Here is a 112,191-nt window from a genome sequence, read left to right on the forward strand (position 1 = left end):
GCGTCGTCGCCAGTGACGGCGCCGATGGTCTGGGGACCGGTCGGAACGGAGCGAGTACCAAGGCCCCATTGGTCGTGGTGCAACGGCGCCCGCAGGACGACGCGGCCGTCTCCAGTGGGCTGCCAGCTCGCGGGCATCCGCTGTGATCGGACGTTCAGGACCGCCTCGTCGGCCTCCGCGCCGGCCGGCAGAAGGGCTCCACCGATCTCGATGGCGTCATCGACCAACTCGATGGAGTCGACGATGGCGGCGGCGCGATGCCGTACGAGCGTCGCATCGCCCGGCAGCACCGGCCGTTCGCCGTAGGCGCCGGCGGTGGCCAGCTGCAGCGAAGGCCAGTGCGGCCGCACCGACCAGCCGGAGGCGTGATCATAGTCCGCCGTCACCTGGCGCAACGGCAGCGTCCGCCACTCGCCGCGACCGGGGCGCGCCTGTAGGACGAAGGTCTGACGCAGTCCCTCCGGATCGCTCAAGGTGCGGGGCAGGGCCATACGTACCGACACCTGGCCGCGACCTTGAACGGGGGTGATGCCGCGCGGCAGGCTCAGTCGATCGTCGATGTCACGCCAGGAGAGCTCGGCGACTTGGCCGTCGTCGACCACGAGGTGCACGTCGACGGTGTTGTCAGCCACGCGCATGCTCGTGACCGCCAACTGGTCCAGCGCCGTCGACGCGAGGAACAGATGACCGTCCTCGTCGGCCAGTAGGGAGTAGCGGACGTCGCCGACGACCCAGCGAGGATCGACCATCGGCGAACGCGCGTCGAAGCCGAGCGGACGCTGCCGTTCGAGGCCCTCCACTCGCGCGGTGACGAGGATGTGCCAGTGGCGCCCGCTGAGCAGAGGTGCGATGTCGAAGCTCGCCCGCCACGACTGACGTCCGACATCGGCATAGGGGCGGGTGTGCCGGAGAGCATCCTCGGGATGGGGCTCGCGGGACATCGCCGCACGCACCTCGGCTCCCGAACGCTCGTCGACGAGCGTGACTTCGACGTCCTGGGGATACCGCTCGCAGTCGATGCCGTCGATGAACGCCAGGACGCGCAACGTGAAGCGTCCCTCCTCGACGTCGGAGTGCGCCTCGCGCAGGATCGCGACGAGCTTCGTCTCCTCGGGGCTGAGGTGGAAGGCGTCGGCGGGTAGCGAGGGATTCTGCCGGAGGGGGAGATTGCCGATGATCTGATCGCCCACGACGTTTCCGCTGAAGCGATGACGGTCCCAGCCGCTTTCCTGCAGGAAGCGCAGCGCTCCGGCTCGGTCATCCTGGCGCACGAGCGTCAGCATCACCTTGGCGCGCGCGTCCACGTCCTGCCAGGAGCCGGGCGGCAGCTGCGCGAGCAGCGAGGACACCGCCTGCCGGAACGCGTCCCACGACTCGTCGTCCATGGCGCGGATTTGGGGCAGGAATTCGCTCATGTTGAAGTTCAGGTACTGCAGGAGCCGCTCGCGGTAGGCCTCGGGAACCTGTCCATCGCGCAGCACGGCGAGGCTGTCCTCGGCCGCCTTCCAGTGGTCGACGATGTTGCGCAGCGACACGACCTGCTGGGTGATGGACGACCGGTCGTCACGGATCCGCCAGTTCAGCCCGATGCGGGGCATCACGTCGAAGCTGCTCGCCTCGGCGTAGGCGCGTGTCGAGACCTCCTGGTCCTCATAGAGCACGCCGGCCGGAAAGCTGAAGCCCTGCCGGTTCCAGAACTCGCGACGGTAGATCTTGGTCCAGGCGACGGCGTTGACCATGATCGCCGGGAAGTCGTCCAGGGTGCAGGCCGGGCGGTAGCGGGCGTGGGCCTCGTTGATCCACCAGGCGGCAGAGCGTAACTGCCCCTTGACGATGCGCCGGTAGGGGGTCACGGCGAAATCCGATCCGGTGGCGCGGAGCGAGTCGACGGCCTCGCGATAGACGAACCGGTCGACCGTGTCATCGCTGTCGAGGAAGGCCAGGAACTCGCCTCGTGCGTGCTCGATCCCGGTGTTGCGAGCCGCGCCGAGACCCTGGTTCTGCTTGCGCACCATCTTCACCCGCGGGTCGCGTCGCTGGTAGCGGCGGACGACGTCGCGCGTGCGATCCGGCGAGCCGTCGTCGACGACGATGATCTCGATCGAGCGGTAGTCCTGGCGGGAGAGTGAGTCGAGTGTCTCCTCGATATAGGCCTCGACGCCGTAGGCCGGTACGACCACGCTCAGCAGCCCGGGCACGATCGGCGCGTCGTCGACGTTGAGGGCGACGCGTTGCCGCAGACCCTCGCCGAGCCAGAGGGCGCGACGTGCGGCGTTGCGCGCTCCGAGCAGGTTCTCGTGGGCGAGGACGTCGAGGGCGCTGGTACGCCACTGGGCTGCGTTGCTCACAGCACACGAGCCTAGGGCACGTGGGAAGACGATCGTCGGTCCGGCGCGATGCAGTACGGTCGTGCGGGTGGAAGTCCGACCGAGCCTGGTGACCGTCGAGGGCATCGACGCCGATCGCCTCGGTGTGCTCGGCGTCCAGCTGGACGTGATGGTGGGTGGCCGGCGGGTCTGGTCCATCACGCCCCGAGAAGGCTTCGTGACCTGGCCCGTGGCGCTGACGACGGGGCTCAACGCTCCGGTCGTCGTGGAGTTGATTGACCGTCTCGGTCGCTCGCACTGGTCGGGCCGGCTGGAGTTCGGTGGTCAGGGACCGGCCGACTTGGTCGATCAGCGAGGGCGTATCGTCGCGCTCAACAAGTGGGGACGTCCTGCGCGGCCATGGGAGCTGATGGAGCCCAATGAGCGGCGGTGGTTCCTCGACGAGCTCGAGCACCTGTTGGGCGTCCTCCACTCGTTGGGCTATGAGGCTTTCGTCGTCGGTGGAACGCTCCTCGGCGCAGTGCGTGATCGGCGGATGCTCGGGCACGACGATGACGCCGACATCGCGTGGTTCTGCCGGGAGGAATCGCCGGCCGATGTCGCGGCGGCGAGCTTCGTGATGGAGCGCGACCTCGCTTCACGCGGTTATCGCGTGGTGCGGCACAGTGCCGCGCACGTGCAGGTCTGCTTCGGCGGCGAGCCGGGACTGCCGGACTTCTACATCGACATCTTTACGGCGTTCATCACCGACGGTGAGTTCTGTGAGCCCATCCACATGCGCACGGCGGAACTGTCGGCCCGTGACATCCTTCCGACCACGCGGGTGGTGTTGGAGAGCCGCGAGCTTGCCGCGCCGGCAAATCCCGAAGCGTGGCTCGCGGCCTGTTACGGACCGAACTGGCGTCGCCCGGACCCGTCCTTCCGCTTCGAGACCCCGATCGATACGGTGCGCCGTTTCCACGGTTGGTTCGGGTCGCAGAACACCCACCGCGAGTACTGGAATGCCCGCTACGCGACCGATCAGCTCGACGTTCCCGGTCGACTCGCGGAACTCGTGATGGAGCGGGCCCGGCCCGGTGACCTCATCGTCGACCTAGGTTGTGGACTCGGTGCCGCTGCAGTGGATCTGGCGGAGCACGGCCTAGACGTGTGGGCGGTCGACTATGCGGAGGCCGCCATCTCGCGACTGCGCCAGATGGCGGGCGAACGGGCACTGACCTTGCGTGCGGACACCGTGAACCTCTACGACCGGCGCCAGGTTATGTCCTACGCGATCGACGTGCGGCGTGAGAACAGGCGTGTGCTGGCCGTCGCCTCGCGGCTACTGGACGGCATGACGCACTCGGGCCGCCATCACGTGAGCCAGTGGTTGCGCTGGGTGCTCGGCAACGACGGAGAGGCCGTCGTCACGATGAACCACACCCTCGCCGACGACTATGACTACGACGACCCGACGACCTGGCATGTGGAGACGGAAGCGGTGGAGATGACAGCACGGCAATACGACCTCGCTGCGGTGCGGTTGGACCTCGAAGAGGGGATCGGTACCTGGGAGATCCGCTCGAGAGGGGGCCGTCGATGAGAAGCGAGATCACCCGTCTCGCGCGCGGCGCTCGCCGTCGGCTGTCAGGCTGGCGGCAGCTGAACCAGCGCGTCCGAGCGCTGGAGGACGAGGTGGCGACGTTGCGCAAGGAGAACAACCAACTGCGCCGAGACAGCCTGCGGGTCGCCGAGATCGCCGACCTCGTGGTAGAGCGTCTGTCACACGGCGACTGACGCGCCGTGTCGTGGACTTGATAGACTCGGCGGCGTTTGCCCGAGCCGTCGCGCGTTGCGTGACGCCGTCGAAGCGAGTGTATGGTCCGTTCTCCGGCGCAGCTGCATAGCCCTCGACAGCGACCGCTCTCGCCCTCCTCGGCTGCACATTTGTGCAGCCTGCTCTCCGGTGTATTTAGTGGGTGAGCTGTGATGGTTGCTCCTCCGACCGGCGCCCCGAGGCGACGTCGTATCCCCGAGATTGAGGGTGTCCGCGGGCTGGCGCTGACGCTGGTCGTGCTGTTCCACGTCGTCGGCAATGGTCGAGTCTCGGGAGGGGTCGATGTCTTCCTCTTCGTTTCGGGTTACCTGCTGACCGCATCGTTGATGCGGCGGGCATCTGAGCCCGAGGGCATCGTTCTGCGCGTCCAGTACCGCAATGTGTTTCTCAAGCTGGTCCCGCCGGCGCTGATCGTGTTGATAGCGACAGCGTTGCTCACGCTCATGATCACACCCCGTTCACTGTGGGATCAGAACCTGCGCGAGATCGTCGCCTCCGCCTTGTTCCTGGAGAACTGGGAACTGATCGGGTCACAACTCGTCTACGGTGCGGCGGGTCCCGAGACGAGTCCGCTTCAGCATTTCTGGTCCCTCTCGATCCAGGGACAGTTCTTCGTGGCGTGGCCGGTCGTCGTCGCGGCGGCGGTCGGGCTCGCTCGACGCGCCGGCCAGCCGGCCGGACGCGTCGTGCTGTTCGTCCTGCTGTCCACGACGGCCGCCTCCGCGATCTGGGCGACTATCCTCGTCGGCCTCGAGCAGCCCGTGGCGTACTTCTCCTCCTGGACGCGGTTCTGGCAGCTCGGTGTCGGCGGTATCCTCGCCTTGATCCAGCACCGATTGCTGCCGCCCGCCCGTCTGCGCGGCGCTCTCGGCTGGACCGGTCTGGCGCTCATCGTCTCCTGTGGATTCGTGCTCGACGGAGGTGCCCTCTTCCCAGGTCCGTGGGCGCTGTGGCCCGTTGTGGGGGCCGTCCTGGTCATCGTCAGCTCCGGAGCCCCCGACGGAACCGGGCCGTTGCGACTCTTGGAGCTCCGTCCACTGGTGTTCTTGGCCGCAGTGTCCTACCCCCTGTATCTCTGGCATTGGCCGGTGCTGATCTTCTACCTGGAATACAGGGCCCAGCCGGCTGTAGGAGTTCGCGGTGCGCTGGGTGTGCTCGTCCTGTCGGTGGCATTGGCGGGGCTGACAGACCGCTGGGTCTCCCGGCCACTGCACCGGCACCGGTCGCGGTTGTTCCCGGTGCGATCGTTGATGGTGCTTGCCGTCGCCACGACGGTCGTCGCCGGCAGCGCCGCAGTCTATGTCAACACGCTCCAGTGGGAGCGGCGGGCGGCGCTCGATCGACTGGAGGCGTCCCAAGCGGACTTCCCCGGTGCGCGGGCCCTCCGGGACGATGATGTGAACGTACCTCTTGAAGTAGGGTTCCAGCCCTCGCCCGCCGACGCTGGGGAGGATTTTGAGGTTGAACTCTACGAGCGCAACTGCATTCAGCCCTGGGAGGATCTGCCGGGAACCGATACGGTGCTCGAATGCCGTCTGGAGAATGCGCCGCGCAGCGGCAAGACCATCGTGATGGTGGGCGCCTCGCATGTGACTCACTGGTACTCGGCGGTGAAGCCGGTAGCGGAGGCGGAGGGCTGGCAGCTGATCACGATGTTTCGTAATGATTGCCGTTTCGCGCAGTGGGGTGACGGCCCCGTGTCGGAGCGGGCGATGTGCGTCAGCTGGAACGACAATGTCCTCGATCGCATCATGGATATCCAACCCGATGCCGTGATCACCGAGGGCACCCGCACTAACCCCGATCCCGAGGTCGACGAACATGTGTCTGAGGAGCAGGTGGCGGCCTGGGGTGCACTAGACGCAGTCGATGTGCCCGTCCTCCCTGTTCGGGGCACTCCGCGCTTCTTCGAACCCGTCCCGGCCTGTATTGAGCGACATGATGGAGCCACCGAGCCATGCGGTCAAGCTCGACTGGACGTCATGTCGCCCGTCAATCCCCTCGAGGAGGTCCGGAATCTCCCAGCCAATGTCCTCCCGATCGATCTCACCGATGCCTTCTGCGGGCTCGAGCGTTGCGAGGTCGTGGAGGGCAATGTGCTGATCTACCGCGACACCGATCATCTGTCATCGAGCTATGCCCGATCGCTGCAGTTGCACATCCGCGACGCTCTGCACGAAGCACTTCCTGGGCTGTTCAAGTAGCGGTGTCCGCCGGGGGACCGGGAGGTGTCGGACCGCTAGACTGCTCAGGTTGCCACCTAGCCAGGAGAGTGTATGAATCCCGACCTCGTGGTCGTCGGGTCCGGTTTCTTCGGACTCACCGTCGCTGAGCGCGCGGCGCGCGAACTGGACCTGAAGGTCTTGGTCGTGGAACGGCGCGATCACCTCGGTGGCAATGCCTACAGTGAGGACGACCCGGACACCGGGATCGAGATCCACCGATACGGTGCGCATCTCTTCCACACCTCCAATGAGCAGGTCTGGGAGTACGTCAACCGCTTCACGGCGTTCACCTCCTATCAGCATCGCGTCTACACCAACCACCGCGATGTCGTGTACCCGCTGCCGATCAACCTCGGCACGATCAATCAGTTCTTCGGCTCGGCCTACTCGCCCTCGGAGGCGCGTGCACTGATCGCCTCCCAGGCCGATGAGGTCGACACGGCCTCCGCCTCCAATCTGGAGGAGAAAGCGATCTCGCTGATCGGCCGTCCCCTCTACGAGGCCTTCATCCGCGACTACACGGCCAAGCAGTGGCAGACCGACCCGACCGAGCTGCCCGCCGAGATCATCACCCGTCTGCCGGTCCGCTACACCTACGACAACCGTTACTTCAACGACACCCACGAGGGTCTGCCGGTGGACGGCTACACGGCGTGGCTGGAGCGGATGGCCGATCACCCGAATATCGAGATCCAGCTCTCCACGGACTTCTTCGACGCCTCTCAGCCCGTCAACAAAGCGGCGACCGTGGGGCAGGTGCCGGTCATCTACACCGGCCCGGTGGACCGGTACTTCGACTACGCCGAGGGCTCGCTGTCCTGGCGCACCCTCGACTTCGAGCGCGAGGTCGTCGACGTCCCGGACTATCAGGGAACATCGGTCATGAACTACGCCGACCGTGAGGTGCCGTACACGCGCATCCACGAGTTCCGGCACTTCCACCCCGAGCGCGCCGATCGTTATCCGGACGACCGGAGCGTCATCATGCGCGAGTTCTCGCGGTTCGCCGAGAGCGGTGACGAGCCCTACTACCCGGTCAACACGCCCGCGGACCGCGACGGCCTGCTCAAGTACCGGGAGCTTCAGAAGGGCGAGGACCGGGTGGTCTTCGGCGGCCGGCTCGGCACCTACCAGTACCTCGACATGCATATGGCCATCGGCTCGGCACTCTCGACCTTCCGCAACACCGTCGCCCCGATGTTCGGACGGTAGATTGGCGTCATCGCCCCGCCGTCTCGCTGGAAGGGAATCTGGTCTGTGTCCGTTGACGATGAATCGATCTGTGCCGAGACCGAAGCGCTGACGACCGCGGCCCTCGTGGAGGAGCTCCGGGCCGCGTTGCCGGCGAGCACCAGGCCGCCGGTGGTCGCCGCCCTCGGCGACGACGTCGAGGGTCTGACCGAGGCGCTCGCCGAGACGATCCCGGACGCGGTGATCCACCACATTGACCTGAACGGGACGAACGATCAGATCCATACGCGGCTGGCTCGGTGGTCGCGGTACGACGCCATCGTCGACCTGAGTCGGGACGCGAAGGGCCGCCCGGTACGGTTCCGGAACACCTTCTCCCACCTGCGCGCGGGCGGGGTCTGGATGGTCGCCGATCTGCGCCCGGGGGACGCCGACGACGATGCCCGCGCGGCGGAGTCGTACTTCGGGCCCTATCTGGCGAAGCTGCTGGATTACCGCCATCGTGAGCGCCCCCGCGCCAGCTGGCAGGACCGGGACGTCGCCAACATGGCCGAGGTCGTGGGGAGGATCGTGTGGGGAGAGCGGCACGTCCTCGTCACCAACCGTTTCGAGGTACTCGCCAAGATGCGCGAGGAGCAGACCAACGACCTGCTTCGGGAGGGGGCCTCGTTCGGCCGGTTGCTCCACTCGGAGGAGCCTGAGACGCTGCACTCGCGGGCCCGGGTGTTCACCAATGATCCGGTCGCGCTGGCGGAGTACCGCGAGGTCAGCACCACTCCTGCGACGGCGATCCGCATGTACGAGGGCGTCCGCTGTGCCGCCGGTGGGGCCGTCATCGCAGAGGGTCGGTTGCTGCAGCCTGAGTCGTTCCGTCACAACCAGTACCCGCGGCTCACTCATCGGCTGGCCCCGAGTCGCACCCACTACTTCGCCGACAAGCCCCAGGCCGATCACCGGGGCCGGCTGGACGGCACGTACCTGTATCTGGACGGCGAGTACACGAGTCACTTCGGCCACTTCGTCTCCGAGCAGATGAGCCGCCTGTGGGCATTGCCGTGGATCCGTGACCACTATCGCGACGTCAAGGTCCTGTTGTCGCATCGTCCGGACCGAGGCCGGCCATCGGAGTGGGAGTACGCCCTCCTCGAGGCGGCCGGCGTCGACCGGGACGATGTCGTCAGCATGGCCAGAGGCACCTCCTACGATGTCGAACGGCTCATCGGAGTCACACCTCTGTATTCGATGCCCGACTACCTCCATCCACGCATTGTCGAGGTGTGGTCCACGATCGCCGAGGGACTGCAGTCGCGGGCCTCCGAGCGCGACTACCCCGATCGGGTGTTCCTCACCCGGGCGCCCGATGCGATCCGGCCATGCCACAACGCCGAGGTCGTGGAATCCCGGTTCGAGCGCGCCGGCTTCACGCTGCTGCGCCCGGAGGAGCTCCCATTGCCCGACCAGGCTGCGCTCTTTCGGCGCGCCTCGGTTATCGCCGGCTACGAAGGGAGCGCACTGCTGGGCCTGGCCTACTGCGAACGGCCGAAGATCGTCATCACCATCGGTCAGGACGCCTACGTCGCCAACAATGAGCAGATGGTCTCGTCCGTCCGCGGGCACACCCTCGTCCAGGTGGTCTCCGAGGCCGACGTCTCCCATCCCTCCGGCGGATGGTCGTGGGATGCCTTCTACAGCGGCTTCAGCTTCGACGAGGAGCGCGAGGGACTCTACCTCGATCACGTGCTGGCGCAGTTGGACTCATCCGACCCGGACTTCGAGGTCCCGGAGCCGTCGCCGCAGGGGACGGAGCGAGTCGTGAGGTGGGCCGTGCGTACTGTCAAGCCGCGGGTCTCGCCGCGGACCTGGCGACGGGTCAGGCGCCTGGCACGGCGCCGATAGCACTACCGGCCGTCCTGCATCGTGCCTGCGGTCGCTTGCGCCCCCCGGTCCGGTGCCTACGTGGCTAGTCGGCAGCCGTGGACCGGCGAGCGCGACGCCGCGCCCGTCGCGCCGCGTCGGCGACGGTGTCGACGGCGCGGAGCACGCGGCGACTCTCGACACTCCGCAAACGCCGGCGCAACTCATCGGCACGGGCTCGCTCGGCACGCAGATCGGTCGTCAGGTTCCGCAGGTGGGCACGTTCGACCGTCAGGTCCGCGGCGAGCTCGTCCACCCGCTTCGCCAGGAGACGGGCCTGGTTCTCCGCGTGGTCCCGATGCCAGTGCTGCCAGATGAGGTCATCGGCGGTGTCGTAGGACTCGGGGTTCCTCTCCTCGGCAGCGAAGGGCTGAGGGGCCACCAGGTTGCCGGGCGACTCCCATACGCCCGTGGTGATGGCACGGGCGATCGCATCCCACCAGCGGTGCTGGTAGTCGAGCGTCCGCTCGGCCTGCTCGGCCAGATGAGCGCGCGCCGGCTCGAGGAGTTCGGCGATGCGGTCGGGCGCGCCGCCGGCCTCCCAGATGGGCAGGGGCAGGAATGTCCGTTGCTGTCCCATATTCGCCAGCGCGCCTTTCATGCGCACGGCCGAGTACAGCGAGACGCCGATCGGGAAGGAGGGGGTCAGTGTCGAGGGGGCGAAGACTGCAGGGTGATACCGGGTGGAGACTGAGAAGATCGACCGGCGGGTCGCGTGCGCGAGTTGGCGGCCCGTGAGCTGCCGCTCCGCGCGGATCCGACCCGTGGTCGAGAGCTCGGCGATGGCCGCATGGAAGAGTTGATCGCCCAGGGAGCGATCGTCGTCGAGCGAGCCGACGTGTGGGAGCAGGACGAGGTCGCAGTCCAGCCTCTCCACTACGGCGTCGAGCCGTTCGGCGATCAGCTCGGCGTTCTCGCGGTGCACTCGGTGGAGATCGGGATTGGCGAAACTGCCGATCGCGTAGCGGTCACCGAAGTCGGGGGCGTCCGCCTCGCCGAGCAGCGCCGCGTCGTCGAGTGTGTGGTGCACAGAGCCGGCATCGGTCAGATCGCTCAACATGTCGAAGGTGAAGCTCTCTCGCGCGGCGAATGCCGTCGCATAGTCGATCATCTCTCGAATGAGCGACCGGTGATCCTCGCGCAGGTACGGTCCGACGGTCTGGCCGCTGACGAACAGCGGCTTGCCGTGAGCCCGTGCCACAGTCGCGAGTGCGACTCGCTCCATGAGCTGGCCCGCGTGACCGGAGTTCAGATTGCCCCCGCCTGCGATGAGAACGGCGTCGGCACCGCGCACGGCCGCGTCGAGGGTGCCGGCAACCGGGGTGGCGCTCATCGCTGCCTTGACGCCATCGAACTTCCGGGCGAGCGTCCTGTCGTCGTCGCTGTCCCAGAAGCCGAAGCGCTTCACCGCGGCGAGGCCGTAAAGGCGCTCGGCCACCGACGGCTCCGTCGCCACGAGGACAATGTCGTCGATTCCCCGCCGCAGGAGTGCCTCGGCGGCGGCATCGGTCATGGCCTCGTCGCCGAGGTGGTAGAACTCATCACGCCCGATGTCGCCGAGAACGACCACACGAGGTGAGGAAGGCGAGGCCATGCACGGTCCTTTCGCGCGGAGGCAGGTCCGCACCATCCTAGGTGACGCTCGGTGGGAGGCTTCGAGTGCTCCGGGGTTTCGGCTCGTGACGGCCACCGAGACGATGGCGCGAGGTCTGTTGTCATCGTCCCTCGCGCGGCGTCGGCACCGATCTGGCCGCCGGGCCGTCCGATCGGCGCTACAGTGACCGTGCTCCCGCCCCCTGCCGACGGAGGTGCCTCGATGTCATCGTCCACTCGATTGCTGGCTTTGGTCGCCGGCGCACCGCTCATCATCGGGTTGCTGGCGAGCCCTTCCGGTGCGGCCGAGGACCCGGCCCCGCCGCCGACCTTCACCGATGTTCCTGCCGACCACCAGTTCGCGACGGAGATCTCGTGGTTGGCCCAGACCGGTGTCGCCACCGGGTACGCCGACGGCACGTTCCGGCCCGACGGAGCCGTCGAACGTCAGGCGATGGCCGCCTTCCTGCACCGCTTCGACTCCGGAGTCGACCTCCCGGTCCCGGCGTATACGCCTTTCGGCGACGTCCCCACGAGCCACCAGTTCTATGAGGACATCGCGTGGCTCCGGGACAGCGCCGTCACGTCGGGGTATAGCGACGGCACGTTCAGACCCCGGGGGAGCGTGGAACGCCAGGCGATGGCGGCCTTCCTCTACCGCGCGGCCGGCAGCCCGCAGTTCGACGCGCCCGCCCGGCCCACGTTTCGTGACGTGTCACGTTCACATCAGTTCTATCGGGAGATCGAGTGGCTGAACTCGACGGGGATCACCACCGGTTTCCACGATGGGACCTTCCGTGCCAGGGCCTCGGTTGAACGGAAGGCTATGGCGGCGTTCCTGATGCGCTACGACCGGTCGTTCCACCGAGGAAGCGCTGTCGACTCTGCGGCTTCGACGACGAACCGGATCGAGATCTCGGCGCTGAGCACTGAGGGCTTCGATGTCGCGTGGGCCCCCTACGAGGGGGCCGCCGCCTACCGGTTCTCATGGGGACGGACGGCCGACGGAGGCGGCGCGGAGTCGGTGAGCCTGACGGCGTCGACGACAGCACGCCACCTCCGTCAGCTGCGACCCGGGACCACCTATTACGTCACCGTCGAGGCGCTCGATACGGATGGAGCGGTCCTCGCCACCATGCCTGCCAAGGTCGTCACGAGGCCGCTGCAACCGGTGAGCGTGGCGACCTACAACGTCGCTGCGGCCGACTACGCCGTTCGCGCGTGGGCCTCGCGGCGTTCCGCACTGTGGGCGGCGGTGAACTCCCGCCACCCCGACGTGATCGCTCTGCAGGAGGCGAGCCAGAACCCCTACGGGGCCAGTGAACCCCATCCCACCACGCCGGATCGTTACTACGACGATGTCGTGCGCGGCATGACCGACGGAGACCATCGTTATCGACTGGTGAACCGCGTACCATGGAACTGCCGCAATCCCGATACTCCCGGACACCAGGGATGGAACGGGGAGAGCTGGACACGATGCCACGGCGCTCAGATCGTCGACCAGGGCGCCTCGCGAGATCTGCGGATCGCTTACAACCCGGGAACGATGGAGGTCGTGCGCTCAGGCAGCCACCTGCTGACCGGTCCGGAGACGATCACGGGCCAGCGAAGCGACGATCGCTACATGGCGTGGGCCGAGTTCCGTCAGATCGCGACGGGCAAGCGCTTCCTGTTCGCGACGGCGCACCTGTCGCCAGCACAGCTGCCCAGGCGCGTGGAGCACGCCACGAAGACGCGAGACGAGATCGAGCGACTCAACGTCGAGCGACTGCCGGTCGTCATTGCAGGAGACATGAACACCGCGCGGTGGGACGCCGACGATGCCTACGCGAAGGTCATAGCTCCCTTCGGCGCGAAGGGCTACACCGAGTTACAGGGCAGCCGGCCGGCCTCCTGGGAGCGGCTCGACACCGGCTTGCGAACCCGCTACGTCGGGAGGGTCAACTGCAACAGCTTCAACGGATTCTCGAACTATGTGCTGTCCAGCGCCAGCGGAAGCTCGCCGAAATGCGCGCACAACGCGTTCACCGAGACGTATCGCAACGGCAACAACATCGACTACATCTTCACCAAGGGGATCGCCCACGCTCCGGTCTTCGAGAACGTGGCGGACATCGACAACACGGGACGGTGGCGAAGCACCATCCCGTCGGACCACAATATGATCCGCGCGGAGATCCTGCTGCCATGAGAGACCTCGCCGCGACGGCAGCCTGAGCGGGCTTCGCTGGTCTGTCATTTGAGGCCGGCGGGTGAGGCCTGGCCGGAGACCGGTGCCGTCACATCTTCTCGGGATCGTCACGACGCCGAAACGCGAGGAGGGGAGAGTGAACGGGTGCGCCGCGGCACGCCGCCGGCGCCTGTCCTGTTACCCCCCTCTTCAGGAGACACAACGTGAGAAGACGAATGCGTGCAAGCACCGGCGTCATCGCCGGTGCTTTGCTATGCGGGATGATCGCGATGCCATCGACCGCGTGAGCTGATGGTGTCGTGGCGTCCGGTGACAACTTCACGGTGACCCAAGTCGCCGGTGGCTACGAGGTGGCCGTCGAGCTCGACGAGCCGTTGCCCGTGCTCTCGGACGCACCGACCCTCGTGGTCGACGGGACCGAGGTCGGGATCGCCGTCGAGTCAGCCGATGGGATGACGCTGACGGTGACCACGTCCGATCCGGCAGTCGCCGACGCTGAGTCGGTGGAAAGCGGGTGGGCGAGCCAGTCCGGCAGCACCGACGACGGCGGGTCTGCCCGAGAGCTCCCTCAGGAGCTTCTGGACCGGCTCGATACGCCGTTGGCGACTCTCGACGTCGACCCCACCTCGCACGGAGACGTCGACTACACCGTCGCGGACTATCATTTCGGCGACCAGGCGATCGACCTGCTCAATATCGGCGGGGTGCGCGGTGACCTGCAGGGCCGCGTCTACCTGCCCGAAACCGATGGTCCTCACCCCACAGTGATCCTGCTGCACGGGCGCCACAGCGTCTGCTACAACGCGGAAAACAACAGGGCCGCCAACGTGTGGCCGTGCCCGGCGGCGACCCCGGAGACCATTCCGAATCACGCCGGCTACGACGGCACGGGCGAGGCGCTCGCCAGCCATGGCTACGCGGTCGTCTCGATTTCCGCCAACGCCGTCAACGCCAACGACAACCAGCTCGCGCCGGACCTGGGGGCGATGGCGCGCGGCCAGTTGATCCTGGACTCACTCGACTTCCTCGCGCAGGCGAACGCCGGAGAGGAGGTCAGCTTCCACGACGATGCGACCGATCGCGACGTGAACTTCGACGATGCGCTCGGCGAAGGGCTCACGGCAGCGGACTTCGTCGGCAAGTTCGACTTCGGAAACGTCGGCATCATGGGGCACTCGCGCGGTGGCGAGGGAGCGACCGCCGCGGTCGCGCTCAACGCGGCTCGCAACGATCCCTACGGACTGACGGCGGTGCTGCCGCTCGCGCCGGTCGACTTCGGGCGTATGACGGTGCCCGATGTCCCGATGCAGGTCATCTTGCCGTACTGCGACGGCGACGTGTCCAATCAGCAGGGGCAGCACATGCTCGATGACAGCCGCTACGGATTCGGCGACGATGTCCTGCGTACCGGCACCTGGGTCATGGGAGCCAATCACAACTTCTTCAACACTGTCTGGACCCCCGGTCTCTTCCGGCCGGTGTGTCGGACGATTGGAGTGGCACGAACATCAACTCCGCTCCTGCGACCGATCCCACGTGCGGCACGAATCCCGCGGTCGCCGAGTCGTCGATCCGGTTGAGCCCTGAGGTGCAGTACGACGTGGGTACCGCCTACATGGCCGGGTACTTCCGCATGGCGATGGGTGGCGAGGACGAGTTCCTGCCAATGTTCGACGGTACTGGAGCGGTGCCCGCGGTCGTCGGGGACGCCGACGTCCGCAGCGTCACGACGGCGCCGTCGAGCGCGCGCTCCACGATCACCAGTTTCGAGTCCGCCGAGCCGACGGTCCGGCAGTACGGTACGGGCACGGTGAGTGTCTGCGCCAGCCTCTCCGGTCGCACCGTCCCGGTGTCGGTGCCGGCGTGCGCCTCGACGCTGGCATCGGCCCAGGTCCCGCACTGGACCCCCGCCAGCCGCGGAGGCAACGTGCCGGCGACGCCGATGTCACGTTTCCTCTGGACGAGTCAGACCGGCGAGGTCAGGGTCAGTGTGCCGGGCGCCGCGCGTGATGCGAGCGGCCACGAGCGGCTGTCGGTCAAGATGGCCGCCGACGAGAGCGTGCCGACAGGTTCAGATCTGGCGATCGTCGTTCGCGACGGTGCCGGGAACAGCTACACCTCCCAGGTCTCGGAGTTGAACCCCTTCGCCACAAACCGGCTACCGGCCTCGCCGCCGGGCTCCGGCGGCGCGTCGACCCTCAACAAGGTGGTCCTGCAGCAGGTCAACGTTCCCGCCGATGCGATCGCGGAGGCAGGCGTCGACCTCAGTGATGTCCGGGAGGTGAGCTTCAAGGCCGCGGCTCTGGAGGGTCAGCCTGCCGAGGGCGGGGTCTACTTGTCGGATCTGGCGTTCGAGAGTTCTTCGGTCGGCACCGCCGACGCGAAGGGGACGAACACGGTCAACGTGGCGAGCACCGCCGTGAACGAGGGCAATGGTCCGGGTTCCGCCGACATCGCCGTGTATCTCGGCGCGCCTGCCGACCAGCCGATCACCGGTTGGGTCAGCGTCCTCGGGTCGACGAGCGGCCGCGGTGGCCTCTCGATGGAGCGGGTCGACTTCGCCCCCGGTGAGCAGTGCAAGACGATCGCTGCGCCCGTGCAAGGAGACAGGCAGGCGAGCACCACCGCCGCGACGACGGTGATGCTGTCGGTGATCAACACGAGCGGCGCGGTGATGGGCGCCGATGCGTTCGGCGAGCTGGAAGTGCGCGAGGACGACGGAACGGTCCCCGATCAGAGCGGCAACACGGCCACACCCCTTCCGAGCGCAGGCCAGCAGGGTGACGCGTGCGCCGAACTGGCGGCACTGGACCAGCCGGGGGAGTTGGACGTCTCCGTGAGCGCTGCGAAGGCTGACGGCGTGTTCACGGTCACCGGCTCCGGCTTCCGCGCCGGAGAGGGCGTCGCGGTCAGTTTCGCCGACGAAGTCGTCGCTGACGAGGTGGCCGACGCCGACGGAGCGGTCGAGGTCGAGATCACTGTGCCCAGCGACATCTCACTGGGCCGCAAGACGATCTCGACGATCGGCTCTGGCAGCGGCTTCAGCGCGACCGGCACGGTGTGGATCGTGGACACCGAGTTCACCGATGTCCCGATTGATCACCAGTTCTACGACGAGATCACCTGGCTCAGTGCGAGGGGCATCACGACCGGTTACCACGACGGCACGTTCCGCCCGCTCGCCCCCGTCGAGCGTCAGGCCACGGCGGCGTTCCTCTACCGCCTGGCCGGCTCACCGGAGGTGGAACTGCCGGCGTCGTCGCCGTTCACCGATGTCCCGATTGATCACCAGTTCTACAAGGAGATCGTCTGGCTCTCCGAGTCGGGCATCACGACCGGCTACCGTGACGGCACGTTCCGTCCGAGAGGAGCCGTCGAACGCAAGGCCATGGCAGCGTTCCTCTACCGCGCGGCGGGCGAACCGGCCGTCGATCCGCCGTCGGGTCCTGTGTTCACGGATGTCCCCGCCGATCACCAGTTCGCTGGAGAGATCGCGTGGCTCAGTGAGGCGGGGGTGACGGAGGGGCTCGCCGACGGTAGCTTCCGTCCGGACGGACAGGTCCAACGCCAAGCGATGGCTGCCTTCCTCTATCGATTCGACGCCCTGTGATGAAGTGAGGTGAGATGAACGGTGGGTCGCGGCCGGACGGACGCGACCCACCGCTCGACTCCGGGACTGGGCACCTTCCGGGCCGGGCGATCAGCCCTTGAAGGTGCGGTGCCAGCGTTCGCGGGAGGTCAGGTCCGGCAGCGCGCCACGGTACTCGGCCGCTAGCTCGTCCCAGCGGTCCGCCAGGTCCTTGTGCAGGGCGATGCTCTCGCGCAGCAGTCGGCGGTACTCTCCGCGATCGCGGCGGTAGACCGACTTGCCTCGCCCGTCCGCGGCACTGATGAGCGCGGAGTCGAAACCGGGAACTCGCCACCAGGCGGCGTCGTGCTTGGACAGCTCCACCTGCGGCTCGGCGGTGCCATCGGTCGGGCGGATCCAGTGACGCAGCGCCGCCTTGGCAGTGAAGACCACCCGTCCCAACCCGTGAGGAGCCTGTGGGGCCCTCTCGTACGGATAGTGCCTCTGTCCCTCGCGTGTGGTGGGCAGAGCGTCGACATCGGTGATCACCTGTGTCTCGCTGAATCCCTTGGCATAGGCGCGCAGCTCCGGCATCACCGACGGCCAGTCGCGGTCCAGGTGCGAGGGGCCGGCGAGCAGGTCGCGTAACGCCTTGTGCCGCAGCTCGATCGCGTAGTACTGCATCGAGATCAGATGCTTGAGGTCGATGCGCCGGCTCGCCTTGACCAGGCTCCCACCGCCGGGGAAGGGGGAGTGCAGCATCGCGGCCAGCAACCGGTTGCGCGCGTGGTAGTAGGCCTGCCAGTCCTGCGCATCGTCCTTATCGAGCCACGACACATGCCACAACGCCGCACCGGGCAGACTCACGGTCGGGTAGCCCGCCTCACGGGCGCGCAAGGCGTACTCGCTGTCGTCCCACTTGATGAAGACCGGCAGAGCGAGTCCCAGTCTCTCGATCACCTCGACCGGGATAGTGCACATCCACCAGCCGTTGTAGGTGGCGTCATGACGGGCGTGCATCCACGGCGTCTGTCGCAGGTTGGCGGCCCGGAAATCGTGGCGGTGCTGCTCGGGGAAGGTCGGGGCCCAGAGGAAGTGATGCATCTCGATGCCCTCGGCCCACGCATGGAGGACGGGCTTGTCCAGCAGATCGAACATGTGACCGCCCACGATGGTGGGGCGGCGAGAAGCGCGGGAGAACTGGATGGTGCGCCAGATACTCTCCGGCTCGATCTCGACATCGTCATCGAGCAGCATCACCCAGCTGCTCCGGCCCGCCTCGACGGTCTCGCTCATCGCCCGTGAGAAGCCGCCGGACCCGCCGAGATTCGGCTGCCGGACGATCTGCAATGTCGATCCCAGACGCGCGGCGACCTCGCTGTATCCGTCGGCCCGGGCCACCTCGTCCGTGCCCTGGTCGACGACGTAGACGCGATCCAGCAGCTCCACCACCTCGGGAGCGTCGGCGAGAGTCTCTAGGGTGCGGACGCAGTAGTCGGCCTTGTTGAACGTGGTGATGCCGATCGAGAGCGTCCCATCGCCGAGCTCGGCATCGGTCGACCACGCACCGTCGCTCACGACGACATCGGTCTCCGCGGCCGTCACCTCGAACCAGTACCAGCCGCCGTCGCTGAAATTGCGCACCGGAAGCTCGAAGCGCAGGTTGCGGTCGTCCTCCACGTGCTCGAAGGCGACACGCTGCTGGATGCCCTGGGGATTGGAACGATAGACGGTGACCGTCCCGGTTCCATCGGTGCGCAGAGTCAATGTCACCGACTCCACCCGCGTCCACCGCTGCCAGTACGCGGCCGGGAAGGCGTTGAAGTAGGAGGCGAAGGACACCCGCTCGCTACGCCGCACCCGGAGACTGTGACGCGACTCCACCCGCATCAGATGCGTGGCATTGCTGACTCGCACCGTCTCGCCGTCGATCGTGGTCCAGCTTTCCGGATCGGCGTACAGTGGCATCACATCCGGGTCGCCGTCGGCCGGAAAGACGACGTGGGCGAGAACATGGTTCATGGATGCAGTGTCTCCCAGAAAGATGAGAAGTCGTTGAACGGCGGGCGTCAGTCGAGGGGAGGCATGGGACGCCAGCTGCGGTCGCGCCAGATCGTGCGGCCGTCGCGCCAGCCCTTGATGAGCACGCCCACGCCCTTGAGCCCTCGCTCGACGGCGATCAGCCTGAAGACCTCCTTGGCGAAGGTCAGCGCCGTGCCCAACGCGAACCCGACCCGGTTCAACTGCCCATGGGCGTCGAAATAGCGTCCGACATAGGCCCGGTTGCGCATGACGTGGTACTTCGCCAGCGGGCTCGAATCGTTCAGGTGCCGTAGGCCCAGGTTGATCTGTTTCTGTTCACGCTTCTTCTGCAGCACATAGGCATCGACATAGGCCACCTGGGTGTAGCGCGATGCCAGCCAGGCGTAGACGGCATCGTCCCACGAGATGAAGAACCGGGGATCGGGGAGTCCGATGCGCCGCACGATGTCCGCATGGACGAGCATGCCCTCGAACGTGCCGGAGTTGGTGATCGCATAGCCCTTGGGATTGAACGCCTTGCGCGTGTACGGCAGCGGCACTCCGAGGAACTCGTTGAACTTCGCCTGCCAGAAGAAGGGCGACCCGTTCACGTCGTAACGCCGGCCGTGCAAGACCTGGAAGCGGCGCATCCACGGCTCGAACCGCTCCATCGCATCGGGCAGGATCTCGACATCGTCGTCCATCAGCCACACCCAGTCGGCACCCTCCTCGAGTGCCACCCGCGTGCCCTCGCTGAAACCGCCGGAACCACCCGTGTTCGTCGCCAGCCGGTGGTAGACGAGGACGCCGTCGGCGAACCGCTCACGGAAGGACTCCACGACCTCGGACGTGTCATCGGTGCTCGCATTGTCGACGACGACGACGCGATAGGGCGATCCGTGCATCGTCGCGGCACTCTCCAGCAGCTCGCCCAGTAGCGTCGAGCGGTTGAAGGTGACGATGGCGATGGCCAGGCGGTCGGTCGTCGAGGTCACCGCAACAGGGTAACGGTGCGTCCTGTGCGCTGTTGCGCTGCACGCCGCCGAGAGCGCGGTACCGTCATCGGGTGATGAGGCCCTCGCGTCGCTTGCACATCCCCGCCGCCATCGCACATCCCGTGCGATTGCTGCCGCTTGCCTTCCTCGGACTCATTCTGATCGGCACCCTGCTGCTGCTTCTCCCGATCGCACGATCGGGTCCGGGTTCTCCCACGTTCCTCGACGCGCTGTTCACCGCCACCTCGGCCGTCACCGTGACCGGCCTGACGACCGTCGACACCGGCACGTACTGGTCCCCGGTCGGACACGTCATCATCCTGCTGCTCGTCGAGATCGGCGGCATCGGCATTATCGCCCTTGCCACGATCCTCGGGTTGTTCATCGGCGGCCGGCTGGGACTGCGCACCCAGATGCTGGCTCAGGTGGACATGCACGTGGTGAGCTTCGGAGACGTCCGTCCGCTCTTCCGCCGCGTCACGGTCACCCTGTTGAGCTTCCAGGCGGTGATCGCCGTCGTCCTCACCTTGCGCTATCGCGCGGCCTATTTCGACTCCTGGCTCGAGTCGGTCTGGCACGGTGTATTCGACGCCGTCATGGCGTTCAACAATGCCGGCTTCTCCCTCAACACCGACAGCCTCGCGACCTATGCCGGTGACATCGGCGTCATCGTGCCGGTCTCCATCGCCGTGTTCATCGGCGCGTTCGGATTCCCGGTGCTGGCTGAGCTCTATCGGGGCTGGAGGCGACCGAGCCGATGGACGATCCACACGCGACTCACCGTCTGGGGTTCATTCCTGCTCCTGGCGGTCGGATCGCTGGCCTTCTTGGTGATCGAATGGAGCAATCCCTCCACGCTCGCCACGCAGCCCTTCGTGGATAAGATCGCCACCAGCGTTGAGGGCGGGATCATGACCCGCTCGGGCGGACTGCAGAGCTTCGACTGGGCTCTCGTGCGCCCCGAGACCCAGGGCATCGCGATCCTGATGATGTTCATCGGCGGCGGTAGCGCGAGTACGGCCGGCGGTATCAAGATCACCACCTTTCTGCTGCTCGCCTTCGTCATCCTCGCGGAGTTGCGTGGCGATCCGGAGGTACAGATCGGGAGACGTTCGATCAGCGGCCGGACCATTCGCACGGCACTCTCGATTGCCCTCATCGCCGTCATGCTTGTCGTCGGGAGCACCCTGCTGTTGATGACCTTGTCGGGAGCGTCCTATATCGAGGCGCTCTTCGAAGCGACCTCGGCCTTCGGGACTGTCGGACTGTCGACTGGACTCACACCTCACCTGACCGCACCGTCCCAACTCCTGCTCATCGGCTTGATGTTCGTCGGCCGAGTGGGCACGATTGCCGCAGCGTCCGCCTTCGTCCTACGTCGTCGTCAACCGCGGTATCACCTTCCCGAGGAGCAACCGATCATTGGGTAAGAAACATGACAACCCCCTCACCGCTCCCGTCCTCGTCGTCGGCATCGGGCGCTTTGGCGCGTCCGTCGCGCGGTCGCTGGAACGGCTGGGCCACGAGGTACTGGCCGTCGACGAGCGCGCCGACCTCGTGCAGAAGTTCGCGAGCGACTTCACGCATGTCGTCGCCGCTGATACCACCGACACCGAGGCACTCCGCCAGATCGGCGCCGAGCAGTTCTCTCGCGCCGTGGTCGGCATCGGCACCGACATCGAGGCGAGCGTGCTCACGGTGCTCAGCCTGGTCGAGCTCGGCGTCGAGGAGGTCTGGGCCAAGGCCATCAATGCCAAGCACGCGCGCATCCTCGAAAGGGTCGGCGCCACGCATGTGGTCCGTCCCGAGTCGGCGATGGGGGAGCGGGTTGCCCACATGGTCACCGGCGCGATGATCGACTACATCGAGTTCGATGACGGCTTCTCCATCGCCCGAACCCGGGCACCGCAGGTCGCGATCGACCAAACCCTGGAGCAGTCGGCCCTGCGCAGCAAGTATGCGATCACGGTCGTGGGGGTCAAACGTCGCGGTGAGGACTTCACCTATGCCCGCCCCGAGACCCTCATCTCGGCCTCCGATGAGCTGATCGTCTCCGGGCCTACCCGCAAGGTCGAGGTGTTCTGCGCCCTCCAGGGCTGAGCCGCGCTGCTCAGCTCCGTTGGAGCTCTTGGGCGAGCATCACGATGATGCCGCTGGGACCACGGACGTAGGTGAGCTTGTAGACGTCCTCGTAGGTCGCGACACCCCGTAACGGATGGCAGCCGTGCCGCGCGGCGACCTCGAGTGCCTCGTCGAGGTCGTCGACGGAGAAGGCGACCCGGTGCATGCCGATCTCGTTCGGACGTGTCGGCTCGGTCTCGATCGCCTCCGGATGGAGGTACTCGAACAACTCGAGCCGGCCATGCCCGTCAGGGGTCTGGAGCATCGCGATCCTGGCGTGATTGCCGTCGAGGCCGACCGCGGTGTCGGTCCACTCGCCGCTGACCGTGTCGCGGCCGAGGACGGTCAGGCCGAGATCAGTGAAGAACGCGATCGTCGCCTCCAGATCGCGGACGGCGATGGCGACATTCTCGAGCTTGATGGACATAGGTGAATCGTAAGGCGCCGAGCGCTCTCGGACCCGCCCTCGGGCCGCCCCGACTCGGCACCCGGCAAGCACCCGAGGATGGGAGTAACGTCACACGACGTGATAGCGACAGCAGACTCCACATTCCGTCTCGACGCGAATTTCGTGGACTACCTCATCGTCGCGGCCTACTTCGCCGTCGTGCTGGGCATCGGCCTGCTGGCCAGGCGCCAGGTGTCCAGCAGCATCGACTTCTTCCTGTCCGGGCGCTCGCTTCCCGCGTGGGTCACGGGCCTGGCCTTCATCGCCGCCAACCTCGGCGCGGTGGAGATCATGGGGATGTCGGCCAACGGTGCGCAGTACGGCATGGCGACGGCTCACTACTTCTGGATCGGCGCTGTTCCGGCGATGCTCTTCCTCGGCATCGTCATGATGCCGTTCTATTACGGCTCCGGCGTGCGCAGCGTGCCGGAGTTCATGCGCAAGCGCTTCGGCACCGGCGCGCATCTGGTCAACGCCCTCAGCTTCGCCGTGGCCCAGCTGCTCATCGCCGGCATCAACCTGTTCCTGCTCGCCACGATCGTCAACCGGCTCCTGGGCTGGCCGCTGTGGGTCTCGCTGGTCATCGCGGCGGTCATCGTGCTCTCGTACACGGCGCTCGGCGGGCTTTCCGCAGCCATCTACAACGAGGTGCTGCAGTTCTTCGTGATCGTCGCGGCTCTGCTGCCGCTCACGATCATCGCGGTGCACAAGGTCGGCGGGTGGCAGGGGCTCACCGAGAAGATCCAGCCGGGCCCCGAGCAGCTCGAGTCGTGGCCCGGCACTGATCTCACCGGGATCGACAACCCCGTCCTGTCTGTGATCGGCATCGTCTTCGGCCTGGGCTTCGTTCTGTCCTTCGGCTACTGGACCACCAACTTCGTCGAGGTCCAGCGCGCGATGGCGTCGAAGTCGATGTCCTCGGCGCGGCGCGCCCCGATCATCGGCGCCTTCCCGAAGATGTTCTTCCCCTTCATCGTCATCCTCCCGGGCATGATCGCCGCCATCGTGGTCCCCGAGCTGGCACAGCTCAAGGGAGGCGACAGCGTCGAGGGAGTCACCTACAACGACGCGATCCTGTTGCTGATGCGCGATCTGCTGCCGAATGGCATGCTCGGCATCGCCATCGCCGGACTGCTGGCCTCGTTCATGGCGGGCATGGCAGCCAATATCTCGGCCTTCAACACCGTCTTCAGCTACGACCTCTGGCAGCAGTACGTGGTCAAGGACCGCGAGGACAGCTACTACACGCTCGTCGGGCGCCTCGCGACGGTCGCCGCCACGGTGATCGCGATCGGCACCGCGCTCATCGCCTCGAACTACTCGAACCTGATGGACTATCTGCAGACGCTGTTCGGGTTCTTCAACGCTCCACTCTTCGCCACGTTCATCCTCGGTATGTTCTGGAAGCGCATGACCGCGACGGCCGGTTGGACCGGACTCGTCTCCGGCACCCTCGCGGCCGTCCTGGTGGCGATCCTCAGTGAGGACGCGCTCGGCGGCCTCAGCATCGGCGCGCTGCCGCTGAGCGGCCAGGGAGCGAGCTTCGTCGCTGCCGGTGCCGCCTTCGTGGTCGACATCGCCGTCAGCGTCGCCGTCACCTCGGTCACGGCGCCGAAGCCCGAGAAACAGCTGGTGGGTCTGGTCTACGGCCTGACCCCGAAGGAGTCGCTGGTCGACCCGCAGGAGAAGGAGCTGCCGTGGTACCAGTCGCCGGTCAAGCTCGCCGGCATCGCGCTCGTCATCATCATCGTCTTCAACGTGATCTTCTGAGGTGACCGACATGAACGATCAGCAACCCCGCGAGCATCCCGGCCAGAGCAAGACCGCCGGTGCCTTCGACATCCGCACGATCATCGGCGGCCTGCTGGGCTTCTACGGGGTCGTGCTCGTGATCGTCGGACTGTTCTTCACCTCCGACGAGCAGTTGGCGAAGGGTGACGGCTTCCACGTCAATCTCTGGACCGGTATCGGGCTCCTCGTCACCTCGGCGATCTTCATCGCGTGGGCACGATGGCGCCCCATCGTCGTCGAGGAGGAGTAGCCCGAGGCGACGCGGTGGGCGGTGACCTATCCCGCACCCCTGCCGTCGGTGATGAGCTATCCCGCACCGTCGGTCGCGAAGTGCGGGATAGCGCACCGCCCACGGATCGGGGGAGAGGTCGCTGGCTAGCATGGGCTGGTGACCACCGAGAACTCCACGCCCACCGACACCGGCCACCGCTACACCAGCGAGCTCGCCGGCCGACTCGAGTTGCGCTGGCAGGACCGGTGGGAGGACGAGGGCACCTTCGACGCCCCCAATCCGGTGGGCGACCTGGCTGCCGACGGCGAGCAGCGTGCCGAGGGATCCAAGTACTTCCTCATGGACATGTTCCCGTACCCCTCGGGTGCGGGGCTGCACGTCGGTCACCCCCTCGGCTATATCGCCACTGACGTCGTCGGCCGCTACCGGCGCATGCGCGGCGACAACGTCCTGCACGCCCTCGGCTACGACGCCTTCGGGCTCCCCGCCGAGCTCTACGCCGTCCAGACCGGTCGTCATCCGCGGGAGACGACGCTGGAGAACATCGCCAACATGCGGCGGCAACTGCGGCGCCTGGGCCTCGGCCACGATCCGCGTCGTTCGTTCGCCACGATCGATCCCGACTTCGTCAAGTGGACCCAGTGGATCTTCCTGCAGATCTTCAACTCCTGGTACGACGAGGACCTGAACCGGGCTCGCCCCATCGGGGAGTTGATCGCCGAGTTCGAGAACGGCGCCCGCGACGTGCCCGGGGGAGCCATCTGGGCCGACCTCTCGGCCGCCGACCGCGAGGAGATCATTGCCGAGTACCGGCTCGCCTACATCAGCGATGCCCCCGTCAACTGGGCTCCCGGCCTCGGCACCGTCCTCGCCAATGAGGAGGTCACCGCCGAGGGCCGCAGCGAGCGCGGCAACTTCCCGGTCTTCAAACGTCGCCTACGACAGTGGAATCTGCGCATCACCGCCTATGCCGACCGGCTCATCGACGATCTCGACCGCGTCGACTGGCCGGAGTCCGGCAAGCTCATGCAGCGCAACTGGATCGGCCGTTCCCACGGCGCCCAGGTGCAGTTCGCGGTGCCCGGCGTCGACGAGCCCGTCGAGGTCTTCACCACCCGCCCAGACACCCTCTTCGGCGCCAGCTACATGGTCCTGGCTCCCGAGCACCCGCTCGTCGACACGCTCACGGCCACCGCCTGGCCGTCGGACACCGACGCGCGCTGGACCGGCGGGGCCACCACCCCGGCCGAGGCCGTCGCCGCCTACCGGGCGAGCGCCGCGGCTAAGTCCGATGTCGAGCGCCAGGAGAACAAGGAGAAGACCGGAGTCTTCACCGGCGCGTTCGCGACCAACCCCGTCAACGGCGAGCAGATCCCCGTCTTCATCGCCGACTACGTCCTGATGGGCTACGGCACCGGCGCCATCATGGCGGTGCCCGGTCACGACGAGCGCGACTTCGAGTTCGCGCAGAGCTTCGGCCTGCCCACTCCTCGGGTCATCGATGGCGAAGGCGAGCTGCCGTTCACGGGCGACGGATGCGTCGTCAACTCGTCCAATGACGAGATCAGCCTGGACGGTCTCGCGGTGTCCGAGGCCAAGGAGCGCATCGTCGCCTGGCTCGAGCAGCAGGGGACCGGCGAGGGCACCACCACCTACCGGCTCCGCGACTGGCTGTTCAGCCGTCAGCGCTACTGGGGCGAGCCGTTCCCGATCGTCTACGACGAGGACGACACGCCCATCGCGCTGCCCGAGAGCATGCTGCCCGTCGAGTTGCCGGAGGTGCCGGACTACTCGCCGCGCACCTATGCCCCCGACGATGTCGAGAGCGAGCCCGAGCCCCCGCTCGCCCGCGCGACCGACTGGGTCAACGTCGAGCTCGACCTCGGCGACGGCCCCAAGACCTATCGCCGCGAGACCAATACCATGCCCAACTGGGCCGGCTCGAGCTGGTACGAGCTGCGCTACACCGACCCTCACAACACCGAGCGCATCGCCGATCCGGCCAATGAGCGCTACTGGATGGGTCCGCAGGAGCAGCGTCGTGCCCACGACCCAGGAGGCGTCGACTTCTACATCGGCGGCGTCGAGCACATGGTGCTGCACCTGCTGTACGTGCGGTTCTGGCACAAGGTGCTGTTCGATCTCGGCTATGTCTCCAGCGAGGAGCCGTTCTATCGTCTCTTCAACCAGGGCTACATCCAGGCCTTCGCCTATACCGACGAGCGCGGCGCCTATGTGCCGGCCGACGATGTCACCGAGGCCGAGGACGGCACCTTCTGGTACGAGGGCCGGCAGGTCCAGCGCGAGTACGGCAAGATGGGCAAGTCCCTGAAGAATGTCGTCACGCCCGACGAGATGTACGACCAGTTCGGTGCCGACACCTTCCGCGTCTACGAGATGAGCATGGGCCCGCTCGACGTCTCCCGTCCGTGGGAGACCCGCGCGGTGGTCGGCTCGCAGCGCTTCCTGCAGCGCGTGTGGCGTCTCGTCGTCGACGAGGAGACCGGCGCGACGCGAGCCACGGATGACGAGCTCGACCGCGAGACCCTCGGCGTCCTGCATCGCACGATCGACGGCGTGCGCGGCGACATGGAGGAGCTGCGGTTCAACACGGCGATCGCCAAGCTCATCGAGCTCACCAATCACCTCACCAAGCAGTCGGTGACCTCGCGGGCGGCACTCCAACCGCTCGCGCAGATGCTCGCACCGTTCGCGCCGCATCTGGCCGAGGAGCTGTGGGAGCGCCTCGGACACGACGCCACGATCACCTACGTCCCGTACCCGCAAGCCGATCCGCGGTACCTGGTGGCCGAGGAGGTCACCTGTGTCGTACAGGTGCAGGGTAAGGTCCGCGGCAAGCTGCAAGTCAGCCCGGACATCGCCGAGGACGCTCTCACCGAGCTGGCGCTCGCCGAGCCCAATGTCGTGCGCACGATCGACGGACGCGAGATCCGCAAGGTGATCGTCCGTGCCCCCAAGCTCGTCAACATCGTCGTCTGAGCCGCATCCACCCTCCCTGGAGCGGTGACCTACGCACGTCTCGTTCGGCGGGGCGGGGGGGGGGGGGGGCCCCCGCCCGCGGGGGGTGGTGGGGGTAGCCACCCCCCCCCCCCGGGGGGGGGGGGGTTCCCCCCCCCCCCGCTAGTTTTTTGTGGGGCTAAACCCCCCGCCCCGCAGGGCGAGGGGTGCGTAACCCACCGCCGATGGACGTGAGACGGATAAGGTGACGACATGATCGAGCGCGGGCGGGTGAACGCATGAGCGTCGCGATCGTCACCGACTCCACTGCCTCGCTCGACCCGGACGACGCGGCACGCGAGCGGATCGCCGTCGTCCCCACCACGGTCGTCATCGGATCGCGCGTGTATACCGAGGGTGTCGACATCGACGCCGAGGTGATCGCCGGTGCCCTGCGCGACAAGGCCACGGTCAGCACCTCGCGTCCGAGCCCGGAGGCCTTCGCGGCGGTGTACGCCGGTCTCGTCGCCGAGGGAGCGACCGAGATCGTGTCGGTGCATCTGAGCAAGCGAGTCTCCGGGACGATCGACTCGGCTCGACTAGCGGCCTCACGGTGCGAGGTGCCGGTGCATCTCGTCGATACCGGTCAGGTCGGCATCGCGACGGGCTTCGCCGCCGGCGCGGCGGCGCGCATGCGCGATGACGGCGGATCGAGCGCCGAGATCGTCGCCGCGGCGCGGCGCGCCGGACAGCAGTCCACCGTCCTGCTCTATGTCGACACCCTGGAATACCTCAGGCGCGGTGGTCGTATCGGCGCGGCGCAGGCGCTGATCGGCTCGGCCCTCGCCGTCAAGCCGATCCTCACGGTCGCCGACGGAGCGGTCGTGCCGCTGGAGAAGGTCCGGACGGCCTCCAAAGCCCTCGCGCGTGTGGTGGAGTTGGCGGTCGAGGCCTCGCAGCGGTTCCCCCGCGGCTTCGACACCGGGGTGCAGCATCTCGCGGCCCAGGAGCGTGCCGATGACGTCGCCGGGCGCCTCGCCGAGGCGTGGGGGCGAGGGTCCGTCCCCGTCGACGAAGTGGGCGCCGATATAGGTGCCCACGTCGGCCCCGGGATGATCGCCGTCACCGTGACCGGTCGCTGATCTCGGGAACGAGGAACCGCCGGACGAGATTCCGGTTTTCCCCAGGACTCGGACCTTCAGCGGCTGTCCACAGATGCCGTCTGAGGCGGTGACGAGTCGCTGATCGGCTCCGTACGGTGCTGACGTGGCCAGACGAATCGTTCCCGGAGTACCCGACGAGACGCGTGCCGAGATCGCGCGTCGACGACTCGCGGAACTCGCCACGGCCTTCGACGCCACCTGGCAGCCGGCACCGGACGACGAGCCGGCCGATCCCGAGGAGCCGCTCGACGATGACACCGAGCCACGACATGCGCGGACGATGCAGCGGCGCTGGGGTGACCGTCAGCTCGCCGTCGTCGCCGTCCTCGGTCTCGCGGCCGCGGTGCTCGTCGCGTGGTGGGTGATCGTCGGACGCCCCACGGAGTCCGACGACTCCGCGCCCCTCGCCTCCATCTCGGCCTCGACGCCGCCGTCAGCGCCGGCGGACGAGGCCGAGAGTCCAGAGGAACTGGTGATCCACGTGACCGGGGAGGTACAGACTCCGGGCATCGTCATCGTGGCACCGGGAAGTCGCGTGCACGAGGCGATCGAGGCTGCCGGCGGCGTGGCTGGGGCACCCGACCTGTCGACCCTCAACCTGGCCCGGGAGATCCAGGACGGAGAGCAGATCGTCGTGGGTGGCCCGCCCGCCGAGTCCGCGAACGGAGACGCGGGCGGAGGAACGGCCTCCGGCAGTCAGATCAACATCAACACGGCCGACTCTTCCATGCTGGAGGAGCTCCCAGGGGTCGGGCCCGTGACGGCCCAAGCGATCATCGACCGCCGCACCGACCACGGCCCCTTCCGTGCCGTGGAGGATCTGCTCGATGTCAAAGGCATCGGTGAAGCGACCCTCGCCGAGCTGCGCGACCGTGTCGTGGTGTGATGCTCGGCCACGACCTGCGCATGGTGCCGGGAGCCTGTGCCGTCTGGGCGGTGGCGGTCTGGGCCGTCACGAGTACCGGTCACGTCGTGGCGATCGTCGCAGCGGTGGCAGCGCTCGCTGCGGTGCTCCTTCTCGGGCGCCGACCGGGTCTCGCGGTCATCGCGATGGCGATCGGCCTCGTGGCGATGTCGGCGGGAGCGCGGATGATGGCGGTGGAACAGCATCCGCTGCATTCCTGGGCGGAGGACGGCCGCTGGGTGACGGTCGAGGCCACCGTGCGTCAGGACGTGCGCGCGTTCGGGCCTCAGCGAGAGCAGGGAGTCGTCGAGCTCACGGTGCAGCGTGCGCGCAGCAGCGGCGGATCGACCGAGGGCCGGGCTCGGCTGACGGCCTTCGTCCGCGGTGATCTCGACGGACTCACGGTCGGACGTCGGGTGGTGGTCGAGGGCGCCCTCGCCGCGACGGAGGACTCCGATGCGGTTGGCGTCCTGGCGGTCCAACGGTGGCAGCGAGTCGGTGATGCCGCCTGGTGGTGGGAGGCGAGCGAGCGGGTGCGTGAGGGCGTCCGGTCCGCGGTGGACCCCTATCCGGGGGCAGGAGCCGCGATCGTACCGGCCCTCGTCACCGGTGATGTCACGGCAGTCGACGACAATCTTCGGGAGGACTTCCAACGCTCCGGTTTGACACATCTGACGGCTGTATCGGGCAGCAATCTGACCATCGTCCTCGGCGCGGTGCTGCTGATCGTGCGAGGCATCGGCGCGAAGCGTCTGACGATCCCGGCGGCGCTCCTGGCCGTCATCGTGTTCGTGCTGGTCGCCCGCCCGGAGCCGAGTGTCCAGCGCGCGGCCGTCATGGGCACGGTGGCGGTGGTCGGACTGGGGTGGGGGACGAGGGACGGCCTGCGGGCAGTGGCATGGGCGGTCATCGCGCTGCTGGTGATCGACCCGTGGATGGGTCGCGCGGCGGGATTCGTCCTGTCGGTGTGCGCCACCACGGGGATCGTCACGCTGGGGCCGATGTTCACGCGGCGGTTGGAACAGTGGCTGCCGACGTGGATCGCGATGGCGCTCGCGGTCCCCCTGGCAGCACATCTGGCCTGTGTGCCGATGGTCGCGGCGATCTCCGAGGAGGTCTCCCTGGTCGCCGTGGTGTCGAATGTCGCGGCCGCACCGGCCGTCGCCCCGGCCACGATCCTGGGACTGACCGGCGGTCTCACCGACCTGCTGTGGGCTCCGGCCGCACGGTTGATCGGTGCTGGTGCCTTCGGCGCTGCCTGGTGGATCGCTGAGGTAGGCCAGCGATCGGCGTCGTGGGACGGTGCGGCGATCGCCTGGGAGCAGCCGTGGTGGTCGCTCGTGTTCGTCGTCCCGGTCGTTACGGCGATCGTGCTGGTGGTGCTCAGCCGTCCCGTGTTGGCGGCCGGGCTGTCACTGGGTCTGCTGGTGGCGATCGTCCGGCCTCCGCAGACCGGGTGGCCGCCCGACGAGGTGATCGTGGTGGCCTGCGACGTGGGGCAAGGCGATGCGAGTGTCGTGCCGTTGGGGGAGGGCGATGCGATCGTGGTGGACACCGGCATGGACCCGGGGCCGATCGATCGATGCCTGCGCCGGCTCGGTATCGAGCGAATTCGGCTGCTGGTGTTCAGCCATGCCGATGCCGATCACGTGGCGGGCTGGCGCGGGGCTGTCCGCGGGCGCGAGGTCGAGCACGTCATGGTCGGCCCCTCCGGCGGGCCGGAACTCCCCGATGTCCCGCGGTCCACACCCGGCCCCGGGGAGTCCGTCATGGTCGGCGAGGTCGAGATAGAGACGCTCTGGCCCGATACGGACCACCCGGCGACCGATCGCAATGACGCGAGCCTCGTGCAACGCTTCACGATCAACGGTGTGCGGGTGCTGTTCACCGGGGATCTCGGCGAGCAGACGCAGACGCGGGTCGCCGCACGCGAGGATGTCACCGCCGAGATCCTCAAGGTGCCGCATCATGGCAGCGCCGATCAGTCGGCGCGATTCCACCAGCAGACGGGTGCGGTGGCCGCGACCGTGAGTGTCGGGGAGAACGACTACGGGCATCCGACACGGCGTTCCTTGGACATCCTCCGAGACGCGGGGATCCGCACGTGGCGCACTGATGAGCTCGGCGACATCGCCATCGTCCAGCGCGACGGGGAGCTACGCGCGGTCTCACCCTGATCTCGCGAGCGGGGCGTCCCGACTGCGACGGGGATCGCCGACTGTCGGCTCGCGCAGATATCCTCGACACGTGGCCACGGCATTCGGCAAGATCCTGCTCATCACCGGCAATGCCGAGTTCCTCGCCGAGCGTACGCGCCGTCGCGCGCTCGACGCCGTGCGCGAGGAAGTGTCCGATGTGGAGGTCTCGGAGACCCTGGCCGGACAGCTCGCGGCGGGCGAGCTGGCGTCGCTCACCAGTCCGTCCCTCTTCTCGGCCGCGACCGCGGTCGTCGTGCTGGAGCTGGAGAACCTCGCGGAGACGCCTGCCGCCGAACTGGTCGCCTATGCCGGCTCTCCGCAGGACGATGTCGCCGTGATCGCGGTGCACGGCGGGGGCAACAAAGGCAAGGGAGTCCTCGATCGTCTGCGCAAGGCATCCGCGGTGCATGAGGTCAAGGTGCAGCCACCCAAGTACGAGCGGGATTTCGCCGGATGGGTGCGCTCGGAAGCACGCGATCTCGGACGCTCGATCGATGAGGCGGCCGCGGCCTTCCTGGTCACGGCCGTGGGCCAGAATCTGCGGGCGCTCGCGGGGGCGGTCGATCAGCTGGCCGTGACCTCCGCACCGGGGGAGGCCATCACCCTCGACATCGTCCGACGCTATTTCGGTGGGCGAGCTGAGGTTCGCGGCTACGAGATCGCCGATGCGGCGATCGAGGGCCGGCTCGCCGACGCTCTCGAGCGGGCCCGATGGGCCGAGGCGGCCCGCGTCGCTCCCGTGCTGGTCACCTCGGCCTTCGCCAGCGGGCTGCGACAGCTGGCGCAGTTGGCGAGCGCCCCCGGAGGGATGCGCGACAATGAGCTCGCGTCCCAGGTCGGAGCGCCGCCGTTCAAGATCCGCGCCCTACGTCAGCAACTGCGCTCCTGGGAGCCCACCGGCCTCCAGCGGGCGCTGCAGGCGGTCGCCGAGGCCGATATCGCGGTCAAGGGCGGAGGAGCCGAGCCCGGCTATGCCGTGGAGCGCATGATCCTGCGCGTCGCCGCCGCCCGCCAGCGCCACTGAGCCCGCCCCAGGGGCGATAGGCCGTCACCTCACCGCTCGAGTGGCGGTAGGCCATCAACCTCATCCGGCCGAGATAAGGTTGACCAGCTACCTCCGCTGCGCGGGAAGGGTTGATGGTCTACCGCCAACGGGTGAGGCCGCGACGAGATCCGCCCGGGAATGACGAAAGCCCCGTCCGCGGACGGGGCTTTCGAGGACGACCGGCTCAGAGAGCGGCGGCCTTCTTGTCGATGGCCGACTTGCGGTTGGCGGCCTGGTTCTTGTGGATGACGCCCTTCGAGGCGGCCTTGTCGAGCTTGCGCTTGGTCTCGCGCGCAATCTCCTGCGCCTTGTCCTGCTCACCGGCCTCGGCGGCCTCGTTGAAGCGACGGACGGAGGTCTTCAGAGCCGAACGCACGGCCTTGTTGCGCTCGCGCGCAGCCTCGTTCTGGCGGTTGCGCTTGATCTGCGACTTGATGTTCGCCACGGGGCAAAACCTGTTCTCTCGTGAAACTGCTGATGAAGATGGTGATGGCGCCGGACGTCGACAGACGTGATCGGGCACGCGATCCTCAACGATAGCAGCACACGCGCTGCCGACTCAAATCGCATCGACCTCTACGATGGAGGCCGTGGCTACCCTCTTCACCATCCTCGTCATCCTGCACGTCCTGTTCTGGGCCGTCGCCCTGTTGGCGATGAACTTCACTCCGCCGCAGATCACCCCCGGTACGGCTCACGCCACGGCCGCGGCGTTGGTGACCGGCCTGCTGCTGGTCGGGCTGTGGGAGATGACCGATGTGTACGACGAGGGGCCCAATCACGCCAAGATCGGCGTCAAGCTCGTCGTCGCGCTCGCTGCCGTCGTGGTCGCCTACACCCAGCAGCGCAAGCCCGCCCCCAACTCGATGGCCTACGTGCTGGCTGGACTCATCGGCTTGAACGTCGTCATCGCGATCGCCTGGTAGCCGCCTCGTGTCCACTCTCCACGGCCCGGCCCCGGGTTCGACCCCGGCCGAGGTTCTCCGCAATTTCTGCATCATCGCGCATATCGACCACGGCAAGTCCACCCTCGCCGACCGCATGCTCCAGATCACCGAGGTGGTCGACGAGCGTGCCGCGCGGGCCCAATATCTCGACCGCATGGACATCGAGCGCGAGCGTGGCATCACGATCAAGAGCCAGGCCGTGCGCATGCCGTTCACGCCTGCCCGAGGCGAGAGCGCCGGCACCGTTCATGTGCTCAACATGATCGACACGCCCGGTCACGTCGACTTCACCTACGAAGTGAGCCGCAGCCTCGAGGCCTGCGAGGGTGCGATCCTGCTCGTCGACGCCGCCCAAGGCATCGAGGCGCAGACCCTCGCCAATCTCTACCTCGCGCTCGAAGCCGACCTGCACATCATCCCGGTGCTCAACAAGATCGACCTGCCGGGAGCGCAGCCGGAGAAATACGCTGAGGAGCTCGCCGGCATCATCGGCGGAGACCCCGCCGATGTGCTGCGGGTGTCGGCCAAGACCGGCGAGGGAGTCGCGGACCTGCTGGAGGCGATCGTCGAGCAGGTGCCCGCCCCGGTGGGCGATGCCGACGGCCCGCCGAGGGCATTGATCTTCGACAGCGTCTACGACACCTACCGAGGGGTCGTCACCTACGTGCGCGTGGTCGACGGCCAGCTCAACCACCGTGACCGCATCAAGATGATGTCGACCGGCGCCGTGCACGAGATGCTCGAGGTCGGAGTGATCAGCCCCGAGCCGATCAAGGAGAGCAGCCTCGGCGTCGGCGAGGTCGGCTATCTGATCACGGGCGTCAAGGAGGTCCGTCAGTCGCGGGTCGGCGACACCGTCACCTCCAACAACCGCCCCGCTGATGAGGCGCTCGGCGGTTACCGGCATCCCAACCCGATGGTGTTCTCTGGGCTGTACCCGATCGACGGTGACGACTACCCGACGCTGCGCGACGCCCTCGACAAGCTGCAGCTGAACGACGCCGCGCTCCAGTTCGAGCCGGAGTCCTCCGGGGCCCTGGGCTTCGGCTTCCGTATCGGCTTCCTGGGGCTGCTGCACCTGGAGATCGTGCGCGAGCGGCTGGAGCGCGAGTTCAACCTCGACCTCATCTCCACCGCGCCGAATGTGATCTACCGGGTCGTCATGGAGGACGGCAGCGAGGTGGTCGTCACCAACCCGAGCGAGTACCCCACGAGCGGCAAGATCGCCGAGGTCTACGAACCGATCGTCAACGCCACGCTGCTCGCACCCGCGGACTACATCGGCGCGATCATGGATCTGTGTCAGTCGCGTCGCGGCAAGCTCGAGGGCATGGACTATCTGTCCGAGGACCGTGTGGAGATCCGCTACACGCTGCCCATGGGCGAGATCATGTTCGACTTCTTCGACCAGCTCAAGTCGCGCACCAAGGGATACGCCTCGTTGAACTACGAGCCCTCGGGCGAGCAGGCCGCCGACCTGGTCAAGGTCGACATCCTGTTGCAGGGCGAGATCGTCGACGCCTTCAGCGCGATCGTGCACCGCGACTCGGCCTATGCCTACGGTGTCGCGCTGGCCGGGAAGCTCAAGGAGCTCATCCCTCGACAGCAGTTCGAAGTGCCGATCCAGGCCGCAATCGGAGCGCGCATCATCGCCCGCGAGACGATCCGCGCGATGCGAAAGGACGTCCTCGCGAAGTGCTACGGCGGCGATATCAGCCGTAAGCGCAAGCTGCTGGAGAAGCAGAAGGAAGGCAAGAAGCGCATGAAGATGGTCGGTCGTGTCGAGGTCCCCCAGGAGGCCTTCATCGCCGCCCTCTCCACCAGCGAGCCCAAGCCGTCCTGACCTCCGTTCCATCGAGCGCGGGTCCTCGTTGAGTGTGGGTCCTCGTTGAGTGTGGGGGTATCTCCCTGGACGGCGCGCAGCGGAGTCTTTGGGGAACGTTTGGACGGTGAAACCCGGCGTTGAGCCGTCCCAACATCACACTCAACGGGAACCCCACCCTCTATGCTCGAGCGATGGCGCGGGTCGAGTCGGTCAATGTAGGACGGGTCCGACCGACCGCACACGGGAAGCTGAAGCGGACCGGGATCGACAAGCGGTCCGTCGCAGGCGCCGTATGGATCGGCGAACTCGGCCTCGACGGCGATGAGATCGCCGACCTGGCCCATCACGGTGGCCCTGACAAGGCCGTCTACATGTTCGCGCGGGAGGACTACGCGCACTGGGAGACCGAACTAGACAGGCCGCTGGCCAGCGGCGTCTTCGGGGAGAACCTGACGACCATCGGCCTCGACATCCAGAACGCGCGGATGGGGGAGCGGTGGCGCGTCGGTGACGCCCTGCTCGAGGTCACCTCGGTGCGCATCCCCTGCTCGGTGTTCGCGGGATTCCTGGACGAGCCCCGGTGGGTCAAGCGGTTTACCGCCCATGGAGTCCCCGGCGCGTATCTGCGCGTGCTCGAGTCCGGACACGTGGCAGCCGGCGCCCCGATCGTCGTCGATGAACGCCCCGACCACGACCTCACGGTGGGGCTGGTGTTCCGGGCTTGCACCACGGAGCGCGAACTGTTGTCGCGGGTGGCCGAGGAACCACGGATCAGCGCCGCGCTCCGTCAGAAGGCAACAACTCGGTGAAGTCGGTGTGAGACAAGCTACTCATCAGTTAAGGTGATCTCCACCACAAGTCCCCCGCGAAGGAGCACGATGCCTGCCCCGACCCCCACGCCCGAGCAGCTGGAGATCATCAACAACCGTGCCCGCAGCGTCGGAGAGATGTTCTTCGACCGTGTCGCCAAGTCCGGCGGTGGTGAGGCATTCCGGTACCCGGACGACCAGGAGAACTGGCAGTCGATCACCTGGTCAGAGGCCGGCGAGCACGTGAGCAAGCTGGCCGCCGGGCTCATCGCCCTCGGCATCGAACGCGAGCAGCGCGTCGCGATCGCCGCCGGTACTCGCTACGAATGGATCCTGGCCGATCTCGCGGTCAACTCCGCCGGTGCGGCCACCACCACGGTCTATCCCACATCCGTCGCCGATGATGTCGCGTACATCCTCGCCGACTCCGACAGCCGTGTGGTCTTCGCCGAGGACGACGAGCAGCTCGCCAAGCTGCGCGAGAAGCGTTCGGAGCTGCCGAGCGTCGAGAAGGTCGTCCTCTTCGACGGCGAGGGTGACGACGACTGGGTCATCACCTTCGCGGAGCTGGAGACGATGGGTCAGTCCTATCTGGAGGAGAACCCCGAGGCGGTGCGAGAGCGCGTGGCGGCCACCGAGCCCGACGACCTCGCCACCTTGATCTACACCTCCGGCACCACCGGCCGGCCGAAGGGCGTCCGGCTCAGCCACGACGGCTGGACCTACGAGGGCGCAGCGGTCGCGGCCGGTGGATTCCTCACCGTCGACGACCTGGAATTCCGCTGGCTGCCGATGGCGCACTCCTTCGGCAAAGTCCTGCTGACCACGCAGCTGCAGGTCGGGTTCCCGGCGGCGATCGACGGTCGCGTGCCGAAGATCGTGGACAACCTCGCGGTCGTCCAGCCGACCTTCATGGGTGCTGCGCCGCGCATCTTCGAGAAGGCCTACGGCCGCATCGTCGGGATGATGGAGGAAGAGGGAGGCGCCAAGCTCAAGATCTTCCGCTGGGCCGAGAAGGTCGGCCTCGAGCACTCGCGGCTGGAACGCGCAGGCAAGTCGATCCCCGCCGGCTTGAAGATCAAGTACGGCATCGCCGACAAGCTCGTCTTCACCAAGATCCGCGCCCGCTTCGGCGGCAGGGTGCGCTTCTTCATCTCGGGCGCCGCAGCGCTGTCCTCCGATATCGCCGAGTGGTTCCACGCGGCCGGTGTCCTCATCCTGGAGGGCTACGGCCTCACCGAGACCTCGGCGGGATCCTTCGTCAATCACCCCGATGACTTCAAGATCGGCTCCGTGGGCCTGCCGATGCCGGGTACCGAGGTCAAGATCGCCGAGGACGGCGAGGTCCTCATCAAGGGCCCGGGCGTCATGCACGGGTACCACAATCTCGAGGCGGAGTCGGCCTCCTCACTCACGGGCGACGGTTGGCTCGCCACGGGCGATATCGGCGAGCTCGATGCCGATGGCTTCCTGCGGATCACCGACCGCAAGAAGGACCTGTTCAAGACCTCCGGAGGCAAGTACGTCGCCCCATCGCATATCGAGGGCGCGTTCAAGGCGGTCTGCCCGCTCGCGAGCCAGATGGTCGTCCACGGCAACGAGCGCAACTTCTGCTCCGCGCTCATCACCCTCGACCCCGACGCGGTGGAAGCGTGGGCGCAGCAGCACGGCATGGCCGGAGCGTCGTACAGCGAGGTCGTCTCTTCCGACGCGATGCAGAGCGAGATGGAGGGCTACGTCAAGGAGCTGAATTCCAAGCTCAACCAGTGGGAGACGATCAAGAAGTGGGCCATCCTCGATCACGATCTGTCGATCGAGTCCGGGGAGATCACGCCGAGCCTCAAGGTCAAGCGTCGCGTCGTGGAGGACAACTACAAGGACATCCTCGACGGCTTCTACGCCTGACGCCTGAGATCAGCGTCGCCCCCAGCCAGTAGGCTGGTTCCGTGACCGCCGAAGGAGCGACCGCCAGGGAGTGGGGTCGCTCCTTCGGCTTGTATCTGCACGTGCCGTTCTGTGATGTGCGCTGCGGTTACTGCGATTTCAACACCTACACGTCCGATGAGCTGGGGGAGGGCGCTACCCGCGCGCAGTACGCCGACTCGGCGCTCCGGGAGATCGACCTGGCCGCCCGGACGACCGGCCCGCGCGAGGTGGACACGGTCTTCGTCGGCGGTGGCACGCCGACCCAGCTCGCCTCGGCCGAGCTCGTGCGGATGCTGCGCGGTATCGACCGGGCCTGGGGCCTGGCCCCGGATGCGGAGGTCACCACCGAGGCCAATCCCGACAGCGTCACGCCCGCATCCCTGGCGGAGCTGCGTGAGGGCGGTTTCACCCGGATCTCCTTCGGCATGCAGTCCGCTGCCCCGCATGTCCTCGCGATGCTCGACCGCACGCACGACCCGGCCAATGTGCCGCGTGCGGTGCGATGGGCGCGCGAGGCCGGCTTCGAGCAGGTGAGCCTCGATCTCATCTACGGCACGCCCACCGAGTCGATCCAGGACTGGCGGCGCAGCGTGGAGGAAGCGCTGTCGATGGAGCCCGACCATGTCAGCGCCTATGCGCTCATCGTCGAGGACGGCACGGCCTTCGCCCGCAAGGTGCGCCGTGGTGAGGTGACGATGCCCGATGATGACGAGACCGCCGACAAGTATCTGCTCGCCGACGACCTCTTCGAGCAGGCGGGACTCGGCTGGTACGAGTTGTCGAACTGGGCACGCGACGACGACGCCCGGTGCCGCCACAACCTCGGCTACTGGTATTCCGGCGACTGGTGGGGCATCGGCCCCGGCGCGCATTCGCATCTCGACGGCGAGCGGTGGTGGAATATCAAGCATCCGGCGGCCTACGCGCAGCGGCTCGCGTCCGGCGGATCGCCGCGGGCCGACGGCGAGACCCTCGACGAGGACATCCGCGCACTCGAGGACGTCATGCTGCGCATCCGGTTGCGTGAGGGCATCGAAACGAGGGCGTTGGCGGGAGACCCCGCTCCGATGATCGCCGAGGGTCTGCTGACGGCGCAGGACGATCGCGTCGTGCTCACCCGCGAGGGTCGCCTCCTGGCCGACCACGTCGTCCGCCGACTCACCTGAGGTCAGCATGGCCAGATCACCCCGGAAGGATGGTTCATCGGGGGCGCCCCCGGGTACGACGTAGCTGACGACGCGACAGGTCGCCGTCCTCCACGTCGATCGAAAGGTGCGTCGCATGCGTGTGGCCCATCGGCCTTCCCCCACCCCGGACCGGGCGGCGGATGGCACCATCCGTGTGGCCTCAGTGCCCGCCGGGCATGTCTACATCCGTCACCTCGCCCCGGTGGGAAGGGCACTGCGCGACGTCGTTCGTCTGAAGGATCCCGTGCCGTCGGGCGCCTCCCCGGCCGAGCAGAGCCGCTGGTGGCCGCCGGTCATGCTCGACCCGGCCTGGATCGAGCGCGCCCACGACAGCTTCGACGTGTTCCATGTGCAGTTCGGCTTCGATGCCTTCGCTCCGGCCGACCTGCGACGCGCGGTCGAAACGCTCCGTGAGCACGGCAAGCCCCTGGTCCACACGGCGCACGACCTGCGCAACCCGCACCACCGCACGCGGGACCTCCACGATGCTCAGCTCGACGTCCTGATCCCGGCTGCCGATGCCGTGATCACCCTGACGCCCGGCGCGGCCGCGGAGATCGAGCGCCGCTGGTCGCGTGAGGCCATCGTCCTGCCGCACCCGCATGTCGTGGACTTCGAGACGATGGGATCGCTGCCCGTGACGCGTAGGGCACCCGCCGAACGCGGGGGTGAGTTCCGTGTGGGGTTGCACGTCAAGAGCCTGCGCTCGTGCATGGACCCCTTGGCGATGCTCCCCGCGCTCGTGCGGGCGGTCAGCTCGATCCCCGGCGGTGTGCTCCAGATCGACGGTCACACCGATGTCCTTGACCCTGGCGGGGCGAGGTACGACGTCGAGCTGGCCTCGGCCCTGCGCGCCGCACCGTCCTGTGTCGACGTGCGGATCCACGACTTCTTCTCCGATGCCGAGCTGGTCGACTACCTGGCCTCGCTGGACCTGTCGGTGCTGCCGTACCGGTTCGGCACGCACTCGGGGTGGCTGGAAGCCTGCCGCGACGTGGGCACGCCGGTCGCGGCACCCACGTGCGGCTACTACGCCGACCAGGGGCCCGTCCACTCGTTCACGATGGACGAGGACCGTCTCGACGAGGATGAGCTGGTCGACGCGGTTCTGGCCGCTTACCGGCAGACCCCGCCGCCGGCGGAGATCGTGGCCCGGAGGCGGGCCCAGCGCGACCAGATCGCCGCCGCGCATGCCGAGCTCTATGCCGATCTCGTGGAGGCCCGATGCGCGTCTGCCTGATCGCCTCCAGCAGATTCCCGATCGCCGAGCCCTTCCAAGGCGGTCTCGAGGCGCATACGGCGGCACTCGGGTCAGCACTGATCGAGCGAGGACATGAGGTCACGATCTTCGCCGCCCCGGGTTCCGATCCGGCCCTCGGTGCCGTCGAGCTGCCCGTCCGGCGGTTCGAGCCGAGTCCGGCCGCTCGGGCGGATGTCGGCGCACACCCCGAGACGTGGCTGCGCGAGCACCACGCCTATCTCGCCCTGATGCTCGATCTCATCGAACACGGGCGCGACCGATTCGATGTGGTCCACAACAACAGCCTGCATCACCTCCCGATCGCGATGGCCGCCGCGACGGGGTTGCGCTTCCTGACGACCCTGCACACGCCACCGGTCGGCTGGCTGGAGTCGGCGATCGCGCTGGCGCCCTCGCCGTCGACCTATGTCGCCGTCAGCCGGCACACCGCGGATGCCTGGGTGCACGCGGTGCGTCCGGTGGTGATCCCCAATGGCGTCGACACGCAGCGGTGGGTGCCGGGCCCTGGGGGCGAGCGTGCGATCTGGACCGGTCGGCTGGTTCCCGAGAAAGCCCCGCACCTGGCGATCGAAGCCGCCCGGCGTGCCGGCCTCCCGCTCGATCTAGCGGGGCCGGTGCACGACCGGGCGTATTTCGACGAGGCCATCGCTCCGCGGCTGGGCGACGGCATCCGCTACCTCGGTCACCTCGGGAGCACCGATCTCGTGGCAGCCGTCGGTACGTCGCGCGTCGCGCTGGTGTCCCCGCGCTGGGACGAGCCCTATGGCCTGGTCGCGGCAGAGGCCATGGCATGTGGCACGCCGGTCGCGGCCTTCGCGCGCGGGGCGCTGCCCGAGCTGATCGGCCCGAGGGGCGGACGGCTCGCGGAGCCCGATGACGTGGACGCGCTCGCTCGCGCGGCCGTCGACGCGCAGATGCTGGACCGCGGGGCTGTGCGAGCCCATGCGGTCGAGCACTGCGACCTTCGCCGGATGGTCGACGACTACGAAAGGCTTTACAACGGCTCTCCCGTCGGGGCGATGGCGTGATCGGCTACTACGCACACCATCACGGCGCCGGTCACCTCAACCGGGCCATGACATTGGCGCCCTGGCTCCCGGAGTTCACGCTGCTCTCGTCGGCGGCGCCCCCGGACTCGTGGGACGGCGACTGGGTCGAGCTCGCCCGCGACGACACAGGGGTGGCCGAGGATCCGACCGCGCACGGGCTGCTCCACTGGGTGCCCCGGCACGACCGGGGTCTCAGCGCCCGGATGGCGACCATCTCGGCATGGATCGAGAGAGCGCGACCTGAGCTGATGATCGTCGACGTGTCGGTGGAGGTCTGTCTGCTGGCGCGGCTGCACGGCATCCCGGTGATCACGGTCGCGCAGCCGGGGATCCGCGACGATGTGCCCCACTCGATGGCCTATCGGATCGCCGATCGAGTCGTGGCTCCCTGGCCCGCGTCCGCGGGCGATCTGCTGCGGGGCATCGCTCACCCTGATCGCCTCGTCCATGTCGGGGCCTTCTCGCGCTTCGACGACCGCGTCCCGCCACCGGGACCAGAGACGCGCACGGTCGCCCTGCTGCTCGGGCGCGGCGGACACGATGTGCCCGAGGAGGCCGTCGACCGCGCGCGGGCGTCGACCCCCGACTGGGAATGGAGCATCGCCGGTTCTTCGGCGGCGTCCTGGGTGGAGGATCCCTGGAGGCGGCTCGTCGATGCCGATGTGATCGTGACCCACGCCGGGCAGAACGCCCTCGCCGAGGTCGCCGCGGCGCGTCGCCCGGTGATCGTGGTGCCGCAGGACCGGCCCCACGAGGAGCAGCGCACGATGGCGGCGACCCTGCGCGAAGGCGGGCGGTGGCCGGTCGTCTCCCTCGACGGGTTCCCGACCCACGGCTGGCCGGCCCTGCTCGATCTGGCGTCGGGGCTCGACGGCGAGCGATGGAAGGATTGGAACGACGGGGAAGGAGCGAGACGTTTCGCTCACGTCGTGTACGAGGTGTTGCGGCGATGACACGCACAGCGCTGATCACCCTGGCCCACGGCCGACACGATCACCTGCGCCGCCAGCAGGAGGCCCTCGGCGCCGGGACGATGCCGGTGGACTCCTACCGCGTGGTGGCGATGGACGATCCCTCGCTGACCCGGTGGCGCCCCGGCACCGCACCGGTCCCGCTGGTGGAGACGGTGGAGGCCGACGCCGCTGCGCTGCCGCTGGCGACGGCTCGCAACCGCGGTGCCGCGTCGGCTCTCCGCGACGGTGCGGAGTTGTTGATCTTCCTCGATGTCGACTGTCTGCCGGAGGACCGACTCGTCGAGGACTACGTCCGTGCGGCGCGCGCGCCGCACGGACGCGATGCGGTGCTCAGCGGCCCGGTCGCCTACCTTCCGCCGCCTCCGGCCGGAGGTTACGACCCCGGCCGGCTCGCCGCGATGGCCGATCCTCATCCGGCCCGACCCGCACCGCCGCGCGGTGCCGTGGTGCGCGATGACGACGGGCACACCCTGTTCTGGTCGCTGTCCTTCGCCGTGACGGCCGAGACCTGGCAGCGGATCGGCGGCTTCGACGAGCGCTATCGGGGGTATGGGGCCGAGGACACCGATTTCGGACAGCGGGCCCGGGCAGCAAGTGTGCCGATGGCATGGGTCGGCGGGGCGCGGGCCTATCACCAATATCATCCGACGAGCGATCCGCCGGTGCAGCATCTCCAGGACATCCTCCGCAACGCGCGCCAGTTCCATCGCACCTGGGGATGGTGGCCGATGCGCGGGTGGCTCGATGCCTTCGTCGAACGTGGCCTCCTGGAACGCACCGAGGACGGCGCCTATCGCCGAACCGTCGATCAGTCGGCGGGCAGCGTGGCGAAGTCGATGAGTTCCTCGACCCGGCCGAGGAAGGCCGGCTCGAGGTCGGTGTAACTGTCGACCCGGCTCAGGATGTGCTTCCACGCCCGCGCGATGTCGGCCTGATCCCGATGGGGCCAGCCGAAGGATGCGCAGATCCCCTTCTTCCACTCCACTGACCGTGGGATGGTCGGCCAGGACGCGATCCCGAGGCGTTCGGGTTTGACGGCCTGCCAGACATCCACATAGGGGTGCCCGACGACGAGGACGTGCGGCTGTCCCGAGAGCTGCTCGGCGATGCGCGACTCCTTGGAACCCGGGACGAGGTGGTCGACCAGCACGCCCAGACGGCGCCGGCTCGTGGGCGCGAAGTCGCGCACGATCGCCGGCAGGTCGTCGATGCCGCCCAGGAACTCCACGGCGACGCCCTCGGCCCGTAGGTCATCGCCCCAGACCTTCTCGACGAGCTCGGCATCGTGACGTCCCTCGACGTAGATGCGACTCGGCAGCGCGACCTTGGCACGGGTGTCGACCGCGATCCGCGAGCCGGAGGCGGTGCGGGTCGCCTTCTGCGGCGCGGCGCGGACCGGGGCCACGAGCACGACGGGCTTGCCCTCGAGGAGGAAACCCGGGCCGAGCGGGAAGGTGCGGCGCTTGAGGCGGCGGTTCTCGAGCTCGACCGTGCCGAGATCGCGTTCGACCTTCATGATCTCGCCGACGAAGCCGCTGGTGGCCTCTTCGACCACGAGTCCCAGGTCGGCGGACTGCTCGGTGGAGCGCCCACGCGGGGGCTTGCGCCAGTCCCCGCCGAGCACATCGGAGCCGTAACGGTCAAAGGTCATGGACGACCTCCAGCAGTCGTTGGTGGAAGGACTCGATCTCGTCCTTGGAGCCGCTGTCGAGGGTGGAGTCGGCGATGAGGCCCAGGGCGAGGTCGACCGCGGCCGGCCAGCTGTCGGGGACATCGGCAGAGGGAGCCTCGGGCGCTATGAGGGCGCCGAGCGCGACCCGCGGTGGTTCGCCGGGGAGCGTCACGACCATGACGAGCTCGCCGCCAGCAGGGCCGTCGCCCAGGTAGGAGACCTCCACGAAAGCGTCGCCGACCTGCGCGGACCACACCCCGACCAGCGAGCCGCCGCGAGACTCGTGTGCGATCCGCTGCCCGTCCGGTGTCGTCACGGCATAGGGGGTGTAGGTCAGCACGTCGTCGCCGGAGGTGACCGTGATCGCCCCGTCGGGCCGTACGTTGAGCTCGGTCATCTGGCTAGTGTCCCGTGTTGGGAGTTCGTTGCCGAGAGGCGTCGTCTGGGTGGATGCTCCGCCAGGCGGCGGAGCGCGGCTCCCCCAAGCACTCCGCTGCGCTCCGTGCCAGGGAGGTACCCCCAGGCTGGGCGCCTTTCGAGCGACGCCAACGCAGCGGAGCGCCGCCCAGGCGGCGAAAGGCGGTGATGAACTCTCGACACGGGACACTAGACTGGCACTTGACCATCGAGAGTGCCAGCGCGACACGGGGAGGTGACCGCGATCATGTCGGAGGAACGCCGCCTGGACGTGCTCCGCGCCATCGTGGAGGACTACGTCGCGACCCAGGAACCGGTGGGGTCGCGCGCGCTGGTCGACCGGCACCATCTCGGCGTATCGCCGGCCACCATCCGCAACGACATGGCCGCCTTGGAGGACGAGGGGTATATCACCCAGCCGCACACCAGCGCGGGTCGCATCCCCACCGACAAGGGCTACCGAATGTTCGTGGACCGGCTGGCGACGGTCAAGGCGATGTCGCCGGCCGAGCGCCGTGCCATCGAGACCTTCCTGGCCGAGGCCCTGGACGTCGACGATGTGGTGCGTCGCAGCGTCAAGGTGCTCGCCCAGCTCACCAATCAGGTGGCGATCGTCCAGTACCCGTCGCTGACGCGCTCGACCGTCCGTCACGTCGAGGTCGTGGCGCTGGACGGCGCTCGGGTGCTGCTGGTGGTCATCACCAGCAGCGGACGCGTCGAGCAGCGCATCGTCGAGCTGGTCGAGACGCCGAGCGAGGAGCTGCTCTCGGATCTGCGCGGCCGGCTGGTCCGCGCCACGGTCGGCCAGCGCCTGCCCGAGGCGGCGCTGCGGCTGGCCGAGCTGATCGACGGGGTCGAGCCCGGGGACCGTCCGATCGTCACGAGCATCGTCACGACGCTGAGCCACACGCTGTCGGGGGAGCGCTCCGAGGAGCGCATCGCCGTCGGCGGCACGGCGAATCTGGCGCGTTTCGGTGCCGACTTCGACACTGCGATCCGCCCGGTGCTCGAGGCGTTGGAGGAGCAGGTCGTCCTGTTGAAGCTGCTCGGCGAGGCGACCCGCGGCCCGGGTGACGCGGCACAGGTGCGCATCGGGATGGAGACCGGGCACGACGGCCTCTCCGGTACGGCGGTGGTCTCGTCGGGTTATGGGTCCGATGCGGAGATCCTGGCGCGGCTCGGTACCGTCGGACCTACGCGCATGGACTATCCGGGCACGATGGCCGCCGTGTCGGCCGTGGCCCGTTACGTCGGACGAATCCTCGCGGACGGTTGATCCCGCGATCGGGTGAGAGAAGGACATGGCACAGGACTATTACGCACTGCTGGGTGTCTCGCGTGATGCGAGCGCCGAGGAGCTGAAGAAGGCTTATCGCAAGGCCGCGCGGCGGCTGCATCCGGACGTCAACGACGCTCCGGATGCCGCCGAGCAGTTCAAAGAGGTCTCGCTGGCCTATGAGGTCCTCGCGGATCCGGACAAGCGAGCCGTCTACGACCGTGGCGGCGATCCGCTCTCCAGCGGCGGCATGGGCGGCGGCTTCGGCCAGGGTGGCTTCAACTTCGACGACATCATGGACGCCTTCTTCGGCCAGGGCGGCGCGAGCCGCGGGCCCAAGTCGCGGGTCCAGCGCGGATCCGACGCGTTGCTGCGCGTGGTGGTCACGCTTCCCGAGGCCGCCTTCGGCGTGACCCGCGAGCTCAAGGTCGACACCGCGATCGTCTGTCTGCTGTGCAACGGCTCCGGGGCGAGTGAGGGATCGGAGCCCGTGACCTGCGGCACCTGCCACGGACACGGCGAGGTGCAGTCGGTGCAGCGGTCGCTGCTCGGCGATATCCGCACCTCGCGGCCGTGCCCCACCTGCCGCGGCTTCGGCACGATCATCCCCGACCCGTGCGCGGAGTGCGGCGGCGACGGGCGCGTCCGGGCGCGTCGCACCATCTCGGTCAACATCCCCGGGGGCGTCGACGACGGCAACCGCATCCAGCTCGCGGGGGAGGGCGAGGTCGGCACCGGCGGTGGCCCGGCGGGCGATCTCTATGTCGAGGTCCGGGTGCAACGCCACGAGGTGTTCACGCGTCAGGGTGATCAGCTCGCCTGCCAGATCGCCGTGCCGATGACGGCCGCCGCGCTGGGGACCCGTATCGAGATCCCCACCCTGGAGTCCGAGCGGCCCGATCTCGGCGATGCGCCGGCCACGGTGCCGATCGACATCCCTTCTGGCACGCAGTCGGGCGAGACGGTCACCGTCCGCGGTCAGGGTGTCCAGCGGCTGCGTGGCAGCGGCCGCGGCGATCTGACGGTGCAGGTGATCGTCGAGACTCCGAGCGATCTCGACGACCGTCAGCGCGAGCTGCTGGCCGAGCTCGCATCGCTGCGCGGCGAGGAACGACCCGAGCCGGTGGTCGCCCACTCGCACCGCCACGGTGTCTTCGGTCGCATCCGCGACGCCTTCCGCTGATCTCGATTTCGTCGAGGGGTCAAAAAATCGACTGCTGAGTTGATTTTTGGTATATTCGGTGAGTGTCACGCGACCAGCTGTTCTCACCCATGCCTGCGCAACTGATCGACCACGCCCGCACCTTCGACGGGAACGCGGTTGCACCGCGTGACGCCGCCACGGTCGCCTTGGTCAGGTTCGATGACCGGCAGATCTTCACGTACCTGCTCCAGCGGGTGTCGACGATGACGTTCGCTTCGGGGTTCAGCGTTTTCCCTGGCGGAGGCGTCGGTGACCAGGATTGGGATCCGGATCTACCGTTCGCTGCGGGCATCGACCAGATCGCACGAGCATTCGGCTGTGATCCTCACGAGGCGCGCGCCGTGGTGGCCGCGGCCGTGCGCGAGACCTTCGAGGAGACCGGCGTTCTGCTCGCAGATCCTGTCGATGCGTCCAGCGCGATGGACGAGACCGCCCTGGAACTCGACCGGATCCGATTGATCGACGGAACCTCAGGTCTCACGGACATCCTGGAGCGGCACGGCTACGCGATCCAGCCCGGACTTCTCCGGCCGTGGGGGCGATGGATCACGCCGGACTTCGAACCACGCAGGTATGATGCCAGGTTCTTCGTGGCGCGGGTTCCCCACGGTCAACGGGTGCGGCACGTCTCCACGGAGGCCGAGACGAGCGCGTGGGTCGAGCTCGAGGACGCCGTGATGGCGGCTGAACGAGGCGACATCCGGTTGCTTCCGCCGACGTTGACGACGTGTCGAGAACTCGTCGAACGTTTCCGTGACGGGACCTTGATGGCACAGGTTGACCGGCGTGTTCCCGTCAGGACGGGACGGGCAGTCGAGATCGAGGGTGAATTGTTCATCGAGCACCTCGTGCGATCATGAATACCGAGTCGATCGTGAACACCGAGTGTGAGGTAGTGACAGTGCCATGAGCGCGACCAACGACATGACCGTGGGTTCCCCAGACCTGCAACGCGATCAGCCGAAGAGCCGTGTCGAGCGGAAGCGTGAGGAGCGGATCGAACGGATCCTGCGCGTCGCGTCCATCGTGCTGGCCGAACACGGGTACCATAACACGTCGCTCGAGATGATTGCGGACCGCCTGGACCTGACGAAGGCATCGCTCTACCACTACTACGACAGCAAGGACTCGCTCTTCGAGGCGTGCTTGGAGCGAGTCGCCCTGAAATCGATCCAGACGCTGAACGAGATCTCGCGTTCTGAAGGCTCTGCCACCGAGCGTCTGCGCGCGCTGATCGTCGGGCACCTCGACATCCTGATCAGCAGTGACCGTGAGTTGGCGAGGCTCTACGTCCAGCAGCTCGACTGGCCCGAGTCGATGCTTGATTCCATCCGTCGCTGGCGCTCCGAGCACCGAGCGCCCTTCGATCGGGTGATCGAGGAGGGCATCTCGACCGGAGAGTTCAGTCCTCGCGACGACCTGGTCGCCCGACACTGCATGTTCGGCGCAATGAACTATCTGCCGGTATGGTTCCGTAGCCGCGGCAAGGACGAGGACCGCCGCGTCATCGACAGCGTCGCGGAAGAACTCGTCGCCATGTTCGCGGGGTGACCGGCCGGGCCGTCGTCACGCCCCCAGGATTCGACGCGCCTCGGCGGCCATCTCCTCGATGAAGGTGCCGATCGACACGATGCTGTGGATCCCGCTGGCCACCTGTCCCATGGGCATGATGCCCCGCACGGTGTCACCGGTTTCCTGAGCCGAGATGATGCGCGCGTCCTTCCAGCGGGACAGTTCGTCCCCGGTCATGCGGTCCTCGGCGACGATCTCGAGGAGCTCGCGCACGCCTTCGTTCGCCAGACCTCGTGCGGGTCCGTAGATCGCGGGGAAGGTGGTGTCGCCGCCTTCGGTCATCGCAAGCACTTCACGGGCGTAGGCAGGATGCCAATCGACGTTCTCCTCGGTGGCGATGAATCGCGTTCCCATGGCCACGCCGCTCGCACCCAGTGCCAGTGCCGCTGCCATGGTGCGCCCGTCACGGACGCCGCCCGAGACGATGACCGGGATCGAGACCGCTTCGGTCACGTTGGGTGCCAGGACGAAGGTGTGGACCGGATGAGCGTGGGTGTGACCTCCCATTTCGTACCCTGAGGCGATCACGGCGTCGACCCCGGCTTGTTCAGCCTTGATCGCATGCCGCGTGGAGCCGACCTTGTGGATGTGGGTCACTCCTGAGGCCTTGATCGCCTCGCGGAATTCGCCGGGGAAGCCGGCGCTGGTGATGATCGTGGTCACGGCCGTGCGCACGGCGTCGCTTTCTTCGCGTGACTCGATCAACGCCGAGATGTAGGCCTCGGTCGATGACAGGACGCGACCTTCGGCGTCACGCCCCACGGGCACGTTGACCGCGAACGGGCCGGTGTGTTCGGTCGCGACTTCGAGCAGAAAGTCCTTCATCGTCGCTTTGCCCTCGACGGGAGGTTTGGTCATGCCGGGGATGCTCACGGTGCCCAGCCCGCCAGCCTTGGAGACGGCGATCGCGATCGCGTTCGTCCGAAACGGTCCCATGCCGTCCTGGATGATCGGGTGGCGTGTGCCCAGGAGGGCAGTGAGACGCTCGGTGGAGGCGTAGGTCATGGCGAGTTCCCTTCGTCGTGGGTGGTCATCGGTCTTGAGTGAGGATGAGGGCCGAGCCGTCGACGAGAGCCCCGGACGTCACGACCGCGACCTCGTGCGCCGCGGACTGTCGGACCCCGGCGCGTCCCTGGATCTGTTGGACGGCTTCGGCCACGGTGTTCATGCCGTGGACGTATCCCTCGGCGAGGAGCCCGCCGTGGGTGTTGACGGGTAGGCGGCCGTCCACGCCTGTCGCGCCGGACTTGAACATTGGTCCGGAACCGCCCCGTTCCGCGAGTCCGAGGCCTTCGAGCGTCATGAGGACGGTGCTGGTGAAGCAATCATAGATCTCGGCCACATCGACGTCACCAGGACCGAGGCCAGCGCGGCCGAAGAGTTCATCGCGCAGGAGCGTCGCATAGTTGGTGGTGTAGTCCTGATAGAGAACGTGGTCGCCGATGTCGAGACCGGGATGGCGGCCCGCACGATAGGCGGTCGACGCCAGGACCGCCGGCGGGTGGCGCAGGTCCCGAGCGCGCTCCAGGGACGTAACGAGCACGGCACAGGCGCCGTCGATCTCGCTGGTGCAGTCGGCCACGCGGAACGGCGACGCCACCCAGGGGGAAGCCAGGTAGCCTTCGTAGTCGAGCGGCCGGTCCTTCAGGACAGCGCGATCGTTGAGGCTGGCCCAGTGACGTTGAGCGACGGCCACGGCACCGAGATCACTCTCGTCCTGTCCCGTCTCGTGCAGAAACCGACGCGCCCACATGCCGATGTACATCAGGTAGGCGTTATATCCGATGGGGTAGCGGTACTGGCCAGCGCCGCCGGCCATCACCGCGGTCCCCACTTTGGCGCCCGATCGGCCGTTCATCGCCCGGAAGACGATGACGTTCTTGGCCATGCCGGACCGGATCGCCGCTGCGGCGGCACCGATGAGGAAGCTGGGCGACTGGCCGCCCATGTTGAGGTCGAGGATGTACCGACTCTCGGGCACACCGAGGATCGTCGCCACCGCCTCGCAACTGACTGAGTCACTCCCGATCATGAAGCTGGAGATCCCATCGACCTCGTCGATCGGAAGACCTGCGTCGTCACAGGCCGCTTGGGCAGCTTCGGCCGCAAGGTCCAAGATGCTGCGGCCGGAGTTTCTGGAAAAACTCGTGTACCCGACGCCCGCGAGCGCAATGTCATTCATGAAGCCACCTTCGGTTCGACAGGACTCAATCATTGACTATTAAGTCAAAGTCTGGCTATATAGTCAATAGTTGACTCAAGTGTCATAAAGAAGGGGAGAGAAGATCGTGACTTCGACACCGACGGTTCTCGTCGATCGCATGTCCATCGACGGGACCGACCAGCAGATGGCGCTCGTCACGCTGAATCGTCCCGACGAGATGAACCCGTTGGATTGGGACACCGTCAAGGACCTGGGTGAGACCTTCGCCGAGCTCGAGCAGGACAGAGATGTTCGCGTCGTCGCCATCACGGGAGCAGGCCGCGCCTTCTCCGCGGGAGGTGACATGAAGAAATATGCGACGCTGCAGCGCGACTCGGTCGACTTTCCTCAGTTCCTCGAGGACATCCATCGCATCTTCTCGGGCATCTCGCAGTCGGCCAAGCCTTACGTTGCCCTGGTCAACGGCGTCGCGGTCGCGGGCGGGATCGAACTCGTGCTCTCGTGCGATGTCGTGGTCGCGAGCACGAAGGCGCGCATCGGGGACGCCCATCTCGTCTTCGGCCAGATGGGCGGCGGCGGAGCACTGACGTTGTTGCCGCGAGCGATCGGCCCCGTGCGCGCGCGTGAGTTGGTGCTGTCGGGCCGGATGATGGACGCGCGCGAAGCGATGGACGTCGGACTGGTCTCGCGGATCGCCGAACCCGATGAGCTCGTGGCCGCGGGACTCTCGTTCGCCGCCGAAGTCGCCGCCAAGTCCCCGCTCGCAGTGGCCAACGCCAAACGGACGATGAACGCCGCATGGAGCGAGGGCACCGGCATCACCGAGGGGCTGCGGCTCGAACGTACGGCCACGTCGTTGTACTGCCTCACGAGCGACGATGCGCCCGAAGGACTGGAAGCCTTCGCGCAGAAGCGCCCGGCCCACTACACGGGACGGTGAGTCCGATGAACGCCGATGCCACCTCGAGCCCGATGGCACCCCCGGCCCCGGTGACGGATCTGGACAGTCACTTCTTCTGGGACGGGTTGCGGGACGGAAAGATCGTGCTCCAGCGATGCACGTCATGCTCGAGGTTCCGCTTTCCCCCAATGCCGAGGTGCCCGTTCTGCCGGAACCCCGAGGCCAGCATCGAAGAGATCTCGGGTCGAGGCGAGGTGTACTCGTGGATCGTCGCCCAGCGTGCCTTCGCGCCGGAGTTCGCTGCCGATGTTCCCTATGTCCTGGCCACGGTCGATTTCGACGCAGGCTGCCGAGCGGTCGTCCGGGTCGAGGACGGTGAGGAGATTGATTTCGGAGACCGGGTCGAACCCGTCATCGTCGATCATCCGGACTGGAGTGAACTGCGGGTTCGGTTGAGCACGTCTTGAGGGCGACGAGGGCCTCGGGCGACGCTCGCCTCAGACGACCGAGATCCCCCCGTTGATGCTGACCGTCTGACCGGTGATCCGGCGGGCGCGGGGGCTGGCGAGGAAGTCGATGAGTTCGGCCACCTCGGCCGCGGACGGCACGCCGAGGTCGGCACGTTCGGCGGCCTTGGCGAACAGCCGCGCGCTGAAACCACCCTCGAGCATGCGGGCTCCGGTCGGGGTGTCGCCGATGAGCGACGGCGTGACAGTGTTGATGCGGATGCCGTGGCGCTTGTTCTCCCAGGCGGCCGTCCGCGCGAACATGACGATCGACGCCATCGCTGCTCCGATGACGCTTTCCCCCGGAGTCGCCGATTTGGCGGCGTCCGAGGCGACGAGAACGATGGAACCGCCGCCCGAGCGCAGCATGAGCGGAATCGCTGCACGGGTCGCGTGCAGCGGGGGGAGGGCTATCGATGTGAGGATGTCCTCGACGCGACCGGGGTCGGTCGACTCCAAGGGCTGAGGACTCACGCCGCTCGGCACCGTGGAACACACCACGGCGTCGATGCCCCCGGACGATGCGTCGAAATCGGTGAGCGCTTCGGTCAGGACCGCATGATCCATGGCGTCGAGCACGTACGGCACGACGGTGGCGCCGGACACTGACGCCTGGGTCGCGGCGTCGCGCAACGCGTCGTGCCCGCGACCGGCGATGGCGATTCGTTCCACGCCTGAGCGGATCATGGCCGTGACCACCGCCTGCCCCACGCCCGAGGAACCCCCGATGACGAATGCCGTGCGATAGCGGTTCATCGCCCAAGGTCCCGAGAGAGGATCTCGAGCTGGATCTCGTCGGTTCCGCCGCCGATGCGTAGGACTCGGGCATCGCGGTAGTGGCGTGCTGCGTCGCCGGCGAGGAAACCGTCACCACCGAAGATCTGGACGGCTTCGTCCGCGATGTGTTGGGCGACCCCGGCGGTGAAGTACTTGGCCACGGATGCCGCGCGATGTGCTTCACGGTGGTTGGCCTGGATGCGAGCCGCGGCTTGGTACGTCGCTGCACGAGCCACCTGGATCCCGGCTCTCATGTGAGCGACTCGGTGGCGAATGGTCTGACGTTCCACGAGGGAAACGCCGAACGTCGAGCGGGACCGAATGCGCTCCTCGATGAGAGTGAGACATTCGGATGCCACGCCGAGGGACATGCCGGCGAGGACGATGCGTTCGAGTGTGAATCGCGCCATGATCTGGTGGAAGCCGCGGTTTTCGGTGCCCAGGACCGCGTCGTGGGGTACGAACACGTCGTCGAAGTGCACCTCGCGCGTGTCGGAGGCATGCCAACCCAGTTTCTCCAGCGGCGGGCCGACCGTGATCCCCGGCGTCGAGGCGTCGATGATGAACGTGCTCAGCCCACGATGTCCGGATTCTCCCGTTCGAGCGGCGGTCACGAAGACCGAGGCGAATCCGGCATTGGTGATGAACATCTTGGAGCCGTTGATCACCCATCCGTCTGCGGAGCGCACCGCCGTCGTGCTGACGGCAGCCACGTCAGAGCCCGTTTCGGGTTCACTGACGACGATGGACGCCCAGGCTTCACCGGCACACAGTCGCGGCAACCACGTCTGCTGTTGCTCCCGCGTCCCGTAGGCCCACACATGGGGCATGGCCATGTAGGAACTCGCCAACGGCGTGATCGCCAGTCCGCACGACGCGCGAGCCAGCTCTTCAGCGACGATGGTCACCGCGAGCACGTCCCCGCCGCTCCCGCCGGCCTCGGGCGGAACCAAGAGACCGAGAAGGCCGAGATCTCCGGCCTCACGCCAGATAGACAGGTCCACGGTGCCGCTGTCTGCGGCCGTCGCAATCGGCCGCAGGCGCGAGTCGACGAACTTTCGACACGTGTCTCGCAGGCTTTCGTGGACATCGTCGAGTTCCCAGGTCATGGGTGCACCATTCCTCGTCGCGGGTGGAGGTATGCGCTGACCCTACGGATCGCTCGCTCGCCACGTCAACCAGTGGGCCGGATTTCAACCGTAGTTCAAGAAGACTGCGCCGGTGGACGAAAATTCTTGGCGTGAGACTTGCGTCACAGGCCGAAAGCCTGCATACTGGCCGGGATTTTACTTCTTGGTCAAAAAACATCTTTGGAGTTGGAATGCAGCCATCGGGTACACCTGCACTGGAAGCGAACGGCATCAGCCTGCGCTTCGGCGGTCTGACGGTGCTCAACGATGTGTCTCTCGAGGTCGGGCAACGGCAGATCGTCTCACTCATCGGTCCCAATGGCGCCGGGAAGAGTTCGCTCGTCAACTGCATCACCGGCTTCTACCGTCCGCAGCGCGGCACGGTGACGGTGTTCGGCGAGGACGTCTCGGGCCTTCCTCCCCAGAAGATCGCCAAGCATCGCGTGGCACGCACCTACCAGAACATCGAGCTCTTCGACGGCATGTCGGTCCTGGAGAACCTGTTGCTAGGTCGTCACATGCACATGTCCAGTGGCCCGATCTCCGGCGGGTTGTGGTGGGGCAAGGCCCGCAACGAGGAATTGCGCGAGCGCGAGGTGGTCGAAGACCTGGTCGACTTCCTCGAACTCGAGAGCATTCGGAATGCTCCCGTGAGCCTGCTGTCCTACGGGCAACGCAAGCGCGTCGATCTGGGTCGGGCGTTGGCTCAGGATCCGCACATCCTCATCCTCGACGAGCCCATGGCCGGGATGAACGTCGAGGAGAAGGAGGACATGGTGCGCTTCATCCTCGAACTGCAGGAAACGCGCGCGATCTCGATCGTGCTGATCGAGCACGACATGGGAGTCGTCATGGACATCTCCGATCGTGTCGCCGTCCTCGACTTCGGCCAGTTCATCGCGATGGGGTCTCCTGACGAGGTCAAGAACGATCCGGCCGTGATCCGTGCGTACGTGGGTGGAGCAAAGGAGATCGCTTCATGATGATCGAGGCCGGACCGGGAAACTATCCGGACCGCACCCTGCCGCAGTTGCTCGAGGATCGTGCGGGCATGACCGCCGACGCCGTGGCCTATCGCATCAAGGACCGCGGACTCTGGAAGCCCACCACGTGGAGCGAGTATCGCGATCAGGTCGAGCACTTCGCGCTGGGATTGGTCGACCGGGGCATGGAGCCGGGATCCACCGTCGCGATCCTCGGCGACAACTGGCCTCACCACTTGGTCGCTGACCTCGCCGCGCAAGCACTGGGCGGGTCCGGGGTGGTCCTGTTCCCCGAGTCGACCTCAGACGAGGTGGCGTACGTCCTGGCCCACGCTGAATGCCGCGTGGTCGTGGTTCGTGACCAGGAGCAGGCCGACAAGGTGCTCGACGTGATCGACGAACTGCCCGATGTCGGGTTCATCGTGTACTGCGACGGACGGGGCATGCAGCGGTACCGATCGCAGCGGGTCCTGTCCTTCGACAAGATGATCGATGCCGGACGAGCCCGCGCTGCGGCGAACCCGGGGGAATACCAAAATTTCGTCGACGAGGGTCGAAGCCACGACCCCGCGATGATCATGTACACCTCGGGCACGACGGGTCGGCCCAAGGGCGCGATGATGTCGCACCACAACGTCGTGGCAGCGATCGTCAACTTCTTCGCGGTCGAACCCCTCCAGTTCGGTGACGAGAGGTTGGTCTTCCTGCCATTGGCGTGGGCGGGCGAACGCTACTTCTCCACCGCGGGCCACCTCTTGGTGGGCTACCGGCTCAACTTCGCGGAGAGCCCGGAAACTCTCCGCGCCGACATTCGGGAGATCGGTCCGCAGCAGCTCGTCGGCGCTCCGCGCATGTGGGAGGACTTCCTCTCGAGCTTCGAGCTGCGAATGGGCGAAGCCACGCGTCTCAAGCGCGCGATCTACCGCTGGGGGATGGATGTCGGTCAGTCGTTGGTCGACTTCGATCTGGCTGGCGAGGCATTGCCGCTGCGCCTGCGCCTCAAGCGGAAGGTCGCTGAATTTCTCGTGTACCGGCCCGTGCGAGACCAGCTGGGACTGCTGCGAGCCACCCGGGTCTATTCCGGTGGTGGCGCCCTGGGTCAGGAGGTCGCGAAGTACTTCCTCTCGCTCGGCGTACCGATCAAGCAGATGTACGGCCAGACCGAAGCCGGAATCACGACGACCCACTGGGACAAGATCAAGCCTGAGACCATGGGCCAGCCGATCCCCGGCGTCGAGGTGGTCATCAACGAGAACAACGAGATCGCCCACCGCGGCCCGAGCGTCTTCCTCGGATATCTCAAGAATCCGGACGCCACCGAGGAGGTGCTGCGTGACGGGCTGCTGCTGTCCGGCGACGAGGGATTCCTCGACGATGACGGTCACCTCGTGGTGGTGGACCGGTCCAAGAACGTCGCGACCCTGATGTCGGGCGACCGTTTCAGTCCCACGTTCGTCGAGAACAAGGCCAAGTTCTCGCGCTTCATCCGCGAAGCGGTGTGTTTCGGGCACGAGCGCCCGTTCCCGGTGCTGCTGGTGAACATCGACGGCGACGTGGTCGGACGATGGGCCGAGAAGAACAGAGTGGGCTACACGACCTACACCGACTTGTCACAGAAGCCGCAGATCATCGACCTCATTCGCGAGGAGATCGTCCGGATCAACGATTCCCTGCCAGAACGCCTGCGGGTGGGACGGTTCGTCATCCTGCACAAGGAATTCGACGCCGATGACGAGGAGATCACCCGCACCAAGAAGATTCGGAGAAACCTCGTGGAGCAGCGGTACTCCTTCATCCTCGACGCGCTGTACGCGGGGGAGGACTCGATCGAGGTCGAGGCCAAGGTGACCTATCGGGACGGGCGGAGCTCGGTCATCACGACGCGCCTGAACCTCATGGATGCGTCGAAGGAAGCGGTGGTCAGTCATGGGTGAGTTCGTGCAACTGACGGCCAATGGCGCCCTCTTGGGCTTCATGTACGCGATCTTGGCGATGGGCTTCGTCCTCGTCTTCAAGGGCAGCGGCGTGATCAACTTCTCCCAGGGAGAACTCGTGCTTCTGGGCGCCTACGTGGTCTCGTGGGTGCTCGCGACCCTCGGCGTGCCGTTCTGGCTGGGCATCCCGTTGGCGGCCCTCGTGTGTGCCGTCGCCGGAGTCCTCATCGAGCGTTTCGCTCTTCGCCGGTTGCTCAACGAATCGATGTTGGCGCTGATCATGGCCACCATCGCGCTGGGGTCGATCATTCGCGGGCTGATGTCGCTGATCTTCGGTGACCGAACGCGCTCCATGCCCGAGATCCTTCCCACGGGGACATACGAGGTGCTCGGCCTGCGCTTCTCGGCACTCATGGTGTGGGCCGCCGTCATCGGGTTGCTCCTGCTCGGCGCCCTTGCATGGTTCTTCAGCAAGACGAAACTGGGGCTCGCCATGCAGGCGGTCGCTGATGATCGGGTGGCGGCTCAGTCGCTCGGGATGAGTCTGGGCGTGGTCAACGCGACCGCGTGGGCCATCGCCGGTGCGGTGGCCGCCCTGGCCGGATTCGTGTGGGGATCGTTCCTCGGCGTCGACGGCCGACTCATCGCGTTGGGTGCGTTGATTTTCCCGGTGGTGATCCTCGGCGGGCTCGAGTCGATTCCCGGCGCGGTCATCGGTGGCATCGTCGTCGGGATCGTCGAAAGTCTGAGTGCCGGCTACCTCGACGACGTCGTCGGTGGCGGGTTCAGCACTGTCGCCCCACTCCTGCTGCTGCTGGTCGTCCTCCTGGTCCGTCCGTACGGGCTCTTCGGGCGACCAGAGATCGAAAGGGTGTGAACCATGCCTCTCATTGCCATGGAAACCGGTAGGTTCGACGAGAACCACCGTCAACAGGTCCGGGTGTACGACACACCCCACCGCCGATTCTGGATCCTGACCCTCCTGGTCGTCGGCTTCGTGATCGTGCCGTTCGCGGCCAACCAGTACTGGCTGACCGTCCTCGGCCTCATCGGGGTCGCCGCGGTGGGCGGCCTCGGGCTCAACGTCCTCGTCGGCTACACCGGCCAGATCTCACTGGGCCACGCCGCTTTCGCCGCCGTCGGCGCGTACAGCTGCGGCATCATGACGACACGCCTGGGACTGCCGGTCTGGCTCGCGATTCCAGCCGCCCTGTTGTGCGCGGGGCTCTTCTCGCTGATCTTCGGCGTGGTCTCGCTTCGGGTCAAGGGCATGTATCTGGCCATCGCCACGCTTGCCGCCCAGTACCTCGTGGAATGGGCGCTGCACGCCTGGAACCTCGCCGGCAACGACTACGGGCTCATCACGTTCGAGCCGATCGAGATCGGCGCCTTCAACACGGCGACACCTGTCGGCAGGTATCTCCTCATCATGGCGTGTCTCGCGCTTGTCGTGCTCTACGTCGAAAACCTCACTAGAACGCGTACCGGACGAGCCATGATCGCGGTCCGCGATCAGGACATGGCGGCCGCGGGCATCGGCGTCTCGCCGTTCAAGTACAAGCTCATCGCGTTCTTCATCTCCTCCTCCATCGCCGGTCTGTCCGGTGTTCTCTACGGGTTCAGCGCCGGGATCGTCTCTGCAGAGGCGTTCACGCTCACGTTGTCGATCCAGTACCTGGCGATCATCCTCGTCGGCGGTCTGGGCACGGTGCCCGGAGCCGTGCTGGGCGCGGCATTCATCACGATGCTCCCGATCGTGTTGCGCGACGGGCTCCCGATCATCGGCATCGAACTCGCCGCGAACATGCAGGTGCACCTGCTCAGCGTGCTGTTCGGGATCGCGATCCTCGCGTTCCTGTTCCTGGAGTCCAAAGGACTGTATGGACTCTTCCGCAACATCAAGGACTATTTCCGCCAGTGGCCCTTCAGCTACTAGCCCCATTCGGGTTTCGGCACGTCGCGCCGGACTGACAAAAGGAGACAAGATGACCAGAAGACTCACGGCAGGAGCGTTGACTCTCCTGGCTGGCTCGCTGATTCTCAGCGCGTGCGGATCCGATGGTGATCCCGGTGCTGACGGAGACAAGGAACCCATCGTCGTCGGCATCGCCGGTGCGCGGGTGGGAGCGATCGCCAACATCGGTGAAGGCATCAGCGAAGGCATCATTGACTGGTTCGAGATGGTCAACGCGGAGGGCGGCGTGAATGGGCGCGAGGTCGAGATCGTCGAGGTCGAGACCGAGTACGAGGCTCCACCCGCCGTCGAGGCGTTCTCGCGATTCCAACAGGACGACGCCGCAGTGGTCGTCACCCAAGGGACGGCCATCACCGACGCCTTGACGCCGGTGGCGACCCAGAACAAGATTCCGCTGTTCTTCCCGGGTCAGGGAAACCTGGAGACCGTCGACGGGGAAGCCGCTCCGTACGTGTTCCCGGCGAGTCCGCTGTACGCGCACCAAGCGTCGGCCCTCGTCGACTACCTCATCCAGGAGAACGGACCCGACACCACCTTCGCCTGTCTTGCGTGGGAGGCTCCGGCAGGACGCGAGTTCTGCAACGGTGCGGCCGACGCTGCCGAGAAGAACTTCGTCGGCGAGGTGGTCTTCCCCGCGCGAGCCGCCGACCTGGCTCCCCAGGTGAATCGGCTCGTCGATCTGGGAGCCGACGTCAACCTCCACAGCGCAGTGTTCGGACAGGCCACGGCTGCCTTCAAGGGCCTCTGCGAGGCTGCTCCGGATAGCATCATGGGAACGTGGCACTGGAGCGTGACCAAGGACGCCGTCGAGGGAGCGGGCAAGGACTGCATGGAGGGGATGTACGCCACCTCCATGTCGACCTTGACCACCGATGAGCCCGAGGCATTCACGATGCTGCAGGACTTCTGGTCCGAGTCTGGTGAGGAGCCCAATCCCGTCGCGCTGAACAACACGGTCTACTCCAACGGTCTGTACTTCGCCACGGTCCTCGAAGAGGCTATTCGTCTCGCCGACGACAAGGTCGGGGATGGACCGATCACCGGCGAGGATATGAAGGCCGCGCTCGAGTCGATCACCGACTTCGAGGGATACGGGGCGGCGTGTCCGATCACGCTGACCCCGAAGGACCATTCTGGCAACCGGGCCTTGAACATCTACCGGGTGGAGAGCGGCGAATTCGCCCGGGTCGAGACCTGCGTCGTCGGTCCGCCGGTGGCGGGAGAGCCGGATGTCGGTCAGAACTGACGTGGACTCCGTGCTCGCGATAGACGGGCTCGAGGTCGTCTATAACCGGGTGGCCCTCGTTCTCAAGGGCGTCTCGTTGTCGGTCGCCCGAGGATCGGTCGTCGCGCTCCTCGGCGGGAACGGGGCTGGGAAGACCACCACGCTTCGCGCCGTCTCGGGCCTCCTGGCCCATGAGCGCGGCGAGGTCGTGTCGGGATCGGTGTCGTGGATGGGGGAGAGCCTGGTCCGGCTCTCCCCCGACCGCACCGTCAAGGCGGGCGTGGTGCAGGTGCTCGAAGGCCGCCGGGTGTTCGAGCACCTCACGGTCGACGAGAACCTGCTCAGCGGAGCCTTCACCACGAAGTCCCTGCGGCAGGCCCGACAGGCGACCTCCGTGGTGTATGACTACTTCCCGCGGTTGGCTGACCGCCGCCGACAGCACGGTGGACTCCTGTCCGGCGGCGAGCAGCAGATGCTCGCGATCGGTCGTGCTCTCATGTCCGAACCGAGCTTGTTGCTGCTCGACGAACCGAGCCTGGGACTCTCACCCATCATGGTGAGCGAGATCTTCGAGATCATCACCCGACTCAACGTCGATACCGGGTTGACGGTCCTCATGGTCGAACAGAACGCTGAAGCGGCGCTCTCGATCGCTCATCACGGCTATGTCCTGGAGAACGGCCGCGTCGTGCTCGACGGCACGAGTGACGAACTGCGGAACAACCAGGATGTCTCGGAGTTCTATCTCGGGCTCTCCGGAGTGGGCGAGCGCAAGAGTTATCGCGACGTTAAGACCTATCGGCGCAGGAAGAGGTGGCTCGGATGAGCGCGGACGTGGAGCGCTTGGCGGCACTGCAACGACGTTCTCACGAGGAGCGCGTGGATGACCATGCGCAGCGCCTCCGTGAGGTGATCACGATCGCCTCCGAAGCGAGCGAGGGCTGGCGCACTCGCCTCGTCGCGGCAGGCGTGAAGGTCGACGAGCCCGGACCGATCGACGTCTCGAAACTGCCGGTCCTGCGCAAGGCGGACCTCCTCGAACGGCAGGCGGCACGCCCGCCGCTGGGCGGTTTCACCACCAAGCCGCTGCACGAGTTCGCGCGCGTCTTCATGTCCCCAGGACCGATCTTCGACCCGCTCGATTTCGCCGACGAATGGGGTTTTGGCGAGGGTCTCCACGTGGCCGGGTTCGCAGGCGGCGACGTGGTGCTCAACGCGTTCTCCTACCACCTGACGCCTGCCGGACATGCGTTCGAGCAAGGAGCCTCACGCCTCGGCGCCACCGTGATTCCCGCAGGCACGGCATCGACGGAACAGATCGCGACGGTCATCCGTGCTCTCCGGCCCACGGCTTTCATCGGCACCCCGTCCCATCTTCGGATCCTGACGGATCGGACCGGTTGGCGGTTCAGTCGTGCTGCGGTGTCGGGCGAGAAGATGAGTGAGACAGACCGGGCCGTGCTCGAACACAGCGGTGGATCCATCCGGCAGATCTACGGCACCGCCGACGTGGGATACGTCGCCGCCGAATGTGAGTTCGCCGACGGACTCCACGTGAGTGAGTTCCTCGACGTCGAGATCGTCGACCCCGAAGGTGATGTCGAGGTTCCCGACGGTGAGATTGGCGAACTCGTCGTGACCAACTTTGCGACCGGGTACCCGATGCTGCGTTTCGGCACGGGCGATCTCAGCCGCGTGGCCAGCCGTGACACGTGTCGTTGCGGCCGTACCGGCCCGCGGCTCGAGGGCATCCTGGGCCGTAGCGGTCCGGGGACCAAGGTGCGCGGGATGTTCGTCTACCCGCACTTGGTGACCGACGCCTTGAACCGCTCGAACCTGTCGGCCGGTCAACTTGTGATCACCCGAGAGAACGGCGAAGACGTTCTCGTCCTGCGTGCCGATGTCCCTGCCGATGACGAGAAGCGAATCGAGACCATCAGACGAGTCTTTCGCGACGTCATCAAGCTGTCGATGACGGTGGAGTCCGTGGCAACCGTGTCGCCCACCGACCCGGTGCTTCTCGACGAGCGTGTCTTCTGACCGTGGAACGAGTGGAGAGCGTCACCGGGTTCGGTGGACTCCGACTGGCGGTGTCGGATGTGGGACCACTCGACGGTCCGGCAGTACTCCTCCTGCACGGCGGTGCGCAGACGAAGGCGTCGTGGGACGAAGTCGCCCAGCGACTCGCGCGACGCGGGTGGCGCGCGGTGGCCCCCGATCTTCGGGGTCACGGCGAGAGTGACTGGGCTCCGGACGGTGACTATTCGCTGCACGCGCTCCGCCACGACCTGATGAGCGTGGTCCGGAGGGTCGGGGCCCCGGTCCATGTCGTCGGAGCCTCTCTCGGAGGACTGCTCGGCCTCTCCCTCGCGGCGAAGCGGGGCGATGCGGTCGCCTCGTTGACTCTCATCGACGTGGTTCCGCGCAACAACAGGTCGGGTCAGCGCCGCATCATCGATTTCCTGCGCTCAGGGCTGGCCGGCTTCGACTCCTTGGAGGCGGCAGCCGACTCGGTGGCGGCCTACCATGGCGGCCGGCGGCCTCCCGACACGAGCGGACTGGTCAAGAACCTTCGGACGGACGAGGACGGACGACTCCGCTGGCACTGGGACCCCGACTTTCTCCTCGAGGTCCGCCACGGATGGGTCCATCGACGAGCCCATCACTTCAGCAACGCGGCGAGGTCCGTGACCGCGCCGACCCAGTTGCTGATCGCGGAGCGAAGCGATGTCGTCGACGACGCGGGCGCGGAGTCCTTTCGCGAGCTGATCCCGCACGCCACCATCAGCCTCGTGCCCGAGGCCGAACACATGATCTCGGGAGACGAACAGTCCCGGTTCACCCGGGCGATCCATGAGTTCCTGACCGCGCTGACAACGAAGCAAGGAGCGATCGCGGACTCATGACCCGCGGATCCGTCGGGCGCACAGCCGCACCCCCGATACGCTGGGGCCATGAGCGGGTGCATCTTCTGTTCCATCGTCGCCGGCGACATTCCGGCCGACGTGGTTTCCTCGACCGAACACACGGTGTCCTTCCGGGACATCGCGCCAGCCGCTCAGGTCCACGTCCTGGTGGTGCCCCGGGATCACCACCGCGACATTGCCTCGCTCGCGGTCGCTGACCCGGCCGCTGCGGCCGATCTGCTCGCTCAGGCGCGGCAGGTGGCCGGGCAAGAAGGCTTCGACGACTTCCGGCTCGTATTCAACACCGGGGAGTCCGCGGGCCAGACCGTGTTCCATGCACACGGACACGTCCTGGCCGGACCCGAATTGCCCGCCGGCGCCGAACGGCACATCGATGCTGCATCGGCCCAGAACGGAACCACATGACTGATACGTCCCACATCTTCTCCGTCCCGCCGAGCATCCCCGCGGTCGCCGTCTACGGCCCCGCCGACGAGTTCCTGCGCCTCATCGAGGACTCCTTCGAGGCGCGCATCCACGCGCGCGGCAATGAGATCTCCGTGGAAGGCGAGCCGTCCGAGGCGGCGCTCGTCGAGCGCCTGCTCGATGAGCTCGTCACGATCCTGCGCACCGGGCAGGCGCTCAGCCGCGAGACGGTCGAGCGCAGTATCTCGATGCTGCGCACCGAGACACAGGAGCGGCCGGCCGAGGTGCTGAGCCTCAACATCCTCTCCAGTCGCGGCCGCACCATCCGCCCGAAGACCCTCAATCAGAAGCGCTATGTCGATGCGATCGACAAGCACACCATCGTCTTCGGGATCGGCCCCGCCGGGACCGGCAAGACCTATCTCGCGATGGCCAAGGCCGTGCAGGCGCTGCAGGCCAAGGAGGTCACGCGGATCATCCTCACGCGCCCGGCCGTCGAGGCAGGGGAGCGGCTCGGGTACCTCCCCGGCACGCTGAGCGAGAAGATCGACCCGTACCTGCGCCCGCTGTACGACGCCCTGCACGACATGCTCGACCCCGAGTCGATCCCCAAGCTGCTGACCAGCGGCGTCATCGAGGTGGCCCCGCTCGCGTACATGCGCGGCCGGAGCCTCAATGACGCCTTCATCATCCTCGACGAGGCGCAGAACACCACCGCCGAGCAGATGAAGATGTTCCTGACCCGGCTCGGGTTCGGGTCCAAGATGGTCGTCACCGGGGATGTCACCCAGGTGGACCTCCCCGGTGGTGCCACGAGCGGTCTGCGGGTCGTCGAGAACATCCTCGGCGATGTCCACGACATCCACTTCTCCCGGCTGACCAGCAATGACGTCGTCCGGCACAAGCTCGTCGGACGCATCGTCGCCGCCTACGACCAGTACGACGCCGGGCGGCGCGACGATGCCGGCCGCGAGCGTGCCTGAGCGGGTGGATCACGGTGAGCGTTGACGTTCTCGACGAGTCCGGCGAGGACGTGGACGTCCTCGACCTCACTCGGCTCTGCCGTTTCGTGCTGCGGAGGATGCGGCTGCACCCGCAGACCGAGATGACCATGCGACTGGTGGACGTCGACACCATCGCCACGCTCAACGAGCAGTGGATGGGCAAGAAGGGCCCCACGGACGTGCTCTCGTTCCCGATGGACGAGCTGACTCCGGGGCGCGAGGAGCCCGATGAGGGTGACGACCCCGGTTACCTGGGCGATATCGCCCTCTGCCCGCAGATCGCCGCCCAGCAGGCGCCGGCGGCCGGACACGACCGAGACGACGAGATCGCCCTGCTCACCGTGCACGGCATGCTGCACCTCATGGGCTACGACCATGCGACCCCTGAGGAGCACGCCGAGATGTTCGGTATCCAGGGACGCCTCCTGGTGGAATGGCATGAGGCGGCCGCCGGACAGGACCCGGACGCATCGTGACCGAATCGCGTGATCTCGCTCCAGCGGTGACGACATGGGCGTGACCACGCCGCTGGTGCTGGCGGTCGTGCTCGCGGTGCTGGCCGGAATCCTCGTGAGCATCGACGCCGCCATCTCCTCCTTCTCACGGGCCCGCGCCGAGGAGTTGGCCGGGTCCGGCAGCGCCGGCGCCAAGCGGCTCGGCACGATCCTGGAGGATCCGGCTCCCTATCTGAACACCGTCCTTCTTCTGCGCATCCTGGCGGAGACCGCGAGCATCGTGCTCGTCGCGGCAGTGGTCGCGGATCATGTCGAGGGCCTGTGGAGCAATGTGCTCATCGCCATCTCGATCATGACGGTGGTGAGCTTCGTCGTCATCGGCGTCGGTCCCCGAACGATCGGCAAGCAGCATGCCGAGCGCATCGCGGTCGCCTCCGCCTTCGTCGTCATCGTGTTGACCGCACTGCTGGGGCCGATCCCCAAGCTGCTGATCCTCATCGGCAATGCCCTGACGCCGGGCAAGGGGTTCAGCGAGGGTCCTTTCGCGTCCGAGGTGGAGGTGCGCGAGCTGGTCGATCTCGCCGCGCGCAGCTCCGTCATCGAGACCGATGAGTCGAGGATGATCCAGTCGGTCTTCGAGCTCGGCGACACGATCGTGCGGGAGGTCATGGTGCCCCGGCCCGATCTGGTGTTCATCGAGCAGCACAAGACCCTGCGACAGGCGATGAGCCTCGCGCTCCGCAGCGGATACTCGCGCATCCCCGTGGTGGGGGAGAACCTCGACGATGTCGTGGGCATGGCCTATCTCAAGGACCTCACCAAACGCGTCTTCGACAATCACGCGGCCGAGACCGCCGAGAAGGTCGACTCGATCTGCCGCCCGTGCCTCTTCGTCCCTGACACCAAGAAGGCCGACGACCTGCTGCGTGAGATGCAGGCCGACCGCACCCATGTGGCGGTCGTCGTCGACGAGTACGGCGGCACCGCCGGGATGGTCACGATCGAGGACATCCTCGAGGAGATCGTCGGTGAGATCACCGATGAGTACGATTCCGAGCCCGACGAACGCGAGCAGCTCGCCGACGGGTCCTGGCGGGTCAGCGCTCGGTTCGATGTCGACGACCTCGAGGAGCTGTTCGGCGTGCCGATCGAGGACGACGATGTCGACTCGGTCGGCGGCCTGATGGCCAAACATCTGGGCAAGGTGCCGATCCCCGGCAGCGTCGTCGAAGTCGACGGGCTGAGGCTGGAGGCCCAGACGCCCGCCGGCCGCCGCAACCGGATCGGCCGAGTGCTCGTCTCCCGTCTCGGTGACTGAGGCGACGGGGACGTGCCGATACGCTGAGGGCATGGATCTGTCGGCTGAGGATGCCAAGCTCGTCACGCTCGCACGCGCCACCCGTGCCCGGCTCGGAGTCGCCCAAGGCGCGGCGGTCCGCGATCTCGACGGACGCACCTACGCCGCCGCGACGATCGCGCTGGAATCGCTGACACTCTCGGCGCTGGACCTCGCTGTCGCAATGGCCGTCTCCTCGGGGGCCAAGGGGCTGGAGGCCGCGGCCGTCGTGACCGAGGGAGACGTGCCGATCCGCACCGAGACGGTGCGCGAGTTTGCGGGCTCCGGGACCTCGGTCGTGGTCGCTGGGCCGGATGGCACCGTCGACACCGTGCTGGAGGCCTGAGATGAGCGAGTTCCATTCCGGCTTCGTGAGCTTCGTCGGCAGGCCCAATGCCGGCAAGTCGACCCTCACCAATGCGTTGGTGGGCGAGAAGGTCGCGATCACCTCGTCGCGTCCTCAGACCACCCGGCACGCCGTGCGCGGTCTCGTCCACCGACCCGACGGCCAGCTGATCCTCGTCGACACACCCGGCCTGCACCGGCCCCGCACACTCCTGGGTGAACGTCTCAACGACCTCGTCCGCTCCACCTGGTCCGAGGTCGACATCGTCGGCATGTGCTTCCCCTCGGACCAGCGGATCGGGCCGGGCGACCGGTACCTCATCGGAGAACTGGCGGCGCTGCGGTCCAAGCCGATGTTCGCGATCGCCACCAAGACCGACCTCGTCTCACCCGAGCGGCTGGCCCAGCATCTCCAGTCGATCGCCACCGCCGGTCAGGAGGCCGGTGTCGAGTGGACCGAGATCGTGCCGGTCTCGGCGGTCAAGGGCGAACAGGTCGAGCTGCTCGCCGAGCTGCTGGTACGGGCGCTGCCCGAGGGGCCCGCGTTCTACCCCGAGGGCCAGCTCACCGATGAGCCGGAGGAGACGCTGGTCGCCGAGATCATCCGCGAAGCGGCCCTCGAAGGCGTCCATGACGAGCTCCCGCATTCGCTCGCGGTCGTGGTCGAGGAGATGGTCCCGCGCGAGGGTCGTTCGGAGAACAAGCCGCTGCTCGATGTCCGCGTCAACGTCTATGTCGAGCGCGACAGCCAGAAGGGCATCATCATCGGCAAGAAAGGCGCCCGGTTGCACGAGATCGGCGTGACCTCCCGTGGCCAGATCGAGCGACTGCTCGGTACCCCGGTCTACCTCGACCTGCACGTCAAGGTGGCCAAGGACTGGCAGCGTGACCCCAAGCAGCTGCGCAAGCTGGGCTTCTGACGCGGCTGCGACCCAGGCCTCCCAGCGTGAAGCCGACGAAGGACGTGTCTTCCCGGTCGCGATAGCAACCACCGAAGCACATCTCGCGTGAACCCACCTGCCCGCTTCTGGCTCACTCCCTGCGCATCCAGGCGAGGAGGTCGTCCAGGGGCCAGGTGGTGACGATGCGCTCGGCCGGGACTTCGCAGGCCACCGCTCGCGCCGCGCCGTAGTCGAGGAAGTCCAGCTGACCCGGGGCATGGGCGTCGGAGTCGATCGAGAAGAGGCAGCCCGTATCGAGGGCGATCGCGATGAGCTCATCGGGAGGGTCCTGGCGCTCCGGTCGCGCGTTGATCTCCACGGCGACATCGTGCTCAGCACAGGCCTCGAAGACCGCCCGCGCGTCGAACTCCGAGGGCGGCCGGGTGCCGCGCCCGCCGGTGACGAGTCTTCCCGTGCAGTGGCCCAGGATCCGTGTCCGCGGATTCGACACGACATTCAGCAGTCGTCGGGTCATGGCGGGTGCGCGCATCCGCAGCTGGGAATGCGCCGAAGCCACCACGACATCGAGGCGTTCGAGAAGGTCGTCCTCCTGGTCGAGGCCGCCGTCGTCGAGGATGTCGACCTCGATCCCGCTCAGCAGGGCCGTTCCCTCCGACCGTTCGCCGAGGTCCGCGACGATGCCGAGCTGATCGCGCAGACGCTCGGGGGAGAGCCCACGGGCGACCGTGAGCCGCGGCGAATGGTCGGTCAGTGCGATGTACTCCCGGCCGAGCCGGTTCGCGACGCGCAGCATCTCCTCGATGGGCGAGCCGCCGTCGGACCAGTCCGAATGCAGGTGCAGGTCACCGCGCAGCATGGATCGGAGCGGCTCACCGCCGTCGGCGAGCGGTGCCGCGCCCCGGTCTCGTAACTCCGTCAGATAGTCCGGGACCTCGCCCGCGATGACATCCTCCACGACACCGACGGTGCGAGGACCGAGACCTTTGAGGCGTTTGAGACTGCCGTCGCGCGTCCGGCGCTCGACATCGGCGGGCGAGAGCGAGGACAGCACGTCGGCGGCCGTACGGAAGGCCTCCACGCGATAGGTGGACGCACGCTCTCGCTCGAGCCAGAAGGCGATCTCGCGGAGTGTGTCAGCGGCGTCCATAGGCCGATGCTCCCACCTTGCGAGCGCTTCCGCCGCATGCCTTCATGGAGACATGCCCTCTCTGATCAGCCGTCATCTTGTCGTCCACGGTCGCGTCCAAGGGGTCTATTTCCGTGCCTCGTGCGAAGACGTGGCCCGCCGGCTCGGCCTCGACGGATGGGTGCGCAATCGCGACGACGGCGCCGTCGAGCTCGTGGCCCAGGGGGAGGCAGATGCCGTCGAGGAACTCGTGCGCTGGTGTCACCAGGGGCCGCAGCAGGCGTCGGTCACGTCGGTCGAGGTCAGCGAGGCCGAGGTCGACGACGGTCTCGGCGAGTTCAGCACCCGCTACTGAAGGTCACTCTTCCGCCGGCTCCGGAGTCGCGCCGAGTGGTGCAGTCGTGACCGCGAGTGGTGCAGATTCGCCCCTTGAGCGGCGATTCCAGGGCGAATGTGCACCACTCGCGGATCCGCGAGGAGGTGCTCGGTCGCGCCGCTCACCCCATGAGCAGGGCGGCGAGGGTGCCGCCCAGTTCGGTCGCCTCGTCGAGACGAGGCTCGATATCGCCGGTGAAGACGAGCGGCTGCGCTGCCAGCGACCACTGCAGTCCCGTCGTGATGGACTCCATCGCCCGCTCCGCTCCCGTCGTGTCGTAGCCGCCGCGGATCCAGAACGAGAACGGTCGCTTGGCTGTCGGCTCCCGGACGTCGTTGTAGACGGAATCGAAGAAGTGCTTCAGTGCCCCGGAGATATAGCCGAGATTGGCGCTCGTGCCGAGAAGATAGCCGTCCGCGTCGAGCACGTCCTCGACCGTGGCATCCAGCGCCTGGCGCTCGATGACCTCGACTCCCTCGATGGCCGGATCGCGGGCACCGCCGAGGACGGCATCGGTGAGCCGGAGCAGCGTGTCGGTGGGGGAGTGGTGGACCACAAGCAGACGGGACATGATCCGACGCTAACGCGGTGCCGACGGACGTGCGCGCATCGGCGGCGGTTCCCGCCACCGCTTAGGATCGGAGCATGGACCTCGCTGCCGCCGCGATGTCGATCCACGCGAATGTCGAACGCGTCATCGATGGCAAGTCCGAAGCGATCGACACGGCCATCACGGTGCTGCTCGCCGAAGGTCACCTGCTGATCGAGGACGTTCCCGGCGTGGGGAAGACCGCCCTGGCACGCGCCCTCGCCCGCTCGATCGACGGCACGGTCCACCGGGTGCAGTTCACCCCGGATCTCCTTCCTTCCGATATCACCGGCGTCTCGGTGTTCGACCAGGCCAGGGCAGCGTTCGAGTTCCGTCCTGGAGCCGTATTCGCCAATATCGTGATCGGCGACGAGATCAACCGGGCGTCCCCCAAGACGCAGTCGGCCCTGCTCGAAGCGATGAGCGAGCGTCAGGTCTCCGTCGACGGCACGACGTACCCGCTGGCGCCCCCGTTCATGGTGGTGGCGACCCAGAACCCGGTGGAGATGGAGGGCACCTATGCGCTGCCGGAGGCGCAAAGGGACCGTTTCATGGCGCGGATCTCGATGGGATATCCCGACGCGACCGCCGAGCTGGCGATGATCCACGGCCACGATCGGGTGGAGCCGGTCGAGGAGCTGGAATCGGTGGTCCCGCTCGCGGACTTCACGGCGATGATCGGCGAGGCTCGTGCGGTGCACGTCTCGGACGCGGTGGGGCGCTATGTGGTCGCGATCAGCACCGCGACACGTGAGCACCCCCGGATCTATCTCGGGGCGAGTCCCCGCGCCACCTTGCAGCTCGTCAGGGCCGCGAAGGCACGGGCGGCGATGGCCGGGCGGGAGTTCGTGCTACCCGATGACATCGACGTCCTCGCGGAGGCCGTGCTCGCGCACCGGCTCATCGTCGACCGCGGCGCACCCCCTGCGGCGACCCTGGTGCGGGATATCGTCGCGACGACCGCCGTCCCTCAAGGAAGCTGACCCGGTGGCCTGGTCGCGATGGCCGACTCCGACGGCCCGGGGCGCGGTCTCACTCGCCGCGGCGGTCGGCTGCGCGGTGAGTGCCTTCTGGTGGGGCGTCCCGGTGCTGTTGAGCGTCACCGGCCTCCTGGTGACCGTGGTGGTCCTGGCGCATGTCGCGGTCGCCGTCAGCCATCCTCGATGGGAGGTGCGCCGCAGCGTCGTGCCTCACGTCGCGGAGCCGGGTGAGCCGGTGGACATCCGGTTCAGCCTGATGAGCACCCGGCGCAGCGCGCTCGATGTCGCGGAATGGTGGGAAGACGCGAGCGGCGGTGGACACAGCGGCTCCTTCGTCGCTCGCGGGGCCGGCACCAGCGCGCCCCACGGACACTATGAGGTGCGGCTCTCGCAGCGCGGTCCCCATCTCCTCGGACCCACGAGCGTGCGCGTGACCGATCCGTTCGCCCTCGCCACCCGGTGGACGCAGCTCGAGGGTGAGAACACCGTCATCGTGCTCCCGCACCGCTACCCGCTCGACGGGCGGGTCGAAGCGCTGACGGGAGCACAGGATCGCGAGGACTCCGCCCTGCGGCTGCGACCCTCGGGCACCGGGGACGCGGATGTGCTCGCGCGACCGTACCGGACCGGCGACGCCGTGAAGCGCCTGCACTGGAAGGCCACGGCCCACCGGGGCACGCTGATGGTGCGTCACGATCAACAGCAGTCGCAACGCCAGGTGCACGTGGTGGTGGACCTACGCGGCGATTCCGCTCGCGACCTCGACTGGCGCGTGTCGGCGGCAGCCTCGGTCCTCCAGCATCTGCATCACGATGACATCGACCTGCACCTGTCGGCGGGCTGGTACGAACAGCCGGTGGGGCGCGACGACGCGCTGCGCCCCGCGCTGGTCGACCTGGCTCTCGCGGAACCGCAACCGCACGGTCCATCCCTCGATCCTCATGCGCCGATGATCGTGGTCGCGGGACGGATCGATGCATCGGTCGCGGGCGAGTGGCTGACCACCCGCCGCCGCCCGGCCTACGCGATGCTGCACGATGCCAGCGATGCGGAGGCGCTGACGCTGCTGCGAGAGGATGCCTGGCGGGTCGTGACCTATCGCGATCGCGACGATGTCGGACGCGCGTGGAACCGGCTCGGCGAAGGTCCCGGTCGATGAGGGCTGAGCGTTCTTCCTTCTTCGGTGTCCTCGGTCTCGTCGGCGTCCTGCTCGGGCTGCGCGTCGTGCTCCTGGGCGCCTGGTGGTGGCGAGTCGTGCTGGTGGTGGCGGTCGTCTACGTCGTCGCGGCGGCGGTGCGACGCGTGCGTCCCCTGGCGGCTCCGTTCGCGGCGGTGGCAGCCCTCGCTCTCATGGTGGTCTGGGTCTTCCTGCCCACCACGACCGTCGTGGGCGTGCCGACAGGTGCCACCTGGAGCGCAGTCGGCGATCAGCTGAGTCTTGCGATAGCAGTGGTCGCGGAGGAGCAGGCTCCTCTCGCGCCACCGGAGGCGCTGGTGATGTTCATCGCCCTCGGCTTCGGCCTGGTGGCTCTGGTGGTCGACGACCTCCTCTCGCGACCCGTCCCCGGGGCGGCGGTCGGGTGCGGGATCCTGTACGCCGGGGGCCTGGCGGCGGCATCCCTGATCGTCGGGGTCACACCCGATCCGCTCGCGGTCGCGGTCACCGCGGCCGGTTGGCTCGGCGTGATCGTGAGCCGGGGCGGTGTGCCGACACCGGCTCGTGGGGTGCTCGCCGCCGGCATCGGAGCGGTGGCGGTCGTCGCGGCCCTGCTGACGCCGTCCCTCGCCGCTCCCGGCCTCGAACCCACGGTCACCTCCTGGGGACGGCCCCCCGCGGACGTGTTCGGTCGCGGCATCAACCCGATGCTGCGGCTGGGGGAGAACCTGCGCCGCGGCGAGTCGGTGGAGGTGGCCCGGTCGATCACCACCGCCGACGATCCGCCGTATCTCAAGGTCGCGACCCTCATCGACGTCGACGGCGAGACCTGGCGACAGGTCGGGGACGGCGCCGGCCTGCCCACGGAGGAACCGCTCGGCGATATCGGTCCCGACATTCCCACGAGCACCGAGGAGATCCGAGTCGAGATCGGCGACCTGGACACCACGATGCTGCCGGTTCCGTACCGTTTCGACGAGCTGCGAGGGCTGGCCGGAGCCTGGGCGCGGCACCCGGTCGGCGGAACCGTGCGGTCGCGCGGCGACACCACACGCGATCTGACCTATGCCGCGTCCTATGTGGAGATCGAGCCCGATGCCGAGCAGATGCGCGGACGTTCCACCTCGATGACCCCGGGGGTATTCCGGCGATACACGGAGTTACCGGCCGGCACCCCGGCGGAGATCGGCGGCGTCGCGCGCGAGCAGACCGCCGGTCTCACCAACTCCTATGACCGCATCGTCGCTCTCCAGGACTGGCTGCGCGGTAGCTTCTCGTACTCCGAATCCGCTCCGGTGGCCGAGGGGTACGACGGCAATGGGCTGGATGTCGTCGCCCGTTTCCTCACCGAGGAGCAGTCGGGCTACTGCGTGCACTTCGCCTCGGCCCTCGCCGCGATGGCAAGGTCGCTGAACATCCCGGCGCGCATCGCGGTCGGTTACGCGCCGGGCCGGCCCGCGGGGCGCACCGCGGACGGGGACCAGGTCTACTCGACGCGCTCGGACATGCTGCATGCCTGGACCGAGGTGTGGTTCGACGGTGTCGGCTGGGTGACCTTCGATGCGACGCCGGGAGTGGGATCGCCGACGGAGTTCGACGAGCCCCGGATCGAACCGGGCACGACCGCACCCGATGTCAACGTGCCGGACGGGCCGACGGCGGCTCCCACCGCGGGTCCTGACTCCGCACGCCCCGATGCGGATCAGACGACGGAACAGGGGACTGGCCGGCAGTCTGTAGGGGGGCTCGGCGTCGCGCTCGCCGTGCTTCTGGGCGCGCTCGGTCTGGCTCCCGCGCTGGTGAGGCAGGTGCGCCGCTTGATGCGTTGGAGGAGGACGCGGGTCGAGCCCTGGTGGCGTGAGCTCACCGACACCGCCACCGATCTGGGGATCTCGGTCCCGCCCAATGCCACGGCTCGGGGACAGGCCGAAGCGCTCGCTCCTGCCGCCGGGCCCGAGGTGCGCGAGGTCGTCGCGCTACTGGAGCGTGAACTTTACGCCGCCTCGGCTCCCGGCGTCGACGAGCAGAGCCGCCGGACGGCTCGCAGCGCTGAGCGCCGGCTCAGGGCGTCGTGCACGCGCCGGCACCGGCTGGCCGCCCGTGTGTTCCCCCGCTCGCTCTGGCGGTGATCCCCGTGGGCGTCAGCCGCGGCCGTGCGGCTCCAGCCAGACGGCCGGGTCCGGGCCGAGCGGCACGATCTGCGTCGGGTTGATGTCCGTGTGCACGACGTAGTAGTGCTTCTTGATCTGCTCGAAGTCGATCGAGTCGCCGAAGGCGGGGATCGAGTAGAGATCGCGGGCGTAGCCCCAGAGATTCGGCATCTCGGTGAGCTTCTGCCGATTGCACTTGAAGTGCCCGTGGTAGACCGCATCGAGGCGGGCGAGGGTCGTGAACAGCCGGACGTCGGCCTCGGTGATCGCGTCGCCCATCAGGTAGCGGCGGGTGGACAGCCGATCCTCGAGCCAGTCCAGCGCAGTCCATAGCCGGTCATAGGCGTCGTCGTACGCCTCCTGGGATCCGGCGAAACCGCAGCGGTACACGCCGTTGTTGACCTCGGTGAACACCCGCTTCATGACGTCTTCCATCTCGTCACGGACCTCGGCCGGCCAGAGGTCGGGAGCGTCCGGACGATGGTGTTCGCGCCACTCGAAGAAGAAGTCGTGGGTGATCCATGGGAAGTCGTTGGTCACGACGCCGCCGGAGGCGATCTCGACGATCGCGGGGACGGTGATGCCGCGCGGGTAGTCGGGGTACCGCGCGAAATAGGCCTGCTGGAGCCGCTCGATGCCCAGCACAGGGTCGACTCCTCCCGGATCCAGGTCGAAGGTCCAGCTGCGCTTGTCGTGTGTCGGGCCGGCCAGGCCGAGGCTGATGACGTCCTCCAGCCCGAGCAGTGAGCGCACGATGATGGCGCGATTGGCCCACGGACACGCCTTCGCGGCGATCAGCCGGTACCGTCCCGGCTCGACGGGCCACCGCGGCGCATCGGAGGGGCTGGCCTTCCCCGTGCCCGCGCGGTCGTCGACCGGCTCACCGCCGTGGGCGGTGATGCGATCGGGGATGTAGTCCATGTCGCGGTCGAACGCCTCGCCGGCGGTGACGTAGGAGCCGGCGGTCGACTGTTCGGGGTCTGAAGAGCTCACCTCTTCAGTCTGCCGCACGCGGTCGAGCTGCGTCCGATGACGACGGATGCGAGGCTGGCCGGTATGAGGAAGCGGATGCTGGTGGCCGGAGCGGCGGCGGTGGTGTTCGCCGCTGCCGGCGCGGGATGCAGCGACGACGACGAGACGAGTGCCGGTTCGGCCGCGGACACCACCGATCTGGCGACCGCCGATCTCGCACTCTCGTGGCAGGACGCGGTGACGCTGGCCCAGGACTCCTTCGACGGCGAGCTGGCGTCCATCGAGCTCGACGAAGGTCACGAGGGTCTGGTCTACACGATCGAGCTGGTCTCCGCGGACGAAGAGTACGAGACGGTCATCGGGGCGGACGACGATGAGCGGGTGATCGCCGAGGAGACCGAGCGGATCGACGACGATGACCGCGCCGAGAAGGCGGCCGAGACGGTGGCCGTGGACGACGTGGCGGAGCTTGACGAGGCGATGCGGACGGCGCTCGCCGAGTACGACGGCCAGGTCGTGGAGTGGAAGCTCGAGGGCACCTCGCGAGGTCCGCAGTACCAGTTCGACATCCGCGCCGATGGCGACACGGAGGATGTGGAAGTGAGCGTCGACGCGATCAGCGGCGACCTGATCGGCCGCCACGACTGAGGTTCGGCGAGCGTTGACCCTATGGTCGGCGCCGCATAACGTGAACGAGTGTCCTTCATTGCCCGGAGTCGTGCGATCGGGCTCGTCGCCCTGGTGGCTGTGTTGTCGGTGGTCGGCGTGAGCGCCTGCGGCCCGTCGTCACCGGAGCCTTCTCGGAGTGAACAGCGCGGCGATGTCGGCTATCGGCCGGTCTCCCTGTCGCAGGCAGCGGCGACGCAGGAGGTGGTGGAGGCCACGACGGCCCTCGGCAACGATCTTCTCGCGGGTGCCGGTGGCGACAACCGGGTGGTGTCCTCGGCGTCGGTCGCCCTCGTGTTCGCCATCGTCGCGGAGGGAGCGCGGGGGCCTGCCGCCGACGCGCTCGACGAGTTCCTCGGGGCGGGCGGCACGGACCGCCGCGACGCCTTCAGTGCCTTGCAGGCCGCGATCGCCGAGTACGACGGCGACCCGTCCGTGGTCCAGGACGACGAGCTGCCGGAGCGTCCACTGCTGCATCTGGCCACCGGCATCGTCGAGGCGGAGGGCCACGAGGTCGAGTCGGACTTCCTGGATGTCATCACTGAGTACTTCGATGCGGGTGTGGCCACCGCCGACTTCGCCGATGCGAACGCGAAGGCCGTGCTGGACGCCTGGGTCCAGGAGCACACCGGCGGGCTGATCGAGGAGTCGGCCATCGAGCCGGACGCCGACACGGTCTTCGTGCTGCAGAACGCGGTCCTGCTGGCGGCGCGCTGGCAGAGCCCCTTCGCGAAGTCCGCGACGACGGACGAGCCTTTCACCGACTCCTCGGGCGATCAGCATCGGGTCGAGACGATGCATCAGAGCCTGCGGGCCGCGTACACCGATGAGCCGGGCGGTCAGGCCGTCCGGCTGCCCTACACCGAGGGCTTCGCGATGGACGTGCTCCTTCCCGAGGAGGGCACGGCCCCTGAGGACCTGACGACGCAGGACTGGGCCGCCTACGACGGGGCGCTGCGCGCGGAGCCGGAGACGATGGTGGACCTGGCGCTGCCCAAGGTCGACATCGACTCGTCGGCTTTCCCTGGTGGAGCCGCTGCGGCGACTCGGCCTGGCGCCTGTGCTCGCCGGCGACGACCTCGGCGGTATCGCCGGGGGCGTGTCCATCGGCGAGGTCGCGCAGCAGGCGCTGCTGCGCATCGATGAGGAGGGGACGGTGGCCGCGGCCGTCACCGAGATCGCCGGGCTGACATCGGCGCCCGCCGTCACCGATGAGGTGACCATGATCGTCGATCGGCCCTTCGCGCTGAGGATCGTCCACGTCGACACCGGCTGGCCGCTCTTCCAAGCCGTCGTCAACGACCCGCGGGGTTAAGGGACCGGATGATGCCGTGAGCGGTGACTTACGCACCCCTCCCAAGGGTGGGTGGTGAGATAGGCACCTTTCGCGGCAGTCGAGACGTGCGTAACCCACCGCCCCACGGAGCGAGAGGTGCGTAAGTCACCGCCCCTGGCGTCATCATCAGGTTCCTGACCGGCGAATGCCATCGCGACGGAAAGCCGTCCGTGCAGGCCTGTTATGCTGACCACGTTATGCGCTATGCGAACCTGCTCCTTCGCTGCCGCGTCGAGGTCCACTAGGTCGGACACCTCGCCGCGGAGTTCGTCGTGACCGGCCGCCTGACGAACCCACCCGAGGAGCCCCCAGTGAAGAACAACCCCGTCTCTCCCCAGCAGACGTCGCCGATGCCGTTCGACCGGTACCGAGCCTTCCCCCCGATCGACATCCCCGATCGCACCTGGCCGAGCAAGACCATCACCTCCGCCCCGCGCTGGCTGTCGACCGATCTGCGCGACGGCAACCAGGCACTCATCGATCCGATGACCCCCGCCCGCAAGCGACGCATGTTCGACCTGCTGCTGCGCATGGGGTACAAGGAGATCGAGGTCGGCTTCCCCGCCGCGAGCGACACCGACTTCCAGTTCGTGCGCGACCTGATCGAGCAGGACCTGATTCCCGATGACGTCACGATCTCGGTTCTGACCCAAGCGCGCGAGGACCTCATCGAGCGCACCACGCAGTCGCTGACCGGCGCCAAGCGCGCCAATATCCACCTCTACAACGCGGTGGCGCCGCTGTTCCGCAAGGTGGTCTTCAACGCCTCGCGCGACGAGATCCGCGCGATCGCCACCCGCGGCACCGAGATGGTCATGAAGTACGCCGAGCAGAATATGAACGACACCGCCTTCGGCTACCAGTACAGCCCGGAGATCTTCACCAGCACCGAGCTCGACTTCTCCGTCGAGGTCTGCGATGCCGTCATGGACGTCTGGCAGCCCGAAGCTGGGCGCGAGATCATCCTCAACCTGCCCGCGACGGTCGAGATGGCCACCCCCAATACCTATGCCGATCAGATCGAGTGGTTCGGCCGGCACGTCAAGAACCGCGAGCACGTCGCCATCAGCCTGCACCCGCACAACGATCGCGGCACGGCGGTGGCGGCGACGGAGCTGGCGATGATGGCCGGGGCCGACCGCGTCGAGGGCTGCCTGTTCGGGCACGGCGAACGCACCGGCAATGTCGATCTGGTGACGCTGGGCATGAACTTGTTCAGCCAGGGGATCGACCCGCAGATCGACTTCAGCGATATCGACGAGATCCGCCGCACGGTCGAGTACTGCACGAATCTGCCGGTGCACCCGCGTCATCCGTACGCCGGAGACCTGGTCTACACCGCCTTCAGCGGATCGCACCAGGACGCCATCAAGAAGGGCTTGGAGCACCTGGACCGGGTTGCCGCCGAGCAAGGCGTCGATGTGCGCGAGGTGGACTGGGAGGCGCCGTATCTGCCGATCGATCCGCACGATGTCGGCCGCACCTACGAGGCGGTCATCCGGGTCAACAGCCAGTCCGGCAAGGGTGGCGTTGCCTACATCCTGCGGGCCGAGCATCAGCTCGAGCTGCCCCGTCGCCTGCAGATCGAGTTCAGCCGCGTCATCCAGGGCATGAGCGAGGGGGAGGCCGGTGAGATCGATGCCGACCAGATCTGGCAGGCCTTCCAGCGCGAGTACCTCGAGGTCGAGGAGCCCTACTCCTTGGCGGGGCTGTCGTCGACGACGAGCGCCGACGGGCGCGACGAGCAGATCGTGGACCTGATCGTGCGGGGCGAGCATCGTTCCTTCAAGGGCGAGGGCAACGGTCCGGTCGACGCCTTCGTCGACGGGATGCGTCAGGCCGGGGCGGAGATCCGTGTGCTCGACTACAGCGAGCACGCGCTGTCCTCGGGCGGCGACGCGTTGGCCGCCGCCTATGTCGAGTGCGAGATCGCCGGCGAGGTGGTGTGGGGCGTGGGCATCCATCCGAGCATCGTCACGGCCTCATTGCGCGCCGTGGTCTGTGCCGCCAATCGCGCTGCCGGGGTCACCATCCCGCGCGACTGACGCTCCCGCCGGGGCGGTGCGTTAGCGTCCATTCGCACCCGGTGAGCGGTGGGTGAGCGTCCATTCGGCACGTCCGGATGGACGCCTACCCACCGCTCACGTGCACCACGCCCACTGACCGGGGACTGGACCGTCTGGACGGTTTAGTGAATGCTGTGGCCATGGTCACACGATCGATCGAGACGGTAGCGGTGATTGGGCTGGGCAAAGTCGGCGAGCTCGTCGCGTCGCTGTTGGCGCGGGCCGGCTTCGAGGTCATCGGCTTCGACGCGGTCGAACGTCCGTGCGCCGATTTCGAGACGCGGCTTTTGGATGTCGTCGACGGACAGGCGATCCGTTCTGGACTCAGCGATGCCGACGCCGTCGTCGCCTGTCTGCCGTACCACCTGAACATCGCCGTGGCGGAGGCCGCCTACGATGCCGGCGTCCACTACTTCGATCTCACCGAGGACGTCCCCACCACGGAACGCGTGGTCGAGCTGTCGGCCGTCAGGCCGGAGTCGGTCTTCGTGCCTCAGTGCGGGCTGGCGCCCGGATTCATCGGCATCGTCGGTGCATCCGTCGCCGCGACCTTCACCACGACCCGCAGCATCGAGCTGAAAGTCGGCGCGCTGCCTCAGAACCCCACCGGACTACTCGGCTACGCCTTCAACTGGTCCGCGGAGGGAGTCGTCAACGAGTACCTGAACGACTGTGAGGTGTTGCGTGGTGGCCGTCGGCAGATGGTCCCGGCGCTGGCTGAGAAGGAGCGCGTCGTCATCGGCGGGATCGAGCTGGAGGCGGCGCTCACCTCCGGGGGACTCGGGACGATGTGCCGAACCTACGAAGGACACGTGCAGCGGCTCGACTACAAGACGCTGCGCTACCCGGGGCACTTCCGGCAGATGCACTTCCTCTTCGATGAGCTGAACCTGCGTGACGACCGCGCCCTCATCGGCCGGATCCTTCTCGATGCCAAACCACCGGTCAACGACGACATCGTCTACCTGCACGTGGCCGTCGAGGGCGTGAAAGACGGTCAGCCGTTCCGCGAGAACTTCGTCCGGGGTTATCTGCCGATGGACATCGACGGACGCCGGTGGCGCGCCATCAGCTGGACGACGGCAGCATCGGCCGTCGGAGTCGTGGAGCTGGTGGCCGAGGGCGTCCTGCCGCACACGGGATGCGTCCATCAAGAGGACATCCGGTTCTCCGATCTGCTGGCGACGCGCTCAGGAGCGTTGTTCGCGGCGGCATCCTGACCGGATCAGATCGTGAGCATGACCTTGCCGGTGGTGCGGCGAGCCTCCAGATCCTCGTGCGCTCGCGCGGCGTCGCGCATCGGGTAGGCGGCACCGACGCGCACGTCGATCTCGCCGGCGGCGACCGCCGCGAAGAGGTCGGCGGCGCGCCAGTCGAGCTCGGCGCGATCGGCGATGAAATCGTTGAGGGAGGGCCGGGTCAGCACCAGCGAGCCCTTGGCATTGAGCGTCTGTGGGTCGACGGGAGGCACCGGACCGCTCGCGGCACCGAACAGCACCACCGTCCCGCGGGTGCGCACGGCGTCGAGGGAGCGGTCGAAGGTGTCTCGGCCGACGCCGTCGTAGACGACACGGGCGCCGAGGCCGTCGGTTAGCTCGCGGACCCGCTCGTCGAATCGGTCGTAAGCGACGATCACCTCCTGGGCCCCGGCCTCGCGTGAGAGACGGGCCTTCTGCGATGTCGAGACCGTGGTGAGCACCCGGACGCCCCGGTGGCTCAGCATCTGGGTCAGCAGCAGCCCGACACCACCGGCACCGGCGTGGAGGAGCGCGGTGTCGCCCGCATCGAGCTGGACGATGGAATGCGTCAGGAAGTGCGCGGTCATGCCCTGGAGCAGCATGGCCGCCGCCTGCTGGTCGTCGACATCGTCCGGGACACGGACGGCCAGGCTGGCGGGGACGACGACATGCTCGGCGTAGCCGCCATCGCCCATCGCCCAGGCGACACGATCGCCGGGAGCGAATCCGGTGACTCCGTCGCCGACGGCGGCGACCCGTCCCGCCCCCTCCTTGCCCGGAGTGAAGGGAAGCGGCGCGCGATAGGTTCCCGTCCGCAGATAGGTGTCGATGAAGTTGACACCTGCGGCGCCCACCTCGACGAGGAGCTCACCCGGCCCCGGCTCGGGCCGCGGGACCTCGCGCCATTGCATGACCTCGGGGCCGCCGGTCTTCTCGATGACGATCGCGTGGCTCATGCCGCCAGACTAGCGACGAACCATCCACCTCACCCACCCTCGAGGCGCCGCCCGGCGGGGGCGGTAGCTGGTCAACCCTACGTCCGTCCTCGAGGTAGGGCATCAACCTCATGGCACTCCGATTCGGTTGCTCCTCTACCGCCACACGGGGCTCACTTGGGGATCGCGGCGTCGGCGATACCGAACATCGCCGTGGTCTTCACGATCTGCTGCGGCAACTCGATCGCACGCAGCGTGGTCAGGGCGATCCAATCGTCCTTGGCCAGCTCCATCCCGCGTCTCTTGGCCCGCTCCTTGAGCTCGCGTCTCGCCGGGCCGCCCTCGGGAGCGGCCGCGGGGGAGTCAAGCACGATGTCGAGCAGAGGCCCGGTATCGCCGTCCCCGACGGCCAGCAGCGCGGCGAGGCGCCGGATCGTCTCATCGGGCTCCCCACCATCGACCAGCGTCGCGCGGAGACGTCCGAGAAGATCGTCGCGATGGCGCGGGTCGAGCACCGGGTAGCGCTTGCCGAACATCCCGGATCTCTGGAGCGGTCCGAGCACTCCCTCGGTCACCAGACCGCCGTAGATCCCGTCGCGCAGCTTGGTACCGCCACCGAGCCTGAGCACCGCGTTGCGGGGCCACTGCTCGGGATGGTTCCGCACCCGCGCGAGGCCGTACTCCAGCGACGGTTCAGCGACCGGGGACGGATCCAGCACCACGACTCGCGACTTTCGTCCCTCGCCGGTCCGCCCGAGCCGTCCTCGATCGACGAGGTCGTGCAGGGCCGCACCGCCGAGGACCTTGTAGCCGTGATCCCTGACCCGAACGATCGACTCTCCGGTGTCGGGTCGCGTCATGATCGAGACGATGTCGGCGAGAACGGTCATATCGGCAGGCTATCGGGACGCCGCTACTCCTCCCGCGGATCCCGAGCGGCCTCGACACCGAGGGCGACGAGCAGCCGGGGGAGCGCGATGGCGGCGGTCGAGGAGACGATCCACACGACGAGAGCGCCCCACGCCCAGGCGGACAGTCCCGAGATCCACAGTGCACGACCGAACCAGGAGGCGATGACCAGTGCGATGACCGTGGCGGCGAGGCCGGTGAGTCCGACCAGGTAGCGTGCACGCTCCGCCGCGACTCGGCTCAGCCACGGTGTGACGAGTCCTTGGACGATGGCGTAGATGACGACGGTGGTCACGAATCCGAAGACACGTACCCGGAACCCGTCGACAGCGACGGCGGCCGCGAGCAGTCCGAGGGCCGCCGAACCGAGGTAGACGACGATCATCACCGCGAGTCTGGCCATGGCGACATCGTAGAACCTCCATCCACGACGGTGCGCGCGCCGAGCGGGGACTGTCGGGAGGACGCGGCACAATGGGGAAGTGAGCCTCTACCGTGACGCGGGCATCGTGCTGCGCACCCACAAGCTGGGTGAAGCCGACCGCATCATCACGCTGCTCACGCGCGAACGAGGCGTCGTGCGCGCGGCGGCTCGCGGTATCCGCAAGACCACCAGTCGATTCGGCGCACGGCTCGAGCCCTTCATGCACGTCGATCTGCAGATGGGCGAGGGCAAGTCCCTCGACTTCATCACCCAGGTCGTCACGATCAACGCCTTCGCCCGGGATCTGGGTGCCGACTACGGCGCATACACGGTGGGCTGCGCCATGCTCGAGACGGCAGAGCGACTGGTCGCCGATACAGCCGAGCCGTCGGTCCCGCAGTTCACCCTGCTCGTGGGTGCACTGCGCGCGTTGACGGAACGGCGCGAGGACCCGGGGCTGATCCTCGACTCCTTCCAGCTGCGCTCCCTCGCGATCGCCGGCTATGCCCCGTCCTTCGAGGCCTGTGCGCGTTGCGGCGTCGAAGGTCCGCACACGTTCTTCCAGGTGGCGGCGGGCGGCATGCTCTGTGACCGGTGCCGGAGTGCGGGAGCGACGGCACCGTCGCCGGCCACGGTCCAACTGCTCGGATCGCTGCTGGCGGGGGACTGGCCGACGGCCCGGTCCTCGGACGACCGCGCACGGCGTGAGGCGAGCGGTATCGTGGCCGCCTACCTGTCCTGGCATCTGGAGCGCGGCCTGCGCTCCCTGGCTCACGTGGATCGATACTCATGACCATGCCGGCCCCCCGGCCCCCGCGCCCCCACCCCTCGGGCGCCCGGCCTCCTTCGTTGGTGCCATCGCAGGTGCCGCGTCACGTCGCGATCGTGATGGACGGCAATGGGCGCTGGGCCAAGCAGCGCGGCCTGCCTCGCACCGCCGGTCATGAGATGGGGGAGGCGGCGCTGTTCGATGTCGTCGAGGGCGCCATCGAGATCGGCGTCGAGGCGGTCTCGGCCTATGCGTTCTCCACCGAGAACTGGAAGCGGTCGCCCGACGAGGTCCGCTTCCTGATGGGATTCAATCGCGATGTGATCCGTCGGCGTCGCGACGAGATGCATGAACTGGGGGTGCGCGTGCGATGGGCCGGCCGCCGGCCCCGGTTGTGGCGCAGCGTGATCCGTGAGCTCGAGGTCGCCGAGGAGCTGACCCGGCACAACACGGTCATGACGCTGACGATGTGCGTCAACTACGGCGGGCGCGCTGAGATCGCGGATGCGGCGGCCGCGCTCGCGCGCGATGTGCAGGCGGGCAAGCTCAATCCCGATCGGATCGATGACAAGGTCTTCGCGCGCTATCTTGACGAGCCGTGGATGCCCGATGTCGACCTGTTCTGGCGCACCTCGGGGGAGCAGCGCACCAGCAACTTCCTGTTGTGGCAGTCGGCCTACGCCGAGATGGTCTTCAGCGATATCGCCTGGCCCGATGTCGATCGCCGTGCCCTCTGGGCCGCCGTCGAGGAGTACGCCGACCGCCAGCGCCGCTTCGGCTCCGCCTGACCGGGGAACTCAACGGGTTCGGGAGGAGGGGCGCTCGATAGGGTGGCGGCATGCGCGTTGCCCGCTTCTCCTTGGACGATGAACCTCGCTTCGGTGTGATCGGCGATGACAACGGAACGACGGTGATCGCCCCCCTCAAGGGCGACCCGATGTACGCCGGTGTCGAGCTGACCGGACAGAAGCTCCCGCTGGACGATGTCCGACTGCTGGCCCCGGTCATTCCCCGCAGCAAGGTGGTCTGCGTCGGCAAGAACTATGTCCGGCATGCCGCGGAGATGGGCGGTGAGGTCCCCGAGGAACCGCTGATCTTCTACAAGCCCAATACGAGCGTGATCGGCCCTGACGAGCCGATCTTCTACCCCGAGCAGACCCAGAATCTGCACTTCGAGGGCGAGCTGGCCGTGGTGATCGGCCGGATCTGCCGCAAGCTCGACGCGGCGGATGCCGCCAAGGTGATCTACGGCTACACGGTCGCCAATGACGTGACAGCGCGGGACCTGCAGGCGAAGGACGGCCAGTGGGCGCGGGCCAAGGGCTTCGACACCTTCTGCCCGCTCGGACCCTGGATCGAGACCGACCTGGACCCGTCCGACGTGCGAGTCTCCACCTCGCTGAACGGCGAGCCGCGACAGGATGGCCGCACGAGCGACATGGTCTTCTCGGTGGCCGATGTCATCGAGTACGTCACGAGCTTCACGACGTTGCTGCCCGGTGACGTGGTGCTCACCGGCACCCCTGAGGGCGTCGGCCCGATGCAGGTCGGCGACTCGGTGAGCGTGACCGTCGAGGGCATCGGCACACTGAGCAATCCCGTCGTCGCCGATATCGACGACGAAGACGATGACCTGGAGGTGCCGGCATGACCAAGCCGGTCGTAGCCCGTTTCTGCCCCTCGCCGACCGGCAATCCCCATGTCGGCATGGCACGCACGGCGCTGTTCAGCTGGGCTTTCGCCCGGCATCATGGCGGCCGTTTCGTGTTCCGCATCGAGGACACCGATGCCGCGCGCGACAATGAGGAGTCGTACCGGCTGCTGATCGACGTGATGCGCTGGCTGGGATTGGACTGGGACGAGGGTGTCGAGGTCGGTGGGCCGAACGGACCGTACCGGCAGTCCGAGCGGATGGACGTCTACGCCGATGTGGCGCAACGGCTGGTGGACGCGGGCTTCGCCTACAAGGCGTACGACACGGCTGAGGAGCTCGAGGAGCGCCGGGAGAAGGCCCGCGCGGAGGGCCGCCCGAGCGGTTACGACGGCTTGCACCGCGACCTGACCCCCGAGCAGCAGCAGGCCTTCGAGGACGAGGGCCGTCAGCCGGTCATCCGTTTCAAGATGCCGGCCAAGGACTGGACCTTCGACGACCTCGTGCGCGGTCCGATCACCTTCGGCGCCGAGAACGTGCAGGACTTCGTCATCGTGCGCGCCAACGGCCAGCCCCTGTACACGCTGACCAACCCGACCGATGACGCGCTCATGGGCATCACCCACGTGCTGCGCGGTGAGGATCTGTTGAGCTCCACGCCGCGTCAGATCGCCCTGTATCAGGCGTTCGCGGAGATCGGTGTGGGGGACGGTTCGACCCCGCAGTTCGGACATCTGCCCTATGTGATGGGGGCGGGTAACAAGAAGCTGTCCAAGCGCGATCCCGAGTCGAACCTGCTCGGCTACCGGGAGCAGGGCTTCCTGCCCGAGGGACTGCTCAACTACCTGGCCCTGCTGGGATGGTCGATCGCCGAGGACCGCGACATCTTCAGCCTGGCCGAGATGGTCGAGGCCTTCGAGATCTCGCGGGTCAATCCCAACCCGGCGCGTTTCGACCTGAAGAAGTGCGAGGCGATCAACGGCGATCACGTCCGGCTGCTGTCGCTCGAGGAGTTCACCGAGCGTCTCGTGCCGTACTTCCAGTCGGCCGAGCTCGTCGACGATCCGATCACCGATGAGCAGCGAGCCATGCTCTCCAGCGCGGCTCCGTTGGTGCACGAGCGCACGAATCTGCTCACCGAGGCGGTGGCGATGCTGCGCTTCCTCTTCGTCTCGGACGCCGATTTCACGATCGACGAGACCGACCGCGCCAAGCAGCTCGACGAGAAGGGCCTGGACGTCGTGCGTGCCGCCCGCGAGGCCCTCGCCGGTCTGGGGGAGTGGACGACGGAGTCGATCGAGGGTGCGCTGCGGGCGACTCTCATCGAGGGACTGGGGCTCAAGCCGCGCCTGGCCTTCGGTCCCGTTCGTGTGGCTGTGACGGGCAGTCGAGTATCGCCGCCGCTGTTCGAATCCCTCGAGCTCCTCGGCCGCGACACCAGCCTCGCCCGCCTCGACACTGCCCTGGCTTGATGGTTCGCCCGCCGCACCCCGGTTTGGGGTGCTGCGGGGCCGTCGGGTAGAGTTTCACTTCGGTTCCCTGGCTTCCGCAAGGAGCGCGAAGGGTACCCCCTTGGGGTATGGTGTAATTGGCAACACGGCTGATTCTGGTTCAGTTGTTCTAGGTTCGAGTCCTAGTACCCCAGCCAAAAGGTCTGGAATCCTGCGGGAAATGGAAGTTTCCCATGGTGACATCGACCGTTTCACCCCCCGATAGTCCTTTTTTCGGTCCCGAATTGGGCCGTCCGCCAACCCGAGGGCGACGACGCCCCTGGCTGCCCCGCTCCAGACACGGTTGGACCCGTCTATCCCGTGCGGCCGGCGCGTACCTGCCTGTCATGACCGATGACGCCGGCGAGATCCTCACCCCCGAGCAGGTCGCCGCCCTGTTGCAGGTCTCGCCACGCACCATCGAAGAGTGGCGACGCACCCGTATCGGCCCGCCCTGGCGGAGGATGGGCCGACATGTGCGCTACCTCCGCCGCGAGGTGCTGGTCTGGTTCGAGGAGCTGGACACCTATGCCTAGGCAGAAGCTCCGTGCCGGCCAACTCGGCACCATCCAGACGCTCGTCCTTCCCAGCGGCCGCATTCAGGCCCGCGCCCTGCTGTGCGACGACCTCGGTGTCCAGCATCGCCTCAAAGCCAGCGCCGTCACCGAAGCCGACGCCGTCGGCGACCTGCACACGAAGGCGGACGCGCTGCGCCACGCCACCGGCGGCGCGCAGCTGACCCGAGACTCCACCATCGCCGAGGCGTGCGAGGTGTTCCTGCGGGACAAGGAGGAGTCGGGTCTGGTGGAGGACTCCACCGTGGAGGCCTACGAGGCGAGCGTGCGGAACGTGGTGATCCCCGCGTGCGGTGACCTGTTGTTGATCGACCTGTCGGTACGACGCTGCAACCGTATTCTGACTGATATCCGCACCGACCTGTCGCTGTCGTCGGCGCGTAAAGCTCGCTCGGTGCTATCGCAGACCTGCGCCATCGCGATCGAGCACGAGGTCCTGATGCACAACCCGGTCCGCGACACCCGCCGACTGCCGCTGCCGGAGAAGAAAGAATCGGTCCTCACTCCCGGGCAGCTGCTGATCGTCCAAGACCTGATCCGCGGTTGGCGCACCGGACCGGGCCATTCTGGCCCGCGGCCGAACGTCGCGATCTTAGAGGACGCCATGTGGATCATGGTCGGCACCAGCGTGCGCATCGGCGAGGTGCTGGCCCTGCGACGCACGGAGGTCGACGTGACCACCAAGACGCCGATGGCCCGGTTCGACGGCACGATCCGCTACACCAAGAAGCAGGGCCTGCACCGCAAGAACGCCCCCAAACGCACCCGGCAGAAGCGCCGAATCGCGCTGCCCTCCTTCTCAGCGGCGGCAATGCGCCGCCGGCTCGCGGTCACCGACTCAGAACCAGAGGCCTACTTGTTCGCCACCCGGACCGGCAAACCGTTGAGCGTCAGTAACTACGAGCGGCTGCTGCGCACGTTCGTCGACGACAACCAGGCTGCCCTGCAGGCGGCCGGCATCGATGTCGACGACTTCAGCACCCACATCTTCCGCCGTTCGACCGCCACTATCGTGGAGGCCAAAGCCGGCATCGGGTTGGCGTCCCGGCTGCTCGGACACGCCGATGAGCAGGTCACCCGCCGCAGCTACGTCGTCACCGAGGAACTCGTCGACCCCGTCACGGCCGACATCATGGACGACGCCTTCGTCGATCTGCTGTGACCACCGCAAGTTCGGTGGAAGGGTGCCGGTCGTTAGTGCCGATCGGTACGGACCTGGCGCGGTGCTCCCGCACCCGCACGATCGCCAGCTGGACGAGGCTGACCGGCCCGATGAAGAAGAACTTGATGCCGTTCCAGATGCCCCACAACACGACCAGATGCAGCAAGCCGGGGCCGCCGTCGTCGATGAGCGTGGTGTTCCAGTAGGCGATGGCCAGGTACGGCACCGCGATCGCCATCGCGGGAACACCCCATTTGAGGCCGGATCGGGTGCGGATGAGATCCAAAACGATGTTGCTGGGCGCCCATGTCCGCACGAAAACGTAGACATACGTGACGGCGGCCAGGATAGGACCGAGCATGGTCCAGTCCTCCTTGATGACGGCGACGTCATATGGGGAACGGACTGACCCCGAGCGGCTTCCCGAGGGCGTCATGTCACCAGGCTCGCCCGGTGACCTAGCTAATCTACAGTCGCCTGAACTAGTGATTCTACTGCCGATCCACGACGTATATCTAGTCGTACGGGAAGATCCGACAGGCCAGCAGTCAGCGGAACCGAGTACGTATCGGTTCGGTCGAAATGCAATGGTGCCAAGGTGTCACTGTGACGCCTTCCCTCAATAGCTGGCCGAGGGTCATCTTTGGTAGAGGCTGCGCCGGTGCTCATCGATGAAGACTGCGAGGTCGCCCGTCGGATCTAGTTCAACGGCGTATCCATGTTTGCTGTCACCGTTCGCGGACGATCGAAGTCGTGCCAGAAACCCTCACAGATGGCCTGTTGACATGGATATCACGGTGCTCAGAGGGAGAGGCAGCGCCGGACGCTAAGCTGGTTCGATGGCAGAAAAGGCAAACGAGCCTGCTCAACCGCGGCAGCCGCTCAAAGTTAAAAGTGTACGCGGCCGCGGCTCCTCTCCTGAACCGGGACTGGCCAAAGCCCATGAGATGCTGCTTGACGACGGCCAGGGCAAGAGCCTGCGTATCAGCCGTCTGGAACATGAGAACTCTCGCAAGGTTGATCAGATAATTCCGATCGCTGAAATCCTGCCCAATCGCCACTTCGACCGCTGCCCGCTCTGCCTGGCATCAGACGCAGACAGCCTCGAACACGTACCGCCGAAGGCGCTCGGCGGCGCAGTCATGGTCAACACCTGTGCACGATGCAACAACGCCTTTGGTTCGAAGCTGGAAGCCGACCTCGTCGACTGGTGGGAAGACGCCCTGGTCCGGGTCGAATACCGTAGTGCCCGATTCCAGGGAGCTCGCCGCGGGCCGAAGATCCTGCTGCGACGAACCGACAACGGCGAGTTCGTCATGCTGCCGGACAAGCCACGGACCCCAGGAGAGGTACGAGAGGCGTTCGAAGCAGGCGGCGAAATCGACCTCACCTACCAGGTCATCGACTCCGTCCGCTGGCAGCTGGCAGCACTCAAGTCCGCATACCTCGCCTCATGCTTGCTGTTGGGGGAGATACCGGAAACGCCGGAAGCTGAACGAGTCCGAGAGTCATTGATGATCGTTCGGGACAAACCGAAGAATGAGCGCCTTGATCCCATGCTTGTACCTCAAGGAATCAGGATTGCCCGGAGCCAGGGTCCAGCCGCTCGCGGCGAAACGCTCTTGGTCCAGGTCCGGTCCGGCGACCACGCCGAGTATGCAGTTCTCCTCTCAGCAGTGCTGCTTGTCACTTGGCCTGTCGGAGGCTGGGTGGTTCCGATGGTAGACGACAAGCCGGGCCAGGCGGTGCAACTGGGGCCGCACCTGGCGGACAGTTAACTTGTCGGTCCACTATCATTACGTGGCTTCTGTGCCCACTGCAGAAAACGGACGAGGAGGCCAGGCTTGCGGGTGTCTCCACGCATGACCGCTTCCTCGGTCCGAAAGTAGTTCAGAATTGGTCGAGGGAAGTGGAAGAACTGCGAGCGCTCTTCGTCTGGAATCTCGTCTTCTGACCACATGTAGCGAACCCCGAATGATCCCAGGTAGACCGCCATCACATATCCAGTGAATCTTGAACAGTCCGACGAAACGTGAACACCGTCAGGTCCGATATACATGCCATGTCGATAGAGCCGGTGGACTGAATCGGTTGTTATCAAAGCCATGTGGGCATCCGGCATGTCAGTGGCGCCGTCAAGGAAACTCCGCAGTGATCCCGGGACCGGCACGCGAGATCGGGCCATTCGGCAACCAAAGTGCTTTCCGAAGTACCGCGCAAGATTCAGAAGATCGTTCTCCCACGACTCACCGTAGACCGTCTCGAAGTCAAGTCCGGGGATCTTCCGAGTCGGTCGTTCAGTCACATACTCGGCGTACCTGTCGTATGCCAGATCGAACGGCTGCGACCTGGCGTTGTTGCAGGGGCCGCACATTGACTTCGGAAACTTGACTACTCCGTGTCGGTCACGTTTGATTCCGCTCTTACCGCGCAGTTCGCGGAACTGTTCGTGGTCACCCCAATACAACACCTCGTCGCCGCTCATCAGACGTTTCAGATCGCTGTGCTTGTACTTGTGCTCGCCGGTCGTGGCTGGGCGTTCTCGGCACCACCAGCACAGGCCGTCATCGTTTAACAGCAGATGTGCGAAACCGTTAGGTTGAAGGCTGCGCCCGTCTTGCATGCACAACATCATGGCATCGAGAGCATCCCCCTCGTGTCGAGAGCTGCATTGGTTAGATGCGTAGCTTGTCACCTTCGAAGGAGGACAGTTCCGTCTCGGCAGTTCGATCTTGGCCGTCGAGCCTCGACCGGGCGGGCCGGTATGCGGCGGCCGTGTCTCTGGTCAGCGCAGTTCTCCGGTGTTGGGATCGAGGGAGGCGTAGAACTCGTCTTCGGCTCGTCGGCGCTTGTCGACCTCGGTCATCACGAACTCCACGAAATCGCCGTCGCGGTCGGTGATCGGCATCTCGCCAGCCGTCTCGATTGGCTCATCGCCGGGCCAGACGGTCTGCCGGGTGGGCCGGTCACGATCCAGGCGCGTGCCCGCGGCTGTCACCCAGTCACGCAGCCGCTGACGGGTGTCGGCGAAATCCCGGTGCCAGCCCAGCGGCGCGCTGCCGTCTTGGTCGGGATCGTAGGCGCAGAGCCAATGCAAGTGCAGCGAACTCAACTCCCAGATCAGTTCCCAATGCCGATGCCACAGCGGCGGGACCACACTGGCCGGGAGGCCGTAGGTGCGGCACAGCCACCGGACCCATCGGTTGAGCTCCAATAGCTCGATTTCCAGGTCATCGGCGGTCAGCAGGTTCCAGTTCACCGGTCTGGGCGGTTCGCTCAACACCTCTACGGGGTTCTGGGAGCCGGTCGTCTTATCGAGGTCGGGCTCGGGCTCGTCGGTGAAGCGGTCGTCGGTCATGGTTGTCACTTGCTCTTACTGTCCAAGGACGGACGCGGCGGTCGCGGCGGCGCCGTGAGTGGACGGGTCCGCCGAAGCGAATCCTCGTCGATGGTTAACGGTCGGCGCGTCGTGGCCGACGGCCTGCCCGTGGGGTGTCCGGTCGACCGTGTAGCGGCTTCGGGCGGTGTCGTGACCGATCTTCTTGGCGACGAACTCCTCGCCCTCGAACTGCTGGCCGTCGCGCTGGTAGCTGTATTGGCGGACGTACCCCTCGGCGACGAATGCGTCGCCATCGGCGAACATCTCGTAGGCGCGTTCGGCGGTCTTGCGACGGATGACGAGGTTGTGGAACGTCGGATCGAGCTTGGTGAACGACCCATCGGGCTCTTCGCGGTAGTGCTCCTTCTTGAACCGAGCATAGAACCGCGGGTTCCCGTCCTGGTGGTAGGTCAGTTTCGGGTCCGAGGCGATAAAGCCGCTGATCGACTTCTGTGTGTGCATGGCCATGAGACGTCTCCTCTGCCGACCGGCCTGACCGGTGATTGATCGCTGCAACGGGTAGGTGCGCCGCGGGATCACGGCGAGCCATCGGGCGCCTGCTCCAGCAGGCTCTCGATCTGGGCGCGATCGGTTGTCAGCGTGGTCGCGTCCTGGCGTCTGGTCCACGCCTTCAGGTCCGTCACGATGGGTGGGGCGGCACGCAGCAGGGCCATGCCGGTGCCGAACGGCAGCGTGCGGAGCCGGTCGGGCGGCAAGATGGGGACACGGCGGATCGAACGTTGAGAGGAACGCGATCCGTGGTCTCCGATGGTGATCGAGTCGGTGTGCTCATCGCGCTCACCTATCAACGCGCTGAGGTCTTGCAGGTCTTTGGAGTTGGACGCCCCGCCGAGGATCACTTTGATGATGGCTGAGTCCCACATCGCGTTGGTCTGGTTCTCGTTCCACCGGTCGCGTGCCTGGGCCAACGATTGCAGCACCACCATCGTGGTGATGCCGGTGCCGCCGCCTTCGGCCATCAGTGTCGGCAGGCTCGGCAGTGGCGACAAGTTGGCGATCTCGTCGAGCGCCAACAGCATGGGAGGGTCGAGCCGAGCACCAGGGGAGCAGGCAGCCAGGCGGCGGGCGGTCTCCACCAAGTCCTCGACCAGCGCAGCCACCAACGGCGCGCTGGCTCCGGCCCCGGCACCGGTCGCCAAGAGGTACAACGTGCCGTGTTCGGTCAGGAACGCCTCGGGGTCGAAGTCCTCACCAGGGCCGGGGCTGACCGCGTCCAGCACCCGCGGGTCGGCCAGCGCCCCCAGCGCCAGCGACACACCTTGCCAGATGCTGTCGCGGGTGCGAGGATCGGCGTCGATCATCGCGTCCAACGACTCGGCCCATCCAGTCGCCGCGTTCGGGGTGTTGGCCAAGACGGCGACCGCCTCGGCCGCGGCCGAAGGGTCGAGCGTCCACCGAAACAGTTCAGCGGGGGAGCGGTGGTCGATCGCGGCAGCGTGCAGCAGACTTTGCAGCGCGGTGCGGGTCTTGCCTTCCCAGAAGCCTCCTGACTCGACCCCGCCGGCACTCAGACCGGTGGAGGCGGCCAGACCGGTGGCGCGGATCATCGCCGTCAAGGGGTCGGCGCAGCCGCGGATCGGTGACCAGCGCATCCCGGCAGGCACGCCGTCGGCCAAGCGCTGGGGATCGAAGACCGCGACCGGGCCGACTCGTTCACGGGCACGCAGCGTGACGGTGAGGTTGTCGGGTCTGGTCGAGGTTGTGATCGCAGCGCCGGGCGCATCCAGGATCGACGGGATCACAACGTGCAGGCCTTTGCCGCTACGGGGCGGGCCGGTCACCAGCATTGAGTCCTCGACGCTCGCCCACACCTGCTGGCCGCGTGCGGTGCCGAGCAGGTACCCCACATCGCTAGGCGCCGGACGGGCGAGCGAGGGCCGCAGGTTGTGGGCGCGGCGCAGCAACGCCTTGGCCGAGGCGCTCTGGCGGATCTCTTCGGTGGTGGCAACGCCGGCGAGCTTGCGCGGGTCGCTCGCGATCTTCCGGGCGTGGCGGCGAAACCGGACCCACCCCCACGTTCCGGTGGCGACGAGCAGGCTGAGTAGCAGTGTGGCGACGGTCCAGTAGACGATCGAGTTCAGACCCTCGGCGTCGAGTGCGGCGGCGGGGTCGCCGGGCCGAAAAAGCACCCGCGCCCCGGCGGTGACACCCGCGGCGGGCTGAGGCGCGCCGGTCACGAACGCGGCGAGCGTCCCGGCGGCGCGCAACACGAGCGTGAGCCCGAAGAGGCCGATCAGACCGGCAAGCAGCATGTTGGTGAGTTCGTCGCCGAACGCGCCGGTCTGCCGCTGTCCACTCATCCGACCCGCCGGGTGCGCATTGTGCCCGACAGCTGTCCGACCAGCACCACCTGATTCGCGGGCTCGATCCGGGCCGGCGCCAGCGCCGCTCGGGCCTTGCCGTCCGGGCCCGCGTGAACCGCATCGATGACGACCGCCACCAGCACCTGCTCACCGGCCCGGAACCCCTCCCCGACGACCTCGACCTGCTCGACACCGCCTGCCGCCTGCTGTGGTTGCGGCTCGCCGTCTGGAGGGCCGGGCTCCTTGGCGGCGGTGCCTCGGCTGGCCTGAACCAGATCGGTGAACACGGTGCCGTCGGTCTCGCGAACCTCGATCCGCACCGGCACATGCCGGTCGCGAGTAATGGCGTCGAGCAGATCACCGAACGTCGTCCGTGTCCACGACCGGCCACCCTCAGGCGGGTCGAAGGGCACGCCATCGACACTGACCGTCAACGCGCCCGTGTCGGCGACCGTGACCACCACCTGCGGTAACGCCACCGGAATACGGATAGGTGGCCTACCGGTGGACTCGCCCTGATGCTTGCCCGACCTGGTCCGACATGACTGCCTGCTATCCGCCCCACCGGGCGCATAAGTTCCCATGCCGGCCAGGTGCGCGCCACCCGCCCCGGCCACGTCGTTAACGGATACTGGAGGGCAGCACGCCCGCCACAGCCCGCGACGTTGACGGCACCTCAGGCCATAACGGCATATGAATTAGAAAATGCTAATTTTGAGAATTCAACATGCGGCCCGTGGTGTCATACAGGGACAACTCGTCGGGGTGGAGCTGGTGCTGAACCACGAAGCTACGGTCCTTGATCTTCCACAAGCCCTGTCCGACCGAGAGCGAGGGCAGCAGCTGACGCTCGGTGCCGGTCAGCCCGAGCATGTCAGCGGTGACACCGAGTTGATCGCTCTCTTGTCGGTAGACGATCCTGCATTCGGCGTTGGCCAACAGCGAGTTCGCCAGCGACCGCATGGCGCTGCCCTCGTCGCCTACGTTGTCCAAGTCGGTGAGCTTGTGAAATACGAGCAAATTACTGATCCCGTAGTGCCGGGCGAGACGCCAGTGGCTGTCCATCCGGCGTAACAGGGAAGGGTAGGCCATCAGCCGCCAAGCTTCGTCGTAGATGATCCAACGCTGCCCGCCGGCCGGATCGAGCAAGGCTGCTTCCATCCAGGCGCTGGAACAGGTCATCAACACGCTGATGAGCGTATTGCTCTCGGTGACCTGGGACAGGTCCAGGGAGACCATCGGCAACGATGGGTCGAAGACCTCGGTCGAGGGGCCATCAAACAATCCGGCCAGGTCACCGGACACGAGACGGCGTAGGCCATGTCCGATGAGCCGGCCGTCTTCGGCCAGCCGCCCGTCCGGGTCGTGCGATGGGGTCAGGATGTGGTCGACGACCATCGGCAGGGTTGGCGTCGTATTGTCGCGGACGGCCTGAGCCAAGGCGGCATCGATAGCGGTGTGCTCCAGCGGCGATAACGGCCGGTCGACGACAGTCTCGGCCAGGGAGCCGATCAACGCACGGCGCCGCGAGGTGAGCGTGACCGCCCATTCGGTATCGGACAAGCTACTGGGCCGGTAACCCTCGTCCAGCGGGTTTAACCGGGCCGGTAGGCCGTGGCCGAGACGGATCGCTCGCCCGCCGACTGCCTCGGCTACCGCGGAGTGTTCGCCCTTGGGATCTCCAGCGATGTAGACCCGGCGCCCGAACGGCAACGACCGCACATACAGCGCTTTGGCCAGGCTCGACTTCCCGCTGCCGACGATCCCCGCCAAGATGGCGTTCGGAGCGGTGATCACGCCCTGGCGATACAGCTCCCACGGGTCGAAAACAAACGAGCCGCCGCTGTACAAATCGGCGCCGATGAACACGCCGTTGCTGCCCAGACCCGCCTCGGCCAGAAACGGATACGCCGCCGCGAGGGTGGCGGACGTGTCCTGATGGCGGGGTATCCGGAACCGCCCCGGCGTCCGTAACGCTGCCGATCCCGGTTCACCGGCCGCGGGCAGATACCCGGTGGCGCGACGCTCAGCGCGTTCGGCCTCGGCCCTGGCCTTCGCTACGGCCCGCTCGGCGCGGTGCTTGTCCGCCTGTAGCCGCGCCGCCGCCTGGCGCCGCTGCTTGCGCACCCGACGCCGTTCGGCGGCCGGAGACACCAGGACCGAGGTAAGCAGCCGCTCGGACTCGTCCTCGGCGGGGTTCACAAGGACCGTCCCCGCGGCTGGGTGACGATGCTGTCGCCGGCGGGGGAGAACCAGGACCGATCGGTCGCCCGCTGCTGTGGCCCCCGCGCCGCCCTGGCCGTTTGGGCTTCCTTGGCTAGGGGCGTCTCTCGGCTGGGCGATGTCGAAGCGGCTATCGCGGCGGCTTGCCGGTAGAGACCGACATGCCCTGACGCGCCGCTGTAGATGAGCGTGTAGACACCGTGCGACCCCCTGCGATCCAGCGGACCGAACGGTGGCTCATCGTAAACGTGCCCGTTGGCTAACGCCGCATTGGTCGTCTCCTCGCCGTAGTCCCACTGAGCCAGGTGCTCGATAGCGGCCTGGGTGCCGTCGCGATGGAGCAGTTCCATCACTTCATCGGCGTCCTCACCATCGAGGAGTTCGATCAGCACCCATCGGCTCACCGGCACCTCGACTTCAAGCGGTTGGGGATGCCAGGCGATACGCCCGGACTCTCTCAACGCGGCATCGAGATGCAACTCGACCTGATCGAGCAGCGTCCCCGCCTCGTGCAACTCATCAGCAGCCGACAACGCGGCCAGCAGCCCGGGCGCCCGATGACCGTCGTCGTCACGCGCCCGCCCACGGTGAATCAAATGTGCGTCGGCGACCTGGTCGAGCACCTGCCGCAACGACCGACTAGCCGCCAGCAGATCACCAACCACCGCATAGGTCTGGTCCGGGACCTCGAATGATCGAGAAGCGTGAGCCAGAGCGCGCACCGCGCTCGCGGCCTCCGTCGCATCGGCGACAGGATCATGAAACGTAGGCATCGGTGGCCTCCCAAACGGTCGGATTCGACCGGCAGGTGCGCCGGGGTGGCCACGAGTGTCAGAACACGCCCGTAAAGTGAGAAGGACGCTATGGTCCAGAAAGGGTCAAAGAGTGAGCGCAAGCCAGTACCGAAGACAGCTCGAACGCAAACGAAATCAACGCCTGGCTGCTGAGAAGAAAGCGGGCGAGTTCCGGTCCAAGGAGTCGGCAAGACGGACCGAGGCTGCTCGGGCTCGGCATGCGGCCGCGAAGATCAAGAGCGACACAACGCGACGAAGCAAGCAGCGTCAGGCGGATAGCAAAGAACGGGAGGCGGAGACAGCAGGCAAGGAAGCTGCGCGCTGGCAGAAAAAGGCATCCATTTACGCCAAGGAGGAAGCTGCCCTGGCGTCGAAGCTCGCCCGTGCTGAGAGCGCCGAGACTGACGCGGCTGACCGCCGACGTAAACAGGCGCAACAGCGAATCGAGCGCCAAGCCGTTGCGGAACACACCACCTTGGAATCCAGAGTCGCTGACACCGAGCTGGCAGTTGAGCACTTTGCACGACAACTGCGACAACCCAAACAGGAGAAGCTGCGTGTCCTGATTCTTGGAGCCTCCGCCGAAGGTGACCTACGTCTTGGACGGGAACAGAAACGCATACGTGCCGCCGTCGAGTCAGCGTTACACCGCGACCAGATTGAACTCGATGTCCGGCCGGCAGCCACCACCGCCGATCTGCTTGACGGGCTAGCGAAGTTCCGCCCGCACATCGTGCATTTCTCAGGACACAGCAACGAGGCTCTCATCGTGTTCGAGGACGAGCAGGACGGTCACCACGAAGGCGTGATTGTCGCCGCGCATACCTTCGCCAAGGCAATCGACGCAACCGATGATCCGCCAGTGCTCGTGCTGCTGAACTCGTGCAATTCAGCCGCTCAAATCGATGACCTTGTCGCCCAGGTGGTGCCGTTCGCGATCGGAATGGCCGGGACCATCGACGATAGCGATGCCATCAGCTACGCCGCCCAGTTCTACGCCACGATCGCTAACGGACAATCGATCCGGGCCGCGCACCTGTCCGCCCAGGTTGCTCTCGAAGCCGCGGGGCTCGAAGGTGCCGAACTGCCCACCTTGGCCTGGGCGCAAGGGGTCGAACCGAGAGAAGCCGTCTTGGTGAAAGGTCCCGAGCCCGGATGAGGCCTCACACGCGCCGGGCCAAGGGGAGCGCGGCGGCGGTGAAGGCTCGGGCTTGCTGACCGACCAGGCGCCGGGTCTCGCAGGAGGCTTGGATGGCGGCTTGCTCAACAGCGGCCACGGCAGCATCCAGTTCATCGGGGTTGGTGGCAGTGATCGAGATGAGGCCGGTGTAGCGCAGCAGCCCGTGGCCGGCGGTCAGGTCGGCTTCTTGGGCGAGCACGTCAGCGTATTCGGCGGTTTGGGCGGCGTCTTCGATCTGACCGATCCGCGCCCGCTGTGCTGCATCGCTGAGGTGCTCGGTCTTCTTCTTACGAACATGGCGTGCAGCTTGATCGGCCCGCATCGGTGTGCACAGCAGGGCGAAGGAACGCTGGATGTCTGTCGACAGCAGTACAGGGGCGAGGAACTCAGGATGAACGTGTGCGCGTGGCCATTCGCTGACCCAGAGCACTGCGTGATAGGTCGAGTCGGTGCGGATGCGTGACCACGACTCATTGACGGCGACGGGTCCGGCGGTGGCCAACGACCGACCGAGCTGACCGTGACGTTCCAACGCGGGTGCAATGGCCGGGTCGTAGGCGCTGCGCAAGATGACGGCGATGGCTCCGCTGTCCAGCCACGCCGTAGGTGACAAGTCCGCCGACCTCAGCGCGGCGGTTAACGTATTCATCTCTTGACGCAGGATTGCCGCCGCGCCGCGGATACCACCGCCGGCGGTCCGGATCTGGCGGGCTGCGGCCCGCAGGTCGAGGCTGAGGCTGACGGTGGTGGCATGTCGTTGCGCGGCAGGCCCAGCTCGCTCGATCAACTCGGCGTAGATGGAGGACGGCCAGGAGCCGTCGTCGTTGCCATGGGTGGCCCACCAGTCGGCCAGTCCAGTGCCCGAAGCAGGCAGGGTGCGTTCGAGGACTTGGAGCATGGCGATCCTGCCGGAGCGGCAGATGGTGGCCAACACTCGCCCCCAAGAGATAACCCGGCGCTGCTGTTCGGCGGGATCGAGCAGGATGAACGCTGGATGCGTCACTTCGCACACCACGGTCAGGGTGTGCTCGGTCGGGTCGTGGATCATCACCGCGCCGGTGACCGGGTCCACGTATTCACGTAGCCGGGCTGCGTCGCCGGGCAGCGCCAGACTGCCGGATGGGCGCGGAGTGAGAATCCGGCGGCGGTAAATGAGCTGGTGCCCGGTAGCGCGCCATGCCCACCAGCCCGCGACGGGCACCCACTCGATGGCCGGACGCCCGGCGACCGGAATCCAGGCGGCCAACGCGGCCGGCAGCCAGATCGGCGTGGACAGCAAGATCAGGTTCCCGCCACCGGCGTAGAGCATCGAGGTCAGGGTGGTGCCGGCGATGCCGAGGGCAATCAGCTGTGCCAGAGACAGTCCGAGCAGGATGCCGCGGCGCGTCAGCCGGGAGAACTTCACCGGCACCAGCTCAGTGCCCGGCGTCTTGTCCTTCGGCGTGGTCGTCGTCATCGTCGAGTCACTCCTTGTCGGGCGGGCTCGTGTCGGTCGGTGTCTTCGGCACCCGCGGTCCTGACGACGGCCCGCTGTTAGTGCTGGCATTCGTGGGCCCGTCCGCAGCTGTCTCAGCCTGATCGCCCACGGCATCACCGGCCCGAGGGCCAGCGGTCACAGTGTCCTTGATGGATTCGGCTCCGGCGACGGCCGCGCCCGCGGGTCCAGCAGTGGCCGCGACCTCAGTGGTCTCCGGATTCGCTCCGGGGGTGCCCTCCGGCGCGGCGGCGGGCTTGGGCGACGGTCGCTGCCCTCCTCCGTCGGCGGTGTCGGTCTTGCCACCACCGTCATCGTCGTTATTGCTGCCGAGGACGCTCTTAGTGCTTCCACCCTCGCGGCGGGTGCCCGGTATCGGGATCGGCCGGTTGAGCGCGTTCTTTGCCTCCTGCTCGGTCCCGGTCGCGTGATAGTGATCCACGCCGAGGAACGAGATCGTCTTGTAGACGATGTAGGGAGCGAAGCCGGCGATGAAAAGCAGGGCGATCCCCGCCAGCGGGTCGGCGATCGAGGCGATGTCGCCGTCGATCGGAGCCGCGACCTGGGTGATCGCCACCAGGAAGATCACTACCAGGACGAGCTTGCTGACGATGAGCGCGATGACGAAGGCGAGCCATTTGCCGATCCATCCACGGGTCAAGTCCCAGGTCGCTCCGGCGAGCGCGACAGGGGCGAGCACGATCGCTACCAACAGCAGCGCTTTGCGGATCAGCAGCGACAACCAGACGATCGCGACCGCGCAGATCATCAACCCGGCCAGGAAAATGGTGAGGATGGCGCCCACTCCTGGGATCGCCACGGTGGTCGCGCCTAACCCGACCGCGAGTCCGGCGATCTTGTCGCCCATTGTTTCGCTGGTTTCTCCTGCGGCTTGCACGATCCCGAGTGACAGCCGGTCGACGATTTCCAGAGCGAGTGCTGCCAGCGTAATCACGAGAAAGCTGCCGAGAACCGCCTTGGCGGCGCCGAGCGCCGCTCGTGACAACGCCGAAGGGTCACGTCGGATCAGGCCGAGGATGAGTTGGCAGCATAAGAAGGTCAGCACCAGGAAGATGCCGATCCCGAACAGCAGTCGGTAGACCGCCAGGAACTCGGGGCTGGTGATGTCGACGAATGTCGTGGTGTCGAAGATCGCCCACATCGACTTGATCAGGTATCCGGCGGTCTCGCCCATCGCCGAGGCCAGCCAGTCGAACGGTGCCGCCACCAGGCTCGCGGCCGCTTCACCGGCGCTGTCGCAGACACCGGAGATCACCGGGACATCGCACACGCCCATCAGGGATCACACCTGTTGTCCGACGGACCAGAAAAAGTTGATAAGCGTGACCGAGGCGCCGCAGATCACCGCGGCGGCACAGGAGACTAGCACTCCGATTTTTCCTCGACCCGCGAGGTGGGGATTGGATGAGTTGGACCCGAAGCCCCACACCACAGCACTGATCACTAACGCCAACACCGACAGGATCAGCCCGATCGTCATCACCGCGCCGACGATTGTGCGTAGCTGCGCGATGCCCGGCAGCCCATCGGAGTTCGGCGCGATATCGACCTGCAACGGCACCACGGCCATACCGGTGACCACGGAAACAAGTAACTCGAACACGGCACGCTCCTGACAGGCGAGAAACAAGTGGGGGATAACCGCCAGGTGCACCCGCCATCCCTGGGGACCACCTCGCTCTCGTGTGCTCGACGCGGCCGGGCATGAGAAAACGCCCACCCCTTCAGTTAGGGATGGGTATCCACAGAGATAATGAGCTGGGTCTTAGAGTTGCCGGCCGATACTGATCAACCAGTTCACCCATGGAATCGCGCCGCCTGCCAGCACGGCCGCGCCGAGCGCCACCAGCACGCCGCCCCGCGCCTTCATTGCGGCCGTATAGTTACCGGCTGCCGACGCGATCGCCCACGCCACGGCCGAGACGATCAACATCAGCACCGCGGCCACCAGCACGATCGTCAGCAGGGCACCGACCACCTTTTCGATGTCCTCGACACCCGCCAATCCGTCGAAATCTGGGAACACGTCCATCGCGTATCACAACCTCCGCGACGACCTGGCGTCCGGCCGCCGGCCGAAACTAGTGCGATCGTTGGGCTCGAAACGGCCAGGTGCCCGCTGCCGGCCGGGTATCTTGTCAGCCCACCGGCGACGGGCGGAAGGCTGCGCCAGATCGCAGTTCAGCTGCTTGTGTGGCGGCAGCGGATCATCTCGGTGCTGCTGCCATTGCGCCGCCAACTCACGAGCGAGACTGTCGTAGATCTCATCAGGCTGATAGTCGGGCGTGTCCAGCCGATCCCCCCCAACGCCGGTACTCCTCGGTCTCCATACCAGCTAGGTACGCGCAAGATCGCTGAACCTCCGGTCTGTGCCCCAGGGGGTGATCGCCTCATTAAGAGCCCTCAAACAACAGTGTCGAAGCTCGGTAGGGAGAGACACCGCAATCGCCCGGAATCAGCGCCAGGCCGGCGGCAATGTTCGGCTGATTCAGTGGGTCGGGCGTTTACCGATGCCAGGTAGGAAGCGACCGGTCGCGTGGGCATAGTTGCGGTAGGCGTCTTCTTGGACGGCTAGGAGATAGGGCTCCTCGACGACGCGAACCTGGAGTTGGACGGCCACGAACAGGACGGCGAGAGCGGCCAGCGCGATCGGGTTCGGGGCTAGGAGGAACAGCCCGGTTGCGGTGGTCAGGAGGGCGGTGAAGAACGGGTTGCGTACGAGCGCGAACAGCCCGGTTTGCACCAGTTCGGTGCGCTCCTCGGCGTCGACGCCGACTCGCCAGGTTGTGCCCATCGCATGTTGGGCGGCCAGGGTCGCGGCGGTGCCGATCAGCACGAGCACGACACCGATGGTATTTAGGAGCGCGGTGTTGAGCATCGTGATTGCGGGAACAAAATCGGCAAGCTGCAACGCGGGCGCGGCGAGCCCAGCCAGCAGTGCTGTGGCGAATAGGACCCCGCCCCACCAGCGCGCCGATCCCACTGTCCCTGACAGGCCTCGGTAGCCGGTGGAACCCGTGCGCTGATTCATGAGCCATGAACGCAGCCCGAACGCGACCAGTAAATACGCCAGATACAAGACCAAAGCGGTTGCGGCAGGGATCATCAGTGCTTTCTCCTTCGGCGGGCGAGAGCCTGGATAGGTATCTCGTCGCACTATCAATGCGTCAGCGACCAGTGTATAGTCATTGTATGCTGACTATTGCTTCGCGTGTGGATGTGATGAACCGGCTAGGCCGTGCGATGGCTGATGCGACGCGCTCGCGCATTCTGTTGTCGCTGTTGACTCAGCCGGGGTATCCGGCGCAGCTCGCCCGCGACCTCGGACTAACGCGCACGAATGTGTCGAACCATCTGGCGTGTCTGCGCGGGTGCGGGATCGTGGTCGCCGAGCCCGAGGGTAGACAGACGCGGTACGAGATCGCCGACCCCCATCTGGCTGCAGCATTGACGGCGCTGGTGGATGTGACGCTCGCGGTCGATGAGCACCAGCCGTGCATCGACCCGGAGTGCTCGATTCCGGGTTGCTGTGGCCCCGGCACGGTGTCGTCTGTTGAGACTGAGGCGGAGGGTGCGCGGTGAGTCGGGAGTGCTGCGGGCCCGAAGAACCTGTGACCCCGGAGCCGGCCGACGCTTGCTGTGGCCCGGCCGAGTCCAGTCATCGCGAGGAGCACGAGGAGCTGCCGCCGTGGTGGCGCGACCGTGCCCTCACTCTGCCGGTAGCCTCGGGTCTGCTGTGGGTGACTGGGCTGGTCTTGGAGCGGATGGGCCTGGAAGTAGTCGGGCTGGTCGTCTTCGCACTCGGCCTGGCGGCCGGTGCGTGGACGTTCGTGCCCAGCACGATCAAGCGCCTGTTCACCGCCAGTGGCCGCGGCAAGCTCGGCGTCGGCCTGCTGATGACGATCGCCGCGATCGGCGCGGTGCTGCTCGGGCATGTTGGGGAGGCCGCGGCGTTGGCATTCCTGTTCTCCATCGCCGAGACCCTGGAAGACCGGGCGATGGATCGCGCCCAGCAGGGCCTGCGCGCCCTGCTCTCCCTGATCCCCGAGACCGCCCGCGTCTCCCGTCTGACCGGTGAGCAGACGATCCCGGCTGCCGAGGTGCGTGAGTTCGACGTCCTCATCGTCGGGGCCGGGGAACGGGTCGCTACCGACGGTGTGGTCACCGATGGCCGATCCTGGGTGGATACCTCGGCGATCACCGGCGAATCGATCCCGGTCGAGATAGGCCCCGGCGACGCGGTGCTGGCCGGGTCGGTCAACGGGTCAGGCACGCTGCACATCGAAGCCACCGCCGATGGGCGAGACAACTCGCTGACCAAGATCGTACATCTGGTTGAGCAGGCCCACGCGAACAAGGGCGAACGGGCCCGCATGGCTGACCGCATCGCCCGCCCTCTGGTTCCGCTAGTGCTCATCGCCGCCGCCCTGATCGCGGCGTTCGGGTTCCTCATCGGCGATCCGGGCACCTGGATCGAACGCGCCCTCGTCGTCCTCGTGGCGGCGTCTCCGTGCGCTCTGGCGATCGCGGTACCGGTCACGGTGATCTCGGCGATCGGTTCCGCCTCGAAGTTCGGGGTGGTCATCAAGTCCGGGGCCGCGTTCGAGCAGCTCGGCACGATCCGCCGAGTCGCGTTCGACAAGACCGGCACTCTCACCCGTAACCAACCCCAGGTCGTCACCACCCACACCGCCAGTGGACACACCGAAGCGGACGTTCTCGGCCTCGCCGCCGCGCTAGAGGCCGCGAGCAGCCACCCGTTGGCCGAGGCCATTACCACCGCAGCACCACATCGAGTGGAGGCGGTTGAGGTGCAAGAGCATCCCGGCCACGGACTCACCGGCACCGTGGACGGACGTCGGGTGCGGGTGGGCAGCCCGCGCTGGATCGACCCCCAAACCCTCACCCAGGAAGCGACTGAGCTGGCCGGACAGGGCATGAGCATCATCGTGGTCGAGACCGACGACCGAGTGGCTGGGGTGATCGGCATCCGCGACGAGCTGCGCCCCGAAGCCACAGAAGCGATCACCGTCCTCGCCGTGCAGGGGGTGTCGACAGTGATGCTCACCGGCGACAACACCCGCACCGCCGAGGCGATCGCGGCCCAGGCCGGCATCGACGAGGTCCATGCCGAGCAGCTCCCGGCGGACAAGGCCGAGCATATCCGGCAGTCGGCCGAACAGACGCCGACAGCGATGATCGGTGACGGCATCAATGACGCCCCCGCCCTGGCCTCAGCCACGGTCGGGATCGCGATGGGTGTGACCGGCTCCGCAGCGGCGGTGGAGTCCGCCGATGTCGCGTTCACCGGCCATGATCTGCGGCTGATCCCCGACGCACTGGCTCACGCCCGCCGTGGCCGGGCGATCATGACCGGCAACATCGCCCTCGCTCTGGCGATCATCGTGGTCCTGTTTCCTTTGGCGTTGTTCGGGGTGCTCGGGCTGGCCGCGGTGGTACTGGTCCACGAGATCGCCGAGGTCATCGTGATCCTCAACGGCGTTCGTGCGGCGCGCCCGAAGCGCCGGGTATACTCATCCGCCTCACTGACCGTTCATCCCAACTCCGACTGGTTCCTCCTGCCTAAACAGAAATCCTTGTGATTCCCAGGAAAATCGACTACGGCTAGTCTGATAGTTGCTAATCGTCGGCGGTAGTTACATGAACATGATCGAAGTGGTTTTGGGTGGGATCGCCCCTGTCTTCCATCGGCCGCCACCCTTCGGCGGCGCGAGGTACCGACCAGATCTTCTGCGCGTGGATCACGTACTCGATGCCCAACTCCTCGTGGTTCTCCTGCAGCCAGTAGGCGATGTCCCAGCCAGTTCTGCCAGAGATCATGATGTCTAGGGAGTGGCCGGTGGCATGTTCGCCGCGGGGTGCGAAGCCATAGTAGGTGGTCACTTCATCGGGCCAGGCGGCGCAGACAGCACGGTAGACCTTGATGGTGGCTGGCTGCAGTTCTTGCTCGACCCGCGAGCCGTGTCGGCATTCGGCGTCGGAAATGTCTTGGTCGCCTGGGCCCGGTGCGCTGGCATCGCAGTCGGCCGGTGTTGGGACCGGCGTACCGGGTTCGGCACCGGGCAAGTCGGCCGCGCCGTGCTTGTTGAGCCATGGCACGGGATCGATCGCTGCGGCGTCGGTCCCGCCGGGTCGGACCTCGAACTGCAGATGGGGACCCGTGGATTGGCCCGAGCTGCCGACATCTCCGATGTGCTGTCCGGCCCGCACCTTGTCACCGACGGAGACACGGACGCCGGTCTCCCACATGTGGGCATATGCAGTCGCCACGGTGGCGCCATTGATTTGGTGCTCGATGACGATCAGCTGACCAAACGCAGCGGCTGGTCCAGCCTTGGTGACGGTGCCGTCCGCAGCTGCGAGAATAGGTGTGCCCTCTGGTGCGGCGAAGTCGGCGCCGGTGTGCATCGAGGTTCGGCCGGTGACCGGATGCGTTCTCGGGCCGAACTCGTCGGTGATGACCCAAGTGTCGGCTGGTAGTGGGAACACGACCCGCGACTCCCTGGAAGCCGTCGTGCTGACGCTGGCCGCAGCAGGTTTGACCTTCGCAAGTGTGTCGGCGCTGCCGACGAGTGTTTCCAGGATCGTATCGGCCACCGGTTCAAAGGTCTGGTAGCGGTCGGGGTAGGCGGAGGCTTCGACGGTTTGGGCGGCCTCGCCGGGGTCCAGTTGCTCCCAGTCACTGATGTCGAGCAATCCTCGCGGGGAGCCGTTGTTCGGTCCGTTTGGACCTCCGAAGAACGCTTTGGTCTGATACTCCGGGTTCATGAGTTGGCTCGGGTCGCCCCAACCCGCTGATGGGCGCATCTGAAACAGGCCGAGCGAGTCGCGGTTCGTCCCCGTGCCGTCGTTCGGTAGATCGGTTGATCCGGGGTGCGCGGGGTTGGCGAGGTTCTTCAGCGTCGATTCGGTGAGTGCGGCCATCAGCGCGACCCGTTGCCCCGCTCGTCCCACGCCATCGATTTCTGCTCCGGTGTCGATGATGGTGGCCGCATGCTCTAACTGTGTCTTGGTGAGCGTGATCTGTTCACCGTCAGCGGTCGTGGCCTCCAGTTCGTCGGGTACCTCGCTGACGGCAGCGCCATCGTTGCTGACAGTAGTGCAGGCGGCGTTCGCGGCAGGGTTCATCAATACTCCGACACCGAGGAGTCCGAGCAAGGGGCACAGCAGCATCACTGCCAAGGCGCCGATGACGAGTTTCTTCAACACAGAGTCCGGCCTCCTGGTTCAACGCAGTGGGTTGTCGAGTTCGGACAGCCGCAGGAGCCGGCACGAGTCATAAGTGGGTTGGCAGACGAGAAACACGGTGAACTCCACCGGGTGCTCAGAGGCCACGTTCTCGTCGTGCCAGACGCCGGAGCGGTGACGGGTGCCCTCGATCGTGTAGGCGGTGGTTCCCTCGGCGAGCTGTCCGGGCTGAGCCTGTTCGATGGCGGTGTCCCACGCCTTCGGCACGTACGACCGTTCGATGGTCAGGTGCTGGCGGGTGGCGTACTTGCGTAGCTCGACCCAGGCATCACTGCTGGGCAGGTAGGAAGCGACGTCGGAGGCGAGGCCAGGTTGCTCGGCCCCGGATGGATCGCCCACGTCGAGGATCACCGTAGTGTAGTCCAACGGCAGATGCCCACTGGCGGTGTCCCAGTTGAACAGCCCGGTGGCCACGGCACGGGCAAACGCCTCAGGATCGTCGCTCGGACGGATCGGGGAAATCGCGCCACTCCTCGCCGGCCCACCCGGGGCGCTGGCCGCCGGCCCTGGCCGAAGCCGGTCACCGTCGCCAGCGCCCGAGTGAGTATCGGGGCCGACGGTCAGGCCATAGACGCCTATCCCGATCAGCACCAACGCGGCCAGACCAGCGACGATGCCAGCGATCAGACGATGTCGCGTATGTGAGTCGTGGGAGGTCATGCCATCAGGTGCGCGCCCGCGGCCACCGGGATGGCTATTACAGGAGGCGTAGGGGCCCCGGTGCTGGCTCGCCTTCGGTAGTCTCAGAGTCCTCGCCGTTGCCGGCGGTCTGGTCCGAGGTGGTCAATGCAGCGCGAAGCTGACCGGCGAACCGATAGGTGCCCTCAGCAGTGTCGAGGAACGAAGCGATCTGCTCAGCGGTCAACTTGGTGGCGAGTTCGGCTGGATCGTAGTGGGTCCACCAGGCCACCAGGCCACTCCAGGTCTGCACGAACGCCCGCACCGGCCACCGATCCGCGCCACCAGCACCGGCTCGCGTCATTCGGGTCGGTTTCTTCCGCGTTGTGACTGCTTCGAACGTCGTGACGCGGGCGACCGCATCATCGGCGAGCTGCTCCAGCTCCTCGGCCCGATGATCCTCGGCGGCGGCGCGCAGACGCTGGTAGGCGGGATCGACCGGTGCCCCGGCATCGATACGCTCCAACTCGGCACGGGTCTCGGCGCGGAGCGGCTCACCAATGCCAGGATCGTCAGCGAGCTGCCGAAGATATCCGACTTTGTCCAGCGTCTTGTACGACGCGCTGCCGGGGATCATTGCGGCGGCCTGCTCACGGGCGTCGCCGAGTGAGGTTGACGGTCCCGGAAATTTTCCGGGACCGTCAATTCCGGGCTGGTGCTGGCTGCTGAACTGTGTGGCGGCCTTTCGCCGGCGGGCGTCTTCGGCCATCAACGTCTTGAGTTCGCGGTAGAGCGCGAAGGCTTCGCTCGCGGTGAGATCCTTGTGCAACACGTTGTCGTCCTGCTCGGCCAACAGGTGTCCCAGCCGGTCCGAGATCCCTGAGCGCACCCACACAGACACGGTGCGCCAGCCAAGGCGTCTGATGGCCGCCAGTCGTCGGCGGCCACACACCAGCACCCCGTCAGGAGTGATGGTCGGCGGTTGCAGCAGGCCATAATGGTCGATGGATGCGGTGAGGGCGTCGAGATCGCCCAGATCAGTGCGATGCCGTCGACCGATTTCGATCGACTCGACGGCTCGGTCGAGTTCGATGTGCCTGGTGGGTGCGGCCACGGTCAGCGGCCTCCTCGTTCCGGCGCGGCAGCCTCCACCGCGAGTCGCAGGTCGTGATCGTCCAGGAGCATCTGCTGGCTTTGGCTGATCAGCAGCCGCAACAGCACTCCACGCCCGGTGTCGGTCGCGGCGTAGGCCGGATGCGGGTGGCCCAGCAGGATCCTCAACAAGGCTGACCAGGACTTCGTAGGTAGGTCGAGCAGTGCCCTCGCATGCTGATCGCGCCGCAAACTCTCATACGCAGTCTGGCGCGAGCCAGCCCGCGCCAACACCCCGCATACATGCTCGATCGCCGTGCGGGCCGTAGCAGCAGGCCAGCCCCACTCCGTGAACAGGGCTATGGTTTCCTCGACCGCCGCGGTCGCCGACATGCCTTTTCGTCCGGCCGCGGCTGCGTCACCGCCGGCGTCCTCGTCGAGGTCGGGCTCGTCTGTGACGTGGAACACCGGATGCCATTCGGACAGCGGAATCTCGCGGTCGCTGAACCGCTCTGCGTCATGGAAGACCGAGAAATGCCGCCGCCTCGCCTGCTGAGTCGAACACAGCATGCCTTGGCCGCGTTCCTCGAAAATGCAGGTGACCCGCACGGCATGGGTGACCATCGCCCACGGATCCGCGGCCTTACGGGTGGAGCGATACTGCATCGCCTCGAACGCGGCGGTTGCTGCCTCCCACGGGTCCAGCTGGTGTTTCCTGGCCAGGGCGGCATACTTGTCGGCCGCGTATGCCATTAAGTCCGCGGCGGTCTGGTCGTCCTGCCAGGCTCCGGGACCGGCCGCGTGGAGCCGGCACAGCAGCGCCCGTAAGCCCTCACTGCTCGTGTAATCTTCACCGCCGGCAGAGACGTTGGGTTGCTCATCAATAGTCATGGCCGGGCACCTCCTAACAGCAAGGAGCGCACACGGCCCCTGAGCTAGCGGCCCTGCTGGTGTCGGTGCCTACGTCCACGACCCATCCCGGCTCTCAGCTCATGCCGACACTCGACCGGCCCGCGCCACGACGACCCGAACCGCGACCGAACGCGGCCAGCGGCGGCAGTTGGCGTGCCCGTTCACCGGCCCGCTGGAGCCGATCGGCTACCGGAGTACGGACGGTCCGAGCCAGCTCGGCTTGAAAACTGATCCCACGCCCGGCCACTACGCCACCGCCACGAACCATCAGATCGGTTGGACGCACCCACTCCACACCCCGGGCACGCTGACGCTCACGCCCCGGTTCCTCGCGCTCACTCTCGGCTTCCGTATCAGGGTCGAGGTCACGATTCTCAAAATCCTGGCTGCGTCGGCGTTCCAGATCGGCTGTCCGGACGGCGTACGGGGTTCCGACAGCGCCGGCCGCTGTGTGGGCTGCCTCCAACGGCGTGCGTTCAGGCGCCGGGTCTGGCTGCCTCCAACGATGGTCTTCCCGTTCGTAGTCGTCGGGATTCATCGGTTCATCTCCTTCACCACAGTTCGTTCAGACTCCATAGGGTCCGTCGTCGGACCTTCGTTCTCACGGTGCTCACGAGCGAACCACCGTCCGACCGTCGCCGCATGCACATCGAATTCCCGAGCGATGCGCTTATTCGACCAGCCCTTCTCGCGTAGCTCACGCGCCCGCTCACGCCGATCGCGCTTCGAACCGGCCGGTCCGGATGTTGCCGCGGGCCTCGGGGCCTTCCCGGTTGGCGGCGGCGCGGCCGTGCTCGACTGGACCAACTCGGTCGGCTCGACCCAGTGTCCTTTATCTGATAGGTAATCGACTCCGGCAGGCGGGCGGGTCAGGATCACCGTCAGGTGGGTGCTGGCCAACAGCACGACTGGAGGTATTGCCGCCACCGCGGCCGCTAGCAGTCCGGGCACGCTGGCCTCGGCGGCAACGATCGCGTGAAGAGAGTTCGCGGTGACGGAGATCGCGGCTGCGCCGATTAACAGCGCCCACGGATACCATGTCGCCGATTGCCCATCGAGCGCGACTACCGCGACGGTGGACACCACGATGATGCCGTCCACGATCAGTGGCCATACCCAGGCCTGCCCAGAGCCGATCCCCGAGCGCAGAGCCAAATCCGTCAACGACATGAACGACAGCCAGAAGGCCCCGCATCCGATCGCTACCGTTCCGGCCACCGCGATGACCACGACCCAACGACGCCCAGACATCACGACAGCCCTAACTCCCGGGTCGCCGATCTGTCGGGGCGCCGCTCTAGCCGGTTACCCGCGGCCCGCGGCACCGGTCCCGTCGTGTGCGTTGACGCCGACCATGATGGCGGTCGCGGATGAGCGCAGCGGTAGGCGGACCGGACCGTGGCGGTGATCTCCCGTTCGCCCAGCCCGGCATGACCCGCGGCTGCGACGAGAACATCGAGAGCGTCCGCGGCGGGAACACGGTTCTCGGCCAGACGGCAAGCCGCCCAGAACAACCCCTGATTGCGTTCACCCTCGGGCCGGCTCGCCACCCAAGCGGCCAACCGAGGCACATCAGCCTCCAAACGCAAGCCGTGAACCGGACGCTGGCGAGGTGTGGGACGGGGATCGAGGAAGTCCCGCAGACCGTCAGAATTCACCGGACTAGCCGCCATGACGTACACCTGCCGCACGCGGTACGGCGTCGTACTGCCCTCCTTGGTGACCGCCGAAGGTGGGATCAGGACATAACCGCCGTCACCGCGAAAATCCACCCCACATTTGGCGGCCTGCCATGAGCGCTGCACTACACCCTGAGTGGCCGGATAATAGATGTGCAGTCCACCCGAAGGGGTGTCTACCAGAAATGACCAGCTTGGGAACAACCCAGCTTGCTGAGCGCGGTCGAAGGCTTCATAACCGTTGACGTGGCCGTGGATGTCCACGTCGACAACCACTACACCTGACGCCTCGCCAGTGGGGACGGCGAGGTTCGCCGTTGGATATCGATGCCACCAAGCCTTCACCTGTTGAAGGTCCGTGGTGGCATCGTGAAAGCCTTTCGGTGTCAACGGTCGCTTCTCGCCCGGAACACAGGGGAAAACCGGCACACCGGCTCGGGATAACAATTGCGCAGCAGCTGGCAATGGCACACGGCCGACTAACCGGGAGAGGATCGCCGCCATAGCCCCATGCCGGCTGGTCGCAGTCTGTATCCCCATGATCGGCCTCCTCTCACCGAACCGCCTCAGCCTGGAGGTGGCCTCGTGGCCATGAGGTGTGTCAGGAGAACCAGCGGATCGAAACGGACAGCGCAGATATAGAAACGGCGACCGTCAGAATCGATAGTGTGCGCCTGACTACTTCGTTCCTGCCTAGCGTCTTTTGCGGTTGTCTACGAGGTAGTGACCTTGCGATTGTCGGCAACGCTCGAAAACTGGACGATTGCATCGCCCGAAAAGTGAACGGTGTGTGGGCAGCCTAGTCGTTGTCTCGGTCGGCGGTCTCGCGGATGCTGGGCAGCGTCTCGATGCCGCGGTTGCGT

103 protein-coding genes and 1 tRNA gene (1 of these 104 cut by a window edge) are annotated in these 112,191 nt (G+C 66.9%); 66 read left to right on the top strand and 38 right to left on the bottom strand.

Annotated features, from left to right (window positions below; all coding sequences use genetic code 11):
* Positions 1-2,348, bottom strand: partial view of a bifunctional glycosyltransferase/CDP-glycerol:glycerophosphate glycerophosphotransferase gene (locus FNM00_RS11970; protein ID WP_185973116.1) — the 5' portion only. 1,309 nt of this gene lie to the left of the window's left edge; 2,348 of the gene's 3,657 nt are visible here — the first part of the coding sequence; the start codon lies at positions 2,346-2,348; its stop codon lies off the left edge, out of view.
* 67 nt (positions 2,349-2,415) lie between these two features.
* Between FNM00_RS11970 and FNM00_RS11975 the strand changes: the two genes are divergently transcribed.
* The 5 genes from FNM00_RS11975 to FNM00_RS11995 all read left to right on the top strand — a co-directional run bounded on the left by FNM00_RS11975 (position 2,416) and on the right by FNM00_RS11995 (position 9,455).
* Entirely contained in the window at positions 2,416-3,909 is a 1,494-nt protein-coding gene (locus tag FNM00_RS11975) for a class I SAM-dependent methyltransferase (protein WP_143913780.1), read from the top strand.
* Entirely contained in the window at positions 3,906-4,103 is a 198-nt protein-coding gene (locus FNM00_RS11980) for a hypothetical protein (RefSeq protein ID WP_143913781.1), read from the top strand. Before FNM00_RS11975 ends, FNM00_RS11980 begins: the two co-directional genes overlap by 4 nt.
* A gap of 192 nt (positions 4,104-4,295) precedes the next feature.
* A complete protein-coding gene (locus FNM00_RS11985) occupies positions 4,296-6,347 on the top strand; it encodes an acyltransferase family protein (RefSeq protein ID WP_143913782.1) in 2,052 nt (683 codons plus the stop codon).
* A gap of 72 nt (positions 6,348-6,419) precedes the next feature.
* Positions 6,420-7,580 (top strand): UDP-galactopyranose mutase, encoded by a 1,161-nt coding sequence (glf, locus tag FNM00_RS11990; RefSeq protein ID WP_143913783.1) that lies wholly within the window; start codon positions 6,420-6,422, stop codon positions 7,578-7,580.
* 45 nt (positions 7,581-7,625) lie between these two features.
* Positions 7,626-9,455: a glycosyltransferase family 61 protein gene (locus FNM00_RS11995; RefSeq protein ID WP_143913784.1), complete on the top strand. Its 1,830-nt coding sequence runs from the start codon at positions 7,626-7,628 to the stop codon at positions 9,453-9,455.
* 64 nt (positions 9,456-9,519) lie between these two features.
* Here FNM00_RS11995 and FNM00_RS12000 read toward each other — a convergent pair whose 3' ends face one another.
* Positions 9,520-11,067: a polysaccharide pyruvyl transferase family protein gene (locus tag FNM00_RS12000; RefSeq protein ID WP_185973117.1), complete on the bottom strand. Its 1,548-nt coding sequence runs from the start codon at positions 11,065-11,067 to the stop codon at positions 9,520-9,522.
* Between the two features lie 222 nt (positions 11,068-11,289).
* On the opposite strand from FNM00_RS12000, the gene FNM00_RS12005 reads away from it, so the two are divergent.
* The 3 genes from FNM00_RS12005 to FNM00_RS19020 all read left to right on the top strand — a co-directional run bounded on the left by FNM00_RS12005 (position 11,290) and on the right by FNM00_RS19020 (position 16,870).
* Positions 11,290-13,260: an S-layer homology domain-containing protein gene (locus tag FNM00_RS12005; protein WP_143913786.1), complete on the top strand. Its 1,971-nt coding sequence runs from the start codon at positions 11,290-11,292 to the stop codon at positions 13,258-13,260.
* Positions 13,261-13,583: 323 nt separating this feature from the next.
* Positions 13,584-14,840 carry an alpha/beta hydrolase gene (locus FNM00_RS12010; RefSeq protein ID WP_185973118.1) on the top strand — a complete coding sequence of 419 codons (1,257 nt, stop codon included), beginning with the start codon at positions 13,584-13,586 and terminating at the stop codon, positions 14,838-14,840.
* Between the two features lie 20 nt (positions 14,841-14,860).
* Positions 14,861-16,870, top strand: a complete 2,010-nt coding sequence (locus tag FNM00_RS19020; RefSeq protein ID WP_221933708.1) for an S-layer homology domain-containing protein — start codon at positions 14,861-14,863, stop codon at positions 16,868-16,870.
* 90 nt (positions 16,871-16,960) lie between these two features.
* On the opposite strand, the gene FNM00_RS12020 is transcribed toward FNM00_RS19020, so the two are convergent.
* A complete protein-coding gene (locus FNM00_RS12020; RefSeq protein WP_143913788.1) occupies positions 16,961-18,850 on the bottom strand; it encodes a glycosyltransferase in 1,890 nt (629 codons plus the stop codon).
* Between the two features lie 47 nt (positions 18,851-18,897).
* A complete protein-coding gene (locus FNM00_RS12025; protein WP_143913789.1) occupies positions 18,898-19,845 on the bottom strand; it encodes a glycosyltransferase in 948 nt (315 codons plus the stop codon).
* Positions 19,846-19,919: 74 nt separating this feature from the next.
* On the opposite strand from FNM00_RS12025, the gene FNM00_RS12030 reads away from it, so the two are divergent.
* Complete coding sequence (locus FNM00_RS12030) at positions 19,920-21,275, top strand: TrkH family potassium uptake protein (RefSeq protein WP_143913878.1); 1,356 nt, start codon at positions 19,920-19,922, stop codon at positions 21,273-21,275.
* Entirely contained in the window at positions 21,268-21,945 is a 678-nt protein-coding gene (locus FNM00_RS12035) for a potassium channel family protein (RefSeq protein ID WP_143913790.1), read from the top strand. The genes FNM00_RS12030 and FNM00_RS12035 overlap by 8 nt, the downstream gene beginning before the upstream one ends.
* A gap of 10 nt (positions 21,946-21,955) precedes the next feature.
* Here the strand turns inward: FNM00_RS12035 and FNM00_RS12040 are convergent, their stop codons facing one another.
* On the bottom strand, positions 21,956-22,393 hold the full coding sequence (locus tag FNM00_RS12040; protein ID WP_143913791.1) for a VOC family protein: 438 nt from the start codon (positions 22,391-22,393) through the stop codon (positions 21,956-21,958).
* A 102-nt stretch (positions 22,394-22,495) separates the two neighbouring features.
* On the opposite strand from FNM00_RS12040, the gene FNM00_RS12045 reads away from it, so the two are divergent.
* From FNM00_RS12045 to holA, 7 genes are all read left to right on the top strand, one after another.
* On the top strand, positions 22,496-24,184 hold the full coding sequence (locus FNM00_RS12045; RefSeq protein ID WP_246065173.1) for a sodium:solute symporter family protein: 1,689 nt from the start codon (positions 22,496-22,498) through the stop codon (positions 24,182-24,184).
* A 10-nt stretch (positions 24,185-24,194) separates the two neighbouring features.
* Positions 24,195-24,455 carry a hypothetical protein gene (locus tag FNM00_RS12050; RefSeq protein WP_143913793.1) on the top strand — a complete coding sequence of 87 codons (261 nt, stop codon included), beginning with the start codon at positions 24,195-24,197 and terminating at the stop codon, positions 24,453-24,455.
* 138 nt (positions 24,456-24,593) lie between these two features.
* On the top strand, positions 24,594-27,437 hold the full coding sequence (leuS, locus tag FNM00_RS12055) for a leucine--tRNA ligase (RefSeq protein WP_221933709.1): 2,844 nt from the start codon (positions 24,594-24,596) through the stop codon (positions 27,435-27,437).
* A 257-nt stretch (positions 27,438-27,694) separates the two neighbouring features.
* Positions 27,695-28,537 (top strand): DegV family protein, encoded by an 843-nt coding sequence (locus FNM00_RS12065; protein WP_143913794.1) that lies wholly within the window; start codon positions 27,695-27,697, stop codon positions 28,535-28,537.
* A gap of 124 nt (positions 28,538-28,661) precedes the next feature.
* Positions 28,662-29,444: a ComEA family DNA-binding protein gene (locus FNM00_RS12070; protein ID WP_143913795.1), complete on the top strand. Its 783-nt coding sequence runs from the start codon at positions 28,662-28,664 to the stop codon at positions 29,442-29,444.
* Positions 29,444-31,639, top strand: a complete 2,196-nt coding sequence (locus FNM00_RS12075) for a ComEC/Rec2 family competence protein (RefSeq protein WP_143913796.1) — start codon at positions 29,444-29,446, stop codon at positions 31,637-31,639. The genes FNM00_RS12070 and FNM00_RS12075 overlap by 1 nt, the downstream gene beginning before the upstream one ends.
* A gap of 70 nt (positions 31,640-31,709) precedes the next feature.
* Entirely contained in the window at positions 31,710-32,684 is a 975-nt protein-coding gene (gene holA / locus FNM00_RS12080; protein WP_185973119.1) for a DNA polymerase III subunit delta, read from the top strand.
* A gap of 205 nt (positions 32,685-32,889) precedes the next feature.
* Here the strand turns inward: holA and rpsT are convergent, their stop codons facing one another.
* Positions 32,890-33,150: a 30S ribosomal protein S20 gene (gene rpsT, locus FNM00_RS12085; RefSeq protein ID WP_143913798.1), complete on the bottom strand. Its 261-nt coding sequence runs from the start codon at positions 33,148-33,150 to the stop codon at positions 32,890-32,892.
* A gap of 145 nt (positions 33,151-33,295) precedes the next feature.
* On the opposite strand from rpsT, the gene FNM00_RS12090 reads away from it, so the two are divergent.
* The 9 genes from FNM00_RS12090 to FNM00_RS12130 all read left to right on the top strand — a co-directional run bounded on the left by FNM00_RS12090 (position 33,296) and on the right by FNM00_RS12130 (position 43,567).
* Positions 33,296-33,631, top strand: a complete 336-nt coding sequence (locus FNM00_RS12090; RefSeq protein WP_143913799.1) for a hypothetical protein — start codon at positions 33,296-33,298, stop codon at positions 33,629-33,631.
* A gap of 7 nt (positions 33,632-33,638) precedes the next feature.
* Entirely contained in the window at positions 33,639-35,495 is a 1,857-nt protein-coding gene (lepA, locus tag FNM00_RS12095) for a translation elongation factor 4 (RefSeq protein WP_143913800.1), read from the top strand.
* A 173-nt stretch (positions 35,496-35,668) separates the two neighbouring features.
* Positions 35,669-36,286, top strand: a complete 618-nt coding sequence (locus FNM00_RS12100; RefSeq protein WP_143913801.1) for an MOSC domain-containing protein — start codon at positions 35,669-35,671, stop codon at positions 36,284-36,286.
* A gap of 69 nt (positions 36,287-36,355) precedes the next feature.
* Positions 36,356-38,191: an AMP-dependent synthetase/ligase gene (locus FNM00_RS12105; RefSeq protein ID WP_143913802.1), complete on the top strand. Its 1,836-nt coding sequence runs from the start codon at positions 36,356-36,358 to the stop codon at positions 38,189-38,191.
* 41 nt (positions 38,192-38,232) lie between these two features.
* Positions 38,233-39,378 carry a radical SAM family heme chaperone HemW gene (gene hemW, locus FNM00_RS12110; RefSeq protein ID WP_143913803.1) on the top strand — a complete coding sequence of 382 codons (1,146 nt, stop codon included), beginning with the start codon at positions 38,233-38,235 and terminating at the stop codon, positions 39,376-39,378.
* A 115-nt stretch (positions 39,379-39,493) separates the two neighbouring features.
* Positions 39,494-40,639, top strand: coding sequence for a glycosyltransferase family protein (locus tag FNM00_RS12115; RefSeq protein WP_143913804.1), 1,146 nt, complete (start codon positions 39,494-39,496; stop codon positions 40,637-40,639).
* Positions 40,624-41,688, top strand: coding sequence for a glycosyltransferase family 4 protein (locus tag FNM00_RS12120; RefSeq protein WP_143913805.1), 1,065 nt, complete (start codon positions 40,624-40,626; stop codon positions 41,686-41,688). Before FNM00_RS12115 ends, FNM00_RS12120 begins: the two co-directional genes overlap by 16 nt.
* Positions 41,685-42,662, top strand: coding sequence for a glycosyltransferase (locus FNM00_RS12125; protein WP_185973120.1), 978 nt, complete (start codon positions 41,685-41,687; stop codon positions 42,660-42,662). Before FNM00_RS12120 ends, FNM00_RS12125 begins: the two co-directional genes overlap by 4 nt.
* On the top strand, positions 42,659-43,567 hold the full coding sequence (locus tag FNM00_RS12130; RefSeq protein WP_143913807.1) for a glycosyltransferase family 2 protein: 909 nt from the start codon (positions 42,659-42,661) through the stop codon (positions 43,565-43,567). Before FNM00_RS12125 ends, FNM00_RS12130 begins: the two co-directional genes overlap by 4 nt.
* On the opposite strand, the gene FNM00_RS12135 is transcribed toward FNM00_RS12130, so the two are convergent.
* Complete coding sequence (locus FNM00_RS12135) at positions 43,492-44,334, bottom strand: DUF3097 domain-containing protein (RefSeq protein WP_143913808.1); 843 nt, start codon at positions 44,332-44,334, stop codon at positions 43,492-43,494. The genes FNM00_RS12130 and FNM00_RS12135 overlap by 76 nt on opposite strands.
* Complete coding sequence (locus tag FNM00_RS12140) at positions 44,324-44,752, bottom strand: hypothetical protein (RefSeq protein ID WP_143913809.1); 429 nt, start codon at positions 44,750-44,752, stop codon at positions 44,324-44,326. Before FNM00_RS12140 ends, FNM00_RS12135 begins: the two co-directional genes overlap by 11 nt.
* Before the next feature lie 267 nt (positions 44,753-45,019).
* Between FNM00_RS12140 and hrcA the strand changes: the two genes are divergently transcribed.
* The 4 genes from hrcA (at position 45,020) to FNM00_RS12160 (ending at position 48,803) form a co-directional block, all read left to right on the top strand.
* Positions 45,020-46,048, top strand: a complete 1,029-nt coding sequence (gene hrcA / locus FNM00_RS12145) for a heat-inducible transcriptional repressor HrcA (protein ID WP_143913810.1) — start codon at positions 45,020-45,022, stop codon at positions 46,046-46,048.
* 25 nt (positions 46,049-46,073) lie between these two features.
* Positions 46,074-47,231 (top strand): molecular chaperone DnaJ, encoded by a 1,158-nt coding sequence (gene dnaJ / locus FNM00_RS12150; RefSeq protein ID WP_143913811.1) that lies wholly within the window; start codon positions 46,074-46,076, stop codon positions 47,229-47,231.
* A 62-nt stretch (positions 47,232-47,293) separates the two neighbouring features.
* Positions 47,294-48,112: an NUDIX hydrolase gene (locus FNM00_RS12155; protein ID WP_143913812.1), complete on the top strand. Its 819-nt coding sequence runs from the start codon at positions 47,294-47,296 to the stop codon at positions 48,110-48,112.
* Positions 48,113-48,158: 46 nt separating this feature from the next.
* Positions 48,159-48,803 (top strand): TetR/AcrR family transcriptional regulator, encoded by a 645-nt coding sequence (locus tag FNM00_RS12160; RefSeq protein ID WP_143913813.1) that lies wholly within the window; start codon positions 48,159-48,161, stop codon positions 48,801-48,803.
* Between the two features lie 15 nt (positions 48,804-48,818).
* On the opposite strand, the gene FNM00_RS12165 is transcribed toward FNM00_RS12160, so the two are convergent.
* Both FNM00_RS12165 and FNM00_RS12170 read right to left on the bottom strand, forming a co-directional pair.
* The gene (locus FNM00_RS12165) at positions 48,819-49,829 is read right to left on the bottom strand and encodes an NAD(P)H-dependent flavin oxidoreductase (protein WP_143913814.1); all 1,011 of its coding nucleotides are present in this window, start codon (positions 49,827-49,829) and stop codon (positions 48,819-48,821) included.
* Positions 49,830-49,854: 25 nt separating this feature from the next.
* Complete coding sequence (locus FNM00_RS12170; RefSeq protein WP_143913815.1) at positions 49,855-51,006, bottom strand: thiolase C-terminal domain-containing protein; 1,152 nt, start codon at positions 51,004-51,006, stop codon at positions 49,855-49,857.
* Between the two features lie 106 nt (positions 51,007-51,112).
* Between FNM00_RS12170 and FNM00_RS12175 the strand changes: the two genes are divergently transcribed.
* Positions 51,113-51,928 carry an enoyl-CoA hydratase/isomerase family protein gene (locus tag FNM00_RS12175; protein WP_143913816.1) on the top strand — a complete coding sequence of 272 codons (816 nt, stop codon included), beginning with the start codon at positions 51,113-51,115 and terminating at the stop codon, positions 51,926-51,928.
* A gap of 32 nt (positions 51,929-51,960) precedes the next feature.
* Positions 51,961-52,356 carry a Zn-ribbon domain-containing OB-fold protein gene (locus FNM00_RS12180; protein WP_281281117.1) on the top strand — a complete coding sequence of 132 codons (396 nt, stop codon included), beginning with the start codon at positions 51,961-51,963 and terminating at the stop codon, positions 52,354-52,356.
* 30 nt (positions 52,357-52,386) lie between these two features.
* On the opposite strand, the gene FNM00_RS12185 is transcribed toward FNM00_RS12180, so the two are convergent.
* Both FNM00_RS12185 and FNM00_RS12190 read right to left on the bottom strand, forming a co-directional pair.
* Positions 52,387-53,151 carry an SDR family NAD(P)-dependent oxidoreductase gene (locus tag FNM00_RS12185; protein ID WP_143913818.1) on the bottom strand — a complete coding sequence of 255 codons (765 nt, stop codon included), beginning with the start codon at positions 53,149-53,151 and terminating at the stop codon, positions 52,387-52,389.
* Positions 53,148-54,281 (bottom strand): acyl-CoA dehydrogenase family protein, encoded by a 1,134-nt coding sequence (locus FNM00_RS12190; protein ID WP_143913819.1) that lies wholly within the window; start codon positions 54,279-54,281, stop codon positions 53,148-53,150. Before FNM00_RS12190 ends, FNM00_RS12185 begins: the two co-directional genes overlap by 4 nt.
* A gap of 2 nt (positions 54,282-54,283) precedes the next feature.
* On the opposite strand from FNM00_RS12190, the gene FNM00_RS12195 reads away from it, so the two are divergent.
* From FNM00_RS12195 to era, 14 genes are read left to right on the top strand one after another with little or no spacing between them, the layout of a single operon-like run.
* Entirely contained in the window at positions 54,284-55,285 is a 1,002-nt protein-coding gene (locus tag FNM00_RS12195; protein ID WP_246065167.1) for an ABC transporter ATP-binding protein, read from the top strand.
* A complete protein-coding gene (locus tag FNM00_RS12200) occupies positions 55,282-57,219 on the top strand; it encodes an AMP-dependent synthetase/ligase (protein ID WP_143913820.1) in 1,938 nt (645 codons plus the stop codon). Before FNM00_RS12195 ends, FNM00_RS12200 begins: the two co-directional genes overlap by 4 nt.
* Complete coding sequence (locus FNM00_RS12205) at positions 57,212-58,096, top strand: branched-chain amino acid ABC transporter permease (RefSeq protein ID WP_185973121.1); 885 nt, start codon at positions 57,212-57,214, stop codon at positions 58,094-58,096. The genes FNM00_RS12200 and FNM00_RS12205 overlap by 8 nt, the downstream gene beginning before the upstream one ends.
* Before the next feature lie 3 nt (positions 58,097-58,099).
* The gene (locus FNM00_RS12210) at positions 58,100-59,155 is read left to right on the top strand and encodes a branched-chain amino acid ABC transporter permease (RefSeq protein ID WP_143913822.1); all 1,056 of its coding nucleotides are present in this window, start codon (positions 58,100-58,102) and stop codon (positions 59,153-59,155) included.
* Positions 59,156-59,204: 49 nt separating this feature from the next.
* Complete coding sequence (locus FNM00_RS12215; RefSeq protein ID WP_185973122.1) at positions 59,205-60,440, top strand: ABC transporter substrate-binding protein; 1,236 nt, start codon at positions 59,205-59,207, stop codon at positions 60,438-60,440.
* Positions 60,424-61,245 carry an ABC transporter ATP-binding protein gene (locus tag FNM00_RS12220; protein ID WP_185973123.1) on the top strand — a complete coding sequence of 274 codons (822 nt, stop codon included), beginning with the start codon at positions 60,424-60,426 and terminating at the stop codon, positions 61,243-61,245. Before FNM00_RS12215 ends, FNM00_RS12220 begins: the two co-directional genes overlap by 17 nt.
* The gene (locus tag FNM00_RS12225) at positions 61,242-62,459 is read left to right on the top strand and encodes a phenylacetate--CoA ligase family protein (protein WP_143913824.1); all 1,218 of its coding nucleotides are present in this window, start codon (positions 61,242-61,244) and stop codon (positions 62,457-62,459) included. The genes FNM00_RS12220 and FNM00_RS12225 overlap by 4 nt, the downstream gene beginning before the upstream one ends.
* Positions 62,460-62,470: 11 nt before the next feature.
* A complete protein-coding gene (locus FNM00_RS12230; protein WP_185973124.1) occupies positions 62,471-63,325 on the top strand; it encodes an alpha/beta fold hydrolase in 855 nt (284 codons plus the stop codon).
* Positions 63,326-63,373: 48 nt separating this feature from the next.
* A complete protein-coding gene (locus FNM00_RS12235; protein ID WP_143913826.1) occupies positions 63,374-63,751 on the top strand; it encodes an HIT domain-containing protein in 378 nt (125 codons plus the stop codon).
* Positions 63,748-64,734, top strand: a complete 987-nt coding sequence (locus FNM00_RS12240) for a PhoH family protein (RefSeq protein ID WP_143913827.1) — start codon at positions 63,748-63,750, stop codon at positions 64,732-64,734. The genes FNM00_RS12235 and FNM00_RS12240 overlap by 4 nt, the downstream gene beginning before the upstream one ends.
* A 14-nt stretch (positions 64,735-64,748) precedes the next feature.
* Positions 64,749-65,231, top strand: a complete 483-nt coding sequence (gene ybeY / locus FNM00_RS12245; protein ID WP_143913828.1) for an rRNA maturation RNase YbeY — start codon at positions 64,749-64,751, stop codon at positions 65,229-65,231.
* Positions 65,232-65,265: 34 nt separating this feature from the next.
* Complete coding sequence (locus FNM00_RS12250; protein WP_143913829.1) at positions 65,266-66,528, top strand: hemolysin family protein; 1,263 nt, start codon at positions 65,266-65,268, stop codon at positions 66,526-66,528.
* 31 nt (positions 66,529-66,559) lie between these two features.
* Positions 66,560-66,892, top strand: a complete 333-nt coding sequence (locus FNM00_RS12255; protein WP_143913830.1) for a cytidine/deoxycytidylate deaminase family protein — start codon at positions 66,560-66,562, stop codon at positions 66,890-66,892.
* Position 66,893: 1 nt separating this feature from the next.
* Entirely contained in the window at positions 66,894-67,811 is a 918-nt protein-coding gene (gene era, locus FNM00_RS12260; RefSeq protein WP_143913831.1) for a GTPase Era, read from the top strand.
* A gap of 112 nt (positions 67,812-67,923) precedes the next feature.
* On the opposite strand, the gene FNM00_RS12265 is transcribed toward era, so the two are convergent.
* Positions 67,924-68,940 (bottom strand): PHP domain-containing protein, encoded by a 1,017-nt coding sequence (locus FNM00_RS12265; RefSeq protein WP_143913832.1) that lies wholly within the window; start codon positions 68,938-68,940, stop codon positions 67,924-67,926.
* A 52-nt stretch (positions 68,941-68,992) separates the two neighbouring features.
* Here FNM00_RS12265 and FNM00_RS12270 point away from each other — a divergent pair, with 52 nt between their 5' ends.
* Positions 68,993-69,274: an acylphosphatase gene (locus tag FNM00_RS12270; protein WP_143913833.1), complete on the top strand. Its 282-nt coding sequence runs from the start codon at positions 68,993-68,995 to the stop codon at positions 69,272-69,274.
* 142 nt (positions 69,275-69,416) lie between these two features.
* On the opposite strand, the gene FNM00_RS12275 is transcribed toward FNM00_RS12270, so the two are convergent.
* Positions 69,417-69,866 (bottom strand): flavodoxin family protein, encoded by a 450-nt coding sequence (locus tag FNM00_RS12275; protein ID WP_143913834.1) that lies wholly within the window; start codon positions 69,864-69,866, stop codon positions 69,417-69,419.
* Between the two features lie 74 nt (positions 69,867-69,940).
* Between FNM00_RS12275 and FNM00_RS12280 the strand changes: the two genes are divergently transcribed.
* From FNM00_RS12280 to FNM00_RS12290, 3 genes are read left to right on the top strand one after another with little or no spacing between them, the layout of a single operon-like run.
* Complete coding sequence (locus FNM00_RS12280) at positions 69,941-70,867, top strand: AAA family ATPase (protein WP_143913835.1); 927 nt, start codon at positions 69,941-69,943, stop codon at positions 70,865-70,867.
* Positions 70,868-70,871: 4 nt separating this feature from the next.
* Positions 70,872-72,023 carry a DUF58 domain-containing protein gene (locus tag FNM00_RS12285; RefSeq protein ID WP_143913836.1) on the top strand — a complete coding sequence of 384 codons (1,152 nt, stop codon included), beginning with the start codon at positions 70,872-70,874 and terminating at the stop codon, positions 72,021-72,023.
* Positions 72,020-74,149: a transglutaminase TgpA family protein gene (locus tag FNM00_RS12290; RefSeq protein ID WP_143913837.1), complete on the top strand. Its 2,130-nt coding sequence runs from the start codon at positions 72,020-72,022 to the stop codon at positions 74,147-74,149. Before FNM00_RS12285 ends, FNM00_RS12290 begins: the two co-directional genes overlap by 4 nt.
* Positions 74,150-74,161: 12 nt before the next feature.
* On the opposite strand, the gene FNM00_RS12295 is transcribed toward FNM00_RS12290, so the two are convergent.
* Positions 74,162-75,091 carry a glutathione S-transferase C-terminal domain-containing protein gene (locus FNM00_RS12295; RefSeq protein ID WP_143913882.1) on the bottom strand — a complete coding sequence of 310 codons (930 nt, stop codon included), beginning with the start codon at positions 75,089-75,091 and terminating at the stop codon, positions 74,162-74,164.
* A gap of 135 nt (positions 75,092-75,226) precedes the next feature.
* On the opposite strand from FNM00_RS12295, the gene FNM00_RS12300 reads away from it, so the two are divergent.
* The 5 genes from FNM00_RS12300 to FNM00_RS12320 all read left to right on the top strand — a co-directional run bounded on the left by FNM00_RS12300 (position 75,227) and on the right by FNM00_RS12320 (position 80,430).
* Positions 75,227-75,790, top strand: a complete 564-nt coding sequence (locus FNM00_RS12300; RefSeq protein ID WP_185973125.1) for a PepSY domain-containing protein — start codon at positions 75,227-75,229, stop codon at positions 75,788-75,790.
* A gap of 48 nt (positions 75,791-75,838) precedes the next feature.
* Positions 75,839-76,954, top strand: a complete 1,116-nt coding sequence (locus tag FNM00_RS12305) for a serpin family protein (RefSeq protein WP_143913839.1) — start codon at positions 75,839-75,841, stop codon at positions 76,952-76,954.
* A complete protein-coding gene (locus FNM00_RS19435) occupies positions 76,836-77,123 on the top strand; it encodes a serpin family protein (RefSeq protein ID WP_143913840.1) in 288 nt (95 codons plus the stop codon). Before FNM00_RS12305 ends, FNM00_RS19435 begins: the two co-directional genes overlap by 119 nt.
* A gap of 371 nt (positions 77,124-77,494) precedes the next feature.
* Positions 77,495-79,189: a 2-isopropylmalate synthase gene (leuA, locus tag FNM00_RS12315; RefSeq protein ID WP_143913883.1), complete on the top strand. Its 1,695-nt coding sequence runs from the start codon at positions 77,495-77,497 to the stop codon at positions 79,187-79,189.
* A gap of 161 nt (positions 79,190-79,350) precedes the next feature.
* Positions 79,351-80,430 carry a saccharopine dehydrogenase family protein gene (locus FNM00_RS12320; protein ID WP_143913841.1) on the top strand — a complete coding sequence of 360 codons (1,080 nt, stop codon included), beginning with the start codon at positions 79,351-79,353 and terminating at the stop codon, positions 80,428-80,430.
* A 5-nt stretch (positions 80,431-80,435) separates the two neighbouring features.
* Here FNM00_RS12320 and FNM00_RS12325 read toward each other — a convergent pair whose 3' ends face one another.
* The 3 genes from FNM00_RS12325 to FNM00_RS12335 all read right to left on the bottom strand — a co-directional run bounded on the left by FNM00_RS12325 (position 80,436) and on the right by FNM00_RS12335 (position 82,695).
* A complete protein-coding gene (locus FNM00_RS12325; protein ID WP_143913842.1) occupies positions 80,436-81,404 on the bottom strand; it encodes a quinone oxidoreductase family protein in 969 nt (322 codons plus the stop codon).
* Between the two features lie 152 nt (positions 81,405-81,556).
* Positions 81,557-82,273: a GOLPH3/VPS74 family protein gene (locus FNM00_RS12330; protein ID WP_143913843.1), complete on the bottom strand. Its 717-nt coding sequence runs from the start codon at positions 82,271-82,273 to the stop codon at positions 81,557-81,559.
* Between the two features lie 23 nt (positions 82,274-82,296).
* Positions 82,297-82,695: a phage holin family protein gene (locus FNM00_RS12335; RefSeq protein ID WP_143913844.1), complete on the bottom strand. Its 399-nt coding sequence runs from the start codon at positions 82,693-82,695 to the stop codon at positions 82,297-82,299.
* A gap of 79 nt (positions 82,696-82,774) precedes the next feature.
* On the opposite strand from FNM00_RS12335, the gene recO reads away from it, so the two are divergent.
* From recO to FNM00_RS12370, 7 genes are all read left to right on the top strand, one after another.
* Positions 82,775-83,509, top strand: coding sequence for a DNA repair protein RecO (gene recO / locus FNM00_RS12340; protein WP_143913845.1), 735 nt, complete (start codon positions 82,775-82,777; stop codon positions 83,507-83,509).
* Positions 83,506-84,273, top strand: a complete 768-nt coding sequence (locus FNM00_RS12345) for an isoprenyl transferase (protein ID WP_143913846.1) — start codon at positions 83,506-83,508, stop codon at positions 84,271-84,273. Before recO ends, FNM00_RS12345 begins: the two co-directional genes overlap by 4 nt.
* A 50-nt stretch (positions 84,274-84,323) precedes the next feature.
* Positions 84,324-85,136: a fumarylacetoacetate hydrolase family protein gene (locus tag FNM00_RS12350; RefSeq protein ID WP_143913847.1), complete on the top strand. Its 813-nt coding sequence runs from the start codon at positions 84,324-84,326 to the stop codon at positions 85,134-85,136.
* Entirely contained in the window at positions 85,133-86,608 is a 1,476-nt protein-coding gene (gene gltX, locus FNM00_RS12355) for a glutamate--tRNA ligase (protein WP_143913848.1), read from the top strand. The genes FNM00_RS12350 and gltX overlap by 4 nt, the downstream gene beginning before the upstream one ends.
* Positions 86,609-86,709: 101 nt before the next feature.
* Positions 86,710-86,784 (top strand) — tRNA-Gln (locus FNM00_RS12360).
* A gap of 189 nt (positions 86,785-86,973) precedes the next feature.
* Entirely contained in the window at positions 86,974-87,162 is a 189-nt protein-coding gene (locus tag FNM00_RS12365) for a helix-turn-helix domain-containing protein (protein ID WP_143913849.1), read from the top strand.
* Entirely contained in the window at positions 87,155-88,363 is a 1,209-nt protein-coding gene (locus FNM00_RS12370) for a tyrosine-type recombinase/integrase (RefSeq protein WP_143913850.1), read from the top strand. The genes FNM00_RS12365 and FNM00_RS12370 overlap by 8 nt, the downstream gene beginning before the upstream one ends.
* Here the strand turns inward: FNM00_RS12370 and FNM00_RS12375 are convergent.
* Entirely contained in the window at positions 88,332-88,724 is a 393-nt protein-coding gene (locus FNM00_RS12375) for a sulfate permease (protein ID WP_185973127.1), read from the bottom strand. The two genes, FNM00_RS12370 and FNM00_RS12375, sit on opposite strands and share 32 nt — an antisense overlap.
* Positions 88,725-89,202: 478 nt before the next feature.
* On the opposite strand from FNM00_RS12375, the gene FNM00_RS12380 reads away from it, so the two are divergent.
* The gene (locus FNM00_RS12380) at positions 89,203-90,141 is read left to right on the top strand and encodes an HNH endonuclease (RefSeq protein WP_143913851.1); all 939 of its coding nucleotides are present in this window, start codon (positions 89,203-89,205) and stop codon (positions 90,139-90,141) included.
* Here the strand turns inward: FNM00_RS12380 and FNM00_RS12385 are convergent.
* The 7 genes from FNM00_RS12385 to FNM00_RS12415 form a co-directional block, all read right to left on the bottom strand.
* Positions 90,138-90,848: a hypothetical protein gene (locus FNM00_RS12385; RefSeq protein ID WP_221933710.1), complete on the bottom strand. Its 711-nt coding sequence runs from the start codon at positions 90,846-90,848 to the stop codon at positions 90,138-90,140. The two genes, FNM00_RS12380 and FNM00_RS12385, sit on opposite strands and share 4 nt — an antisense overlap.
* A gap of 300 nt (positions 90,849-91,148) precedes the next feature.
* Complete coding sequence (locus FNM00_RS12390) at positions 91,149-91,721, bottom strand: hypothetical protein (protein ID WP_143913852.1); 573 nt, start codon at positions 91,719-91,721, stop codon at positions 91,149-91,151.
* A 15-nt stretch (positions 91,722-91,736) separates the two neighbouring features.
* Positions 91,737-92,210 (bottom strand): single-stranded DNA-binding protein, encoded by a 474-nt coding sequence (locus tag FNM00_RS12395; protein WP_143913853.1) that lies wholly within the window; start codon positions 92,208-92,210, stop codon positions 91,737-91,739.
* A 68-nt stretch (positions 92,211-92,278) separates the two neighbouring features.
* Positions 92,279-94,063 (bottom strand): type IV secretory system conjugative DNA transfer family protein, encoded by a 1,785-nt coding sequence (locus FNM00_RS12400; RefSeq protein WP_143913854.1) that lies wholly within the window; start codon positions 94,061-94,063, stop codon positions 92,279-92,281.
* Complete coding sequence (locus FNM00_RS12405; protein ID WP_143913855.1) at positions 94,060-94,545, bottom strand: hypothetical protein; 486 nt, start codon at positions 94,543-94,545, stop codon at positions 94,060-94,062. Before FNM00_RS12405 ends, FNM00_RS12400 begins: the two co-directional genes overlap by 4 nt.
* Before the next feature lie 229 nt (positions 94,546-94,774).
* Positions 94,775-96,268, bottom strand: a complete 1,494-nt coding sequence (locus FNM00_RS12410) for a TraC family protein (protein ID WP_143913856.1) — start codon at positions 96,266-96,268, stop codon at positions 94,775-94,777.
* Positions 96,265-97,011: a hypothetical protein gene (locus FNM00_RS12415; RefSeq protein ID WP_221933711.1), complete on the bottom strand. Its 747-nt coding sequence runs from the start codon at positions 97,009-97,011 to the stop codon at positions 96,265-96,267. The genes FNM00_RS12410 and FNM00_RS12415 overlap by 4 nt, the downstream gene beginning before the upstream one ends.
* A gap of 163 nt (positions 97,012-97,174) precedes the next feature.
* Here FNM00_RS12415 and FNM00_RS12420 point away from each other — a divergent pair, with 163 nt between their 5' ends.
* Positions 97,175-98,242 carry a CHAT domain-containing protein gene (locus FNM00_RS12420; RefSeq protein ID WP_143913858.1) on the top strand — a complete coding sequence of 356 codons (1,068 nt, stop codon included), beginning with the start codon at positions 97,175-97,177 and terminating at the stop codon, positions 98,240-98,242.
* Positions 98,243-98,246: 4 nt separating this feature from the next.
* Here the strand turns inward: FNM00_RS12420 and FNM00_RS12425 are convergent, their stop codons facing one another.
* From FNM00_RS12425 to FNM00_RS12445, 5 genes are all read right to left on the bottom strand, one after another.
* Positions 98,247-99,719 carry an SCO6880 family protein gene (locus FNM00_RS12425; protein WP_143913859.1) on the bottom strand — a complete coding sequence of 491 codons (1,473 nt, stop codon included), beginning with the start codon at positions 99,717-99,719 and terminating at the stop codon, positions 98,247-98,249.
* A 7-nt stretch (positions 99,720-99,726) separates the two neighbouring features.
* Positions 99,727-101,034, bottom strand: coding sequence for a conjugal transfer protein TrbL (locus FNM00_RS12430; protein WP_143913860.1), 1,308 nt, complete (start codon positions 101,032-101,034; stop codon positions 99,727-99,729).
* Positions 101,035-101,040: 6 nt separating this feature from the next.
* Positions 101,041-101,361, bottom strand: a complete 321-nt coding sequence (locus FNM00_RS12435; RefSeq protein WP_425456809.1) for a DUF6112 family protein — start codon at positions 101,359-101,361, stop codon at positions 101,041-101,043.
* Between the two features lie 162 nt (positions 101,362-101,523).
* The gene (locus tag FNM00_RS12440; protein ID WP_143913861.1) at positions 101,524-101,790 is read right to left on the bottom strand and encodes a DUF6112 family protein; all 267 of its coding nucleotides are present in this window, start codon (positions 101,788-101,790) and stop codon (positions 101,524-101,526) included.
* A 456-nt stretch (positions 101,791-102,246) separates the two neighbouring features.
* Positions 102,247-102,864, bottom strand: a complete 618-nt coding sequence (locus FNM00_RS12445; RefSeq protein ID WP_143913862.1) for a methyltransferase family protein — start codon at positions 102,862-102,864, stop codon at positions 102,247-102,249.
* Between the two features lie 86 nt (positions 102,865-102,950).
* Between FNM00_RS12445 and cmtR the strand changes: the two genes are divergently transcribed.
* Positions 102,951-103,340, top strand: a complete 390-nt coding sequence (gene cmtR, locus FNM00_RS12450; protein WP_143913863.1) for a Cd(II)/Pb(II)-sensing metalloregulatory transcriptional regulator CmtR — start codon at positions 102,951-102,953, stop codon at positions 103,338-103,340.
* 29 nt (positions 103,341-103,369) lie between these two features.
* Positions 103,370-105,361 (top strand): heavy metal translocating P-type ATPase, encoded by a 1,992-nt coding sequence (locus FNM00_RS12455; RefSeq protein ID WP_246065168.1) that lies wholly within the window; start codon positions 103,370-103,372, stop codon positions 105,359-105,361.
* Between the two features lie 37 nt (positions 105,362-105,398).
* Here FNM00_RS12455 and FNM00_RS12460 read toward each other — a convergent pair whose 3' ends face one another.
* The 7 genes from FNM00_RS12460 to FNM00_RS12490 all read right to left on the bottom strand — a co-directional run bounded on the left by FNM00_RS12460 (position 105,399) and on the right by FNM00_RS12490 (position 111,868).
* On the bottom strand, positions 105,399-106,988 hold the full coding sequence (locus FNM00_RS12460) for a M23 family metallopeptidase (protein ID WP_143913865.1): 1,590 nt from the start codon (positions 106,986-106,988) through the stop codon (positions 105,399-105,401).
* Between the two features lie 18 nt (positions 106,989-107,006).
* The gene (locus tag FNM00_RS12465) at positions 107,007-107,687 is read right to left on the bottom strand and encodes a hypothetical protein (protein WP_143913866.1); all 681 of its coding nucleotides are present in this window, start codon (positions 107,685-107,687) and stop codon (positions 107,007-107,009) included.
* A gap of 37 nt (positions 107,688-107,724) precedes the next feature.
* Complete coding sequence (locus tag FNM00_RS12470) at positions 107,725-108,759, bottom strand: ParB N-terminal domain-containing protein (protein ID WP_143913867.1); 1,035 nt, start codon at positions 108,757-108,759, stop codon at positions 107,725-107,727.
* A gap of 2 nt (positions 108,760-108,761) precedes the next feature.
* Positions 108,762-109,628, bottom strand: coding sequence for a hypothetical protein (locus tag FNM00_RS12475; RefSeq protein WP_143913868.1), 867 nt, complete (start codon positions 109,626-109,628; stop codon positions 108,762-108,764).
* 94 nt (positions 109,629-109,722) lie between these two features.
* Positions 109,723-110,187 (bottom strand): hypothetical protein, encoded by a 465-nt coding sequence (locus FNM00_RS12480; RefSeq protein WP_143913869.1) that lies wholly within the window; start codon positions 110,185-110,187, stop codon positions 109,723-109,725.
* Positions 110,184-110,879, bottom strand: a complete 696-nt coding sequence (locus tag FNM00_RS12485; RefSeq protein ID WP_246065169.1) for a DUF2637 domain-containing protein — start codon at positions 110,877-110,879, stop codon at positions 110,184-110,186. The genes FNM00_RS12480 and FNM00_RS12485 overlap by 4 nt, the downstream gene beginning before the upstream one ends.
* Before the next feature lie 20 nt (positions 110,880-110,899).
* Entirely contained in the window at positions 110,900-111,868 is a 969-nt protein-coding gene (locus FNM00_RS12490) for a bifunctional DNA primase/polymerase (protein ID WP_143913871.1), read from the bottom strand.
* Positions 111,869-112,191: the final 323 nt, after the last annotated feature.

Source organism: Aeromicrobium piscarium (genome assembly GCF_007421815.1).
GTDB classification, from domain to species: domain Bacteria; phylum Actinomycetota; class Actinomycetes; order Propionibacteriales; family Nocardioidaceae; genus Aeromicrobium; species Aeromicrobium piscarium.

Coding starts and splice junctions, on each gene's coding strand:
- FNM00_RS11980 (WP_143913781.1), top strand. CDS start 3,906: ATGAGAAGCGAGATCACCCGTCTCGCGCGCGGCGCTCGCCGTCGGCTG.
- FNM00_RS11985 (WP_143913782.1), top strand. CDS start 4,296: ATGGTTGCTCCTCCGACCGGCGCCCCGAGGCGACGTCGTATCCCCGAG.
- glf (WP_143913783.1), top strand. CDS start 6,420: ATGAATCCCGACCTCGTGGTCGTCGGGTCCGGTTTCTTCGGACTCACC.
- FNM00_RS12000 (WP_185973117.1), bottom strand. CDS start 11,067: ATGGCCTCGCCTTCCTCACCTCGTGTGGTCGTTCTCGGCGACATCGGG.
- FNM00_RS12005 (WP_143913786.1), top strand. CDS start 11,290: ATGTCATCGTCCACTCGATTGCTGGCTTTGGTCGCCGGCGCACCGCTC.
- FNM00_RS12020 (WP_143913788.1), bottom strand. CDS start 18,850: ATGAACCATGTTCTCGCCCACGTCGTCTTTCCGGCCGACGGCGACCCG.
- FNM00_RS12030 (WP_143913878.1), top strand. CDS start 19,920: ATGAGGCCCTCGCGTCGCTTGCACATCCCCGCCGCCATCGCACATCCC.
- FNM00_RS12040 (WP_143913791.1), bottom strand. CDS start 22,393: ATGTCCATCAAGCTCGAGAATGTCGCCATCGCCGTCCGCGATCTGGAG.
- FNM00_RS12050 (WP_143913793.1), top strand. CDS start 24,195: ATGAACGATCAGCAACCCCGCGAGCATCCCGGCCAGAGCAAGACCGCC.
- FNM00_RS12065 (WP_143913794.1), top strand. CDS start 27,695: ATGAGCGTCGCGATCGTCACCGACTCCACTGCCTCGCTCGACCCGGAC.
- FNM00_RS12075 (WP_143913796.1), top strand. CDS start 29,444: ATGCTCGGCCACGACCTGCGCATGGTGCCGGGAGCCTGTGCCGTCTGG.
- FNM00_RS12100 (WP_143913801.1), top strand. CDS start 35,669: ATGGCGCGGGTCGAGTCGGTCAATGTAGGACGGGTCCGACCGACCGCA.
- FNM00_RS12105 (WP_143913802.1), top strand. CDS start 36,356: ATGCCTGCCCCGACCCCCACGCCCGAGCAGCTGGAGATCATCAACAAC.
- FNM00_RS12115 (WP_143913804.1), top strand. CDS start 39,494: ATGCGTGTGGCCCATCGGCCTTCCCCCACCCCGGACCGGGCGGCGGAT.
- FNM00_RS12120 (WP_143913805.1), top strand. CDS start 40,624: ATGCGCGTCTGCCTGATCGCCTCCAGCAGATTCCCGATCGCCGAGCCC.
- FNM00_RS12130 (WP_143913807.1), top strand. CDS start 42,659: ATGACACGCACAGCGCTGATCACCCTGGCCCACGGCCGACACGATCAC.
- FNM00_RS12135 (WP_143913808.1), bottom strand. CDS start 44,334: ATGACCTTTGACCGTTACGGCTCCGATGTGCTCGGCGGGGACTGGCGC.
- FNM00_RS12140 (WP_143913809.1), bottom strand. CDS start 44,752: ATGACCGAGCTCAACGTACGGCCCGACGGGGCGATCACGGTCACCTCC.
- hrcA (WP_143913810.1), top strand. CDS start 45,020: ATGTCGGAGGAACGCCGCCTGGACGTGCTCCGCGCCATCGTGGAGGAC.
- dnaJ (WP_143913811.1), top strand. CDS start 46,074: ATGGCACAGGACTATTACGCACTGCTGGGTGTCTCGCGTGATGCGAGC.
- FNM00_RS12160 (WP_143913813.1), top strand. CDS start 48,159: ATGAGCGCGACCAACGACATGACCGTGGGTTCCCCAGACCTGCAACGC.
- FNM00_RS12165 (WP_143913814.1), bottom strand. CDS start 49,829: ATGACCTACGCCTCCACCGAGCGTCTCACTGCCCTCCTGGGCACACGC.
- FNM00_RS12170 (WP_143913815.1), bottom strand. CDS start 51,006: ATGAATGACATTGCGCTCGCGGGCGTCGGGTACACGAGTTTTTCCAGA.
- FNM00_RS12180 (WP_281281117.1), top strand. CDS start 51,961: ATGGCACCCCCGGCCCCGGTGACGGATCTGGACAGTCACTTCTTCTGG.
- FNM00_RS12185 (WP_143913818.1), bottom strand. CDS start 53,151: ATGAACCGCTATCGCACGGCATTCGTCATCGGGGGTTCCTCGGGCGTG.
- FNM00_RS12190 (WP_143913819.1), bottom strand. CDS start 54,281: ATGACCTGGGAACTCGACGATGTCCACGAAAGCCTGCGAGACACGTGT.
- FNM00_RS12200 (WP_143913820.1), top strand. CDS start 55,282: ATGATGATCGAGGCCGGACCGGGAAACTATCCGGACCGCACCCTGCCG.
- FNM00_RS12205 (WP_185973121.1), top strand. CDS start 57,212: ATGGGTGAGTTCGTGCAACTGACGGCCAATGGCGCCCTCTTGGGCTTC.
- FNM00_RS12210 (WP_143913822.1), top strand. CDS start 58,100: ATGCCTCTCATTGCCATGGAAACCGGTAGGTTCGACGAGAACCACCGT.
- FNM00_RS12215 (WP_185973122.1), top strand. CDS start 59,205: ATGACCAGAAGACTCACGGCAGGAGCGTTGACTCTCCTGGCTGGCTCG.
- FNM00_RS12220 (WP_185973123.1), top strand. CDS start 60,424: ATGTCGGTCAGAACTGACGTGGACTCCGTGCTCGCGATAGACGGGCTC.
- FNM00_RS12225 (WP_143913824.1), top strand. CDS start 61,242: ATGAGCGCGGACGTGGAGCGCTTGGCGGCACTGCAACGACGTTCTCAC.
- FNM00_RS12235 (WP_143913826.1), top strand. CDS start 63,374: ATGAGCGGGTGCATCTTCTGTTCCATCGTCGCCGGCGACATTCCGGCC.
- FNM00_RS12240 (WP_143913827.1), top strand. CDS start 63,748: ATGACTGATACGTCCCACATCTTCTCCGTCCCGCCGAGCATCCCCGCG.
- FNM00_RS12250 (WP_143913829.1), top strand. CDS start 65,266: ATGGGCGTGACCACGCCGCTGGTGCTGGCGGTCGTGCTCGCGGTGCTG.
- FNM00_RS12255 (WP_143913830.1), top strand. CDS start 66,560: ATGGATCTGTCGGCTGAGGATGCCAAGCTCGTCACGCTCGCACGCGCC.
- era (WP_143913831.1), top strand. CDS start 66,894: ATGAGCGAGTTCCATTCCGGCTTCGTGAGCTTCGTCGGCAGGCCCAAT.
- FNM00_RS12265 (WP_143913832.1), bottom strand. CDS start 68,940: ATGGACGCCGCTGACACACTCCGCGAGATCGCCTTCTGGCTCGAGCGA.
- FNM00_RS12270 (WP_143913833.1), top strand. CDS start 68,993: ATGCCCTCTCTGATCAGCCGTCATCTTGTCGTCCACGGTCGCGTCCAA.
- FNM00_RS12275 (WP_143913834.1), bottom strand. CDS start 69,866: ATGTCCCGTCTGCTTGTGGTCCACCACTCCCCCACCGACACGCTGCTC.
- FNM00_RS12280 (WP_143913835.1), top strand. CDS start 69,941: ATGGACCTCGCTGCCGCCGCGATGTCGATCCACGCGAATGTCGAACGC.
- FNM00_RS12290 (WP_143913837.1), top strand. CDS start 72,020: ATGAGGGCTGAGCGTTCTTCCTTCTTCGGTGTCCTCGGTCTCGTCGGC.
- FNM00_RS12295 (WP_143913882.1), bottom strand. CDS start 75,091: ATGGACTACATCCCCGATCGCATCACCGCCCACGGCGGTGAGCCGGTC.
- FNM00_RS12300 (WP_185973125.1), top strand. CDS start 75,227: ATGAGGAAGCGGATGCTGGTGGCCGGAGCGGCGGCGGTGGTGTTCGCC.
- leuA (WP_143913883.1), top strand. CDS start 77,495: ATGCCGTTCGACCGGTACCGAGCCTTCCCCCCGATCGACATCCCCGAT.
- FNM00_RS12320 (WP_143913841.1), top strand. CDS start 79,351: ATGGTCACACGATCGATCGAGACGGTAGCGGTGATTGGGCTGGGCAAA.
- FNM00_RS12325 (WP_143913842.1), bottom strand. CDS start 81,404: ATGAGCCACGCGATCGTCATCGAGAAGACCGGCGGCCCCGAGGTCATG.
- FNM00_RS12330 (WP_143913843.1), bottom strand. CDS start 82,273: ATGACCGTTCTCGCCGACATCGTCTCGATCATGACGCGACCCGACACC.
- FNM00_RS12335 (WP_143913844.1), bottom strand. CDS start 82,695: ATGGCCAGACTCGCGGTGATGATCGTCGTCTACCTCGGTTCGGCGGCC.
- FNM00_RS12345 (WP_143913846.1), top strand. CDS start 83,506: ATGACCATGCCGGCCCCCCGGCCCCCGCGCCCCCACCCCTCGGGCGCC.
- FNM00_RS12350 (WP_143913847.1), top strand. CDS start 84,324: ATGCGCGTTGCCCGCTTCTCCTTGGACGATGAACCTCGCTTCGGTGTG.
- gltX (WP_143913848.1), top strand. CDS start 85,133: ATGACCAAGCCGGTCGTAGCCCGTTTCTGCCCCTCGCCGACCGGCAAT.
- FNM00_RS12365 (WP_143913849.1), top strand. CDS start 86,974: ATGACCGATGACGCCGGCGAGATCCTCACCCCCGAGCAGGTCGCCGCC.
- FNM00_RS12370 (WP_143913850.1), top strand. CDS start 87,155: ATGCCTAGGCAGAAGCTCCGTGCCGGCCAACTCGGCACCATCCAGACG.
- FNM00_RS12375 (WP_185973127.1), bottom strand. CDS start 88,724: ATGCTCGGTCCTATCCTGGCCGCCGTCACGTATGTCTACGTTTTCGTG.
- FNM00_RS12380 (WP_143913851.1), top strand. CDS start 89,203: ATGGCAGAAAAGGCAAACGAGCCTGCTCAACCGCGGCAGCCGCTCAAA.
- FNM00_RS12385 (WP_221933710.1), bottom strand. CDS start 90,848: ATGAGCGGCGACGAGGTGTTGTATTGGGGTGACCACGAACAGTTCCGC.
- FNM00_RS12390 (WP_143913852.1), bottom strand. CDS start 91,721: ATGACCGACGACCGCTTCACCGACGAGCCCGAGCCCGACCTCGATAAG.
- FNM00_RS12395 (WP_143913853.1), bottom strand. CDS start 92,210: ATGGCCATGCACACACAGAAGTCGATCAGCGGCTTTATCGCCTCGGAC.
- FNM00_RS12400 (WP_143913854.1), bottom strand. CDS start 94,063: ATGAGTGGACAGCGGCAGACCGGCGCGTTCGGCGACGAACTCACCAAC.
- FNM00_RS12425 (WP_143913859.1), bottom strand. CDS start 99,719: ATGACGACGACCACGCCGAAGGACAAGACGCCGGGCACTGAGCTGGTG.
- FNM00_RS12430 (WP_143913860.1), bottom strand. CDS start 101,034: ATGGGCGTGTGCGATGTCCCGGTGATCTCCGGTGTCTGCGACAGCGCC.
- FNM00_RS12440 (WP_143913861.1), bottom strand. CDS start 101,790: ATGGACGTGTTCCCAGATTTCGACGGATTGGCGGGTGTCGAGGACATC.
- FNM00_RS12445 (WP_143913862.1), bottom strand. CDS start 102,864: ATGATCCCTGCCGCAACCGCTTTGGTCTTGTATCTGGCGTATTTACTG.
- cmtR (WP_143913863.1), top strand. CDS start 102,951: ATGCTGACTATTGCTTCGCGTGTGGATGTGATGAACCGGCTAGGCCGT.
- FNM00_RS12465 (WP_143913866.1), bottom strand. CDS start 107,687: ATGACCTCCCACGACTCACATACGCGACATCGTCTGATCGCTGGCATC.
- FNM00_RS12475 (WP_143913868.1), bottom strand. CDS start 109,628: ATGACTATTGATGAGCAACCCAACGTCTCTGCCGGCGGTGAAGATTAC.
- FNM00_RS12480 (WP_143913869.1), bottom strand. CDS start 110,187: ATGAATCCCGACGACTACGAACGGGAAGACCATCGTTGGAGGCAGCCA.
- FNM00_RS12490 (WP_143913871.1), bottom strand. CDS start 111,868: ATGGGGATACAGACTGCGACCAGCCGGCATGGGGCTATGGCGGCGATC.